The sequence below is a fragment of the Cellulomonas xiejunii genome, assembly GCF_024508315.1.
GTDB classification, from domain to species: domain Bacteria; phylum Actinomycetota; class Actinomycetes; order Actinomycetales; family Cellulomonadaceae; genus Cellulomonas; species Cellulomonas xiejunii.
This window is the reverse complement of the sequence record NZ_CP101987.1, coordinates 396273-506898: the sequence shown is the minus strand read 5'-3', so window position 1 is coordinate 506898 and position 110626 is coordinate 396273. Positions and strand designations below refer to the sequence as shown.

At 72.1% G+C, this 110626-nt stretch carries 121 protein-coding genes and 1 pseudogene (2 of these 122 only partly in view); 61 read left to right on the top strand and 61 right to left on the bottom strand.

Annotated elements, in window-relative coordinates:
• From NP048_RS02500 to NP048_RS02475, 6 genes are all read right to left on the bottom strand, one after another.
• Positions 1-1431, bottom strand: the 5' portion of a protein-coding gene (locus NP048_RS02500; RefSeq protein ID WP_227577922.1) for an FAD-binding protein. 204 nt of this gene lie to the left of the window's left edge; the window shows 1431 of its 1635 coding nt (coding positions 1-1431); its start codon is at positions 1429-1431; the stop codon falls past the left edge of the window.
• A 212-nt stretch (positions 1432-1643) separates the two neighbouring features.
• Positions 1644-2540, bottom strand: coding sequence for a sulfurtransferase (locus NP048_RS02495; protein ID WP_227577921.1), 897 nt, complete (start codon positions 2538-2540; stop codon positions 1644-1646).
• Positions 2541-2744: 204 nt separating this feature from the next.
• A complete protein-coding gene (locus NP048_RS02490; RefSeq protein ID WP_227577920.1) occupies positions 2745-3119 on the bottom strand; it encodes a type II toxin-antitoxin system death-on-curing family toxin in 375 nt (124 codons plus the stop codon).
• Complete coding sequence (locus tag NP048_RS02485; protein WP_256769419.1) at positions 3116-3376, bottom strand: ribbon-helix-helix domain-containing protein; 261 nt, start codon at positions 3374-3376, stop codon at positions 3116-3118. Before NP048_RS02485 ends, NP048_RS02490 begins: the two co-directional genes overlap by 4 nt.
• 127 nt (positions 3377-3503) lie before the next feature.
• Positions 3504-4358, bottom strand: coding sequence for an alpha/beta fold hydrolase (locus NP048_RS02480; RefSeq protein ID WP_227577918.1), 855 nt, complete (start codon positions 4356-4358; stop codon positions 3504-3506).
• Between the two features lie 173 nt (positions 4359-4531).
• Positions 4532-5038 carry a CGNR zinc finger domain-containing protein gene (locus NP048_RS02475; protein WP_227577917.1) on the bottom strand — a complete coding sequence of 169 codons (507 nt, stop codon included), beginning with the start codon at positions 5036-5038 and terminating at the stop codon, positions 4532-4534.
• Positions 5039-5139: 101 nt separating this feature from the next.
• Between NP048_RS02475 and NP048_RS02470 the strand changes: the two genes are divergently transcribed.
• Positions 5140-6003 (top strand): alpha/beta fold hydrolase, encoded by an 864-nt coding sequence (locus NP048_RS02470; RefSeq protein ID WP_227577916.1) that lies wholly within the window; start codon positions 5140-5142, stop codon positions 6001-6003.
• A gap of 129 nt (positions 6004-6132) precedes the next feature.
• Here NP048_RS02470 and nrdF read toward each other — a convergent pair whose 3' ends face one another.
• From nrdF to NP048_RS02440, 6 genes are all read right to left on the bottom strand, one after another.
• On the bottom strand, positions 6133-7113 hold the full coding sequence (gene nrdF, locus NP048_RS02465) for a class 1b ribonucleoside-diphosphate reductase subunit beta (protein WP_227578242.1): 981 nt from the start codon (positions 7111-7113) through the stop codon (positions 6133-6135).
• Between the two features lie 51 nt (positions 7114-7164).
• Positions 7165-9312: a class 1b ribonucleoside-diphosphate reductase subunit alpha gene (nrdE, locus tag NP048_RS02460; RefSeq protein WP_227577915.1), complete on the bottom strand. Its 2148-nt coding sequence runs from the start codon at positions 9310-9312 to the stop codon at positions 7165-7167.
• Entirely contained in the window at positions 9282-9698 is a 417-nt protein-coding gene (gene nrdI, locus NP048_RS02455; RefSeq protein WP_227577914.1) for a class Ib ribonucleoside-diphosphate reductase assembly flavoprotein NrdI, read from the bottom strand. Before nrdI ends, nrdE begins: the two co-directional genes overlap by 31 nt.
• Positions 9699-9897: 199 nt before the next feature.
• Positions 9898-10143, bottom strand: coding sequence for a glutaredoxin-like protein NrdH (gene nrdH, locus NP048_RS02450; protein WP_227577913.1), 246 nt, complete (start codon positions 10141-10143; stop codon positions 9898-9900).
• A gap of 626 nt (positions 10144-10769) precedes the next feature.
• Entirely contained in the window at positions 10770-10997 is a 228-nt protein-coding gene (locus NP048_RS02445) for a chemotaxis protein CheW (protein WP_227577912.1), read from the bottom strand.
• A gap of 141 nt (positions 10998-11138) precedes the next feature.
• Positions 11139-12992: an AAA family ATPase gene (locus tag NP048_RS02440; protein WP_227577911.1), complete on the bottom strand. Its 1854-nt coding sequence runs from the start codon at positions 12990-12992 to the stop codon at positions 11139-11141.
• 181 nt (positions 12993-13173) lie between these two features.
• On the opposite strand from NP048_RS02440, the gene NP048_RS02435 reads away from it, so the two are divergent.
• Positions 13174-13596 (top strand): hypothetical protein, encoded by a 423-nt coding sequence (locus NP048_RS02435; protein ID WP_227577910.1) that lies wholly within the window; start codon positions 13174-13176, stop codon positions 13594-13596.
• A gap of 30 nt (positions 13597-13626) precedes the next feature.
• Here NP048_RS02435 and NP048_RS02430 read toward each other — a convergent pair whose 3' ends face one another.
• The 4 genes from NP048_RS02430 to dnaK all read right to left on the bottom strand — a co-directional run bounded on the left by NP048_RS02430 (position 13627) and on the right by dnaK (position 17703).
• The gene (locus tag NP048_RS02430; protein WP_227577909.1) at positions 13627-14052 is read right to left on the bottom strand and encodes a heat shock protein transcriptional repressor HspR; all 426 of its coding nucleotides are present in this window, start codon (positions 14050-14052) and stop codon (positions 13627-13629) included.
• Positions 14053-14094: 42 nt separating this feature from the next.
• A complete protein-coding gene (locus tag NP048_RS02425) occupies positions 14095-15084 on the bottom strand; it encodes a DnaJ C-terminal domain-containing protein (protein WP_227577908.1) in 990 nt (329 codons plus the stop codon).
• Positions 15085-15214: 130 nt separating this feature from the next.
• Positions 15215-15790: a nucleotide exchange factor GrpE gene (gene grpE, locus NP048_RS02420; protein ID WP_227577907.1), complete on the bottom strand. Its 576-nt coding sequence runs from the start codon at positions 15788-15790 to the stop codon at positions 15215-15217.
• A 50-nt stretch (positions 15791-15840) separates the two neighbouring features.
• Positions 15841-17703, bottom strand: coding sequence for a molecular chaperone DnaK (dnaK, locus tag NP048_RS02415; protein WP_227577906.1), 1863 nt, complete (start codon positions 17701-17703; stop codon positions 15841-15843).
• Positions 17704-18171: 468 nt separating this feature from the next.
• Between dnaK and NP048_RS02410 the strand changes: the two genes are divergently transcribed.
• A complete protein-coding gene (locus NP048_RS02410) occupies positions 18172-19242 on the top strand; it encodes a DUF3644 domain-containing protein (RefSeq protein ID WP_227577905.1) in 1071 nt (356 codons plus the stop codon).
• Positions 19243-19495: 253 nt separating this feature from the next.
• Here NP048_RS02410 and NP048_RS02405 read toward each other — a convergent pair whose 3' ends face one another.
• Positions 19496-23242: an NACHT domain-containing protein gene (locus tag NP048_RS02405; RefSeq protein WP_227577904.1), complete on the bottom strand. Its 3747-nt coding sequence runs from the start codon at positions 23240-23242 to the stop codon at positions 19496-19498.
• Between the two features lie 103 nt (positions 23243-23345).
• Here NP048_RS02405 and NP048_RS02400 point away from each other — a divergent pair, with 103 nt between their 5' ends.
• Entirely contained in the window at positions 23346-23831 is a 486-nt protein-coding gene (locus NP048_RS02400) for a hypothetical protein (protein WP_227577903.1), read from the top strand.
• 804 nt (positions 23832-24635) lie between these two features.
• Here the strand turns inward: NP048_RS02400 and NP048_RS02395 are convergent.
• On the bottom strand, positions 24636-25169 hold the full coding sequence (locus tag NP048_RS02395) for a ribonuclease FAU-1 family protein (protein ID WP_227577902.1): 534 nt from the start codon (positions 25167-25169) through the stop codon (positions 24636-24638).
• 39 nt (positions 25170-25208) lie between these two features.
• Here NP048_RS02395 and NP048_RS02390 point away from each other — a divergent pair, with 39 nt between their 5' ends.
• Both NP048_RS02390 and NP048_RS02385 read left to right on the top strand, forming a co-directional pair.
• The gene (locus tag NP048_RS02390) at positions 25209-25556 is read left to right on the top strand and encodes a MazG nucleotide pyrophosphohydrolase domain-containing protein (protein ID WP_227577901.1); all 348 of its coding nucleotides are present in this window, start codon (positions 25209-25211) and stop codon (positions 25554-25556) included.
• A 268-nt stretch (positions 25557-25824) separates the two neighbouring features.
• A complete protein-coding gene (locus tag NP048_RS02385; RefSeq protein ID WP_227577900.1) occupies positions 25825-26529 on the top strand; it encodes a nucleotidyltransferase family protein in 705 nt (234 codons plus the stop codon).
• Positions 26530-26878: 349 nt separating this feature from the next.
• On the opposite strand, the gene NP048_RS19430 is transcribed toward NP048_RS02385, so the two are convergent.
• The gene (locus tag NP048_RS19430) at positions 26879-27172 is read right to left on the bottom strand and encodes a DUF4304 domain-containing protein (protein ID WP_489146102.1); all 294 of its coding nucleotides are present in this window, start codon (positions 27170-27172) and stop codon (positions 26879-26881) included.
• Positions 27173-27211: 39 nt separating this feature from the next.
• Positions 27212-27928, bottom strand: coding sequence for a class I SAM-dependent methyltransferase (locus tag NP048_RS02380; protein WP_227577898.1), 717 nt, complete (start codon positions 27926-27928; stop codon positions 27212-27214).
• A gap of 445 nt (positions 27929-28373) precedes the next feature.
• Between NP048_RS02380 and NP048_RS02375 the strand changes: the two genes are divergently transcribed.
• The 3 genes from NP048_RS02375 (at position 28374) to NP048_RS02365 (ending at position 31382) form a co-directional block, all read left to right on the top strand.
• Complete coding sequence (locus NP048_RS02375; RefSeq protein WP_227577897.1) at positions 28374-29357, top strand: hypothetical protein; 984 nt, start codon at positions 28374-28376, stop codon at positions 29355-29357.
• Between the two features lie 607 nt (positions 29358-29964).
• The gene (locus NP048_RS02370) at positions 29965-30486 is read left to right on the top strand and encodes a hypothetical protein (protein WP_227577896.1); all 522 of its coding nucleotides are present in this window, start codon (positions 29965-29967) and stop codon (positions 30484-30486) included.
• Between the two features lie 167 nt (positions 30487-30653).
• The gene (locus NP048_RS02365; protein ID WP_227577895.1) at positions 30654-31382 is read left to right on the top strand and encodes a hypothetical protein; all 729 of its coding nucleotides are present in this window, start codon (positions 30654-30656) and stop codon (positions 31380-31382) included.
• On the opposite strand, the gene NP048_RS02360 is transcribed toward NP048_RS02365, so the two are convergent.
• From NP048_RS02360 to NP048_RS02350, 3 genes are all read right to left on the bottom strand, one after another.
• On the bottom strand, positions 31328-32044 hold the full coding sequence (locus NP048_RS02360) for a DUF2625 family protein (protein ID WP_227577894.1): 717 nt from the start codon (positions 32042-32044) through the stop codon (positions 31328-31330). The genes NP048_RS02365 and NP048_RS02360 overlap by 55 nt on opposite strands.
• 106 nt (positions 32045-32150) lie before the next feature.
• Entirely contained in the window at positions 32151-32357 is a 207-nt protein-coding gene (locus NP048_RS02355; protein ID WP_227577893.1) for a hypothetical protein, read from the bottom strand.
• A gap of 162 nt (positions 32358-32519) precedes the next feature.
• On the bottom strand, positions 32520-32984 hold the full coding sequence (locus tag NP048_RS02350) for a hypothetical protein (protein WP_227577892.1): 465 nt from the start codon (positions 32982-32984) through the stop codon (positions 32520-32522).
• 136 nt (positions 32985-33120) lie between these two features.
• On the opposite strand from NP048_RS02350, the gene NP048_RS02345 reads away from it, so the two are divergent.
• Entirely contained in the window at positions 33121-33468 is a 348-nt protein-coding gene (locus NP048_RS02345) for a hypothetical protein (protein WP_227577891.1), read from the top strand.
• A gap of 103 nt (positions 33469-33571) precedes the next feature.
• Here the strand turns inward: NP048_RS02345 and NP048_RS02340 are convergent, their stop codons facing one another.
• Together NP048_RS02340 and NP048_RS02335 are read right to left on the bottom strand one after the other, a co-directional pair.
• Positions 33572-33919 (bottom strand): hypothetical protein, encoded by a 348-nt coding sequence (locus NP048_RS02340; protein WP_227577890.1) that lies wholly within the window; start codon positions 33917-33919, stop codon positions 33572-33574.
• Positions 33920-34288: 369 nt separating this feature from the next.
• Positions 34289-34684 (bottom strand): hypothetical protein, encoded by a 396-nt coding sequence (locus NP048_RS02335; RefSeq protein WP_227577889.1) that lies wholly within the window; start codon positions 34682-34684, stop codon positions 34289-34291.
• Positions 34685-35058: 374 nt separating this feature from the next.
• On the opposite strand from NP048_RS02335, the gene NP048_RS02330 reads away from it, so the two are divergent.
• From NP048_RS02330 to NP048_RS02300, 7 genes are all read left to right on the top strand, one after another.
• Positions 35059-35796 (top strand): GH25 family lysozyme, encoded by a 738-nt coding sequence (locus tag NP048_RS02330; protein ID WP_227577888.1) that lies wholly within the window; start codon positions 35059-35061, stop codon positions 35794-35796.
• A 188-nt stretch (positions 35797-35984) separates the two neighbouring features.
• Positions 35985-36431, top strand: a complete 447-nt coding sequence (locus NP048_RS02325) for a VOC family protein (protein WP_227577887.1) — start codon at positions 35985-35987, stop codon at positions 36429-36431.
• Positions 36432-36743: 312 nt separating this feature from the next.
• Positions 36744-37442, top strand: a complete 699-nt coding sequence (locus tag NP048_RS02320; protein ID WP_227577886.1) for an RCC1 domain-containing protein — start codon at positions 36744-36746, stop codon at positions 37440-37442.
• 567 nt (positions 37443-38009) lie between these two features.
• The gene (locus tag NP048_RS02315; RefSeq protein WP_227577885.1) at positions 38010-38318 is read left to right on the top strand and encodes a hypothetical protein; all 309 of its coding nucleotides are present in this window, start codon (positions 38010-38012) and stop codon (positions 38316-38318) included.
• Positions 38319-38651: 333 nt separating this feature from the next.
• Entirely contained in the window at positions 38652-39005 is a 354-nt protein-coding gene (locus NP048_RS02310; RefSeq protein ID WP_227577884.1) for an immunity protein Imm33 domain-containing protein, read from the top strand.
• Positions 39006-39013: 8 nt separating this feature from the next.
• Positions 39014-39148, top strand: coding sequence for a hypothetical protein (locus NP048_RS02305; protein WP_256769417.1), 135 nt, complete (start codon positions 39014-39016; stop codon positions 39146-39148).
• A complete protein-coding gene (locus NP048_RS02300; protein ID WP_256769415.1) occupies positions 39145-39621 on the top strand; it encodes a hypothetical protein in 477 nt (158 codons plus the stop codon). Before NP048_RS02305 ends, NP048_RS02300 begins: the two co-directional genes overlap by 4 nt.
• A 33-nt stretch (positions 39622-39654) precedes the next feature.
• On the opposite strand, the gene NP048_RS02295 is transcribed toward NP048_RS02300, so the two are convergent.
• From NP048_RS02295 to NP048_RS02275, 5 genes are all read right to left on the bottom strand, one after another.
• Positions 39655-39879, bottom strand: a complete 225-nt coding sequence (locus NP048_RS02295) for a hypothetical protein (RefSeq protein ID WP_227577882.1) — start codon at positions 39877-39879, stop codon at positions 39655-39657.
• Between the two features lie 582 nt (positions 39880-40461).
• A complete protein-coding gene (locus NP048_RS02290) occupies positions 40462-41025 on the bottom strand; it encodes a DUF7010 family protein (protein WP_227577881.1) in 564 nt (187 codons plus the stop codon).
• Between the two features lie 150 nt (positions 41026-41175).
• Positions 41176-42027, bottom strand: coding sequence for a DUF6999 family protein (locus NP048_RS02285; protein ID WP_227577880.1), 852 nt, complete (start codon positions 42025-42027; stop codon positions 41176-41178).
• A 1-nt stretch (position 42028) separates the two neighbouring features.
• The gene (locus tag NP048_RS02280) at positions 42029-42736 is read right to left on the bottom strand and encodes an iron-containing redox enzyme family protein (RefSeq protein ID WP_227577879.1); all 708 of its coding nucleotides are present in this window, start codon (positions 42734-42736) and stop codon (positions 42029-42031) included.
• Positions 42733-43875, bottom strand: a complete 1143-nt coding sequence (locus NP048_RS02275) for a 3-oxoacyl-[acyl-carrier-protein] synthase III C-terminal domain-containing protein (protein WP_227577878.1) — start codon at positions 43873-43875, stop codon at positions 42733-42735. Before NP048_RS02275 ends, NP048_RS02280 begins: the two co-directional genes overlap by 4 nt.
• 242 nt (positions 43876-44117) lie before the next feature.
• Here NP048_RS02275 and NP048_RS02270 point away from each other — a divergent pair, with 242 nt between their 5' ends.
• On the top strand, positions 44118-45341 hold the full coding sequence (locus NP048_RS02270) for an RICIN domain-containing protein (protein ID WP_227577877.1): 1224 nt from the start codon (positions 44118-44120) through the stop codon (positions 45339-45341).
• A 47-nt stretch (positions 45342-45388) separates the two neighbouring features.
• A complete protein-coding gene (locus NP048_RS02265; protein ID WP_227577876.1) occupies positions 45389-45901 on the top strand; it encodes a hypothetical protein in 513 nt (170 codons plus the stop codon).
• 90 nt (positions 45902-45991) lie between these two features.
• Here NP048_RS02265 and NP048_RS02260 read toward each other — a convergent pair whose 3' ends face one another.
• The 4 genes and pseudogenes from NP048_RS02260 to NP048_RS02245 form a co-directional block, all read right to left on the bottom strand.
• Positions 45992-46675: an HAD family hydrolase gene (locus NP048_RS02260; protein ID WP_227577875.1), complete on the bottom strand. Its 684-nt coding sequence runs from the start codon at positions 46673-46675 to the stop codon at positions 45992-45994.
• Positions 46676-46723: 48 nt separating this feature from the next.
• Positions 46724-47152, bottom strand: a complete 429-nt coding sequence (locus NP048_RS02255; protein ID WP_227577874.1) for a hypothetical protein — start codon at positions 47150-47152, stop codon at positions 46724-46726.
• A complete protein-coding gene (locus NP048_RS02250; RefSeq protein WP_227577873.1) occupies positions 47142-47333 on the bottom strand; it encodes a helix-turn-helix transcriptional regulator in 192 nt (63 codons plus the stop codon). Before NP048_RS02250 ends, NP048_RS02255 begins: the two co-directional genes overlap by 11 nt.
• 270 nt (positions 47334-47603) lie before the next feature.
• A pseudogene (locus NP048_RS02245) lies at positions 47604-47733 on the bottom strand (IS3 family transposase); the annotation flags it as partial.
• A gap of 307 nt (positions 47734-48040) precedes the next feature.
• Between NP048_RS02245 and NP048_RS02240 the strand changes: the two are divergent.
• Positions 48041-48787, top strand: a complete 747-nt coding sequence (locus NP048_RS02240) for a hypothetical protein (protein ID WP_227577872.1) — start codon at positions 48041-48043, stop codon at positions 48785-48787.
• Positions 48788-48846: 59 nt separating this feature from the next.
• On the opposite strand, the gene NP048_RS02235 is transcribed toward NP048_RS02240, so the two are convergent.
• The gene (locus NP048_RS02235; RefSeq protein WP_227577871.1) at positions 48847-49797 is read right to left on the bottom strand and encodes a GlxA family transcriptional regulator; all 951 of its coding nucleotides are present in this window, start codon (positions 49795-49797) and stop codon (positions 48847-48849) included.
• A gap of 72 nt (positions 49798-49869) precedes the next feature.
• Here NP048_RS02235 and NP048_RS02230 point away from each other — a divergent pair, with 72 nt between their 5' ends.
• The 8 genes from NP048_RS02230 to NP048_RS02195 all read left to right on the top strand — a co-directional run bounded on the left by NP048_RS02230 (position 49870) and on the right by NP048_RS02195 (position 59730).
• The gene (locus NP048_RS02230; RefSeq protein WP_227577870.1) at positions 49870-50922 is read left to right on the top strand and encodes a saccharopine dehydrogenase NADP-binding domain-containing protein; all 1053 of its coding nucleotides are present in this window, start codon (positions 49870-49872) and stop codon (positions 50920-50922) included.
• Between the two features lie 181 nt (positions 50923-51103).
• Entirely contained in the window at positions 51104-53692 is a 2589-nt protein-coding gene (locus NP048_RS02225; RefSeq protein WP_227577869.1) for a molybdopterin oxidoreductase family protein, read from the top strand.
• A gap of 1 nt (position 53693) precedes the next feature.
• A complete protein-coding gene (gene nirB / locus NP048_RS02220) occupies positions 53694-56198 on the top strand; it encodes a nitrite reductase large subunit NirB (RefSeq protein WP_227577868.1) in 2505 nt (834 codons plus the stop codon).
• Positions 56195-56608 carry a Rieske (2Fe-2S) protein gene (locus NP048_RS02215; RefSeq protein WP_308054108.1) on the top strand — a complete coding sequence of 138 codons (414 nt, stop codon included), beginning with the start codon at positions 56195-56197 and terminating at the stop codon, positions 56606-56608. Before nirB ends, NP048_RS02215 begins: the two co-directional genes overlap by 4 nt.
• A gap of 99 nt (positions 56609-56707) precedes the next feature.
• A complete protein-coding gene (locus NP048_RS02210) occupies positions 56708-57544 on the top strand; it encodes an alpha/beta fold hydrolase (RefSeq protein WP_227577867.1) in 837 nt (278 codons plus the stop codon).
• Positions 57545-57587: 43 nt separating this feature from the next.
• Positions 57588-58094: a hypothetical protein gene (locus NP048_RS02205; protein WP_227577866.1), complete on the top strand. Its 507-nt coding sequence runs from the start codon at positions 57588-57590 to the stop codon at positions 58092-58094.
• 65 nt (positions 58095-58159) lie between these two features.
• Positions 58160-59101 carry a prolyl aminopeptidase gene (gene pip, locus NP048_RS02200; protein WP_227577865.1) on the top strand — a complete coding sequence of 314 codons (942 nt, stop codon included), beginning with the start codon at positions 58160-58162 and terminating at the stop codon, positions 59099-59101.
• A gap of 56 nt (positions 59102-59157) precedes the next feature.
• Positions 59158-59730: a GNAT family N-acetyltransferase gene (locus NP048_RS02195; protein ID WP_227577864.1), complete on the top strand. Its 573-nt coding sequence runs from the start codon at positions 59158-59160 to the stop codon at positions 59728-59730.
• A 203-nt stretch (positions 59731-59933) separates the two neighbouring features.
• On the opposite strand, the gene NP048_RS02190 is transcribed toward NP048_RS02195, so the two are convergent.
• A complete protein-coding gene (locus NP048_RS02190; RefSeq protein WP_227577863.1) occupies positions 59934-60641 on the bottom strand; it encodes a DUF72 domain-containing protein in 708 nt (235 codons plus the stop codon).
• 195 nt (positions 60642-60836) lie between these two features.
• Here NP048_RS02190 and NP048_RS02185 point away from each other — a divergent pair, with 195 nt between their 5' ends.
• Both NP048_RS02185 and NP048_RS02180 read left to right on the top strand, forming a co-directional pair.
• Positions 60837-60971 carry a hypothetical protein gene (locus tag NP048_RS02185; RefSeq protein WP_255620236.1) on the top strand — a complete coding sequence of 45 codons (135 nt, stop codon included), beginning with the start codon at positions 60837-60839 and terminating at the stop codon, positions 60969-60971.
• Between the two features lie 361 nt (positions 60972-61332).
• Entirely contained in the window at positions 61333-62358 is a 1026-nt protein-coding gene (locus NP048_RS02180) for an ankyrin repeat domain-containing protein (protein ID WP_227577862.1), read from the top strand.
• Positions 62359-62716: 358 nt separating this feature from the next.
• On the opposite strand, the gene NP048_RS02175 is transcribed toward NP048_RS02180, so the two are convergent.
• From NP048_RS02175 to NP048_RS02155, 5 genes are all read right to left on the bottom strand, one after another.
• Positions 62717-63379 carry a histidine phosphatase family protein gene (locus tag NP048_RS02175; RefSeq protein ID WP_227577861.1) on the bottom strand — a complete coding sequence of 221 codons (663 nt, stop codon included), beginning with the start codon at positions 63377-63379 and terminating at the stop codon, positions 62717-62719.
• 193 nt (positions 63380-63572) lie between these two features.
• Positions 63573-63914 (bottom strand): YciI family protein, encoded by a 342-nt coding sequence (locus tag NP048_RS02170; protein ID WP_227577860.1) that lies wholly within the window; start codon positions 63912-63914, stop codon positions 63573-63575.
• 115 nt (positions 63915-64029) lie between these two features.
• A complete protein-coding gene (locus NP048_RS02165) occupies positions 64030-64659 on the bottom strand; it encodes a GNAT family N-acetyltransferase (protein ID WP_256769411.1) in 630 nt (209 codons plus the stop codon).
• Between the two features lie 76 nt (positions 64660-64735).
• Positions 64736-65467, bottom strand: coding sequence for a response regulator (locus NP048_RS02160; protein WP_227577858.1), 732 nt, complete (start codon positions 65465-65467; stop codon positions 64736-64738).
• Positions 65464-66630: a sensor histidine kinase gene (locus NP048_RS02155; RefSeq protein ID WP_227577857.1), complete on the bottom strand. Its 1167-nt coding sequence runs from the start codon at positions 66628-66630 to the stop codon at positions 65464-65466. The genes NP048_RS02160 and NP048_RS02155 overlap by 4 nt, the downstream gene beginning before the upstream one ends.
• Before the next feature lie 220 nt (positions 66631-66850).
• On the opposite strand from NP048_RS02155, the gene NP048_RS02150 reads away from it, so the two are divergent.
• Together NP048_RS02150 and NP048_RS02145 are read left to right on the top strand one after the other, a co-directional pair.
• Positions 66851-67552, top strand: coding sequence for an ABC transporter ATP-binding protein (locus NP048_RS02150; RefSeq protein WP_227577856.1), 702 nt, complete (start codon positions 66851-66853; stop codon positions 67550-67552).
• Positions 67549-69048, top strand: coding sequence for a hypothetical protein (locus tag NP048_RS02145; RefSeq protein ID WP_227577855.1), 1500 nt, complete (start codon positions 67549-67551; stop codon positions 69046-69048). Before NP048_RS02150 ends, NP048_RS02145 begins: the two co-directional genes overlap by 4 nt.
• A 105-nt stretch (positions 69049-69153) precedes the next feature.
• On the opposite strand, the gene NP048_RS02140 is transcribed toward NP048_RS02145, so the two are convergent.
• Positions 69154-70152 (bottom strand): NAD-dependent epimerase/dehydratase family protein, encoded by a 999-nt coding sequence (locus tag NP048_RS02140; protein ID WP_227577854.1) that lies wholly within the window; start codon positions 70150-70152, stop codon positions 69154-69156.
• A gap of 141 nt (positions 70153-70293) precedes the next feature.
• Here NP048_RS02140 and NP048_RS02135 point away from each other — a divergent pair, with 141 nt between their 5' ends.
• Together NP048_RS02135 and NP048_RS02130 are read left to right on the top strand one after the other, a co-directional pair.
• On the top strand, positions 70294-70665 hold the full coding sequence (locus NP048_RS02135) for a PH domain-containing protein (protein WP_227577853.1): 372 nt from the start codon (positions 70294-70296) through the stop codon (positions 70663-70665).
• Between the two features lie 133 nt (positions 70666-70798).
• Positions 70799-71434, top strand: a complete 636-nt coding sequence (locus tag NP048_RS02130) for a hypothetical protein (protein ID WP_227577852.1) — start codon at positions 70799-70801, stop codon at positions 71432-71434.
• Positions 71435-71449: 15 nt separating this feature from the next.
• Here the strand turns inward: NP048_RS02130 and NP048_RS02125 are convergent, their stop codons facing one another.
• A complete protein-coding gene (locus NP048_RS02125; protein WP_227577851.1) occupies positions 71450-72100 on the bottom strand; it encodes a dihydrofolate reductase family protein in 651 nt (216 codons plus the stop codon).
• 273 nt (positions 72101-72373) lie between these two features.
• Between NP048_RS02125 and NP048_RS02120 the strand changes: the two genes are divergently transcribed.
• Both NP048_RS02120 and NP048_RS02115 read left to right on the top strand, forming a co-directional pair.
• The gene (locus tag NP048_RS02120; protein WP_227577850.1) at positions 72374-72928 is read left to right on the top strand and encodes an RNA polymerase sigma factor; all 555 of its coding nucleotides are present in this window, start codon (positions 72374-72376) and stop codon (positions 72926-72928) included.
• Complete coding sequence (locus NP048_RS02115) at positions 72879-73148, top strand: hypothetical protein (RefSeq protein ID WP_227577849.1); 270 nt, start codon at positions 72879-72881, stop codon at positions 73146-73148. The genes NP048_RS02120 and NP048_RS02115 overlap by 50 nt, the downstream gene beginning before the upstream one ends.
• A 154-nt stretch (positions 73149-73302) precedes the next feature.
• On the opposite strand, the gene NP048_RS02110 is transcribed toward NP048_RS02115, so the two are convergent.
• Positions 73303-73611, bottom strand: coding sequence for a hypothetical protein (locus NP048_RS02110; protein ID WP_256769410.1), 309 nt, complete (start codon positions 73609-73611; stop codon positions 73303-73305).
• Between the two features lie 176 nt (positions 73612-73787).
• On the opposite strand from NP048_RS02110, the gene NP048_RS02105 reads away from it, so the two are divergent.
• Both NP048_RS02105 and NP048_RS02100 read left to right on the top strand, forming a co-directional pair.
• Positions 73788-74423, top strand: coding sequence for a fasciclin domain-containing protein (locus NP048_RS02105; protein ID WP_227577847.1), 636 nt, complete (start codon positions 73788-73790; stop codon positions 74421-74423).
• Between the two features lie 187 nt (positions 74424-74610).
• Positions 74611-75063, top strand: a complete 453-nt coding sequence (locus NP048_RS02100; RefSeq protein WP_227577846.1) for a hypothetical protein — start codon at positions 74611-74613, stop codon at positions 75061-75063.
• A 230-nt stretch (positions 75064-75293) separates the two neighbouring features.
• Here NP048_RS02100 and NP048_RS02095 read toward each other — a convergent pair whose 3' ends face one another.
• Positions 75294-75419: a ribbon-helix-helix domain-containing protein gene (locus NP048_RS02095; protein ID WP_227577845.1), complete on the bottom strand. Its 126-nt coding sequence runs from the start codon at positions 75417-75419 to the stop codon at positions 75294-75296.
• Between the two features lie 57 nt (positions 75420-75476).
• Complete coding sequence (locus NP048_RS02090; RefSeq protein ID WP_227577844.1) at positions 75477-75686, bottom strand: hypothetical protein; 210 nt, start codon at positions 75684-75686, stop codon at positions 75477-75479.
• 397 nt (positions 75687-76083) lie between these two features.
• On the opposite strand from NP048_RS02090, the gene NP048_RS02085 reads away from it, so the two are divergent.
• Positions 76084-76998, top strand: coding sequence for a lytic polysaccharide monooxygenase (locus tag NP048_RS02085; RefSeq protein WP_227577843.1), 915 nt, complete (start codon positions 76084-76086; stop codon positions 76996-76998).
• A 148-nt stretch (positions 76999-77146) separates the two neighbouring features.
• Here NP048_RS02085 and NP048_RS02080 read toward each other — a convergent pair whose 3' ends face one another.
• Both NP048_RS02080 and NP048_RS02075 read right to left on the bottom strand, forming a co-directional pair.
• Entirely contained in the window at positions 77147-77698 is a 552-nt protein-coding gene (locus NP048_RS02080) for a DUF6036 family nucleotidyltransferase (protein WP_227577842.1), read from the bottom strand.
• The gene (locus NP048_RS02075; RefSeq protein ID WP_227577841.1) at positions 77695-78192 is read right to left on the bottom strand and encodes a helix-turn-helix domain-containing protein; all 498 of its coding nucleotides are present in this window, start codon (positions 78190-78192) and stop codon (positions 77695-77697) included. Before NP048_RS02075 ends, NP048_RS02080 begins: the two co-directional genes overlap by 4 nt.
• Positions 78193-78392: 200 nt before the next feature.
• Here NP048_RS02075 and NP048_RS02070 point away from each other — a divergent pair, with 200 nt between their 5' ends.
• The 5 genes from NP048_RS02070 (at position 78393) to NP048_RS02050 (ending at position 82647) form a co-directional block, all read left to right on the top strand.
• Complete coding sequence (locus NP048_RS02070) at positions 78393-78959, top strand: dihydrofolate reductase family protein (RefSeq protein ID WP_227577840.1); 567 nt, start codon at positions 78393-78395, stop codon at positions 78957-78959.
• A 91-nt stretch (positions 78960-79050) separates the two neighbouring features.
• On the top strand, positions 79051-80319 hold the full coding sequence (locus NP048_RS02065; protein ID WP_227577839.1) for an FAD-dependent oxidoreductase: 1269 nt from the start codon (positions 79051-79053) through the stop codon (positions 80317-80319).
• 79 nt (positions 80320-80398) lie between these two features.
• The gene (locus tag NP048_RS02060; RefSeq protein ID WP_227577838.1) at positions 80399-81223 is read left to right on the top strand and encodes an SGNH/GDSL hydrolase family protein; all 825 of its coding nucleotides are present in this window, start codon (positions 80399-80401) and stop codon (positions 81221-81223) included.
• 73 nt (positions 81224-81296) lie between these two features.
• Positions 81297-82001: an HAD family hydrolase gene (locus NP048_RS02055; RefSeq protein ID WP_227577837.1), complete on the top strand. Its 705-nt coding sequence runs from the start codon at positions 81297-81299 to the stop codon at positions 81999-82001.
• A 49-nt stretch (positions 82002-82050) separates the two neighbouring features.
• On the top strand, positions 82051-82647 hold the full coding sequence (locus NP048_RS02050) for a histidine phosphatase family protein (RefSeq protein ID WP_227577836.1): 597 nt from the start codon (positions 82051-82053) through the stop codon (positions 82645-82647).
• Between the two features lie 58 nt (positions 82648-82705).
• Here NP048_RS02050 and NP048_RS02045 read toward each other — a convergent pair whose 3' ends face one another.
• On the bottom strand, positions 82706-83308 hold the full coding sequence (locus tag NP048_RS02045; protein WP_227577835.1) for a GNAT family N-acetyltransferase: 603 nt from the start codon (positions 83306-83308) through the stop codon (positions 82706-82708).
• A 68-nt stretch (positions 83309-83376) separates the two neighbouring features.
• Positions 83377-83529, bottom strand: coding sequence for a hypothetical protein (locus NP048_RS02040; RefSeq protein WP_227577834.1), 153 nt, complete (start codon positions 83527-83529; stop codon positions 83377-83379).
• 109 nt (positions 83530-83638) lie between these two features.
• Between NP048_RS02040 and NP048_RS02035 the strand changes: the two genes are divergently transcribed.
• Both NP048_RS02035 and NP048_RS02030 read left to right on the top strand, forming a co-directional pair.
• Positions 83639-84670 (top strand): nucleoside hydrolase, encoded by a 1032-nt coding sequence (locus NP048_RS02035; RefSeq protein WP_227577833.1) that lies wholly within the window; start codon positions 83639-83641, stop codon positions 84668-84670.
• 122 nt (positions 84671-84792) lie between these two features.
• The gene (locus tag NP048_RS02030; RefSeq protein ID WP_227577832.1) at positions 84793-86406 is read left to right on the top strand and encodes a cellulase family glycosylhydrolase; all 1614 of its coding nucleotides are present in this window, start codon (positions 84793-84795) and stop codon (positions 86404-86406) included.
• 62 nt (positions 86407-86468) lie between these two features.
• On the opposite strand, the gene NP048_RS02025 is transcribed toward NP048_RS02030, so the two are convergent.
• Together NP048_RS02025 and NP048_RS02020 are read right to left on the bottom strand one after the other, a co-directional pair.
• Positions 86469-87362: a hypothetical protein gene (locus NP048_RS02025; protein ID WP_227577831.1), complete on the bottom strand. Its 894-nt coding sequence runs from the start codon at positions 87360-87362 to the stop codon at positions 86469-86471.
• Between the two features lie 126 nt (positions 87363-87488).
• Positions 87489-88511, bottom strand: coding sequence for a zinc-dependent alcohol dehydrogenase family protein (locus NP048_RS02020; RefSeq protein WP_227577830.1), 1023 nt, complete (start codon positions 88509-88511; stop codon positions 87489-87491).
• A gap of 105 nt (positions 88512-88616) precedes the next feature.
• On the opposite strand from NP048_RS02020, the gene NP048_RS02015 reads away from it, so the two are divergent.
• Positions 88617-89561 carry an aldo/keto reductase gene (locus NP048_RS02015; RefSeq protein WP_227577829.1) on the top strand — a complete coding sequence of 315 codons (945 nt, stop codon included), beginning with the start codon at positions 88617-88619 and terminating at the stop codon, positions 89559-89561.
• A 23-nt stretch (positions 89562-89584) separates the two neighbouring features.
• A complete protein-coding gene (locus tag NP048_RS02010; protein ID WP_227577828.1) occupies positions 89585-89941 on the top strand; it encodes a MerR family transcriptional regulator in 357 nt (118 codons plus the stop codon).
• Positions 89942-90045: 104 nt separating this feature from the next.
• On the opposite strand, the gene NP048_RS02005 is transcribed toward NP048_RS02010, so the two are convergent.
• The gene (locus NP048_RS02005) at positions 90046-90858 is read right to left on the bottom strand and encodes a hypothetical protein (RefSeq protein ID WP_227577827.1); all 813 of its coding nucleotides are present in this window, start codon (positions 90856-90858) and stop codon (positions 90046-90048) included.
• Entirely contained in the window at positions 90855-94208 is a 3354-nt protein-coding gene (gene lysX / locus NP048_RS02000; protein ID WP_227577826.1) for a bifunctional lysylphosphatidylglycerol synthetase/lysine--tRNA ligase LysX, read from the bottom strand. The genes NP048_RS02005 and lysX overlap by 4 nt, the downstream gene beginning before the upstream one ends.
• Before the next feature lie 270 nt (positions 94209-94478).
• Here lysX and NP048_RS01995 point away from each other — a divergent pair, with 270 nt between their 5' ends.
• Genes NP048_RS01995 through NP048_RS01985 form a run of 3 tightly spaced genes read left to right on the top strand, consistent with a single transcriptional unit; the run spans position 94479 to position 97085 of the window.
• Complete coding sequence (locus NP048_RS01995) at positions 94479-94925, top strand: phage holin family protein (protein WP_227577825.1); 447 nt, start codon at positions 94479-94481, stop codon at positions 94923-94925.
• A 55-nt stretch (positions 94926-94980) separates the two neighbouring features.
• Positions 94981-95739 (top strand): YqjF family protein, encoded by a 759-nt coding sequence (locus NP048_RS01990; protein WP_227577824.1) that lies wholly within the window; start codon positions 94981-94983, stop codon positions 95737-95739.
• A 50-nt stretch (positions 95740-95789) separates the two neighbouring features.
• On the top strand, positions 95790-97085 hold the full coding sequence (locus tag NP048_RS01985) for an alpha/beta fold hydrolase (protein WP_227577823.1): 1296 nt from the start codon (positions 95790-95792) through the stop codon (positions 97083-97085).
• Here NP048_RS01985 and NP048_RS01980 read toward each other — a convergent pair.
• Complete coding sequence (locus tag NP048_RS01980) at positions 97030-97956, bottom strand: hypothetical protein (RefSeq protein ID WP_227577822.1); 927 nt, start codon at positions 97954-97956, stop codon at positions 97030-97032. The two genes, NP048_RS01985 and NP048_RS01980, sit on opposite strands and share 56 nt — an antisense overlap.
• Positions 97957-98113: 157 nt before the next feature.
• Here NP048_RS01980 and NP048_RS01975 point away from each other — a divergent pair, with 157 nt between their 5' ends.
• Positions 98114-98626, top strand: coding sequence for an AAA family ATPase (locus NP048_RS01975; RefSeq protein WP_227577821.1), 513 nt, complete (start codon positions 98114-98116; stop codon positions 98624-98626).
• Here the strand turns inward: NP048_RS01975 and NP048_RS01970 are convergent.
• On the bottom strand, positions 98623-99306 hold the full coding sequence (locus NP048_RS01970; protein ID WP_227577820.1) for a 4a-hydroxytetrahydrobiopterin dehydratase: 684 nt from the start codon (positions 99304-99306) through the stop codon (positions 98623-98625). The genes NP048_RS01975 and NP048_RS01970 overlap by 4 nt on opposite strands.
• A 104-nt stretch (positions 99307-99410) precedes the next feature.
• Between NP048_RS01970 and NP048_RS01965 the strand changes: the two genes are divergently transcribed.
• The 3 genes from NP048_RS01965 to NP048_RS01955 all read left to right on the top strand — a co-directional run bounded on the left by NP048_RS01965 (position 99411) and on the right by NP048_RS01955 (position 101329).
• A complete protein-coding gene (locus NP048_RS01965; protein WP_227577819.1) occupies positions 99411-100103 on the top strand; it encodes a histidine phosphatase family protein in 693 nt (230 codons plus the stop codon).
• 109 nt (positions 100104-100212) lie between these two features.
• Positions 100213-100563 carry a hypothetical protein gene (locus NP048_RS01960; RefSeq protein ID WP_227577818.1) on the top strand — a complete coding sequence of 117 codons (351 nt, stop codon included), beginning with the start codon at positions 100213-100215 and terminating at the stop codon, positions 100561-100563.
• A 199-nt stretch (positions 100564-100762) separates the two neighbouring features.
• On the top strand, positions 100763-101329 hold the full coding sequence (locus NP048_RS01955) for a GNAT family N-acetyltransferase (RefSeq protein WP_227577817.1): 567 nt from the start codon (positions 100763-100765) through the stop codon (positions 101327-101329).
• A 36-nt stretch (positions 101330-101365) separates the two neighbouring features.
• Here NP048_RS01955 and NP048_RS01950 read toward each other — a convergent pair whose 3' ends face one another.
• A complete protein-coding gene (locus tag NP048_RS01950; protein WP_227577816.1) occupies positions 101366-101719 on the bottom strand; it encodes a DoxX family protein in 354 nt (117 codons plus the stop codon).
• Between the two features lie 120 nt (positions 101720-101839).
• On the opposite strand from NP048_RS01950, the gene NP048_RS01945 reads away from it, so the two are divergent.
• Positions 101840-102448 (top strand): TetR/AcrR family transcriptional regulator, encoded by a 609-nt coding sequence (locus tag NP048_RS01945; protein WP_227577815.1) that lies wholly within the window; start codon positions 101840-101842, stop codon positions 102446-102448.
• 157 nt (positions 102449-102605) lie between these two features.
• On the opposite strand, the gene NP048_RS01940 is transcribed toward NP048_RS01945, so the two are convergent.
• Positions 102606-103151, bottom strand: a complete 546-nt coding sequence (locus tag NP048_RS01940) for a hypothetical protein (RefSeq protein ID WP_227577814.1) — start codon at positions 103149-103151, stop codon at positions 102606-102608.
• A gap of 249 nt (positions 103152-103400) precedes the next feature.
• Here NP048_RS01940 and NP048_RS01935 point away from each other — a divergent pair, with 249 nt between their 5' ends.
• A complete protein-coding gene (locus NP048_RS01935) occupies positions 103401-104621 on the top strand; it encodes an MFS transporter (protein ID WP_227577813.1) in 1221 nt (406 codons plus the stop codon).
• A 33-nt stretch (positions 104622-104654) separates the two neighbouring features.
• Positions 104655-105638: a DNA polymerase III subunit beta family protein gene (locus NP048_RS01930; RefSeq protein WP_227577812.1), complete on the top strand. Its 984-nt coding sequence runs from the start codon at positions 104655-104657 to the stop codon at positions 105636-105638.
• A 12-nt stretch (positions 105639-105650) separates the two neighbouring features.
• Here NP048_RS01930 and NP048_RS01925 read toward each other — a convergent pair whose 3' ends face one another.
• Positions 105651-106205, bottom strand: a complete 555-nt coding sequence (locus NP048_RS01925) for an Lrp/AsnC family transcriptional regulator (RefSeq protein WP_256769407.1) — start codon at positions 106203-106205, stop codon at positions 105651-105653.
• On the opposite strand from NP048_RS01925, the gene NP048_RS01920 reads away from it, so the two are divergent.
• On the top strand, positions 106195-106623 hold the full coding sequence (locus NP048_RS01920) for a rhodanese-like domain-containing protein (RefSeq protein WP_227577810.1): 429 nt from the start codon (positions 106195-106197) through the stop codon (positions 106621-106623). The genes NP048_RS01925 and NP048_RS01920 overlap by 11 nt on opposite strands.
• Before the next feature lie 85 nt (positions 106624-106708).
• Here NP048_RS01920 and NP048_RS19295 read toward each other — a convergent pair whose 3' ends face one another.
• Both NP048_RS19295 and NP048_RS01900 read right to left on the bottom strand, forming a co-directional pair.
• Positions 106709-107674, bottom strand: a complete 966-nt coding sequence (locus NP048_RS19295) for a cold-shock protein (protein ID WP_284439719.1) — start codon at positions 107672-107674, stop codon at positions 106709-106711.
• A gap of 157 nt (positions 107675-107831) precedes the next feature.
• Complete coding sequence (locus tag NP048_RS01900) at positions 107832-108923, bottom strand: lytic polysaccharide monooxygenase auxiliary activity family 9 protein (RefSeq protein WP_227577809.1); 1092 nt, start codon at positions 108921-108923, stop codon at positions 107832-107834.
• A gap of 105 nt (positions 108924-109028) precedes the next feature.
• Between NP048_RS01900 and NP048_RS01895 the strand changes: the two genes are divergently transcribed.
• Complete coding sequence (locus NP048_RS01895; protein WP_227577808.1) at positions 109029-109835, top strand: Nif3-like dinuclear metal center hexameric protein; 807 nt, start codon at positions 109029-109031, stop codon at positions 109833-109835.
• 12 nt (positions 109836-109847) lie between these two features.
• A protein-coding gene (locus tag NP048_RS01890; RefSeq protein ID WP_227577807.1) for a phosphotransferase enzyme family protein crosses the window boundary here: on the top strand, positions 109848-110626 show its 5' portion. Its footprint extends 70 nt past the window's final position; 779 of the gene's 849 nt are visible here — the first part of the coding sequence; the start codon lies at positions 109848-109850; its stop codon lies beyond the right edge, outside the window.

The following is a 110626-nucleotide window of genomic DNA, read 5'->3' as shown; positions in this document are numbered from 1 at the left end:
TCCCAGGACCACCCGGAACGCCGTGAACGGACCCTTCTCGAGGGGGGCCAGGTTCGGGTTCGGGTGGACCGTCGGGTCACCGTAGTAGCGGTCGTACGCGGAGTTCCCGCGGCCGAAGTCGCCGTCGATGCCGGCCCGAGCGAACCCGTTGAACCGGGTGACGGTGGCACGCAGCGTCTCGGGGTCCATGCCGGTGGCGTCGGCGAGCTCGGCGAGCGTCCGCGCCTTCACCATGATTCCCTGCTCCGTCATCGCCCGGTTCGCGCGCGGGTCCAGCGTGAACGTCCGCAGGTAGCGCCGCGCGTGACGCACGTCCGCGACGAGCCAGTACGGACCGACGCCCTTGTCGTGCTCGAGCATGTGGTGCCCGAGGTCGACGTAGGACTCCGACTCGTTGGCGAACCGCGCCCCGTCCTTGTCCACCATGATCGAGTACGGCATCGACCGCTCCCCCACGATGAACGACGGGGCGCCGCCCTCGACGGGCGCGATCGACGCACCCCACCACGCGTCGTCCATGAGCTCCAGGTCGGCGCCGTTGCGCTGCGCGATCGCGATCGCCGTGCCCACGTTCCCCGGGTTGCCGGAGGTCGCGTGCTCGATGCCGTGGTGCTCACGGCGCCACTCCGCGTTCGCGTCGAACCCGCCCGCCGCGATCATGACGCCGCGGCGCGCACCCACCGTGACCTCCTTGCCGTCGCGGGACACCCGGACACCGGCGACGCGGCCGTCCACGATCACCAGGTCCTCGAGGGGGCTCTCGAGCCACAGCGGCACCTTGTGCTTCACCAGGACCGCCTGGCCGAACCCGGTCGCGAAGGCGTTGCCGATGCCCACGAGCCGCTTGCCGGTGACCACACCACCGAGGATCCGGAACACGACCTGCGCACCCCGGACCATCCCGCTCGGGGTCGACCAGGCGCGGCCGAGCAGCCACACGTCGTCCGTCTTGGCCGGCAGCGGGATGGCCCCGCGCAGCGACTTCCACCAGGACCCCAGCACCTTGGAGTCCAGCGGCTTCACCTCGATCGCGCGCCCGATCCGTCCGCCCGGCAGCTCCGGGTAGTAGTCGGGGTAGTCCGCGGCGCGCGCGAACACCACCCCGTTCTTCTCCGCGGTCGTCACCAGGTCCTCGACCCCGTCGACGAACGCCTCCTTGCGGGCGCGGGACGTCGCGCGGCCCTCGTCGCCGACCGTCGCCTCGAGGTACGCGAGCGCGTCCTCGCGGGTGTCGGCCACCCCCGCACGGGCCATGAGCGGGTTGTTCGGCAACCACATGCCACCGCCGGACATCGCTGTCGAGCCACCCCACTTGTCGGTGCTCTCCAGCAGCAGCACCGACAGTCCCTCGTCGACGGCGCCCATCGCCGTCGCGAGCCCTGCCCCTCCCGTGCCGACGACGACGACGTCGTACGTGTGGTCGAACTCCACGTCACACCTCCTGAGCGCGACCGGGCGGCGTTGCCCGGCCTGTGCGCGGCCGACGCCGTCGGCAGGTGGTCGACGAACGCCCCGGCAGGAAGGTCCGGGCGGGCCGCGCACCATGAGCATCGGCAGCGCACCACGCGGATCCGCAGGACGAAAGGCCTGCCTTCATGCCCGCGACCTGCGACGCGGCGGCTACGGGAGCGGGCCGGGCGCGCTCACCCGATGTCGACCGGTCGCCGCTCGTCGGCGGTCCACTCGGACAGCGAGCCGTCGTAGACGGCGACCTCGGTGCCGTCGACGACGAACGCCGCGAACGCCGGCAGGGTCGCGGCGATCCCGCCGCCGCAGTACGTGACGGCCCGCTCAGCCCCGAGCACACCGCCGTCCTGCAGCCGCTCACGCAGGCCGGCGACGGGCAGGAGCCGGCCGGTCGACAGGTCCAGGAGCTCGAACAGCGGCACGCTCACGCTGCCCGGGATGCGGCCGCGGCGCGGGTACGGGCACACGGCCTGCTCGCCGCGGAACGTCTCGGGGTCGAGCGCGTTGACGAGCACCCCCGGCGCATCGCCCGCCGACAGCCTCTCGACGTCCGGCAACGTCGCCAGCAGCTCCGGGCGCACGCGTGGCGTCAGCGTGCGCAGCGTCGCGCGCACTGCCGCGTCGTCCTCACCGCCCGACGCGACCGGCAGCCCCGCCGCCTGCCACGCACCGAGCCCGCCGTCGAACACCGACACCGCGTCGTGGCCGAGCCAGCGCAGCAGCCACCACACGCGCGTCGCCCACGCGTTGCCGACGTTGTCGTAGACGACGACGTGCGTGTCGTCCCCGACGCCCACGTCCCCGAACGCGGCGGCCAGCGCCTCCGACGACGGCAACGTGAACAGCTCGTCGGCCGCGGTGTCCGACAGCTCGTGCGTGACGTCGACGAACGCCGCCCCCGGCACGTGCGCCTCGAGGTACGCGTCGCGCAGCGGAGCAGCCGTGTACGGCTCCAGGTCGCCGTGCGTGGCCAGCGCGGTGGTCGCGTCGAGCACGACGACGGGGAGGACGGACGCCTCGAGCGTGGTGTGCAACAGCTCAGGGGTGACGAGCGCGGGCAGTGCGGGTGACATGGGAATCCCCTCGAACACGGACGACTCGGACGGACGTCGTGCGACGATACGCCCGACCCGGAACGTGGCGACAGACCGGACACCGGGCTGCCCGGGACGACCGGACGGGCGGCACGATGGTGGATCCGCTGGTCCGCCGCGGCTCCGAGCCGCCGTCGTGGAAGACGGCCAGGGCGATCCGGCTGCGGCGACGACTCGCCGACGTCAGTGCGCGACGGCGTGGTCCGACAACCAGCCGGCGATGGCGTCGAGCGTCAGGTGGTCGTCGCCCCCGGCCGCTCGGATGAACGCGTCACCGTCGTGCGGGCCGACGACGAGCGAGTACCCGTTGACCTCGTAGAACGACGCGACGAGGAGCCACGAGAGGCGCTTGTTGCCGTCGTGGAGCGGGTGCGAACGGTTGATCGCGTCGAGGAGGGCTGCCGCCTTGGCGTGGATCCCGACGTAGGCCTCAGCACCCCAGACGACCTGCGAGGGACGCGCGAGAGCCGAGGCGAGCGAGCCGGCGTCACGGATGTGGAGTCCGAACCGGTCGCAGATCAGCTTGGCCGTGCCGAGGGTCGGATACCAGACGCTCACCGGGACAACAGGTCGAGCAGGGTGGCGTCGCGCTCGGCGACCTTCGAGACCGCGTCGGCGAAGGCGTCCTCGACGACGGTCTGCTCGGCGAGCCGGCGGATCGCGAGGATCGCCGTGTCGTTCATCGACCGGTTCTCGCGCTCCGCGAGACGACGCAAGAGGGCGCTGTCCTCGTCGCTCATGCGCAACGACATCGTCGACATCCCGACCTCCTCGGTATCACTGTGCCACCAGCGTACGCCGACATCGTCGAACACCCGACGACGCCCCCGCGAGCGCGATCCGGCCAGGTTCGCGTCGTGGCTCGACTCCCACGTGCCGCGATGGCGCGACTCGCCCGGGTGACGCACCGGGTGGGACGAGCGGGATCAGGAGGCCTCGTCGTTAGCGAGGGCGGAAACCGCTCACCGCCGACACGAACCGCTCAGGGTCGTCGAGCCACGGGTAGTGGCCCGCCCCGGGCTGCACCGCGAGGGTCGCGTCCGGGAACAGGGCGGCGTAGTCGGCGGCACGGGCGGGAGGGAGGGCCACGTCGAGCTCACCCGCCACGAGCAGCACGGGGGCGCGCAATGCGCCGAGCGCGGCACGGGTGCCGTCGACGTCGAGATCGAGGTCGTAGTAGGCGGCCGCCGCCTCGTCGTTGCGGCCGGCGTCGAGCGCCGGGAGGAGGTCGCGACGCTCCTCGTCCCAGCGGCCGTGCAGGAACGGTGTGATCGCGTCGACGTCCGCGACCGTCGCGTCCCCCGACCAGATGCGCTCGAACGCGGCCCACGCCGTGGGGAACCAGGGCTCGTCGCGGCGCTGCTCGGCCACAGCACGGCGGTCCGCGTCCGTGACCTCGACCCCCACCACCCGCGGGCTCGGTGCGACGAGGACCAGCGAGCCCACCCGCTCCGGGTACCGCGCCGCGTACAGCACCGCGATCGCGGCACCGGCCGAGTGCGCGAGCAGGTCGAGCCGGTCGGCGCCGCGGTGCCGACGCAACGCCTCGAGGTCGTCGACCTGACGGTCGCAGCGGTAGGTGGCGACGTCCGCCGGGACGCCGGACCCGCCCGTCCCTCGCGGGTCGAGCAGCAGCAGGGAACGGTGCGCCGCCAGGCCGCCGAGGTCACCCAGGTAGGACGACGCCTGCATCGGACCACCGGGCAGGCAGACGAGCGGCTCCCCCGCACCGGTGATGTGCGCGACGAGCGCCGTGCCGTCAGCTCCCTCGAAGCCGACCTCGGTCGGCCCGCTCACACGGGCCGCCCGGAGACGGGCGTCGACGTCGGGCCGGCCTGCGACGGAGCGGGGATGACGCGCACAGGTCGAGTATGGCGAGGCGGCAACCGGCGGGCGAGGGCGGTTCCTGCTCGAGGTCTCGCGTCCCGACGGTGCCATGTGGCCACCGTCAGGCGAGGTGTGGACGCCCGTCACACGCGACCGCTGAGCCGCTCGCGCTGCGCGTGCGCGCGGGCCTTCATGCGGTTCCCGCACGTCGCCATCGAGCACCACTTCGCAGTGCCGGGACGGCTGTGGTCGACGAGGAAGAGGTTGCACTCGTCGTTGGCGCAGGGACGCAAACGGCCCGGGAGCTCCTGCTGGACCCGCGCCCACGCGAGGACGGTGCGTGCCGCGAGCCGCTCGTCGGCCGGGGCACGCAGGTCCCAGTCGATCCCCGTGGCGGTCACCTGCGGCACGATGACGGCGACGCCGATGGCGGCGGACAGCTGCTGCGGCGCGTCGCCCTGCCCGCGGACGGCCGCGTGCACCGCCGCACGGGCGCGCCGCAGCGCACGGAGCTCGACGTCCGAGCCCGTGCCCCCGAACCGGGTGGCGAGCTGTTGCCCCTGCGCCCCGTCGAGCTGCTCGGTGACGGCGCCGTCGACCACCGGGCTGCTGTTGAGCACGTCCAGGAGCAGGTCCTCGTCCTCGAGCATCCTCCGCCACCTTCCTGAGCCGCCGGCCGGTCGGCCATTGCCGAGCGTACGACCCCATGCTACGGTCCGCTAACCATTAAATCCACTGTTAGGGGTTAGTCATGAGCGCCGGAACGCACCACCGGACCGTCACCGTCAACGGGCTCGACGTCTTCTACCGCGAGGCCGGGCCGCAGGACGCCCCGGTGATCCTGCTCCTGCACGGGTACCCGACGAGCTCGCACATGTTCCGCCACCTCATCCCGGCGCTGTCGGACACGTACCGCGTCATCGCCCCGGACCACATCGGGTTCGGCCGCTCGTCGGCACCGTCCACCGACGAGTTCGACTACACGTTCGACGCCCTCGCCGACGTGACCGCCACGTTCGTCAAGGCACTCGGGCTCACCCGGTACACCGTCTACGTCCAGGACTACGGCGCGCCGATCGCGTGGCGTCTCGCGCTGGCCGACCCCACCGCGGTCGAGGGCGTCATCTCGCAGAACGGCAACGCCTACGAGGACGGCTTCGTCCCGGACTTCTGGGAGCCGATCTGGGCGGACGCGGCCCACCGCACGGCAACGACACGGGACGCGCTGCGTCCGGCCCTGGGCCGGGCCGCCGTCGAGTGGCAGTACACGCACGGCGTGCCGGACCCCTCCCTCGTCGACCCCGACGCCTGGGAGCACGACATCACGCTGCTGCAGCGGCCCGGCCAGGACGCCGTGCAGCTCGACCTCTTCCGCGACTACGCGAGCAACCGCGACCTCTACCCCGAGCTGCACGACTGGCTCCGCACGTCCGGGGTCCCGGTGCTCGCCATCTGGGGACGCAACGACGAGATCTTCGCGGCGGCCGGCGCCGAGGCCTTCCGCCGCGACGTACCGGGCGCGCGCGTCGAGCTCCTCGACGGGGGCCACTTCCTCCTCGAGACACACCTCGACGAGGTGGCCGCGTCGATCCGGGACTGGCGCAGCACCTTCTAGCGCCGGCAGAAGGCCGTCACCGCCCGCACGAACCGGCCGGGTCGCGATCGAGCCCGCCTCCCGCAGGCACCACAGCACCGCGGCCCCCGTGACCGAGCAGGTCACGGGGGCCGCAGCATCACGCGGGGATCAGAAGTCCCAGTCGTCGTCCTCGGTGTTGACGGCCTTGCCGATGACGTACGAGGAGCCCGACCCGGAGAAGAAGTCGTGGTTCTCGTCCGCGTTGGGGCTCAGCGCGGACAGGATCGCCGGGTTGACGTCCGTCTCGTCGCGCGGGAACAGCGCCTCGTAGCCGAGGTTCATCAGCGCCTTGTTGGCGTTGTAGCGCAGGAACTTCTTGACGTCCTCGGTCAGCCCGAGGTCGTCGTAGAGGTCCTGCGTGTACTCCACCTCGTTGTCGTACAGCTCGAAGAGCAGGTTGAACGTGTACTCCTTGAGCTCGGCGCGCTCGGCCGGGGACACCAGCTCCAGGCCCTTCTGGTACTTGTAGCCGATGTAGTACCCGTGCACGGCCTCGTCGCGGATGATCAGGCGGATCAGGTCGGCCGTGTTCGTCAGCTTGGCGCGCGACGCCCAGTACATGGGCGCGTAGAAGCCCGAGTAGAACAGGAACGACTCGAGCATCGTCGAGGCGACCTTGCGCTTGAGCGGGTCGTCGCCGCGGTAGTAGTCGAGGACGATCTCGGCCTTGCGCTGCAGGTTCGGGTTCTCCTCCGACCAGCGGAACGCCTCGTCGATCTCCTTGGTGGAGATCAGCGTGGAGAAGATCGAGGAGTACGACTTGGCGTGCACCGACTCCATGAACGCGATGTTCGTGTAGACGGCCTCCTCGTGCGGGGTCAGCGCGTCGGGGATGAGGCTGACCGCTCCGACCGTGCCCTGGATGGTGTCCAGCAGCGTCAGGCCCGTGAAGACGCGGGTCGTCATCGTCTTCTCGGCCTCGGTGAGGGTCGCCCAGGACTGGATGTCGTTGGAGACCGGCACCTTCTCCGGCAGCCAGAAGTTGCCGACGAGGCGGTCCCAGACCTCGGCGTCCTTCTCGTCCTGCAGCCGGTTCCAGTTGATCGCCGATACCCGGTCGACCAGCTTGATCTTGCCAGTGGGGCTCATCATGTCGTTCGTTCCTCAGTCTCGTCGAAGGCGTCGTGGCAGGTCAGGGCGTCACAGCATGCAGCTGACGCAGCCCTCCACCTCGGTGCCCTCGAGTGCCATCTGCCGCAGGCGGATGTAGTAGATGGTCTTGATGCCCTTCTTCCACGCGTAGATCTGCGCCTTGTTCAGGTCGCGCGTGGTGGCGGTGTCCTTGAAGAAGAGCGTGAGCGACAGGCCCTGGTCGACGTGCTGCGTCGCCTCGGCGTACGTGTCGATGACCTTCTCGAAGCCGATCTCGTACGCGTCCTGGTAGTACTCCAGGTTGTCGTTCGTCATGAAGGGCGCCGGGTAGTAGACGCGCCCGATCTTGCCCTCCTTGCGGATCTCGATCTTCGACGCGATCGGGTGGATCGAGCTCGTCGAGTGGTTGATGTAGGAGATCGAGCCCGTCGGCGGGACGGCCTGCAGGTTCTGGTTGTACAGGCCGTGCTCGGCGACCAGGGCCGCCAGCAGACGCCAGTCGTCCTGCGTGGGGATGCGCACGCCGGCCTCGTCGAACAGGGCCTGGACGCGCGCGGTGCGCGGCTTCCACTCCTTCTCGACGTACTTGGTGAAGTACTCGCCGGTCGCGTACGTCGACTTCTCGAACCCGTAGAACGCCGAGCCACGCTCCTGCGCGAGCAGGTTCGACGCACGGATCGCGTGGTACGCGACCGTGTAGAAGTACATGTTCGTGAAGTCCAGGCCCTCGTCGGACCCGTAGAAGATCCGCTCGCGCGCCAGGTACCCGTGCAGGTTCATCTGCCCCAGGCCGATGGCGTGCCCGCCGGCGTTGGCCTTCTTGATCGACGGCACCGACTCGATGCTCGTCTGGTCGGACACGGCCGTCAGTGCGCGGATCGCGGTCTCGACGGTCTTGCCCAGGTCCGGGGAGTCCATCGACAGGGCGATGTTCATCGAGCCCAGGTTGCAGGAGATGTCGCGGCCGACCTCGGCGTAGGACAGGTCCTCGTTGTACGTCGACGGCGTCGAGACCTGCAGGATCTCCGAGCACAGGTTCGAGTGCGTGATCTTGCCCTCGATGGGGTTGGCCCGGTTCACCGTGTCCTCGAACATGACGTACGGGTACCCGGACTCGAACTGGATCTCCGCGAGCGTCTGGAAGAACTCGCGCGCGTTGATCTTGGTCTTGCGGATGCGCCCGTCGTCGACCATCTCGTAGTACTTCTCCGAGACGTTCACGTCGGCGAACGGCACGCCGTAGACGCGCTCGACGTCGTACGGCGAGAAGAGGTACATCGGCTCGTTCTTCTTCGCCAGGTCGAACGTGATGTCCGGGATGACGACGCCCAGCGACAGCGTCTTGATGCGGATCTTCTCGTCCGCGTTCTCGCGCTTGGTGTCGAGGAAGCGGTAGATGTCCGGGTGGTGCGCGTGCAGGTACACCGCGCCGGCGCCCTGACGCGCACCGAGCTGGTTGGCGTAGCTGAACGAGTCCTCGAGCAGCTTCATCACGGGGATGACACCGGAGGACTGGTTCTCGATGTGCTTGATGGGCGCACCGTGCTCGCGGATGTTCGACAGCAGCAGCGCCACGCCGCCACCGCGCTTGGAGAGCTGCAGCGCGGAGTTGATGCCGCGCGCGATGGACTCCATGTTGTCCTCGATGCGCAGCAGGAAGCAGGAGACGGGCTCGCCGCGCTGCGCCTTGCCGAGGTTGAGGAACGTGGGCGTCGCGGGCTGGAAGCGGCCGGAGACGATCTCGTCGACGAGGCTGGTCGCGAAGGCCTCGTCGCCCTCGGCCAGGGACAGCGCCACCATGCACACGCGGTCCTCGAAGCGCTCCAGGTACCGCTTGCCGTCGAACGTCTTGAGCGTGTACGACGTGTAGTACTTGAACGCGCCGAGGAACGTCTGGAAGCGGAACTTCTTCGAGTACGCGTGCTGGAAGAGCGACTTGATGAACGCACGGTCGTACTGCGCGAGCACCGCGGGGTCGTAGTACCGGTTCTCGACGAGGTAGTCGAGCTTCTCGTCCAGGTCGTGGAAGAAGACCGTGTTCTGGTTGACGTGCTGCAGGAAGAACTCCCGCGCAGCCTGCCGGTCGGCGTCGAACTGGATCTTCCCGTCCGCGTCGTACAGGTTGAGCATCGCGTTGAGGGCGTGGTAGTCCAGCCCCGTCTGCTCTACGCGGGTATCTGTGACTGTCGCTGCCAAAATCTTCCCAATCCCTCGCGGACGCGGTTGACGTCCTCAGTTGTTCCCATGAGCTCGAAGGCGTACAGGTAGGGCACGTGGCACTTGCGGGCCACGATGTCGCCCGCGATGCAGTACGCCTCTCCGAAGTTCGTGTTGCCGGCCGCGATGACGCCGCGGATCAGCGCACGGTTGTCCTCGTCGTTGAGGAACTTGACGACCTGACGCGGTACGGCGCCCCCTTCGTTGCCCCCGCCGTACGTGGGGACGACGAGCACGTACGGCTCACTGACGCGCAGGAAGCCGTCCGCCGGTCGCAGCGGGATGCGCTGCGCCGACAGTCCGAGCTTCTCGACGAAGCGGTGCGTGTTGTCGGACGCGGAGGAGAAGTAGACGAGCTGTGCCACCGTCTGACTCCTTCCCCGCGAGCTGCGGTGATCGCCCGGACCTCGGACACGCCGAGACCTCGATCGCTACCGGGTGCAGGTCGACCGGCGCCGTTCGGCGCCGGCCGACCTGTTCTCGAATGCCCGCCGGGCCGACGCGGCGTGAGCCATGCGTCGGCCCGGGGCGTGCGGGGCGGCGGACCCGTGCGGCCCGCCGACGTCAGGCGACCTGCGTCGCCAGCTTCTCCGCGAGTGCCTTGATGCGGTCGGGGCGGTAGCCCGACCAGTTCTCCCCGCCGACGACGACGACCGGCGCCTGGAGGTGCCCGAGCGACATGACGTAGTCACGTGCGTCGGCGTCCTCCGAGATGTCGACGACCGTGTAGTCGTGGCCGAGCTTGTCGAGGGCGCGGTACGTCGCCGTGCACTGAACGCAGGCCGGCTTGCTGTACACCGTGATGGTCATGTCTGCTCCCCCGAGCTCGTGGTCTGTGTGTGATCGCCTCTGGCGGCCGCGTCACCCGGGGGCGGGTGCCCGCGTCGCCCTCGTCGGCCCGTCGCGAGGCCCCCGGGAGGTGCCGTCCGACCTGCTGACGAGGCTCGCGTGACATCCCTGTACTTCGGGGCGAGCCGTCTGTGTAGACACTACACCTGGGGTCTGACAGCGCAAGTCACTACTAAGTGTTGTGTTACACCCGTGTCGTTCTTCACCCTGTGGGCTTGGTCGCACACTACCTGTGGACACCGACAAGGCCGCCTGACGTGCGGGGACGCCGGGCCGCCACACGACACGCCGCGGCCGCCCACATCGGCATGCACAGGGCAGGGCGTGTCGTCCCCATGCCCGTCCACAGGCGATTCGGGCGTCCTGTCTGCTATGTCGCGACGAGCGCTCCGGCGCGTCGCGCGGCGACACCCCGAAGGAGTGCGCGGATCACACCGAGCGGAGGGGAAGGAGACGCGCTCGGCGGTCCCGACAGCCGGCGGCGGCCCGCCGGTCGGGTCCTTCCACGGGTGCACGCTCGGCCCACGGCGTGCGACCGGAGCCCTGCCGGGTGCGCGTCGTTGCGCGCCCGGCACGGCTCCCTGGGTTCAGAACGAGGTGAGCGCGCGGCCGAGGGCCGCGACGACGACCAGTCCGCCGACCGTCCAGGCGAGCATCGAGCCCAGGACGTAGCCGACGTAACGCAGACGCTGGCGGGCGGTGCCCTCGAAGTACGGGGCGGGGGCCCAGCGGATGGTCTCGTTGAGGTGGCGCAGACGGGTGCGCAGGGGCAGGGCAACGGTCGTCGGACGACGATGCCAGGTGACGGCGGACACGGCGGTAACGCTCCTTGTGAGTGCGATGAGTACGGAGTGCCGGGGTCACCGGCACTCCGTATCGTCTCACGATCTGGACCCAGTCCTAGGACCTAGTCCCCCTTGCGGACCACGCCGTACGCCCTGACGGGCGACCGCTGGTCAGGCGATTCGCAGGTGCTCACCCGGCGACGCCGGCCGGACCCCGTCGGGCCGCGCGGTGACCGCCTTCTCGAGCACCCCCGTGATCTCCTCGCCCACCAGCTCGTGCCGCTCCAGGAGCGCGTCCCGCAGGGCCTCGACGAGGTCCCGGTTGCTCGCGAGCAACCGCCGCACGGTGGCCCGCGCGCTGTCCAGGACCTCCTCCAGCTGCGCCCTCGCCGCGTGGTCCCCGATGACCGCCGAGACCAGGTCGCGGTCGGTCGCCGCGAACGACACCAGCGACCCCGTCATACCCGCCGCACCGACCATCTGCGCCGCCGTGCGGGTGGCCGCCGCGAGGTCGGAGGCCGGCCCGGTGGTGGTCTGACCGAAGAACAGCTCCTCCGCGACCCACCCGCCCATCGCGATCTGCACGAGCGCCCGCAGGTCGTACTGCGTGTGGGTGTAGACCTCCTCGCAGTCACCGTGCGCGAGCAGGCCCAGCGCCGAGCCGCGCTTGACGATCGTCAGGACCTCGAGGTTCCGGTTGGGCGCCACGAGCCACGCGGTGACGGCGTGCCCGGCCTCGTGCGTGGCGATGAGATCGCGCTCGCCCTTCGTGTACGTCACGGGGTGGCCCAGGCCGACGAGCTCGGTGATGCGCGCCTGCTCCACGTCGACGAACGACATCGCGTCGTCGCCGCGGCGCAGCGCGTTGACCAGCGCCTCGTCCAGCAGGTGCTCGACCATCACGGGCGTCCAGCCGCTGGTGGCGGCTGCGACCCGGTCGCGCACGACGGGCTCGTCGAGCTCGGGGTGGTGTGAGCGCCGGGCGAGGAAGTGGTCGACGAGCGCCCGCCGCCCGTGCGCGTCCGGCGGGTTGAACGTGAGCCGCCGGTCGAAGCGGCCCGGGCGCAGGAGCGCCGGGTCGAGGTGGTCGGCGCGGTTGGTCGCGGCGATGAGCAGGATCGGGGCGCGCGTGGGGCGGCGCTGCATGATCTGGCGGTGCGGCGGCAGCAGCAGGTTCACGGCCGCGACGAGGCGGTTGTAGAGCTTGTCGGCGCCCACGGGCTCGTCGAACGACTGCATCTGCACCAGCAGCTCGTTGACCACGCCACCCGTGCCCTCGGAGATCATCGCGTTGCGCACGACCCCGGTGCCCTGGCCCGTCAGCATCGCCGCCGGCGACGGCAGCGCCACGAACGCGGCGGTCGGGTCCGAGCCCAGCAGTCCGCCGCGACGCAGCGCGATCGCGTCGATCTCCTCGATGAACCCGATCGCGCCGCCCTCCTTGCGGGCCGCGGTGCGCAGCGCCTTGAAGTAGGTGCGGATCTTGCGGGCCGTCGCGCCGTAGTACATCGACTGGAAGCTCGTCGCGGAGACGAACAGGAACGGCACGCCGGCCTCGGCGGCCATCGCCTTGGCCGTCAGCGTCTTGCCGGTCCCCGGGGGGCCCTCGAAGAGGATTCCGCGCCGCGGAGTGCCGCCCATCTGGTCGGCGAACCGGCGGTGCGTCTGGAAGAGGTCGATGGAGCGCCGCACGTCGTCGACGATCGGGTCGATGCCGACCACGTCGTCCAGCGTGACGTCGACCTGCTCCGGCCGGTACGTGACGTGCGGCGAGCGCCCGGCACCCACCTGGGTCCCCACGAGCAGCGCGATCAGCGCGACGAAGAACAGGACGGGCGCGAGGATCATCGGGTCGACGTCCGGCAGCACGACCAGCGGGCGCCCGGTCAGCGCCGACCACACCACGTACGCCTCAAGGGCGAGCACGACGAGGCACAGCCGGATCACGCGCCGACGGCGCACCCGCTCACGGTCGACGGCGATGTCGTGCGCGCCGAGCTGGGGGCGTGCGGGGGCGTCGGTCACGGGCAGACCCCTTCGTCAGGCGACGACCGCGCGGGGGCCCGGCCGCCGCATCCGCGGTGGTTCGGCCATCGTGGTCCGGATTGTCCGAATCGGACAACAGCACGGGCCGACTGTCACCCGTCCGGCCCATGACCCGGCGCCGAGCCGGTAGGTTGCGCGCGACGTGACGAGCGGAGGGTGCGTGGACGTGGAGACAGAGGTGACCGGAGTGGTCGACGCGCCGGCCGGGACCGCCGAGATCGAGGTGCGGCTGCTGCCCTGGCGTCCTCGCCGACGCGTCGTGGACCACGGCATCGACCTGGCCTCGCTCAGCAGCGCGGCCGACGACCTGATCGGCGGCGTCGTCGCCCTGGTCGTCGCGGTCCTCGCGGCACTGCTCGCGCTCGTGGTGGTCGCCGGGGTCGTCGTCGTGCTGCTCGAGCTGTGGATCGTCGGTGCGATCGCGCTGCTCCTGCTCGTCGCACGCTTCGCCGGGCTCCTGCCCTGGGCCGTGCACACCGGCCGCGGGACGTACGAGCGCTACCGCTGGCTGCCGAACGCGGCCGCGCGCGTGCGCGAGCTCAACGGCACACGCCACGCCCGGTTCCGCTGGTACTGGGCCTGACCATCCCGACCACCCCGAGCGGGCGGCGGCTCAGCTGCGGCGGGTCGGGCCGGACGTGAGCTCACGCGGCACCCAGCGGGGTCGACGCGGCGGGTCGGCCTCCGCCAGCGGGTGCAGCCGGTCCGCGACGACGTTGCCCGTCGGGTCGGCGCGGAACACCCGGCGACGCGGGTCGACGAGCGTGCGCAGGAACTCGACCTGCCGGCGCATCACCCGGACCTCCTCCTCCAGCTCGAGGACCCGCTTGATGCCGGCCAGGTTCACGCCCTCCTCGTGGGAGAGGCGCTGCACCTCGCGCAGCAGCTGGATGTCGTGCATGGAGTACCGGCGGCCACGCCCGCGCGTGCGGGCGGGGCGGACCAGACCGAGGCGGTCGTACTGGCGGAGCGTCTGCGGGTGCATGCCCGCGAGCTCCGCGGCGTCCGAGATCGCGTAGACCTTCGCGTCCTCGTCCATCACACCTCCCGCCCTTCTCGCTCCTGCGGTCCGGTCACGGCGTCAGCGCCGCGCCTGCGCCATGAGGTCGGCGCGCACGTCCTGGCCGGACGTCGCGATGCCGAACGCCTGCACGGCCTCCTTGGCTGCCGCCGACAGCTTCTGCGGGACGACCACCTGCACGTTGACGAGCAGGTCACCCGTGCCCTTCGACGTCACGACACCCTTGCCCTTGACGCGCAGCGTCCGGCCGGACGGCGTGCCCGCGGGCACCTTGACCCGCACCGTCGAGCCGTCGAGCGCCGGCACCTCGATCGTCGCGCCGAGGGCAGCCTCGTCGAACGCGATCGGGACCGTCAGGCGCAGGTTGATGCCGTCGAGCGTGAACACGGGGTGCGGCTCGACGTGCACGGTGATGACGAGGTCGCCGGCAGGCGCACCGGGGTCGCCGGGGCGGCCCTTGCCGCGCAGCCGGATCTTCTGCCCGTCGCGCACGCCCGCGGGGATGCGGGCGTTGACGGTGCGGCCCTCGACGGACAGCGAGATCGTCGAGCCCTCGACAGCCGTACGGAACGGCAGGGTCGTCGACGCCGTGAGGTCCGCGCCCGGCTGCGGGCCGCGCGCGGCACCGAACCCGGGACCGCCGCCGCCGAAGAGCCCGCCGAGGATGTCCTCGAAGCCGGCACCGCCGGCGCCACCCGTCGAGTAGCGCACGCGCCCGCCGGGCCCGTTGGCGCCGCCGCCGAACATGCCGCCGAAGACGTCCTCGAAGCCGGCCGTGCCGCCGCCCCGGCCACCCGCGGTGAAGCGGGCACCACCGGTCATGGCGCGCAGCTGGTCGTACTGCTGGCGCTGCTCGGGGTCCGACAGGACCGCGTACGCCTCGCCGATGTCCTTGAACCGCGCCTCGGCAGCCGCGTCACCCGGGTTCTGGTCGGGGTGCAGCTGGCGAGCGAGCTTGCGGTACGCCTTCTTGATCGCCGTCGCGTCGGCGTCCTTGGTGACGCCGAGCACGGCGTAGAAGTCCTTCTCGATCCAGTCCTGTCCGGTCACGGCGCCTCCCTCCGGTTCGTCGTGCTGTGCGTGTCCGTGGTCGTGCTCCCAACGATCCAGGTGCCGCAGGGGCGGCGGCCGGTGCTCGGCCGCCGCCCGTCTGCGTGCGTGGTGCTGATGATGCTGGTAATCAGGCCTCCGGGTCCACGACCGCGACGCGCGCGGCCCGCAGGATCCGGCCCGGCGTGCGGTAGCCGGGCTGCAGCACCTGCTGCACCGTGGGCTCGGTGACGTCCGCCGAGTGCCCGTGCATGAGCGCCTCGTGGACGGCCGGGTCGAACGCCTCACCGACCTCGCCGTACCGCTCGATCCCGAGGCGCTGGAGCGTGGACTCCAGCTTCTCGGCGATCGACGCGAACGGTCCGGTGAGGTCGCCGTGCTGCCGGCTCAGCTCGATGTCGTCGAGCACCGGGATCAGCGCCTCGCCGACCGTGGCGACCCCGCGGTCGTGGGCGGCCAGGGCCTCGGCCTTGGACCGCTTCACGTACGCGTTGTACTGCTGCTCGAGGTTGTAGTGCGCCGCCTGGGCGCGCTGCAGGTCCTCGAGCCGCTCGGCCGCGAGCTTCTCCGCCGCGACGAGGCCCTCCAGGACGACCGACTCCTCGGCCTCGGAGGTGACCTGCTCGGCCTCGGCCAGCACGGCCTCCTCGGGCGTCGGTTCGCGCAGCTCACCCGTCTCCGGGTCGACGCGACGCTTGTCGGTCACGCGGGGGTTCTCCTCGGGTTCGGGTGTCCCTGCCTGGGGTCGATCCTCGGTCACTTCTTGTCGTCCTCGTCGTCCACGATCTCGGCGTCGACGACGTCCTCGTCGGAGGTCGTCGAGCCCGCGTCGGCCGCGGGGGCGCCGTCACCGGCCGGGTTGGCGGCCTGGTTGGCGTACAGCGCCTCGCCGATCTTCTGGCTCGCCGTGAGCAGGGCCGCGTGCTTGGCCTTGATGGCCTCGACGTCCGTGCCCTCGAGCGCGGCCTTCAGCTCCGTGACGGCGCCGCCGACCTCGCCCTTCACGTCGTCCGTGAGCTTGTCGCCGTTGTCGGCCAGCAGCTTCTCCGTCTGGTAGACGAGCTGCTCCGCGGTGTTGCGGGTCTCGGCCTCCTCGCGGCGCTTCTTGTCCTCGGCGGCGTGCTCCTCGGCGTCCTTGACCATGCGGTCGATGTCCTCCTTGGGGAGGGCAGACCCGCCGGTGATCGTCATCGACTGCTCCTTGCCCGTGCCGCGGTCCTTGGCGGACACGTGCACGATGCCGTTCGCGTCGATGTCGAACGTGACCTCGATCTGCGGCATGCCGCGCGGCGCCGGCGCGATGCCGGTCAGCTCGAACGTGCCGAGCGGCTTGTTGTCGCGGGCGAACTCGCGCTCACCCTGGAACACCTGGATGAGGACGGACGGCTGGTTGTCCTCGGCCGTGGAGAAGATCTCCGAGCGCTTGGTCGGGATGGCCGTGTTGCGCTCGATGAGCTTGGTCATCACCCCGCCCTTGGTCTCGATGCCCAGGGACAGCGGGGTCACGTCGATGAGCAGGACGTCCTTGCGGTCGCCCTTCATGACGCCGGCCTGCAGCGCGGCACCGACGGCCACGACCTCGTCCGGGTTGACGCCCTTGTTGGGCTCCTTGCCGCCCGTGAGCTGCGTGACGACCTCGGAGACGGCCGGCATACGGGTCGAGCCGCCGACGAGGACGACGTGGTCGATGTCGTTCACGGAGATGCCCGCGTCGCGGATGACCTGCTGGAACGGCGCCTTCACGCGGTCGAGCAGCGACTGCGTCATCTGCTGGAACTGCGCGCGCGTCAGCTTGGTGTCCAGGTGGATGGGGCCGTTCTCGCTCATCGAGAGGTACTGCAGCGAGATGTTGGTGCTCGTCGCGGACGACAGCTCCTTCTTGGCCTGCTCCGCCGCCTCACGCAGACGCTGCAGGGCGATCTTGTCCTTCGACAGGTCGACGCCCGTGGTGTTCTTCACCTCGGTGACCAGGTGCGCCACGATCGCGGCGTCCCAGTCGTCCCCGCCGAGGCGGTTGTCACCGGCGGTCGCGCGGACCTCGATCGTCGAGAAGCCGTCGTCGTCCTTGCCGACCTCCAGCAGGGACACGTCGAACGTGCCACCACCCAGGTCGAAGACGAGGATGTTCTCGTCCTCCTTGCCGCGCTCGAGCCCGTAGGCGAGCGCCGCGGCGGTCGGCTCGTTGATGATGCGCAGGACGTTGAGGCCCGCGATGGTGCCCGCGTCCTTCGTCGCCTGACGCTCGGCGTCGTTGAAGTACGCCGGGACCGTGATGACGGCGTCCGTGACGGGCTCGCCCAGGTACGCCTCGGCGTCACGCTTGAGCTTGCCGAGGATGCGGGCGCTGATCTCCTGCGCCGTGTACTTCTTGTCGTCGATGGTGACCGACCAGTCCGTGCCCATGTGGCGCTTGACGGACGAGATGGTGCGGTCGACGTTGGTGACCGCCTGACGCTTGGCGACCTCACCGACGAGCACCTCGCCGGTCTTGGAGAACGCGACCACGGACGGAGTCGTGCGCGACCCCTCCGCGTTCGCGATGACCGTGGGCTCGCCGCCCTCGAGGGTGGCGACCACGGAGTTGGTGGTGCCGAGGTCGATGCCGACTGCTCGTGCCATGGGTGTGCCTTCTTCCTGGAGCCGGGTGGGGCTCCGACGTGCTGTGGTCTGAGAGACGTCTTGAGTCCGCCAGACTCAAGTCTGCGATGCGCCGGGGGCGCGGGGCAACTGGAGGCGGCGGAAGTTGAGTCTGATGGGCTCAACTCTGGAAGGGTGGAGTTTGTTCCCGGGTGCGTCTCGCTCCGCGTCTCACTGCCGAGAGTGGAGCCAGCCTTGCTCTTGGCCGCCTTGCTCGTCGTGTCGGACGCGAGAGTGCTGCCCGCCTTCGACAGTGCTGCCTTCGAGGGCTTGCCCATGGTGATCACCTCCTGCCGTGGGCGTCGCTCACAGAGTGACACCCGGGTCCGACAGACACACCCACCAAGGGCAACCCGCCGTGCAACAGACCCAGCACCGACGCCGCGAGTCGTTCGCTCAGGCGTGGTCGTAGTCGCGTGCCACCGCCACCGCTGCCGCTAGGTTCGACACATGGCTCCTCGGCCGCGGTGGTGGCACATCCTCCAGACCTCGAAGAATGAGGTCCGGCTGGCTGTTGACATCTACAACCGCTCGGGCAACGAGCGACAGCTCGAAGCGTTCATCGTGCACATGACACTCGGCTGGCTAAAGCTGCTCCAGGCCCGCGTAGACGAGCAGGGCGGCGACCTCATCCAGCGCGACGCCCGGAACTGGCGGCGGAAGCATCCCGAGGGCGGCTGGCTCTACAAGCCGCTGCGTACCCTGCTGCGCGACGTGCTGGACGAGACCGATCCCCGAGTCGCCAACATCAACTTCTTCGTCGGCCTGAGGAACCAGATCGAGCACCGGCACGAGGCGAAGATCGCGTCAGTCGTCGCCGGCCGGACACAGGCGCTCCTTCTGAACTACGAGACGACGCTCGTCGAGTTCTTCGGCACTGACGAGGCTCTAGGCACCGAACTGCGCTTCCCGCTGTTCGTCTCCTCGATCACGCAGGATGCGACAGCGGCACTTAGGACCCTGCGAGCTCAGGTCCCCCGCGGGGTGCTGGACTGGATCCAGGACTTCGACGCCGCTCTTGAGCCCGGGATCACGGCGGAGCAGAAGTTCGACTTCCGGATCTATCTCATCCCCCACACTGGGCCCAAGACCGACGCAGACGCGGCGATGACATTCGTTCACGCCGACCAGCTGACCCCCGAGCAGAACGCAGTCGTTGAGCAAGTGCAGACGATCATCCGTGAGAAGAAGGTGCCGGTAGAGGACCTCAACGGCCTCCTGCCGAAGGCGGTCGTGGATGCGGTCGACACCGCGATCGAACGCCCTTTCACTCTCCACATGCACACGCAGGCATGGCGGTACTTCCAGGTGCGTCCGGCGGCGGACGCGCCCAATGCGGCCGCGACAAAATCCGACTTCTGCCGGTACAATCCGGCCTTCAGGCAGTACGTATACACACCGCAGTGGGTCACCTACCTGATCCGACACTTGTCCGATCCCACCACTTACGACGCGATCATGGCCCATCAGGTCGTCGGCATGCGCGAAGGTCGAGACGACCCGGATCTGTCGATCCGTTAGCCACGTCAGGTCAGAGGGCACTACGCGACCGTGACTGCGGCTCCGGCCGAAGGTCTCCGCGGTGCCGCCCGGCGAGGCGAGGATTCGGACAAATTGGTGAGACGGCGAGCGTCTCACTAATTCGTCCCGCTTCAGGTCAGGGCGTCGGGCGCCGGACAACTTCGATGAGCTCCTACACCTCTTCGCATTCTTGACCTCGCCCCGACCAGGAGCGGGGGCGTAGACGGACATCGCCCGACGCGGCTCTGTGCTTCTAGCCTTCCCTCATCCAGTTCAGCCAGTCGTCGGTGGAACACGTACGGCGCAAGGAGGCGACCATCACGCGAAGAACGGCCGGCGAGCATGACGGCCGCTCGCGCACGAGCGCGGCGAGGCTGATCTGGACGGCCTGTCGTGATTCAGGTGTGTCGACGACGCCGATGAGCGCGTCGGCAAGGGCTTCCGCTTCCCGTGGGTTGCTCGTGTTGCGCAGCTCCCGGACGAGAGCTGCGGTCGCCACCGTGAGAGCTGCCGCCGAAGCGTCGAGCCGCACCAGGGTTGTCGCGACCTGGGCAGCATCACGAGGGTCGCACTCGTCCAAGGCGTCGCTCAAGGTGGCCGAGGCAAGCATGGACGACGCGGGCGATTCGTCCAACTCTGTCAGGAGGCTCGCCAGGCCCGGGAGGGATGAGATCTCGAGCCGGTAAGACGGGTCCATCGCAGAGCTGACTCCCGCCCGAGCGACGCTGCGCGCTTCTGCTGATGCGTCGATCTCCACCAGGGTCCGCGCCCACCTGATGACGAGCGACCGCTGCCGGGGGCGTGCACGGCGAAGAGCCGTGACTGCGAGGGACCTGCCCTCCGGCGTGGGGTCGAGTGCAACCAACGCCTCGGCCAGGGGCACTGTCAGATCGGCGTCGTGAGGATCGTCCAATGCCTGTGCGATCGTCTCGCAGACATGCATCCGCGCCTCAGGTGTCGACGCGAGCTCCAGGAGAGCGCGGACGATCTCGCTCGTCACTCGTGGGTAGGCCGTTCTGGCGAGAAGGCCTATCGCGGCCACCGCTGCGCGCCGTGTCTCCGGCGATGTAGCGACCTCGATGAGAACAGCTCGTCGTTCACGGTCGAGGCCAGAGTCCTGGACAGCGCGGAGCACTGCCGCGACCGCTCTGCTGCGGGCGGTCGCCGAATCGTCCAGGCGCACCAGCGTCCTGGCGAGACGGCCGACCTCGAACGGTGCGGCCGTGTCCATGGCCTTCATCACGGAGGCCGCCGCCAACGCACGTGCAGAGGGTGCTCCGTCGAGCATGACGAGAGCTCTCGCAAGTTCACTGACACACCGCGGGTCGTGCGCATGCACCGCCTGCACGATGGCCGCTCGTGCTGCGCCACGAGATTCCGGGGTGGACGCCAGTGCCAGCAACGCCTCGGTCAGGGGGACGACATCGACGGGGTCGGCCGTGCCGAGTACGCGCATGATGGACGTCGCCGCCGCCTCTCGTGAGCCGGAGGTCGTCGCCAGCTCGACTAGAACACGAGGCTGTCGCTGCATCGCCCACGGGTGTGGTCGACAGATCGCCGTCGTCAAGGCAGCTGTGGCGGCGAGCCGGGTCGACGGTGTGTCCTCCAGCTCCACCAGCAGCAGGGCGAGGTCATCGACGATCTCTGGGTGGGCCACCATCCCCTGCAGCAGCGCTGATCGGGTGGCGGCGCGCGACTCCGGCGTCGTGGCCAGCTGCACGAGCGTCCACTCCATACCCAGGGTGCTCACCCCTCCGATGTCCCAGGCGTCGAGGAGCGCGGTCGTCGCACGGTTGCGAGCCTCTGGCGTCGTGGCCGTCGCTATCAGCGCTCGGGCCAGCTCGATCAAGGCTTGCCGGTCCTGCTTCAACGTGGCGAGAGCCGCGACGATCCGGACACAGACCTCGTCGTTGGATCCAGTCCAATGACGCGTCCGCGCCATCGCGCGAGGGGCCACGACGGCGTGTCTAATCCGACAGTCGTTCAGCAGCGCTTGGTGCTCCGGCACCCAGTCGCCTGGGTCGGACTCGGCGGCAATGGCGAGCAGCTGATGCTCGAACACGTCGTAGGCGGCCCGGTGCGCAGGCGTGCTCCGTGGCGGACCGACGCGGTCGAGGATGCGATCGAGCAGCTCGCCGCGCGACCTTGCGTTGTGAGCGGCGACAGCGGCTGGCAAGGACACGGACCACTCAGGGTCGAACCAGAGGTGGGGGACGAGATTCTGGGCCGCTTCTGCACCGGGGAGCGAGGCGATGTGCTCCGCGACGAAGTGCTCGAGAAGCGTTCGGTGGCGAAACTGTCGGGTGACCCTGCCCTCGCGGTCGTCGCTTTGTCGCGGCGTGACGTTGTCCATGGCGCGTGCAAGCTGTGGAGGTGGCCGGAAGGGCTCCACGAAGGCGTCCTTCCACGTGCCCAGACCGCTGGGCATGCCGGCGACGGCGGTCCCCGCCCAGGTCGCGAGCAGCTGAACGCAGGCGTGCACGTCAGACTCCGTCTGCCCCGACCAGTCCCCCCGGAGGAGGCGTCGCGCCACTCGGTCATACAGCGCCCTACGCCGCTCCGGCAGCTCGCCGGCTTCACTCTCGGCGATGAGGCAATAGAAGGTCGTGACGAGCGGGACGACCGATGCTCTCTGGAGCTCTGGGCTGGCGCGAATCCCTCGGACGAGTCCCTCAGCACGCTGACGGTCGCTGCTGAACCACGCCTCGATGAAGGGTTCGACGTCATCGGGGTACCTGATGTCCCGGAGTTCGACGACGCGAGGCCGGACGAGACCGGGCGAGGTTCCCCGGAACGTGGCGTCCCACGCACCGTGCCTGCTGGTGACCACTGCTCGCCACGACCGGAGGCCGAGGAGGCCGTCCAGGCGCGCCCGCTGCCCTGCTACGTGCGGCGCCTCGTCCAGCGAGTCGACGATGACAAGGACGCGCTGAGCACGTGCGTAGGTTCGTTCCATACGGGCAACCGACCCGTCGCCCCCGAACGACCTATAGCCATGGGACGCGGAGAACGCGGCCGAGATGAGTGACGAGGCGGGGTCCCCCTCGGCTTCCTGCCACACGGCCCACGAGGTGACGAGAGGCAGTTCGATCTCGGCGAGCGACTTGCCGGCGCGGATTCCGTCCAGCGCTCGGGTCGCGGCTTGGCGTGCGTAGCGATGCGCTAGCCACGTCTTTCCCGAGCCGGGGCCTCCGAGGACGACGACCGTCTGATGGCCGTCCAGAGCGTCCGCGTCGCTCATCACGACGTCACCCCCTTGCTCGACTCCGCGAAGCGACTGCTCGAGGCGGGACGGGGGGAGACCGTCCGCACGCCATGTCGAGCGATCCCAGTCCGCTCTGCGCGACTCGAGGTAGTCGATCACCTCGTCGACCGGCGCCACGTCGTCGAGCCGCTCCACGGCGCTTCGGAGCACCCCGAGCTCCGCGTGAGCCTGCCTGGAGCGCTCCTCGATCTCGACGATGACCTGTGTTCGCCGCAGCAGCTCGATCATGGCTGCCCGAGAGAATCCCGGCAGTCTCGGAGCCGCGCTCGTCAGGTAGGCGCACGCCGCTCCGATGCACGCATCGACGAGCGGCCGCGCCGCCATCGACGAGTAGAACCGGACCTGACCTCCGCCCCGCCTGTCGACGAATCGCTCGAACTCGCCCGGCGCACCCAGGGTCACGGCAGCGACGAGTGCGGCGTCGTCGTCTGCCAACGTGACGAAGAGTGCGCCGACGTCGCGGGCAGCACTTTCGAGGTCCGCTCGTCGGGTGACGTCCGCGACCCCCGCAAGGCGCCGGTCAAGCTCTGTCGCGATCCGCGTCGCCACGGGATCCGGTGCTGAACCCCGAGGGCGCTGTCCCACGAGACCGGTTGCATCACCCACGGCGTCGGCGCCGCTGCTGAGGACGTCGGTGGCTCCCGAGAGTGGGTCGACCGCAGCTCGAGCTATCGCAGCCACGCGGATGCCGAACTTCGCCACCCCAGCGGCGAGGAGCAGCACAGTCGGATCCACGGCTCGAACCTAGCCGAGAGGAACTGGCGCTGGACATCCGTTACCCGCAGCCCAGTCTCTGGCGCGACGGCACCGATCTCCTCGCCCCGCTAGCCTCCTGGCTGTGGCAGTCACTCCGGAAATCCAGGTCGCACTCGTCGGTCTCGGTGGCGCGGCTGTCGGTGGTCTACTGACCGTGTCGTGGCAGGCGATCTCGACGTCTATGGCGAATCGCAAGGAGGCGAAGGCTGCCCGCCGTGCCGAGCGCAAGGACCTTTACGTCGAAGCGCTCTGGGGGCTGCGTGCGATCCGACGCGAGATGCGCGAGACGTACCTCGCCGAGCGGGCCGCGAACGAGCGAGGCGAGGCGTTCACGCCGGGGGACCCTGTCGAGTGGTGGAAGCTCGAACGACTCGTATTCGAGGTCGGGGTTCTCGGCAACAAAGAGGTGTTTGACGCGCTGACCGCCGCCGCTGAGACCTACCGGGAGTGGGTCATGAGCCTGGACGCCGAGAGCGGCCTGATCACCTTCTCCGTGATCGAGCCGAAGATGGCTGCGCTGGAGCCCTCGCTGCGTGCCGCGATCCGCAGGGACCTCGACGTCGGCTGAGCAGCCCGGGCCCAGCCCGGTGCAGTCGCCGTCTGGCAGGCCCCCGCCGGTCTGCTACTCCCCCGGCAACCCGGAGCTCCGCAACGACCCCCGGCTGAGGAACAGGCCCAGGTGAGACGGGTCATCTCACCCACTCGTCCGGAGGTTGGCCACGGACCCAGGCAGCGGACGGGCTCGGTGGGTCCCTACACGCTCCCCTGCGGAGCGGCGACCAGGCAGCGGCCAGAGAGCAGTCGGCGCCCGCCCCGGACCCAGCGGCACTGAGTATTCGGACAACTAGGTGAGACGCGCGCCCTCTGACCCAGTTGTCCCACCGCAGGTCAGGGCGTCGGGCTCGGGACAACTTCGATGAGTTCCTACAATCGCTCAGGCGCCCGTGCTGCTCGAAGCGGCTACCGGGCGTGACAGCGTCCGCACGAAGTCGTCGCGAGAAGGCGTTCGATGCTCAGCGCTCGGTCGATAGGCAAGAGCTGACTCTGGAGCGTCGGGCAGACGGTCCAGCTCGGTGGCGAGCACTCGTGCGTACCGGGCTCGCTCGTCGGTGGCGACCCATCTGGCCTCGCGGTCGCGCTCATACAGACGGTCGCCGTCGTGTCGAGGGAAGGTCGTAGAGGTTCTCGCGATGCTCCCGAGGAGCCACCAGCGCTGCCCCAGGGTTGGCGGGCCACCACTTGGGAGAGATGAGGGCGAGTGCGAGGTCGGTCGTCGCGACGACGTCGCTCTGGCAGTTGTGCTCGCTGACGACGCCACGCTGGAACAGGCAGAAGGGACAGCCGTAGTCGACCGGTTCGTGGCTCGGCATGGTCACGGTGTCCAGCCGTCCCACGCACTCCACCAGTGGTTGTTCGAGTCGAGTTGGGCTACGACATCGGCTGCGGCCGCCAGCACGAGGCCGACGGTGCCCTCATCGATGCGTCCGGTGACTCGCTGCCAGTGCAGGTCGGCCACGTCTTTCCACTCGCGTCGGCCGTCCGGGAAGACGATCAGGTCCAGGCCGTGATCGTCGGTCTCGAACCCGTTCCGTCGGCGCACGATGGGCGCTTCGAAGTTGATGTACCAGTTCTGGAAGGCCCCCGCGGCATCGAAGAACTTCCAGACCCCGTAGTGATCGCCGCTCCGGTGGAGCTGGAGCACCACGGTGGACGCCCAGGCCGAGTGCGAGCTCCATGGGTGGGGACCGAACGGATGCGGAGGAAAGTTGAAGCGTGAACCGGGATCCAGACGGACGGCCAAGGTCGCACCGTCGTCGGACACGACCGTCACCGGATGCTGCATCCACACGCGGTCGTGCAGGACCTCGAACCGCTGGATCGAAGTGCCTGGCTCATAGATCGACACGATCGATGACCCTATCGGCGGGTCCGGCTACGGTCCGGTATGGACTTCCTCGTGCTCTCCGCCCGCGCGGCGCAGATCCGCCTTCGGTACGCGCGGTGGGAGCAGGAGCGTTACGGACGCAGCTGGACAGAGGAAGAGATCGCCCTCGGTCTCGTTGGGGACGTGGGCGACCTGATGAAGCTGGTTCAGGGCAAGGCCGGCGTCCGGCCACACCCCGACCTGGACGAGGCCCTCGCGCACGAGCTGGCCGACTGCCTGTGGGCGGTGATGACCCTGGCGAGCACCTACGAGGTCGACCTCGAGGCAGCCTTCCTCCGCACGATGGATCAGCTTGAACAGTCAATCGCGGACCCGACGGACACGGTTGCGGCTGAGGAATCACAGTGAGCGTCGGTCCGCTCAGCTGAGGATTCGGACAGCTTGGTGAGACGCCCGGGTTCTCGCGTAGTTGTCCAGGCGCAGTTCACAGGCTCGCGTGTCGGACAGGTCCGATGAGTTCCTACATCGCTGTGGGATCTCATCTGAGTTGTCCCCATCTCATGAAGCTGCCCACGGCCTGACCCAATCTCACCTAGTCGTCCCAGCCCGAGGGCCAACGGTGGGGAGATGGGCATGGCTCGGGACGGGGTCCGTGACCGCCTCTAGGCTCGTGCGCGTGCCGACCCTCGACGCCGAGTCAGCGATCGCCGAACAGTTCATCGCCAGCCTGTTTCCCGCGGCCTGCGGTGCTGTGCTCGCCGGAAGCAGCGCGAGTGGCACCAGCACGCCGACCAGCGATCTCGACCTCGTCCTGATCTGCCCGACGGGCGCCCTGGACGGCGGGCGGTCGAGTCTGGCAGCGACATATGAGCACAGCGGGCGCGTCGTAGAGGTGTTCGCGTACTCGCCCGAGGCGTACCGCACCTGGGCCGGCCGCGAGGTCGACGCACACCGCCCGGTCATCCTCACGATGCTCAGCGAGGGCGTAGTCCTGCGCTCCGGGCCTGCACTCCACGATCTGCAGACGTGGGCACGAGACGTGCTGTCGGCTGGCCCGCGGATCGAGCAGCACGCACTCGACGTTCGCCGTTACGCCGTCAGCGCTCTGCTCGACGATCTGGCGGACGCCGACGACCCCGGCGAGCGTGCACTGCTCTTGGCCGATGCCTTCACCGCGCTGTCCGAGCTGCTTCTCCTGACGCAGCGGCAGTGGCTCGGGTCAGGGAAGTGGCTCTTGCGCAGGCTCCGCACCGGGGCCCCCGCCGTTGCCGACCGGTTGATCGGTGCGTTCGCATCAGGCGAGCGCTCCCTCTTCCTCCAGGTGGCCGACGATCTGCTCGCACCGCTTGGCGGTCGACTCCAGGCCGGCATCGTCCGCTGACCAGACGCGCACCTCCCGGTCGTTGAGGATGTGGACAAGTGCGTGAGATGGCAGGTGTCTCAACTACTTGTCCCACCGCAGGTCAGAGCCTCGGGCCGGACAAGTTCGATGAGTTCCTACACCGGGTTCGCATCTTGTCCGCTTCGCGTCAGCGCGTCCGGCGCGCGACCGTGCGCTGCTGATGGCCGCGCGACACCCTCGCGAACCGCTTACTTCGGGTCGGCCGCTGCGGCCTGCTCGCGGATCCAGACCTCGTCGCGCCGTGCCCCCTCGCGATCACTCGGCAGCCAGTTCGCGGTGGCGAAGTCAAGGAGCTCATCCAGGGCCACGCTGGGGCCCTGGTCCATCATCATGATGGCTTCGGCTCGTGCGAGAAGCGCTGAGAAGCTCGATCGCCGCATAGCCTGAGCCACGGCTCGGGTGCGACGGCGATGTTGATGATGCACCGCACTCGATCAGCCGTGTTCCACGGCGACGACTGGACGGTCACCACCGCCCAGTCCCCAGGGCAGACCCGGCCGTCCCATGAAGATGTCAGTACCCAGGTCAGAGCGCTGGGCACCGGACAAGTCGCGCGAGTTCCTGCACCTCCCCCCTCCCGCTGCTCAAGCAGCTGGAAACACGCGGTGGATCTTCGGTGCATGGGTGCCGGCCCGCTCCCCTCGCCTACCGCTCAGCGGCCTCAGGGTCGCTCGGCACGCACCAGCAGCAGAGCAGGCCGGTCGCGGTGTACCTGCAGATCAACACGCTCCTTTACCGCCGCCGGAGTTGGCGCCGGCTCATCGAGGGCAGTCAGCACCAGCCCGGCCTGCAGGAGCGCGCCAACCACGGTGCCCGTCGTGCGGTGGAACTTGATCACGTCGTCGGTGTACCAGCGGGTGTGCCGTACGCCCTCCTCCGCGTAGTCGGCCACCACCCATCCGTCCTCACTGCTACGCCCGGGGGCGGCGGTGACGACCGGATGCTCCATCGATGCCACCAGGCTGCCGCCGGGGCGCAACCACGACGCTATGCGCACCAGCAGCCCTGCGAGATCCTGGATGTAGTGGAGCGCGAGGCTGCTGACGACCAGGTCCACGGAGGCATCGGGCAGGCGCAGGTCCTCGGCGAACAATTGCTCGTAGCGAACCCGGGGATCTTCGGTGCGCGCCCGCGCCAGCGCGAGCATCCGCGCGGAGGGATCGACCCCTAGCACGCTGGCGGCGCCAGCCTCGGTCAGAGCGCGGGCCAATGAGCCGTCACCACAGCCCAGGTCAACGACACGCGCGCCTACGACGTCAGGCAGCAGCGCACGAAGCGCCGGCTGCTCCAAGGCCTCGTTCAAGCCCGAGCGCGTGGCCCGCAGCTGCTGGTAGCCGGTGAAGAAGCCCTCGTCGTCGTAGACGTTCTGTCTGACCATGCCAAGACCGTAGGCGGCGTCGCGGATCCGCACACCCTTACGTCTTCGGATCTCTCGACACTGCCAGGCGCTGACAGCAACGGATCCGGACATCCCCCCGATCGGGCAGATCGGGCGACCCCGTCCAGGTGGCGTGCGGATCGCAGCGCAGCCCATGCAGCTGCTGGGGCGCGACGGAGACCGCCCGCGTCGCAGGCTGCCGGGTTCGACGACGCCCGCCCCGGACCGGGTGAGCGGGCCCGACGCCAGCACGCCGCTCACCGGCCACGCTCTGCGCCGAGGCCCTCGCTGCGGGCCCACCGCACCAGCGCGACGATCCCGGTGACGAGCAGCAGGGCAGCGCTGACCCACACGGCAAGGCTGCCGTTGAGTGGCAGCTGGTCAAGGTGGGCTGAGCCGGCGCGTCACCGAGTCACCGGCGCGGCCGCTGCTAGGTTGCCCGGTCATGCAGCACGTCGACTGGTCGGTCCTGGAGCACTCGCACGGTCCGGCGACCGACACCCCGGGCCACCTCCACGCCCTCGAGCACAGTCCCAGCGAGACAGCCCGCGAGGCGGCCGTGCGGCACCTCTGGGACTCGATCCTCCACCAGGGGGCGGTGCTCAGCGCCGGCCCGCCGGCCATCCGGGTGGTGACGACGCTGCTGGCGGAGGGACGGGCGCACCCCGACACCGTCGAGGAGATCGTGGGGTTCCTCGAGAAGACCGCCTGGTGCATGGACGACTGGATCCAGTGGGGCTCCCAGGCGTGGATGCTCCCGCTGGTGGTCGACGCCCTCGCGGAGGGGTACCCGGCGGTCAGGACGCTGGTGGAGAGGTCCTCACCCGACGACGCTTACCTGTACGCGAGGCTGCTCGGGGCGATCGCCCTCCTGCCGCCCCTCGCGGACCGGCGCGAGGAGGCCGCCGCCCTCGTCCGCACGGCGATGGACCGCAGCACCGAGCCCCGGCAGGAGTTTGTCGACATCCTCGCGGATCTCGGTGCGGACGTGCGTGACCTCCTCGACGACCCGGACCCCGTCGCCCGGGCTCTGGCCGCGCTCGTCCACCAGGACGACCCGCAAGCCCGGCAGGTGATCCTCGACCTGCTGGGCGGCCCACCGGTCGAGCGCCTCCCCACCGCCCGGCTCGTGCTCGCGGCGCTCCGGTTCCGCCCGAGCTTCGAGGAGATCGCCCCGGCGGCGTGCGACTTCGTCAGGAACAACTCCTACGTCGTGGTGGACGGCTGGGGCGCCGTGACCCGCTTCGCCTTCCCCGAGCCGTACTTCCCGGACCGCCCCCTGAGCGACTCCCAGCGGGCCCTGCTCGAGGCCCTCGTCGAGACCGACCGTGTCTGGTCGTCCGGGGACGACGAGGCCCGCCGGGTTCTTGAGGACTGCGGTCTCCCCCAGGACCGGGAGGCGTGCCGTGCGCTCGCGACATGGGGCTGAGCCCTTGCCGGTTGCCCGTCGGGCGCCGCTCGAGCGGCGGATCCGGTGGGTCGTCGGGGCGACGATCGCCTACGACGTGATCGGGGCCATCGTCGCGACCGGCGCAAACGCGTCCCGATCGGCTGGCTCGACCTCCGTCGGTGCGTGTGGTCCGTAGAACAGCAGAACCCGGACCTCGGCGAACCCAACAAGCGCCTCACGCGCTTGTCCGCGCACAGACCGCCACGGCGCCGCCATCGCGTCCCAGCGGCATCGAGCCACTCCCCGTCACGAATCGGCGACGGCCACTCACCGCCGTCTCCGGCAGGACTCGGCTCCGGGCGGTCGCTCTGCCCCGCCCGTCGCTCTCGCCGTTCCGGTCCCCTGATCACCCGCCATCGTGCCTACCCACGACCGACGTTCACCAGCGGGCCACCTGACCCGGGGAACGGGCCACTCGCGGGGCAGGTTCAGAGGATTCGGACAGGAAGCTGAGACGTCCGTCGTCTCACCCACCTGTCCACCCGCAGGTCATGGCCGCGCCACCCGGACAACTCCGCTGAGTTCCTACGGGTGCGACCGGGACGCATGCGGGCCCCTTGTTGCGACTCGGGTCTAGGCTCCGGGCGTGACCGAGAACGGTGTGGTGACGGCCTCCACCGATGCTGGGATGCTCGCGCTCTGGTGCGCCTCCACGTTCGACCGCATCACCGACTACGACACCTGGGAGTCGGAGCTCTACGACCGTCTCGACGCCGCGATCTCCGGCGGGGAACTGGTCCCGATCAACATCGGCTCCGACGGCGCCTACGGCGTCCGGATTGCCGTCGCACCCGACGTGCTCTCCGAGCGCGAGTCTCGTCACGCCTGGCTGACCAGCGACCCGTACCTGCTGGTCGTGACCGGCGAAGAGGCCGCCCTCAGCGGTATCGAGCACGTAGGTGACCCGGAGGCCGCCACTGCGCGCGTTCCTCTCGCGGCTGGCAGATACCAGGTGCGCGTGACAGTTGTCGACTGGGACCAGGATCCGGAGTCCGTCGGTTCCGACGGCCGACCCACCGCGAACGCCCTGCCTGACTTCGTTGTCCAGGTGGTGCCGGAGAGCGGCCGGCAGAGTTATCGCGCTTCCAGAAGACGTTCGACCCGGTGAGCTAGGACCGCGCAGTCGCCGTCAGGGGAGCAGTTGGCTGGAAGACGAGCCGCCTGCGCCGTACCGGTTCGGGCGAGGCCGATGCGTCTACGCGGCTGAGCGTCTCCGTCCAGCCGGTGTGACTGAGCACCCTCGTCCGGCAACCAGCCCTCGATAGGGTGACGGCCGTGCCCAGCCTGGAAGAGCTCCGCGAGCGCCTGGTCGGACGGTTCCAGCAGGTGTGCCACCGCACGGGCATGTACGTGCCCGACGCCCGCGCGGCCGAGGTCTCCTGCCGCGAGCTCCTCGAGGTGCTCGCGTACGTCGACGACTGCGAGCAGGCGTACGCGCGGGAGATGAGCCGCCGCCGCCGCGACGACTTCGGGTCGACCGGCGCCGAGTCGATGCTGTGGTGGTTCGCGAGCGGAGACGTGCAGGTCGAGGGGCACGACCTCACCGTGAGGTCGACGGGCAACGCGGAGGTGGCGGCCTGGTACGCCGAGCTCGCCGCCCTGTTCGGCTGGCTCGACGTGCCCCGTCTGTCCGCGCACGACCTCGCGAGCGTCGTCACGGCGCTCTGCGACCCGGACCGGATCGATGCCTGGACGCGCGGCCGCCTCGTCGCCGAGCTGCCCGCCGCGTCGATCGTCGTCGGCAAGACCGTCTACTGCTACGCGCCACCCGAGCCCGACGCCCGCTGGGTGTTCGTCGACGTGCTCAGCGAGTGGGGCCCGCCGTGGGACCGACCGGAGGCGCCGGTCCGGTCGTACCGGACCGCGGGGCCACGCGGGGCGAGGAGTGCGATGGTCGTGAGCACCCTCGGCCGGCAGACCCTCACCCCGCGGGCGGCACTCCCAGCCGGTCACTCCCGCGTCGTGATGTTGAAGCGCGCGCCTTCCGGCACGGACTCGAGCTGACGAGCCAGGTCGTCGTAGTAGGCGACGAGCTCCGCGTGAGAGGCCGGGCACCGGCTGACCGTTTCGGCGGCACGTCCCTCCGCACTGAACGGTGGCGGCCAGAGGTGCATCCCCTCGTCCAGCTGCAGGGCGGTCACGTCCTCGCGCCACGACGACCATCGCAGCCCGTCGTAGAAGTCGTCGCCGAGCGCGCCGTCCAGTGCCGACAGGACGAACGCGCCATGGCCCGCGCCCAGCCCGACCCATCTCAGCGTGTCCGGGCCGCGGTAGCAGACCTCGCCCGGGCCGATGCCGAGTGCGCCGCCGTCGACGGCGAAGACGCCCCCGAGCACGTCGAACGCCACCACGAGGCGCCCTGGAGCGGCAGCCTCGTGCTCGCCGTCGCCCAGCCCATTGGCGTCCGCGAGCGAGGGCAGGTGCTCCGCACCCGCGCCGAGGATGCGCACCCATCCCCCGTCGAGGACCAAGCCGCCGCAGTTGAGGGCCAGTGCTCCCAGGACGGACGCCGCCGAGACCTGGAGGCGGCGCAGCTCGCGCAGACCGCGATCACGCGAGACCCGGATGACGCGCACCGGCACCACGGCTGTATCGACCGCGTCTGCGATCAGGGGCCACGCCGGCTCGGCGACGTCGGCCAGCTCCGCACCGCTGCGTAAGGTCACAGGGGGACTCTGCCGCCCTGGCGGCGCCGCGACAAGGGCGCAGCGGGAACCGGCGGTCGCATCGTTTCTGACGGTCGCCCGGCCGGTTTCGGCGCGCTGCCGACGCTCAGGCGTCGTGCAGCGCCGCAATCAGGTCGGCCAGGGCTGGGAGCGCGGGCTCGTCACCGCTCTGCACGAGCAGCTCCAGCGTGGGGCGCACCGAGTCGATCGCTTCGAGCGTGTCGTCGCCGAGGTGGTGCGTGGTGCCGTCGTCGGTGACGAACTCGCCCTGACCGCGGGTCCAGAGCAGACAGTCGGTGAGCACCTCGACCACGGTCGCCAGCTGCCAACCCTGGACGAGCGGCACCAGCGCCGCCAGCAAGGACGACCTGCGCTGTCGTCACCCGCGGAGGGTAGCGTCCGGCAGCCGACAGGACTGTGGTTCACGTGGCCAAGAGCGGGGACAGCGGCATGACCGGGTGGTCGTGCGACTGCTCTACGGGCTACGCAGGAGGGCCCTCGCGTTCTTGTGCACGAACTGGCGGAGGCGCCCAGCGGCGAACATCTCCTTCAGGTCCTGGAGAGTCGTGACCTGAGTGCTCAACTCAGCGACGGCGTCGACGATCGCCAGCAGCTCGCCACGGCGGATCTCGTCCGACAGGCTGCTGCCAGCGTCCAGCGCCTGCCAGGCGTCCCAGCGATCGAGGCCGAACGGTGCACCGCCGCTCTCGGGGTACAGGACGATCGGGCAGTTGTTGGCACACGTTGGCCAACCGCCCGGCGCCAGCTCCACTGGGCAGATTCCGACGTAGACCTCCGCCCGATCGGTCCGTGGCACCCGTCCGAGGTCGACCATCCAGGCCATGTGCGGTGAGACGAGACGCAGCCGGCCGCCGGGCCCCGTGAAGCCACGCTCACGCAGCCCACCCCGCAGCACCGACAGGATCTCGTCGCGCTCCATCAACCCCACCCCCGCGGACAAGTCCGATGAGTTCTTGCACCTGGATCTCAAGTTCGCTGTCGTCGTCTCAAACTGGTGTCGCCGACGTCGACGATCATCACGCTGCGATGATGCGCCTTGAGGCTACGGTCACGTCATGGAGCCGGAGGAACTCAGACCCAGACTCTTGAAGGGCTGGCGCATCGTCGAAGCGGGTCGACGACAGGCGTGGCCGTTCGTCGGTCTGGCTGATCCTCAGTCGGGACGCGAGGTGCGGCTGTACATCGACTCGACATTCTCCGTCCTGCCCGGTTGGCCGGAGCTCCGACAGCATGACGACGCGGTGATGCCGGCTCTCGATGAACTCAACGGCCTGACCGTCACGGGTGTCCGCCGAGCTCCTGACGACTTCCTCGCGTTCGAGCTCGAGGGCTTCGTCCTCACAGTCTCAGAGATCCCGAACGCGCTGACCTCTGGCTCACCGTGGTCGATCGGCCACGCGTAGGCGCCACAGAGGTTTCGCCCGTGGCGCCGCGTGGATCGGCGCCGCCGGGTTCGACGACGCCTGCCCCCGGACCGGGTGAGCGGGCTTGAGGCCTGCACGCCGCTCACCGGCCACGCTCTGCGCCGAGGCCCTCGCTGCGGGCCCACCGCACCAGCGCGACGATCCCGGTGATGAGCAGCAGGGCCGCGCTGATCCACACGGCAAGGAGGCCGTTGAGGAACAGCACGGCACTCGCGGTCGACACCGACGACAAGCCACCGCCCTCGTCGTCGTCCGGCCACAGCCCGGCCGCGACGATGGCCAGCACACCTGCAGCCAGCCCTACCGCCGCGACGACTCCCGGCCGGAGCCGCGGACGCCACCACGACGCCACCCAGGTCAGGACGATCACCGACGACAACGGCCCGACGAGCAGGAAGCCGCTGATGGCCTCGCTCGCGCCGGTGCTCACGGGTGCCCTGCGCGTCGCGTCGAGGCCCGCGGACGGGCGCCCGCAGACCCGGCCCGCGCTGCCGCCGCACTCACTCCGTGGCGTCCGCGCCGGCGGACCAGACCGCGTCGCGCCGCGTCACGCTCGTCGACGGGGACAGTCGCTGTCGGCCTCGGCCGCGGGCGGAGCGTTCGGCGTGGACTGCTGCCCACAAGCCCTCCGGGGCGGGGGTGTTCACGGGCACGCAGAGCCTCCGGTCGCAGTGACGGCTTGCTGAATCTACCGAGCAGGCTGCGCGGAAACTCGTGGTCGCGCTGAAGACGTGATGACGCCGTCTTGTCGCGGGGGGCAGGCCGCGCCGCGATCCCGCCTGGCTACGAACGTGATCGATCAGCAGGACTCCTCGATGACCAGCAGCGTGCGGCGCTGGTCGTCCCGGAACTCCCCAGCATCGAAGTCGGTGCAGTCGCCGGGATCGCGAACCGCCGGCTCCTTGAGGTAGCGGCACATCCGCTGCCACAACGCGTCCCGATCGGCTGGCTCGACCTCCGTCGGTCCGTGTGGTCCGTAGAACAGCAGAACCCGGACTTCGGGAGAACCCAGCAGGCGCCTCACGCGCTTGTCGGTGCACAGACCGCCACGACGCCGCCATCGCGCCCCATAGGCGTCGAGCCACTCCCCGTCACGAATCGGCGACGACCACTGACCACCATCGCCGGCAGGACTCGGATCCAGGCGGTCGTTCAGCCCAGCCCGCCGCCGCCGTCGTTCCGGTCCCCTGCTCACCCTGCCATCGTGCCTATCCACGACCGACGTCCGCCAGCGCACCACCTGGGATCGGGAACCAGGCCACTAGGGGCAGGTTCTGAGGATTCGGACAGGAAGATGAGACGTCCGTCGTCTCACGCGCCTGTCCACCCGCAGGTCATGGCCACGCCACGTGGACAGATCCGCTGAGTTCCTACAGCGCCCGAAGTGGGTCACCAGATGGACGAGCCCGCGGTGAAGGGCGGTCTGCCGCGCGCGAACCTACGGTCCCGACGAGCCGCGATGACCGGGCGCGTTGCGCGCCTCGGCGACCAGATCGTGGCACGCAGCGTCCGCGGCCGGTCAGGTGGACGTTGCGCGCGCAGGACGCGCGACGACGCCAGACTGGCGCGGTGCCGAGCCGCCGTCGCGTCCGTGTCCTGCTGATCGTCCTGACGGGGACGATCGTCGTCGTCGCGCTCGGGGCGGCGCTCGTCGAACGCGGCCTGGTGTGGCCGAACCGTCTGTTCGCGGCGCGCTACGACGTGCGGGGGGTCGACGTCTCGGCGTGGCAGGGAACCGTCGACTGGCCGACGATCGCCCGGCAGGACGTCGACTTCGCGTACGTGAAGGCCACCGAGGGCTCGTCGTTCGTCGACCGGGAGTTCGAGGCGAACCTGCGCGGGGCGCGTGAGGCCGGGCTGATGGTCGGTGCGTACCACTTCTTCAGCTTCGAGAGCAGCGGCAGGGCGCAGGCGGAGCACGTGCTCGCGACGGTGCCGGACGACGAGGACCTGCTGCCCCTCGCGATCGACGTCGAGTACTACGCGACGTTCCACGCCGACCCCCCGGACGCGTCGCAGGTCCGCCCGGAGCTGACCGCGCTCATCGAGACCCTGCGTGACCACGGCATCGAGCCGGTCGTCTACGCGACCCGCAGCGCGTACGACAGGTACGTCGCCGGCCACTTCCCGGGCACGCCGATCTGGATCCGGTCGGTGATGGTGCCGCCCACCATGTCGGACGACCGGGCGTGGACCTTCTGGCAGTACTCGAACCGGGACCGCCTCGACGGGTACGACGGCGAGGAGTCGTTCATCGACATGAACGTCTTCGACGGCGACCTCGACGACCTGCGCGCCCTGCGGTAGGCCTGGCGAAGGCAGGTCACGAAGCAGGCCGGAGCTGTCGTTGTCGTCGATCTGTCATCGCGATGTCGCGTCGTCACCGACGTGTCACCTGCCACGCTGACCGCATGGACGAGCCTGGCGGCGAGTGGCACAGGACGGCGCTCGTCCCGCGAGCGGCAGAACGGACACCGTCGGCCTACGTTGGCTGGGTGCTGACCAACCGCTCCGCACCACACGCCCGGGTCACGCCCGTACTGATCGTCGCAGACGTCCGCGCCGCGGTCGCCTGGTACACCGAGGTGCTCGGCTTCGTCGAGCACGTCCGCATCGGCGAGGGACACCGCGCCCAGCTCGGGCTCCCGGACGGCCCTGCCGCCGAGCTCGTCGTCGCCGAGGAGCGCCCCGGACGCCGCGTCCCGGATCCCGACGGCCGTTCCCACCAGGTCATGCTCAAGGTCGCCGACGCGGACGCCGTCGTCACGGTGGCGCTCGCTCGCGGAGCCGTCCTGGTCGAGCCGTCGCACGACTGGGAGTACGGCGAGCGGCAGGCCACGCTGAACGACCCGTTCGGCCACCAGTGGGTGCTCAACCAGACGCTCGCGGACGTCGCGCCCGAGGAGTGGGGCGGACAGTCCGTGACCCCGCGCTCGCCGTGAGGTCCGGTCGGTGCAGGCGCCGCCCGCCGTCGGGAGCCCTTGCCCGTTCCAGGCCGGAGAGGCTGACGCGATGGCCGACACGACGCCGGACCCGCTGAACCGCCCGATCGTCGGGCACTCCAGCGCCCCTCCCCACCCCGACGCCGGCACGGGTGCTCCGTGACGGACGCGCGACGCCCCGTGATCGCCGCTGGGCGACGGCACTCCGTGGGCGTGCGCTCGGACGGATCTGTCGTTGCCGCAGGCGCCCCCGGATCGCCGGAGTGCTCCGTCGGTGCGTGGTCCGACATCGTGTCGGTCGCGGTCGGCAACGTGCACACGGCACCGAACACGGGCCGCTCGCACACCGTGGGCCTGCGTACCGACGGGACGGTTGTCGCGGTCGGTTGGGACAAGGACGGCCAGTGTGCCGTCGCTGGCTGGGCGGACGTGGTGTTCGTCGCCGCCGGCTGGCGGCGCACGCTGGGTGTCCGTGCGAGTGGCACCGTGCTCGCCGCGGGTCGCGCGCGTGAAGGCGCGTGCCAGGTCGATGAGTGGGAGGAGATCGTCGCCGCCGCGGCGGGAGACTGGCATTCCGTGGGCCTGCGGGCAGATGGCACGGTCGCTGCCGTGGGGAACAACCGCAGGGGGCAGTGCGAGGTCAGCGGATGGCGCGGCATCACCTCGGTCTCGGCCGGCTACCTGCACACCGTCGCCGTCACCGGGACGGGCCGGGTGCTCGCCGCCGGCGACCGCAGCGCCGGTGCCGCGGAGGTGCTGGACTGGCGCGACGTCGTCGCGGTGTCGGCGGGCAGCCACCACACCGCAGGGGTCGATACCAGAGGGCGGGTCCTGGCCGCCGGCGACAACAGCCGCGGGCAGTGCGACACCGCCTCATGGCGAGACGTGGTGGCCGTCGCCGCCGGGTCGACGCACACCCTCGGCCTACGAGCGGATGGGACTGTCCTCGCCGCCGGCAACAACGATGGCGGCCGGTGCGATGTCGCGGGCTGGCACGTCCGAGCTCGGTGAGCACGCCGGAGCCCTGGCGTGCGATCGCAAGGATCCGGGCACGGAGGTGAGACGCCAGGCCGGTCCCCGCTGCTGTCAGCACACAGGTCACTGCAGCTAGCAGCGGACGGACCGCGTAAGGTCCTGCAGTTCTGTGGGATCTCGTCCGAGTTGGCCAAGTCTCACGGAGTTCCACGGACCGCCGGTGGGCGACGTCGGTCTTGCGTTGGCGCAGGTCAGCGGATCGCAGATCGTTTTCGTCGAGGCGGTGGGCCGAAGATTCGGACAGCTGCGTGAGACGAGAGGTGTCTCACGCAGATGTCCCGCCGCAGTTCAGGGCCTCGGGCGCTGGCCAGGTTCGACGAGTCCCTACAGATCCCGCTGGCATCACGCAGCCAGTTGCTGCTCGTTCTGGGCCGAACACCCTCGTGCGACCGGTGCCACCTGCCGCGGGAAGACGCTCGATGAGCGATGCTGCCTGACGCCTTGAGCAGAGGTTCGGCAACGTTCCAGGTGCCAGGCTCGGGAGGGACACCGAACGAGTGGAAGGAGTTCCTTCACCACCCTGGACCTTGCGATCATCGTTCGATGAGCTCGTCGCAGGCTGCCGTCCCGGTCGACACGGAACTGAGCGACGCGATCGTCGCGTATGTAGGAATGATCCATGATCGACCCGAGGTTCTCGCCGCCCACGCCGTTCGTCGATCACCTCAGGAACTGCGTGCAGCGATCCACTCCCTGCGCTCCGAACTGTGGAGTGTCCCGGTCGAGGCACGGGGCATCACTGTCTGGGAGGAGTGCCGACTCGTGCACGACGTGTTCGCACCGCAGCACCCTGAGCTTTCAAAGGAGGCACTGAACGCACTGATGATGAGTTACGCGTGGGCGAACCGCTGACGTATGGCCTGTACGCCCGGTACCGGGCAGCCAGGGCACTCGCGGCGACAGGCGACGACCGAGTCGAGCCGGTTCCGACCGGGCTCGCCGCCGACGACCACGCAGAACGGCGCACGGCCGACGTTCACCAGCGGGTCACCTGGATCGGGAACGGGCCACTCGCCGGGCTGGTTCTGAGGATTCGGACAGGACGATGAGACGTCCGTCGTCTCACTCGCCTGTCCACCCGCAGGTCAGGGCCGCGCCATGCGGACAGTTCCGCTGAGCTCCTCCTACAGGAGCGGCGTCCGCCGCCGTTGCTTGCAGGACATCGCCCTCGTAACCTCCGTGCGCATGGCGGAGACAGCGCTTGGTCGGGGCGGCGACGTGGCCGGGCGGTTCGGTGCTGACCGGTCGCCGGTCCTCCCGGGGGAGATCGTCGGCGTCGCGCAGGCAGTCGGAACTGGCCTTCTGCCCATCAACGGCTTACGGCACCCTCCCGCCGGGCGCGCGTGCGGCTGGTACATCTGGGCGGGCGAGGAGCTCTCTTCGGCGGCCGACTTCTTCGAGCCGCGCCATGTCGAGCACCTTGGCCCACTGAGCCAGTGGGTCCGCCCCTACCTCGAGCTCGCACCCGGCTGGCGCTTCCTCATCGCCCCGGGCTACGAGGACGTCTGGTTCGACGCAGGCCTCCTGCAGGGTTCCTAGGCTGGACGATGACGAGTCCTGCCTACGACTCAGCACCGGGTGGTTCCATGAGCTTCCTCGACCAGGTCGTCCTGACGGGTGATCCCGTCGTGTCGACGACACTGGCGCCGTGGACGGTACAGACGACGACAGGCACGGCGTGAGGCACCGCGACCCCGGGCTGACGGCCTACGAGCTCACCGCCGAGGACGTGCTCGTGACCTGTCCTTCCTGCCAGGCCTGCGCCAGGGTCGTCGTGACGACACGGACCGACGAGTGGCTCGGGTCGTGGCCCCGCCGCCTCGTGTGCCCGCACTGTTCTCTGGTGCAGGAACGTCCACCGAGGTCGGGGAGCGCGTGGGGTGGAGCGACCGACCCCTACTTCGGCGCGCCGCTGTGGCTGCAGAGTCCGTGCTGCGGCGGGCGGGTGCTGTGGGCCTACAACGAACGCCATCTCGGCGTGCTCCGCGCCCACGTCGCCGCGAAGCTGCGCGAGAGGCCGGACGACCTCGGCCCCACCAGCATGCTCGAGCGCCTGCCGTCGTGGATCACCTCGGCACAGCACCGCGACGAGGTGGTGCGGACGATCGACCGTCTGCAGCGGCGCGTACCGCCGGGGGCTCGGACAGGTATCTGAGACGGGGCCGTGCCCCGCGACGAACCTGCTCGATCAGGACGACTCCTCGATGACCAGCAGCGTGCGGCGCTGGTCGTCCCGGAACTCCCCGGTATCGAAGTCGGTGTGGTCGCCGGGATCACGAACCGCAGGCTCCTTGAGGTAGCGGCGCATCCGCTGCCACAACGCGTCCCGTTCGGCCGGCTCGACCTCCGCCGGTGCGTGTGCTCCGTAGAACAGCAGAACCCGGACCTCGGGCGAACCCAACAAGCGCCTCACGCGCTTGTCCGTGCACAGACCGCCACGGCGCCGCCATCGCGTCCCAGAGGCATCGAGCCACCCCCGTCACGAATCGGCGACGGCCACTCATCGCCGTCTCCGGCCGGACTCGCCTCCGAGCGGTCGTTCTGCCCCGCCCGTTGCTCTCGCCGTTCCGGTCCCCTGCTCACCCCGCCATCGTGCCTACCCACGACCGACGTTCACCAGCGGGCCACCTGGATCGGGGACCGGGCCACTCGCGGGGCAGGTTCTGAGGATTCGGACAGGAAGATGGGACGCCGTCGTCTCCGCAGGTCATGGCCGCGCCATGCGGACAGCTCCGCTGAGTTCCTACAACCGATGCGGGTTCGCGTCCGACCTCTGTCGCTGTCGCGTCGAGTCGTCACTTTCGTGTCGCCGTTCGCGCGTAGTTTGTCGCGGGCGCATCCCCGGCTGCCATCTGGGTCGGCACTGGAGGGGACGTTCGTCGACCGTCTGGCGCTCGTGGGTGACGAAGGCAGCGATTCGGGCCCCGGGGGCCGTGGACCGCAGGGCCCCGCAGGGCCCCGCTGACGACACCGAGCGAGGGTCCGCACGAGGTCGCTAGAACGGCGCTACGACGGCAACGCATCCTGCCGCCACGAGGGCCGCACCCGTCAGCGCACACACCCTCCCCGCTCCGGACGCGCTCATCAGTTCGCCCTCCCCGACGACACGATCCGTCCCGTAGGTGATCGCGAGCCCGACCGCGATGACGATCGGCATCAGGATGTACAGCCCGCTCTGGTAGAGCCATGCGTAGGGGAGGAAGTGGATCGCCCCGGCCACGGAGAAGACAAGCGGGACGACGGTGTAGCGGCCGCGTGCGAACAGCACGATCAGGAGGGGCAGGACGAGCAGCTGGGACATCGAGATCAGGATTCCGAGCTGGGTGATCGCCTCCCCACCGGGTCGTTCGTCGAACATCCCCAAGCCGGCGGAGACGACCAGCGCGACGGGCAGTGCGACCATCCCCTGGAACAGCGTCGCCATTGCCGCACGGTCCGACCTGAGCGTGCGCCACAGCACCGCGCACACCAGCCAGGTCGTCCCGTAGGCGAGCAGGAACACCGCACCCCGGTGGTTGACCTCGGCGAGCTCGACCAGGAGTTCCTCGACATCGGACATGCCCGAGGGTAGGCAGGACCCAACCAACGCCGAGCACCGACACGGCGCCTGCAGCGACCGCGTGCATTTTCGCGCGCGCGGGCATCGAGTACACGGTGTGGTCCGGGTGCCGGAGCCGCGGCTTCGGAACGTGCGCCCCGTCCCGCTGGATCAGTCGAACTCCACCGACGTGTCCCGCGGGTACTCGCCGCCGGCGAGCTTCACCAGCTGCGCGTGCGCGTACTCGCAGACGAGCGCATGGCGGTACACCATGCGCGGCACGTCGACGTTCGAGTCCATCCACAGGCTCATGCCGGCGAGCTTCCAGTGCCGGAAGGTGTCGTCGCCGGTGACGACGGCGAGGATCTCGAGGAACGAGTCGTCGAACCGCATCGAGTGCACCGCACGGCGGTACTCGTCCGAGCTGAGCGCCACCGCGAACGGGATGTTCATGAAGCACAGCGCCGTCTGGATGTCGAGGCGGACCAGTCGCCGGCGATGCCGCTCGGCGTCGAGCGGCGGGATGTCCAGCTGACGGAAGTCGAGCGGGTCCCGGGCGACGAGAGGCACGACGTCCAGCGCGATGAGCACGTCGTACACGTTGACGTCGTGCTCGACGACGGCCTGGTCGCCCAGCTCGGACAACGACTCGGGACGCAGCGTGACGGGCTCGATGCCCACCGGGGTGTTGCGGATGATGAAGTTCACCAGGTTCGTCTCGATGACGAAGTGGCGCAGCAGCAGGTCCACGGCGTCGGGTGACACGCACCGCCGCAGGAACCAGACGCAGAGGAAGTCCATCGTCCCCAGCGGCATCCACCGGAAGGGCAGGACGCGCTTCAGCACGCGGATGATCGTGACGAGCACCCGCGAGAGCACCATCGCCAGCGGGTACAGCCAGCGTCGGGACGGACGTCGCTGGTCGTCGATGATCTGCCGGACCACCGCCCGGTCGAGCGGAACCGAGGGGTCGGCGAAGATCGCCTCCCACATGCTCGGGTCGGAGCGGACGAACTCTGCCACGTCAGCGGTCCAGCTCTTCGAGCTGCAGCGCGTAGAGCCGGGCGACGACCTGCGCGCACCGCACGATCTCGTCGGCGGTCGCGTCGTCGATCAGGCCGGACGTCAGGATCGCCTCCATGTCACCGGTGTGCGCGCCGTCCGCCTCCTGGTGGTACGTCATGAAGTGGACCTGGTTGTCGGCGAGGCCGAGCACCTCCTGGAACCGGGCCGCCCACTGCGCCGCGCGGCGGGCGCCCAGACCCTCGATGATGAACATCGCGCCGAGCAGACCCGCGGGGTTCGGCTTGCTCGCGTAGGTGAAGAGGTAGCCCGAGAGGGCCTCCGAGCCGACGTTCTTGCGACCGGCACGCAGCTCCTCCCGCGAACCGCCGAGCGCGACATAGTCGGCCTCCAGCAGGAAGTGGTCCCGGTGCTCCTCCTCGGCGTGCTTGATCGCCGCCGCGCGCAGCTCGAAGTGGTCGATGTCGAAGTTGGACGCCGCACGCGCGATCCACAGCGAGCCGTCGATGACCTGCTGGCGCAGGTTGAACAGCAGGCGCATGTAGTCCTCGAGCGTGACGGTGCCGTCGTCGAGGCGCTGCAGCACGGGCACCCTGGCCAGGTGGTCCTCGAGCTCGAGCCAGACCTCGCCGAGTCGCTCGAGGAGCGAGGCGCCCGCGGGGTCCGTCCCGTCGGCCGTCGACGGGACGGTCGAGGTGGCACTGGTCATGACGATGCTCCTTGCGGGCGGGTCGGGGCGACGACGGTGAGCTGGGCGAAGGCGAACGAGAAACGGCCGGACTCCGGCACGGCGAGCAGGATGGTCTCCCCGGGCTCGAAGCGGCCCGTGCGCCACGCCTCCTCGAGGGCGATGAAGATGCTGGCCGACCCGGTGTTGCCGCGGGTCTCGAGGTTGGAGAACCACCGGTCGGTGTCGAGGGAGGGGACGCGACGACGCAGCGCGTCGAACGCGACATCCCGGAAGACGTTGGTGCTGTAGTGGCAGATGACGTGGTCGAGGTGGCGGACGTCGACCAGCCCGATGTCCACGAGCTCCTCGAACTGCGCGATCCCGGCCTCGGCGAGGTCGTCGAGCATGCCGACGTCCTGCCGCAGGACGAACATGCCCGCGGCCTGCGCGTCCGCGAGGGCGACGTCCTGCCAGGTGCCGCCGACGTGGGTCTCGTCACCGCTCATGCCGGCGCGCATGCACACGGCGTGGTCGTGAGCGAGCGACACCTGCCGGATCCAGTCGACCCGCAACGAGAGCCTCGTGGGGTGCGGCTGGAACTCGACGACCACGGCCCCCGCCCCGTCGGAGAGCATCCACCGCAGGAAGTGCGCGTCCATGCCGGCGCGGAACCCCTCGTACCGACGCTGCCGCAGGCTGCGGCTCGGCAGCTCGGAGGCCACGACCGCCCCGCGCGGGTGATCACCGAGCCGGACCTTGCTGACCACGGCATCCAGCGCTGCCATGCTCGAGGCACAGACTCCCGACGCGGACAGCAGCTGCATCGGTCCGCCACCGAGGCGACCGTGCACCATGTTGGCGAAGCCGGGCACGAGCACGTCGCCCATGGTCGTCGCGGTCGCCAGCATCCTCAGGTCTGATGGTTGGATGCCGCGATCATCGAGCGCCGCGTTGAGCGCCTTGACCGCGAGCTCCTCGTTGAGCTCGGTGGGTTCGCCCTGCTCATCGAGCGCGTAGTGCCGCTGCCTGATGCCGTTGGACGCCAGGATGCTGCCTCGGATGCGTGCGGTGACGGCGTCGTCACCGCCGAGCCGCGCTGCCATGCCGTCGTTGTCCACCGGGGGGCCGGGAAGGTAGCGACCGAAGCCCGTGAGGTACGCGCGCGCGGTCGTCGTCATGGCGGGAGCCTAGGTCCGACGCACCACTCCGGGAGCCCGCTGCCCGGGTGACGAGTCAGGGCGTCAGGACGTCGGTGGCGCGCCGCGCGTCCGCGACCGACCTCCGGTGTCTGGCACCCCACCTAATCGTTTGCGCTCGTCGCAGTTGCTCGGCCCTCGTGCCAGGCTGGCCCCGACCTCGCCGCGTGAACGTTCACAACGACGTGGAACACGCCGCGCTCTATCCCCAGGAGGCAGACGACATGCTCCGGACCGCCCGACGGCTGATGCTCGCCGTCACCCTCAGCGTCGCACTGGCCGGAGGGGTCGTGACCCAGTCCGCGCCTGCCTCCGCCGAGAGCAACGGGGGCACCCGCGTGATGCCCCTGGGCGACTCGATCACGGAGGGCATCGGCATGTCCGGAGGCGGCGGCTACCGCGTCGGCCTCTGGCAGCGCCTCGCCCAGGGCGGCTACACCACGGACTTCGTGGGATCGGGCTTCAACGGGCCGTCGAGCCTGTGGGACCACGACCACGAGGGGCACTCCGGCTGGAGGATCGACCAGATCGACGCCAACATCGTCAACTGGGTGCGGACCTACCAGCCGCGCACCGTGCTGCTGCACATCGGCACCAACGACATCAGCCAGAACCGCGACCTGGCGAACGCGCCGAACCGGCTCGCGGGGGTCATCGACAAGATCACCAGCACGTCCCCGCAGACCGACGTCTTCGTCGCGACCCTCATCCCGGTCTCGTACGCGGACTCGCAGGTGCGGGCCTACAACTCCGCCATCCCCGGCATCGTGTCGAGCAGGGCCAACGCCGGCAAGCGCGTGCACCTCGTCGACATGTACCCGGCGGTCAGCCTCTCCGACCTCCCCGACGGCGTGCACCCCAACGCGAACGGCTACGACAAGATGGCGGCCACCTGGTACAACGCGCTGCGTGCCGTGCCGGGGAGCATCGGCAACCCGTCGGGGGGCACGACCCCCACTCCCACGCCGACCCCGACCCCCACGCCCAGCCCGACCTCCAATCCCGGCACCGGCCCGGTGGACACCTCGGCCTGGTACACGCTCGTCAACCGCAACAGCGGCAAGGCCATCGACGTGTACAACCTGTCCACCGCGGACGGCGCCCGCATCACCCAGTGGTCCCGCAACAACGGCAACCAGCAGCAGTGGCAGTTCGTCAGCACCGGCAACGGCTACTACAAGCTGAAGTCGCGGCTGTCGGGCAAGGTCCTCGACGTGGCCGCGAGGTCGACCGCCGACGGTGCGGCGATCCAGCAGTGGAGCGACAACAGCGGCACCAACCAGCAGTTCAGCATCCAGACGATCGACGGCTACGTCGAGCTGATCAGCCGCAACAGCGGCAAGGCGGTCGAGGTGCAGGGCGCCTCCACCAGCGACGGCGGGAACATCGTCCAGTACTCCGACTGGAACGGGACCAACCAGCAGTGGCAGCTGGTCAAGACGGGCTGAGCCAAGCACGTCACCGAGATCGACCCAGCAGCACTGGCCTGTCCGGTGTGATCCACTTCAGCGTGGACACGTCCGGCGCACCCCAGCAGGGCGACCACGGTCTGTGGACCGCCGGGGCGTGGCCCGCGCACCTGTCGGACATCGTGAGGGCGACCGACCCCGGCTTGGAGTTCGTCGTCGTGGAGGACCACTGCGCTGCGGACTGGCGGTGGACACCGCTCGCGGTGCCGCTGAGTGAGCACTCGGACGCGCCCGCGAGTCGGTGGACCGTCCGCCGCATGTCGTTCGACCTGCTGCTCACACCGGTTCAGCTGCGCGACGCAGCTCCGGAGCTGCAGACCGCGACGGACGGCGGCGCACTCATCTGGCAGTCCTCGCGGCGTCCGCCCGACACGTTCGCCCTCCGCGACAAGCACGGCAGCGCCCGGGCAGCGGCGATGCGCGGGCTCGACATCCGCCTCGTCATCGACGTCCCGCACGACGGGGAGGTGGCGGTGCTCACCGCACCGACGGAAGCGCTCCTGGTGCGGGCGCTCGAGCGCCTCGGCACCCCCGGCTGAGACTCACCTCCACCGAGACCCCTGTGGCGCCGTCCCTGGTGGGTGATACGGACCGACTCTCGCGCACGGCCGCTGCCCTCCTCGTGGCGATCAGACGCCCTGCCCACCCAGGCTCAGCTGCACCACCAGGGCGTGGAAGGAGCCCGCCGTGAAGGTGGGTTCGCAGCCCGGTGGGGCCTGGCGTCCCTTGCGGTTGAGCCATGCCGTGTCCATCCCGAGCGCACCGGCGCCGCCGACGTCGGCAGACGGCGAGTCCCCCACGTGCAGGACCTCGTCGGGCCGCAGCCCCAGAGCGTCCAGAGCGAGCTCGAAGGGCTCCGGGCGAGGCTTGTAGGCGCGGGCGTCCTCGCTCGTGACGACGGCGTCCACGGGCAGGTGGTGCAGGTCCAGCGCCGCCAGCACGTCGGCCCGGTCGATGTTGGAGACCACGCACACAGGCACCCCGAGCTGCTGCAGGAACGGCAGGCTGTCGGCGAAGAGCGCAGGACGACGCCAGAAGTCGAACTGAGGGCGACAGAGCGCCTCCGCGTCGCCCCGCACGTCGAAGTGCTGCATGGTCTCCGCGAGCGTCTCGTGGTTGAGGTCGCCCTGCAGACGGAACGCGTCGCCGTGGGCCGCGCGGCAGGCCTCGTGGAACCGACGCCCCCACTCCTTCGCCACGACGCGGGGCTCGACACCGGCGAGCTGCGCGACGTGGGCGCAGATGGGCCCGAGGATCTCGTCGTCCTCGTGCACGAGGGTGCCGTACACGTCGAGGAGGAGTCCGCGGTACACGGGCTGCACGATAGCGAGCCCGGGCTCGACGGGTATCGCGCGCCGCACTCAGCTCCGACGGTTGATGACGGCGAACGCCACGGCCCCGACGGCGAACTGCGTCATCAGCAGGAGCGCGAGCACCATCTCGACCGGCGACCCGAGAGCGACGGCGATCGTGGCGGCCGCGGTGACCGGGAACGTGACCAGGCCGAGCACGGCCAGCGCCCTGGTGAGCACGGCGTCGTCGCGCTCGTCGCCCGTCTGGGTCCAGGACCGCTCGAAGGTCGTGGCGCTCGCGGGCCGGCGCGTCACGCGCCAGAGCACGAAGAGCCCGCCGACCAGCCCCACCCCGGCGCCCTGGACCATCCCCCGTCCCATGTTCCCGGGCCCGTGCTCCTGGACCAGCAGGCCCACGACGACGATCAGGGCGACCGCCGCCAGGTAGATGACGGTGGCCGCGACACGGTGGGCGCCCAGGGGACGGTCAGTCGACATGGAAGATCTCCTCTACGGAACGCTGGAAGCGGCGGGCGATGGCGATGGCGAGCGGAAGTGAGGGGTCGTAACGACCCGTCTCGATCGAGTTGACGGTCTGGCGCGAGACCGCGAGCGCCTCGGCCAGCTCACGCTGCGAGAGGCCCGCAGCAAGCCGCAGCTCTCGGACGTCGTTCTTCATGGCGGCAACCTCACGTGTCAAGCACCCTTGTCATGACAAGGGTGCTTGACACGTCCGGGGATGTCAAGCGACCTTGACGGCTGCATCGCGCCCACGCCGCCCGCGCCGTCAACCTGCCGGGCCGGAGCCCCAGGGCCGGCCACGCGGGGCGCGACCGAGGGGCCCTGCCGGCGGCAACGCTCTGCTCGGGCCGAGACGCCTATGGCTACCGTCACCTGCAGTACCTCGACGCGCACCTACCCGTCGCAGCAGTGACAGCCGGTTGGGAGGTTCCCGATGCGTGACGGGCGCCGCGCGCCAGCGGTAGTAGGGCTGTCTGGCGAGCTGGAGGACCCGGCACGTCACCGCGACGGGCACCGGCGTCGGCGGCGAGCTCGTTCACGAGCGGGTAGAGCCTCTTCCCGGCAGGGCAGCGTGAGCAGGCGTCCAGGACGCCACTGCAGGACGGTGTGCCGAGACCGGACGGCCTCGTCGTGCCACAGACCGAAGTGCCCGCCGTCGGTCATCGCTCTGACGTCGACGCGCCCCAACCAGCTGGTCGTGCGCCCACCGTCTGTCAGCGCGTGCCACGCATGCTCGGCAGACGTCGGCAGCGTGAGCTGCATCCGCACCTCTCGCTGAGCCGGGTCTGCGTGGCAGACGACGAGGGCTGACTGCATGGCGTCGATCGTGCCGACGGATCCGACGCACGCGCTAGGTTGCCTGCCATGGTCGACCTCCGGCGCACGCACGCGGTCCGCGCGGGCGCCACCTTGGGCAGCGCACTCGAGGCCCTCGGCGCGGCGGGCGGTGACGTCCCGAGCGGGACCCGCCTGACCCTGGCGTGGTCCGCCGACGGCGTCGAGCTGTCCCGGCACGGCGTCGTGCTGCTGACGCTCGGTTGGGCCGACGTCACACGCGTGGACACGGGGACCGCCGAGGCCGGCCCGTACCGCGGCAGGGTGCTCCGGCTGTCCGCGCGCCAGGGCGGCCACCTCGACCTGCTCCCGTCCTACCGGTTGCGCGGCAGGCTCCCTGCGACGTCCGGGCGCGTCGAGGACCTCGCCGCGGAGCTCCGCGACGTCCGCAAGGCGGCGGTTCCCCCGCCACCGCCCCGGCCCTTGCCGTGCGCGCACCGAGCCCGGGTGATCGTGCCGTCCGACGACGACGACGACCGACGGCCGGTGGACGTCGAGCTCAGCACCGCCCTCCTGCTGGCGAGCAGGTGGGGGCGGGACCTGCGGCTGCAGCCGGACGAGCGGCCCGGCGCGGTGGACGTGCCCTGGACGCGTGAGGAGCTCGGCGCGGCGGTGTCCCACATACTCGGCGAGGCCGGCAGGGTTTCCCTGCGGCCTGGGGCGGGCGTCGTGGAGGACGCCTCGCGCATGTGCAGCCACCTGGCTGACCTCTACCCCGCGCTCGCGACCGATGCTCTTGACGCCTTCCGGCACCAGTACTGCTTCGAGAACCGCTGAGCCGAACGGGCGTGCCGATCCCCGGTCGGGACGTCGCGCCCGCCCCGAGGTGTCCGACGTCAACCTTGCGCGAGCCGGAACGACGCCCGGTAGCTGGTGGGGGTAACGCCCACCGCCCGGCGGAAGTGCCGGCGCAGCGTGGTTGCGGTTCCCATGCCGCAGCTCGCGGCAATCTGCTCGACCGAGGCGTCGGTGCGCTCGAGCATCTCCTGCGCGCGGATGATGCGCTGGCGGTGGAGCCACTCGAGCGGCCCGACCTGGAGCTCCGCGAGCATGCGACGGGCGAGCTGGCGGGTGCTGAGGTTCGCGTGGCCGGCAAGGTCCTGCACGCTGAGCGGCTGATCGAGCCGGGTTCGCGCCCACTCGAGCGTGGGAGCCAGCCCGCCGGAGCTGCGCGGCTGCGGGGGCGGGGCGATGAACTGGGCCTGGCCACCGGTGCGGTGCGCGGGCACGACGAGCCGTCGTGCGACCCCGGTGGCCGCGGCGGCGCCGAGGTCACGGTGCACGAGGTGGAGGCACAGGTCGAGCGCCGCGGTCTTGCCCGCCGAGGTGAGCACGTCACCGTCGTCGACGTAGAGCACGTCGGCGCGGACGTCGACCTGGGGGTAGCGGCGCGCCAGGTCCTCGGCGTGCATCCAGTGCGTCGTCGCCGTGCGGCCGTCGAGCAACCCCGCCGCGGCGAGCAGGTAGGCACCGGTACACAGCGAGGCGATCCGCGTACCGCGCTCGTGCGCCTCACGCAGCGCCGAGATCAGGCCGGGGTCGGGGTTCTCGTCGGGGTCGTCGCAAGACGGCACGACGACGGAGTCGACCCGGGCGATCTCCGCGTACGAGGCCGTCGGCAGGTGTGCCAGCCACGGGTGCGGTTGCCCGTCGGCGGTGCAGACCACCAGGTCGTACCACTGGCCGCCGGGAGCGAGGTCGGAACGGTCGACGCCGAAGACCTCCGCGGCGATGGCGGCCTCGTAGAGCATCGCGGAGGGATGCATGACAAGCGCGAGCCGGGGCATGTCCGAAAGCGTACGGAGGACGTCGTTCGCGACACTCGCCCCACGGGCGTGGCGGCGCCCAGGATCGTGGGCATGACGACTTCCGATCGCGTACTCGTCTACGGCGCTGCAGGTCACACCGGTCGTTTCGTCGTCGACGAGCTCGTGCGCCGCGGACTGGCCCCCGTGCTCGCCGGACGCAGCGCCGACCGCCTCGACGCGATGCCGCCGCGGCACTCCGGGTTCGACCGTCGGGTGGTCCACCTCGACGATGCCGCGCAGCTGCTCTGCGCGGTCTCCGGCTCCGGTGTCGTGATCAACTGCGCCGGGCCGTTCCTGGACACGGCGCTGCCGCTCGCTGGCGCTGCGGTCGAGGCGGGCGCCCACTACCTCGACGTGACTGCCGAGCAACCGGCGGTGCAGGCGCTCTACCGCGAGCTCGACGCCGCGGCGCGCGCGGCGGGTGTCGCCGCCGTGCCGGCGATGGCGTTCTTCGGCGGCCTGGCCGACCTCCTGCTCACCGCCGCCCTGCAGGGCGAGTCGTCCGCGGACGAGGTCGAGGTGGCGGTCGGCCTGGACCGCTGGTGGCCGACCGCGGGAACCAGGATCACCGGCGACCGCAACACCGCGACCCGTCTGGTCATCCGCGACGGGGTGCTGACCCCGGTGGCGGCCCGTGCACCGACACGCCCCTGGCCCTACCCGGCACCCCTCGGCACGCAGTCCGTGGTCGAGCTGCCGTTCTCCGAGGTGATCACGATCCACCAGCACCTGCAGGTCGGCGACCTGCGCTCGTACCTGAACACCGCGCCGCTCGACGACCTGCACGACGGCACGACTCCCCCACCGCCCGCGACGGACGAGCGCGGCCGCTCCGCGCAGCGGTTCGTCGTCGACGTCGTGGTCCGCCGCGGCTCGGACACCCGCAGCACCACGGCCGTCGGCCGCGACATCTACGCCATCACCGCCCCGATCGTCGTCGAGGGCGCGGTCCGCCTCCTCGACGGACGCCACCACGGCGCGGGCGCAAGAGCACCGGGTGCGGCGTTCGACGCCCCCGACGTGCTCGACGCGCTGGAGGCAGGCGCGAACGGCTTCGAGGTGCGTCGGGACCGGCACCTCACGGGCTCACCCCTGCGAGCGTGATCGGCGACGCCGTGCCTGCGGTCCGCGAGGCGGTCGAGACATCACTGGCTGCGTGCGGTGCGCACGGCCCCCTGCCCTCGATCCCGCGTCACGCCCGTGTCGTCGGGCCTGTGCGTTCGCCGAAACGACGCAGTTACCCGGCGGCAGGCCGTGCGTAACCGGAGCATCACACCATCGAGCGATGGGGCCAGAGCTCGCGTCGCCGACGGCCGTGCCGGGCTCCGACACGGCCCGGACCGTCACGACGCACTGCCCCTACTGCGCACTGCAGTGCGGCATGCAGCTGCACGTCACGCACCGCTCCGGGCACGAACGGCCCGACGTGCGGCTCACGCCGTCGGACTTCCCGACGAACCGGGGCGGCCTGTGCGCCAAAGGCTGGTCGGCGGCCGACCTGCTCGCGCATCCCGAGCGGCTCACGACCCCGCTGGTACGCACGCGCGCCGGCGACCGCTCCTCGGCGCTGCGGCCGGCGACGTGGGACGAGGCGCTCGACGCCGTGGCCGCGGCCGTCCGAGCGACGCAGCGACGGTACGGCCGGGACGCGGTCGGATGCTTCGGCGGGGGCGGTCTGACCAACGAGAAGGCCTACCTGCTGGGCAAGTTCGCCCGGACGGTGCTGCGGACGCGCTCGATCGACTACAACGGCCGCTGGTGCATGTCGTCGGCCGCGGCTGCCGCCACCCGCACGTTCGGGATCGACCGCGGGCTGCCGTTCCCCGTCGCGGACCTGGCCCTGGCCGACGTGCTGCTCCTCGTGGGGGCCAACCCGGCGGAGACCATGCCGCCGCTCATGCAGCACCTCGAGGCAGGCCGCGAGCGCGGTGCCCGGCACGTGGTCGTCGACCCGCGCACCACGGCGACCGCGCGCACGGCGCACCTGCACCTGCAGCCGCGCCCGGGGACGGACGCCGCCCTGGCCAACGGTCTGCTGCACGTGGTGGCGCGCAGGGGCTGGGTGGACGAGGAGTACGTCGCGACGCGGACGACGGGGTTCGAGACGGTCCGTGAGGCGGTGGCCGGTTACTGGCCGGACCGCGTCGAGCGGATCACCGGCGTGCCCGCCCGTGACCTGGAGACCGTCGGGGAGATGCTGGGGACGGCGGCGACGGCGATGGTGCTCACGGCACGCGGCGCCGAGCAGCACGCGTCGGGAACGGCTACCGCGCAGGCGTTCATCAACCTCGCCCTCGCGCTCGGGCTGCCCGGCCGGCCGGGTTCGGGTTACGGGACCCTCACGGGTCAGGGCAACGGGCAGGGCGGACGCGAGCACGGGCAGAAGGCGGACCAGCTGCCCGGGTACCGCAGGATCACCGACCTCGCCGACCGCGCCCACGTCGCGAGCGTGTGGGGCGTCGACCCGACGCGTCTGCCGGGTCCGGGGGTGTCCGCCACGGAGATGCTGCGTGCCCTCGGCACCCCCGGCGGGGTGCGGACGCTGCTGCTGCTCGCGTCGAACGTCAGCGTCTCGGCGCCCGACGCGGGCCGGGTCACCGACCGGCTCGACGCCCTCGACTTCCTGGTCGTCGCGGACCTGTTCCTCTCCGAGTCGGCGGCCCGGGCGGACGTCGTGCTGCCCGTCGCGATGTGGGCCGAGGAGGACGGCACCGTGACCAACCTGGAGGGACGGGTGCTGCGGCGTCGCCGCGCGGTCGATCACCCGCCCGGCGTGCGGACCGACCTGGACGTCCTCCTGGGCGTCGCCGAGCGGCTCGGGCACGGGGACCTCATGACGACCGATGCGGCGGCCGCCTTCGACGAGCTGGGCCGCGCCAGCTCCGGTGGCGTAGCGGACTACGGCGGCATCACCTACGACCGCATCGAGGACGAGCAGGGCGTGTTCTGGCCGTGCCCCGATGCCGAGCACCCGGGCACACCCCGGCTGTTCGGGACGCGGTTCGCACATCCCGACGGGCTGGCCCGGTTCTACCGCGGCGAGTACCGCGACACGGCCGAGCGCACCGACGCCGAGTTCCCCTACGTGCTGACCACCGGGCGGCTGATGCGGCAGTACCAGAGCGGCACGCAGACCCGCCGGGTCGCGGCGCTCGCCGGTGACGAGGTGGGCCCCGACGGGTCCGTGGTCCCGCACGCCGAGCTGCACCCCGACCTGGCGCGCCGCTGCGGCGTCGTCGACGGCGAAGCGGTCCAGCTGCGGACCCGCCGGGGCACCGCGGTGTTCCGGGTGCGGCTCACCACGGGCATCCGTACCGACACGGTGTTCGTGCCCTTCCACTGGGGCGGCGCGTCCCGCGCCAACACGCTGACCGATGACGCGCTCGACCCGACCTCCCGCATGCCGGCGTTCAAGGCGTGCGCCGTGGCCGTCACCCCCCTCGCCGTACCCGCCACACCACCGACCGGTTCGCCAGCGGAGCACGTCCGTGCGCCGTGGCCGCCGGCCCGACCGAAGGGGCTCGCCTTGGACAGTCACCCGACCTTCCTGCAGGGCGTCTACGCGCTGACCGGGAAAGGACTCGCTGCACCGACCTTGATCGACCCGAGCCTGTCGTACACCGTGCCGGACGGCGCGGTCGCTCAGACGGTGTACTTCCGGGGCGGCAACAGCACGGACGAGCTCGTCGTCGTCGTGCTGGTCCGCGACGGGGAGCCGATGCGGTACTTCCCCATCGGCGCCAAGGGGGACGTGCACGTGCCGCTGCGCGTGGTGGAGGACCTCGAGCCCGGCACCACCCTCGAGGTGCACGCCGCCGGCGCGGCGGGGGTCTCCGGCGTCGTCGTCATCGACCTCGGCCTCGTGGAGGTGTGAGGTGGCCCGGCGCCGACGCGGGGACGACGGTCGGCGCGACCTCGTCGTCGTGGGCAACGGCATGGCGGGTGCGCGCACCGTGGAGGAGGTCCTCGAGCGCGGCGGCTCCGCGCAGTTCCGGATCACGATGTTCGGCGAGGAGCCGTACGGCAACTACAACCGCATCATGCTCTCGAACGTCCTGGCCGGACTCGAGAGCGAGGAGGCGATCTTCCTCAACTCGATGGCCTGGTACGACGAGAACGAGATCACGCTGCACGCCGGCGTGCGGGTGGCGCGCATCGACCGGCACGCCCGCACCGTCCGCGCCGACGACGGCAGCCGCACGCCGTACGACGCGCTCGTCATGGCGACCGGCAGCAGCGCGTTCGTCCCCGACATCCCTGGCATGCGCACGGCCGGGCGCGGCTTCCACCAGGGCGTGTTCCGGTTCCGCACGCTGGACGACACCCGCGCGATGATCCGGTACGCGCGCACCCACAAGCAGGCGGTCGTCATCGGCGGCGGCCTGCTCGGTCTCGAGGCGGCACGCGGGTTGCAGACCCACGGTGTCGACGTCACGGTCGTGCACGGTCCCGGTCACCTGATGAACCAGCAGCTCGACGCCGCAGGCGGGTACGTCCTGCGGCGCGGCATCGAGGCTCTCGGGATCTCGGTGCTGACGTCGGCCCGGACGGTCAGGGTGCTCGGGGACACGGAGATCACCGGTGTGCAGCTGGGTGACGGGCGCGTCCTGCCGTGCGACATCGTCGTGGTGGCAGCCGGGATCCGGGCCAACTCGTCGATCGCGGCCGCCAGCGGGTTCCTGGTGGAGCGTGGCATCGTCGTCGACGACCAGATGCACGCGCTCGACGACCAGGGCACGCCCGACCCGACCGTGTTCGCCGTCGGGGAGTGCGTGCAGCACCGGGACCAGGTCTACGGGCTCGTCGCGCCGCTGTGGGAGCAGGCGCGGGTTCTCGCGGACGTGCTCACGGGCACCGACCCGTCGGCGCAGTACCACGGCTCCCGCACCGCCACGAAGCTCAAGGTCGCGGGCATCGACGTCGCGTCGATGGGCACCACGGCGCCCGAGCGTCCCGACGACGACCACATCGTCATCTCCGAGCCGCGACGCGGGCTGTACAAGAGCGTGGTGGTCCGCGACGACCGGCTCGTCGGTGCGACGCTCGTCGGTGACCTCGAGAAGGTCGCTCCCCTCATCCAGGCGTTCGACCGCGGTTCGCCGTTGCCCGAGGACCGGATCGCGCTGCTGTTCGACCTGGGCACGGCGCCCGCCGCGGTGGGCGTGGCCGAGCTTCCCGACGAGACCACCGTGTGCAACTGCAACGGCGTGAGCAAGGGGACGATCGGGAGTTGCGTCCGCGGCGGCGTCGCCTCCCTCACGGGCGTCATGGACGCGACCCGTGCGGGCAAGGGCTGCGGGTCGTGCAAGACGCTCGTCGGGCAGGTCGTGGAGTGGGCGGCCGGCGGCACGCTCGAGGTCGACGAGTCCGCCTCCTGGTACGTACCCGGCATCCCCTACGCCAAGGCCGAGCTGGTGGCGCTCATCCGCGAGCAGGAGCTGCGCTCGGTGTCGGCCGTGTTCGCGGCGCTCGCGCCCGGCGGCGTCGAGGACGCGAAGTCGAAGATGGGACTGAACTCGTTGCTGCGCACCCTGTGGGGCGCGGCGGTCGTCGACGAGCGCGACGGGCGCTTCATCAACGACCGGGTGCACGCCAACATCCAGCGTGACGGCACGTTCTCGGTGGTCCCGCAGATGAAGGGCGGGGTCACGTCGGCCGACCAGCTGCGCCGCATCGCCGACGTCGCGGACAAGCACAGGATCCCGCTGATCAAGCTCACCGGTGGTCAGCGGATCGACCTGCTCGGCGTGCCCAAGGAGAACCTGCCGACGGTGTGGGCGGACCTCGACATGCCGTCCGGGTACGCGTACGGGAAGTCGTTCCGGACGGTCAAGACGTGCGTCGGCAGCGACTTCTGCCGGTTCGGGCTCGGCGACTCGACCGCGCTCGGCATCGCGATCGAGACCCGGTACCAGGGCTTGGAGAGCCCGGCCAAGCTCAAGCTCGCCGTGTCGGGCTGTCCGCGCAACTGCGCGGAGTCCTACGTCAAGGACCTCGGTGTCGTGGCCGTCGACGGTGGGCGCTGGGAGATCTGGGTGGGCGGCGCCGCCGGTGCGCACATCCGCAAGGGGGACCTGCTCACGACGGTCGACACCCCGCAGGAGGTCATGACGCTCACCGGCCGCTTCATCCAGTACTACCGCGAGACGGCGAACTGGCTCGAGCGGACCTACGCGTGGGTGCCCCGGCTCGGGATCGAGCACGTCCGTGCCGTCGTGGTGGACGACAGCGAGGGGATCGCAGCGGAGCTCGACGCCGCCGTGCAGGCCTCCGTGGACGCCTACCGCGATCCGTGGCAGGAGCGCGACGACCCCGCCGAACCCGGCCAGTTCCGCACCGCGCTGCCGCTGACCGTCCTGCCGCAGGTGCCGGGCCGATGAGTGCCGGGACGGACGCACGAGCCGTCGGCGGCGAGCCGGGTGCGGGTCCGCTCGACACCGTGAGCGGACCACCCGCCCCGCGCGTCACGACCGCGGGAGGCGGCGGGCCGCACGTGGTGGGACCGCTGTGCGAGATCCCGCTCGGTGAGGGACGCGCCTACGCGGTCGGCGACCGGCAGGTGGCGGTCTTCCGGCTGCGCAGCGGGGCCCTGCGCGCGCTCGACGCGGTGTGCCCGCACCGGGGAGGTCCGCTGGCCGACGGGCAGATCGACGCCGACGTCGTCGTCTGCCCGCTGCATGCGCACGTGTTCGACCTGGGCAGCGGTGCGTGCCGCACCGGGCAGGACGACGTGACGTCCTACGCGGTCCACCTCGAGGACGACCAGGTGGTCGTGGTGCTGCCCGTCTAGAGGACGGCACCGCGCTACCGGCGGCCGAGCCTGAACGCGCCCGGTCGCTCGGGTCGTCGCAACGGTCGACGTTCTGCGCCGGGCGTGACAGCGTGAACCATGCGCGATCACATCGAGCTGAGCGCGGGCCGCATCGACTACGTGGACACGGGCGGCGACGGACCCGTGCTCGTCTTCGCGCACGGCGTGCCCATGAACGAGACGCAGTGGCGCAAGGTCGTGCCACTGCTCACCGGGTACCGGTGCATCCTGCCGACCCTCCCCCTCGGCGGGCACCGGCAGCCGATGCGCCCGGGTGCGGACCTGACCCACCGCGGCGTGGCGCGGCTGCTCGGCGAGCTCCTCGAGCGGCTGGACCTCACGGACGTGACGCTCGTACTCAACGACTGGGGCGGTGGCCAGTTCCTGGTCTCCGAGGGCCGCGCGCAACGCGTCGGGCGGATGGTGCTGGTGGCGTGCGAGGCCTTCGACAACTTCCCGCCCGCACCGGCCAAGCCCCTGGCGGTAGCCGCCCGGGTACCCGGCGGGATCTGGCTGGTCGTGCAGCTGATGCGGTCCCGGCGGTTCCGGCACAGCCCACGCGGCTACGGCGCCATGAGCCTGCGCGGCATCCCGGACGAGGTGTTCGACGACTGGATCGCACCGGCGAGGAGGTCCCGGGCGATCCGACGCGACTTCGCGGCGTTCGCGGCCTCGGCGCCGGATCGCGCGACGCTCCTGGCCTGGTCCGAGCGGCTCGCCGACTTCACGGGCCCCGTGCTCGTGGTGTGGGCGCAGGACGACCCGCTGATGCCTCGCGCGCACGGCCCCCGGCTCGCGGCCCTCTACCCCGCCGGACGCCTCGTCGAGATCGCCGACTCCTCGACCCTCGTCCCCGAGGACCAGCCCGAGCGGCTCGCCGAGGCGATCCTCGAGTTCCTCGCCGAGACCGGCTGATTCCCGGGTCACGGGACGGCGCCGACTGGCACGATGTGCGCCCATGAGCCACGCGAACTCGGCCGACGGCCCCCTCGCACCCTTCGAAGCGGTATGGGCCCAGGTGTTGACGCTCTCGCCCGCAGCGCGCGCGATGTTCGCACTGGCGTGTGCCGAGCGCCTCGTCCGCGCGGCCGGCAGAGCTGACGAGCTGCGGGCGACTCTCGAGGCGGGCTGGGCGGTCGCGGGTGGTGGGTCCGCGGACCTCGCACCACTGCGGTCGGAGCTCGACGTCCGGGAGGACCTCGACGACGACGACCTCGCCGCCACGTACTACGCGCTCGGCGCGGCGACCGGCTCCGCCGAGGACTGTCGAGCAGCCGCATCTCGCGCGATGGACGCGGCGTTCGAGCTCGTCCCCTACGGCCCCGACGAGACGACGTTCCACCCGCTGGCCGACGACGCCGCCAGCCCGCCGGTCCAGGCGGAGCTCGCGTGGCAGCAGGCGGCCGCAGCCAAGCTCGTCGCGGACGGGCCGACGGACGCTGTCGCGGTCTGGCTCCGCCAGTAGCCCGAGCGTGCCGTCGTGGGACGAGGACCAGAACGAGAGCCTGTCCGTCCCCTTACCGTGGGCGGGTGCATCCTCCCCTCGCGCCGTTCGACTCCGGGTTGATCCGACGGCCCGGGGGTGCCCGCCTGTACTGGGAGGCGTCGGGAGATGCCCGGGGTCGCCCGGCCCTGTACCTGCACGGCGGCCCGGGCAGCGGCCTCGGCAGCGGTGGCTACCGGCGTCGGTTCGACCCCGAGCGCTACCTCGTCGTGGGGCTCGACCAGCGCGGCTGCGGGCGCAGCACCCCGTGGGCGATCGACGACCTCGACCGCCTCGACGACAACACCACCCCCACCCTCGTCGCCGACATCGAGGCACTGCGCACGCACCTGGGCATCGACCGCTGGCTCGTCCACGGGGTGTCGTGGGGGTCGACGCTCGCGCTGGCCTACGCGCTGGCGCATCCGGACCGCGTCACCGCGCTCGTGCTCACTGCGGTGACGACCGGGAGCCGCGAGGAGATCGACTGGATCACGCAGGGCGTGGGCAGGGTCTTCCCCGAGGCGTGGGAGCGGTTCGCGACGACGACGCCGGCGGGTGAGCGCGTCGTCGAGCACTACGCGCGACGGCTGCGTGATGCGGACCCCGCCGTGCGGTCCACGGCCGCGGACGCGTGGGACGCGTGGGAGTCGACCCACATCTCGCTCGACCCGAGCTGGGCACCCGGGCCCCTGCACGACGACCCCCGCGAGCGGGAGAACTTCGCCACCCTCGTCACGCACTACTGGGCTCACGACTGCTTCCTCCCTGGGAACGCGAGCGTCCTCGCACGTGCTCACGAGCTCGAGGGGATCCCGGGCGTGCTCGTCCACGGGCGTCGCGACATCAGCGGTCCGGCTGTCACACCGTGGGCGCTGCACAAGGCGTGGCCGGGCAGCGAGCTGCACGTCGTCGAGTCGGAAGGCCACGGGGGCGACGTGGAGATGGAGCTCACCTGTCGGGCGATCGACGCGTTCGCGGAGCGGTGAGCTCAGCCGGGAACAGCGGCGCTCTCACCCGGCTCGGCCGTGGCAGGATCACGGCGGTGCGTGTCGAACTGAGACCCTGGTCGCTCGCAGACGGCCCTTCGTTGCAGTCCGCGGTGGCGGCAAGCCCGGATCTGGTCACGCAGCTGGGCGGGGCCGATCTCCGCGATCTGGAGGACTGCACCCGGTTCATCGAGGCTCATCTGCAGGCCCTCGGCCCCGTCCGGTACGACGTCGCGATCACCGTTGACGGCTCCGCGGTGGGCAACGTGGGGTTGAGCAGTATCGACAGGGCGCATCAGACGGCGTGGACCTACTACTGGGTCGCTGCCACCCATCGGGCGCAAGGGCTCGGCTCGCATGCTCTGGCGACCGTCTCCAGGTGGGCCCTCGAGGAGCTCGGCGTCTTCCGGCTGGAGCTGGGGCACCGTGTCAACAACCCTGCCTCGTGCCGGGTGGCGACTCGTGCAGGGTTCATCGCCGAAGGTCTCGAGCGGTCCAAGCTGCGCTACGGGGACGAGCGGTTCGACGTGGAGACCCACGCGCGACTGGCGACGGACCCGGTTCCACCGTTGGCACTTCTGCCGATGAGGGGACTGCCGTCGGTCGAGCTGCGTGAGACCACGCCATGACGCCGTCGACCGCGCGGTGGAGCTGAGCCGGATCGACCACCTTCTCGAGCCGTGGGGAACACGGGCGGGCGCCGTCGCTGCGCGGGCTCGGGGGACGGCATCGGCCCCGGCCGCGCGGGACCGGGGGTGAACCGGTGGACGACCCCCCTGCCGGCTTCGCCAGCCGGGACGAGTGGCGCGATGCCCTCACGCACCTCGCATGATCAGAGCAGGGCGAGGAACCGCTCCGCATCACCGACGCGGGGGAGGTTGTTGAACATGACGTAGGGCGACGGGCGGCCGTCGACCATGTCCCGGAGCCGGCGCAGCTCGTCGTCGGAGTGGACGTGCCGCGAGCCGGACGTGCCGTGCAGGCGGTAGTAGGTCTGCTCGGGCGTCACGGTCTCGGTCTGCATCGGGTCGACGACGTGCGCGAGATCCAGCTCGGCGCAAAGCTCGGTGAGCAGCTGCGTGGGCCACTCACCGCGGGGTTCCCACAGCAGCCGCGCCGCCGGCCGCTCGACCTGCGTCATGAAGCTGCGAAGCCGTCCGGCGTTGTCGGCCGTCGGGCGAAAGCTCTTCGGACACTGCAGCAGGACGGCGGTGGCCTGCAGGATCCGGGCGCACTCGAGGGTCCGCTGCCACCCCGCGAGGACCGCAGGCGTGGTCCGGAACGCTCCCACCTGGCCACGTGCGCTGTCCGGCAAGGGCTGCTTCATCCGCCGGTAGGTGGGGCTGTTGGACTCGTGGGTGACGATCTGCCACGCCTTGATCGTGAACTCGAAACCGGCCGGCACCTGGGCTCGCCAGCGCATCAGCACGGCGTCGGACGGCGGTTCGTAGAACGTGTGCTGCACCTCGACGACGGGGAAGCGACGCACGTACGACGCCTGGGAGACGGTCCAACCGCACAGGCCTACGCGAACGCCCACCTTGCCTATCCGTCCCAGGTGTCGCGCGCTCGAACCGACGCCGTGCGCAACATCATCCAGTCGGCCATGCAGCCGATCCTCCCAGGAAGAACACCTGCGAAGCGGTTCCGTAAGAACCGTGGTCGCGCCGCGACGTCGGCGACCTCCCTCTGGACCGTGTGCCCAGGCGTGCGTGACCATCGAGTGGAGGTGCTCATGGCCACCCTGGGCCACGGCAAGATCTGCCACGTCGAGCTGCCAGCGGACGACCCGCAGGAGGCCGACTCCGCCTCTTCGTTCGCGTACGCGAGCACCTCGAGGATGAAGTGGCGTCGACCACCCGACCCGTAGAGCGTCGGGCGCGATCGGATCTCGGCAAGGTGCGCGAGGTCGAGATCGCTCGACCACGCGTGTGTGGTCGTCACCCATGACGCTCTGTCGCTCACCCATCTGAAGCTATCGAGGCCGACGCGCTCCTGGCGCTCGCTTCCTGGTCCTAGATCGTCCTGCCCGCCGGTGTCGTGCTCGGGCCGGCGGAACTACCCGTGCTGGTCTTCTGTCGGATGCACGTGCGGGCTAGAGTCGGGGTGGCGCGGAGGGCGCCGCCGGGCCCGCGGGCAGGACTGAGTCCACCTCCACAGCGCGACAAGCCACCCCGGTCGACGATCTCCTCTTGTCTGGCAGTGCGGGCCGCCGGCTCCAAGGAGACGTCATGCCTCTTCTCCCTGCGCACGCCGACCTCGCGCAGCTCCGGCTCCAGGCCAAGGACCTCCTGCGGGCGGCCAGACGCGGTGAAGCGTCCGCCCTGGCCCGAGTGCATGCTGTCTCGGCCGCGCTCAGCCTGAGCTCCGCACAGCTGGCACTGGCCCGTGAGCACAGGTTCGCGAGCTGGGCCCAGCTGAAGCTCGAGGTCGAGCGACGAGCGATCCTGGACAGCGCCGACGCGACTCGGCTCGCCGACCTGCTCGCCGCCCACCCGGAGCTCGCGGTGCAACGGATGACTGGCTGGCGTGACCACCCGCACGGAGCGAGCCCCCTTGCCTACGTGGCGATGATGCGCTTCGACACCTCCCGGAACGTCTGGCGTGCAGTGCCTGGGACAGGTGCGCTTGCCCGCGCCCTGGTCGACGCCGGTGCACCGGTGGAAGGCGACCCCCTCGACGCGGAGACGCCTCTGATGACCGCGGCCAGCTACGGCGACGCAGAGGTGGCCCGTGTCCTCATCGAAGCCGGCGCAGACCTGGACGCCACCGCGTTGCCCACGGCCGGTGGAGTCCCGGTGGGCACCGCCCTTCGACATGCTGTCGTCTTCGGCATGACGGACGTCGTCAACCTCCTCGCCGCCGCCGGCGCGAGCGACCTGGTGCACGCCGCGGCCGCTGGCGACCTCAGCGGCATGCTGACGCCTGAGACCTCCGAAGAGGACCGGGTCGCGGCGCTGCGGAGCGCCGCTGCACACGGCCGGCTGGACGTGATCGACCAGCTGATAGCGGCATCCACACCCGTCGACGGCATCGACCGTGACGGATCCACAGCCCTGCACGCGGCGGCCTTCTGGGGGCGAGCTGACAGCGTCGAGCGCCTGCTCGTCCACGGTGCTGACCCCGCACGCCGTGACACACGGTTTGGCAGCACTCCGCTCGGCTGGTGCCAGCACCAGAGCGAGCAAGTCGGCTCCGGGCGCGGGCACGACGAGGTGAAAGAGGTCCTTCGCCCGATCACTCCGAGCGCGTCCTGAAGGGAGCGGCACGCCCGCCGCGGCCTCAGCACACCGCCGCCGCGAGCGTCGGAGCGCAGGACCGTGCTGCCCGCGCCGTCCACGGTGTCGGACGTGACGCGGACCCTACGGGTGGTCCACCGCTCGTCGAGCCTGATCTCTACTCGACGGCGTACGCCCTCCCGCCTTCGACGGCGGACGTGTGGCCGCGCAGCCGGCCTGGACCGAGGTAGGCCACCTCGAACCAACGCCGTGCGCAACATCATCCAGCTGGCCATGCAGCCGTTCCTCCCAGGAGTGCACCTCCCCGGGCCCAGGGGGAGCTTAGCCACCCAGTGGGCGACAGCGAGCAGCGGCCGGCAGGCAACGGCGTGCGCCGTCACGCGTCGAGCGGCTCGCCGGTCGGATCCTCGCCCGCGTCGTCGCGCAGCGTCGGGCCGCCCAGAGGGTCGGTCGACCACGCGACGAGCCGCCATCCGCTGGCCGGGTCGCCGTCGATCTCGATCGCACCGGTGTTGGCCAGCGGCCTCTGCTCGACGTCGTCGACGTCGAGACCCGCGACGCGGGCGGCCGCCCAGCAGCGGATGGCCGCTCCGTGCGAGACCACGACCACCGTGCTCCCGCCTGCGGAGACGACCTGCGCGACGGCGTCGTCGAACCGCGCCAGGAAGGTCGCGCCATCGGGCCCGCCCGGCATGCGCCGGTGCGTGTCGCCGCGTGCCCAGGCGAACACCGTCGAGAGGTAGGCCTGGTGCGCCTCGTGGCCGCTGGACATCTCCAGGTCACCGGCGTCCACCTCCCGCAGCCCGTCGTAGGTCGTCGGCGCGAGGTTCAGCCGGTCCGCGAGCGGAGCCGCGGTGAGCGCCGTGCGCACCAGGGTCGAGACCGCGATCGCGTCGATCCGGCGGCCCTCCAGCGCCGCCGGCACCGCCGCGGCCTGACGCTCGCCCAGCGCGGTGAGCCGCGCGCCCGGGACGCCGGTGTCGACGAGTCCTCGCACGTTCGACGGGGTCTGGCCGTGCCGCAGCAGCAAGAGACGCATGCGGCATTGTCACCGCCGGGCCGTCGGGTCTCGACCGCGGTTGCCCGCCGCACAGCGCGTCGTCGGACGGCCTGTCACCCCTGTCCCCACAGGTCAAGACGCAGACGCCTCCCCCGCGAGCCCGGCCGGGCAAGGATCCGGGCACCCGGGCACCCGGGCACGCGGGCAGACCGGCGCCCGGAGCGTCGCGGACCTACCGGATGACGCGGACCTCCTGGGGCCAGCCGCACCCCTCGGCGACCCGGCCCGCCCACATCTTGGCCGTCTCCAGGTCGGGCACGTCGATGATCGTGATCCCGCCCAGCTGCTCGACCGTCTCGGTGTAGGGGCCGTCGGTGATCGACAGGGTCCCGCTCGTCGCGTCGGCACTGAACGCGTCGGCGAGGTCCTCGTCGAGCCCGCCGGCGAACACGAGGACCCCGGCCGCCTCCATGTCACGGACGACCGCCGTGCTGGGCTCCACGCGGGACCGGAACCACTCGGCCGGGTGGTCCCCCACCCACTGCTGGTGGAAGTAGATCGCGTACTGCGTCATGACGCTCCTCCTGCGTGGTCGCCCCGTGTGACCCGACACCACTGTGACGGGCGAGGTCCGCCGGTTTCGACAGGAAGGTCGGGCCGGGTGCGCGACGGTCCCAGGGCGGTGGCCGTCAGGCGTCGGTGCGGAGACGAGCGTGCAGGTGCATGTCGTGGTGGCCGTCGGCGTGCAGCCCGTAACCGCGCAGGACGCCCTCGGCGCGGCAGCCGAGCAGCTCCGCGACGCGGCACGACGCAGGGTTGCGGGTGGAGTGCTCGACCTCGACGCGGTGCAGCCCGAGGTCCTCGAACGCCCAGCGCATCACCTCCGTGGCCGCACGGAGAGCGACGCGGCGTCGACGAGCCTCCGGGACGACCCAGTAGGCCAGCGCGGCGTAGCCCTCGAACAGGTTCAGGTCATTCAGAGCGGCGCGACCCACCACACGACCGGAGCCGCCCTCCGACGGGCTGCCCTCCCGCGCGGGTTCATCGACGCGAACTACCGGCATCACGACCGCCCACTCGGCGGCGGTGCCTTCGCGCCACGCGGCGTTCTTGCCGTCGATCCACGCTCGGGCCTCGTCCTCGTCGGTCATCGTGCGCGCGTGCCACCGGCGGATCGCGTCGTCGTCGTAGGCGGCGCGAACGGCGGCTGCGTCCTCCCGACGCCACGGGCGAAGGACGAGTCCGTCAGCGGCCAGGGTGGGTTGGCCGAACTCGTCCCACCGGCTCATGGGAACAACCGGGTCGGCAGTCAGAGGCACGGCAGGAGCCTGCCAGGGGATGCGGGTGGTGGCGAGGGGCAGGCAGGTCCCTCGCCGCGGTCAGCGTTGTGCGCAGTCACGCCGGCGGCTCCGTCGCCACCCCGGACCGGTGCGCCAGGACGGCGAGCGCGATCCGGTCGCGGCACTGGAGCTTGCCGAGGAGGCTGCTCACGTGCGTCTTCACGGTCGTCTCCGCGACGTACAGGCGGCGGGAGATCTCCTGGTTGGTGAGACCGGCGCCCACGAGGGCCAGCACCTCGCGCTCGCGAGGGGTCGTCGTGGACAGGGCCCGCGCGATGAGCGTCCGGGGCGCAGCCTCCCGTGGATCCGTCGGCGCCGTGGTCGCGGTGGCGGTCGCCGCACGCTCCTCGGTGCGCAATGCCGCCGCGACAACGTGGGACGTCGCCTCCGGCGCCAGGACCGTCTGACCCGCGTGGACGCGGCGGATACCGTCGAGGAACTCGCCCGTGCCGGCGTCCTTGAGCAGGAAGCCCGCGGCGCCGGCTCGGAGCGCCGCCATCACGTAGTCGTCCCGGTCGAAGGTCGTGAGGACGAGCACCGCGGGAGGATCCGGCAGCGCACGGACGCGGCGGGTCGCCTCGACACCGTCGAGCACCGGCATCTTGATGTCCATGAGGACCACGTCGACCGTGCAGCTCCGGCACAGCTCGACGGCCGCGGCGCCGTCGAGCGCGGTCCCGACGACGACCATGTCCGACGCCGTCCCGACGAGCACCGAGAACGCCGACACGAGCAGGCGCTGGTCGTCGACCACCGCCACCCGGATGGGTTCCCGCCGCCGGGTCATGCGACCGGGAGCCTGACGTCCAGGACGAAGCGGTCGCCGTCGTGAACGGCCCGGACCTCGCCGCCGTGCGCCCGTGCCCGTTCCCGCAGCCCGACGAGGCCCACCCCTGCGCCGCGGTCGGCCTGCGAGCCGGTCGTGTTCGACATGGTCATCCTGATCCCCTCGACGTCCCGCGACAGCGCCACCGACGCCGCCCCACCGGGCCGCCCGTGACGCAGCATGTTGGTCAGCCCTTCCTGCAGGCAGCGTGCCAGGGTCAGCGCGAGCGCGGGCGACAGCTCGTCGTCCCACTGCTGGAGCGTCGCGCGGTCCGGGAGGTGGGCCGTCACCACCAGCCCTGCGGCCCGCGCGGTGCGCACGATGTCGTCGAGAGCGACCAGACGGACCGGCAGCGTGTCGACGGCGTCGCGCAGGGCCCCGACGAGCAACCGCACGTCCCGCAGGGAGGCCTTGGCGATGTCACGGATCGACTCCAGGGCCGCCGCCTGCTCGCCCGGCCCCGGGCGGCGCGCGAGCTCGGCGTTGGCCTGGGCGTGGATGACCGTGAGGCTGTGCCCGAGGACGTCGTGCAGCTCCGCGCTCAGACGGTTGCGCTCCTGCGCGCGGGCCAGGGCGACGTTCGCGGCGACCTCCCGCCGGCGGGCGGCCGCGTCCTGCCGCCGCCGCCACGCCCAGAGCCACACGGCAACGAGGAGGGCCACGTGCGCCGTGTACGTCCACAGGGGAGCTTCGGACACCTGGACCACGGGACTGACGGCGCTGCCCACGACCCCGACGGCGAGCGCGACGGCGCCGACGGCGCCGGACCGGGCGCCGCGGGTGACGGAGATCAGCACGAGCGGGGTGGCGAGGAGCAGGACGGACGTGCTCAGCACCCGGTCGGCGAGCGCCTGGTTCATCGCGAGCGCGGCGAGCAGGCCGGTGGTCACGACGCCGACCGCGACGGGGCGCGCGTTCCGGAGCAGCAGGCAGCCGCTCAGCCCGGTGGACGCCGCCGCCAGCACGACGTCGTGGACGTCTCCGCCGGCAGTGAGCGCGACCCACCACTCGAGCGCGGACACGGCCAGCCCGGCCAGCGCGAGGAACAGGTCGAGACGGGTCGTGCGACCCAGGACGAAGCGTCGGCGCGGCGCGGGCCGAGCGCGACCGTCGTCGGGAGCCACGGGCGACATCGTACGGAGCGCGTGGGGCCCCGGGACCGGTTCGACGACCCGAGGAGACGCGGGTTCGTGACTGTCACGCCAGGTGGACGATCTGTCACCACCGACGCCGCGACTCCTCCTCCTGCAGGAGGAGGCCGGGGCGCCATGTCCCGCGCCGCGGCGCGCAAGATCGTCGGCGTGCAGGAGGTGGCGCCCCTGGTCCACGTCGCACCATCGGCGCATGGTGATCGAGATGCTCCAGGTGGGGCGCCGGTTCGGGCGCCGTCAGGTCCTGCAGGGGGTCGACCTCACGGCACGCGAGGGCGCCGTGACAGGACTGCTCGGACCCAACGGCGCGGGGAAGTCGACGACGCTGAGGGTCCTGCTCGGGCTGCTGCGCCCCCACGGGGGCCAGGTACGCCTGTTCGGGGAGCCCTGGCGGCGGGAGCACCTGGCCCGCGTCGGCGCGTCGGTCGACGGTCCCAGCTTCTACGGGCACCTCACCGGCCGTCAGAACGTCGCGCTGCATGCGCGGCTCGTCGGGGTCGGGGCGGCCGCGGTCGGTGAGGCACTGGAGACCGTCGGCCTGGGCGCCGCAGCGGACCAGCGTGCCAGCGGGTACTCGACGGGCATGCGCAGCAGGCTCGCCCTGGCGATCGCACTACTGGGCGACCCGGATCTCGTCGTCCTGGACGAGCCGCAGAACGGCCTGGACCCGTCGGGTGTGCGCGAGGTGCGGGAGCTGGTGCGGCGCCTCGCCCGCGACGGGCGCACCGTCCTCTTCTCGTCGCACCTGCTGTCCGAGGTCGCCGCCGTCGCCGACGACGTGACGTGCCTCGCCGCGGGTCGGACGGTGTTCGCCGGGCCGCTCAGCGCGCTGGCGCCGGACGGCGACCTGGAGTCCGCGTACTTCCAGGTCACCGCGGGAAGGGCGGCGCGGTGACGGCCGTCGAGCCTCTGCGTCACGGTCGGCCGCGACCGGCGTCGGTGCCGCTGCGGCGGGTGCTGTACTCCGACGTGCGGGTCTGGGCCAGGTCACCGCTCCTGCTCGCACCGTTCGCCGCCGGCGCGGTCGCCGTCCTCACGACCGTGCTCCTGCTGTCGACCGGTGCACCGACCTGGGGTCGGTTCCTCGCGCACCTCAACATGTGGGTCGTGGTCGTCGGACCGGGTTTCCTGGCTGTCGTCGCCGGCCAGGTCGCGACACGGGAGGCCGCCGACGGGCGGGCCGTCGCGACCCGCGCCATCCACCCGGGGACCCGAACCGTCGCAGGCTCCGTCCTCCTGCTCGCCGTGGGCGCCGCGATGCACCTCGCACAGACGCTCGTCACGTTCGTGGGCTACGCAGTGTTCGGGGCGGGGCACGACGTCTCCCTCGGCCGCGCGCTCGTCGACGCCGTCGCCGTCGCTGCCGCGCTCACCGCCGGCGGAGCGCTCAGCGCCGTCCTGCTGCGGATCGCCGGGGAGAAGGCGGGCATGGCCGGCTGCCTGGTCACCGGCCTCGTGCTCGTCCTGACGGGCTTGCTGTGGGCGGAGCACCCGTCGTGGTGGGCGGTGCCGTCCACGTGGCACCTGCGCGCCGTCCTCCCCCTCATCGGCACGCGCGCCAACGGCGTCGCACTCGAGGGGGCCACGCTTCCGGGCGCGACCGGCGCGGTCGTCGCGTCCGTGGTCGCTGCCGTGCTGGTGTGCACCGTGCGTGCGGTCCTGGCCCGCACCCCACGGAGGGCTGATCGCGGACCGCGGGCCGCGGCGGTGACGGAGCGGGCGCACCGCCCGGCGACCCTCTCCGCGCGCCCGGGTCCGACGGTCGCGGTCGCGGTCCTGCGACGTTCCGGCGTCGTGTCGCTCGCGGTGGGAGCCGTCGCCCTGGTCGCGTTCCTGTGCCGGTACCGCGAGCCGGGCGAGGTCGCCCTCGTCGCCGCGCTGCTGCTCCTGCCCCTCGGCTGCGGTCTGCTCCCCGTGGTCGTCGTGGGGCGGTGGCGATCCGGGATGCGCGCGGTGGCCGTCCGTGCCGTGAGCCCGGCCGTGCTCGCGTCACACGTGCTCGCCGCGCTCGTCGCGATCGTCGTCACGGTGGTCCTGGCGGTGACCGCGGTGCTGCTGGGCGACGGTCTCGCGCCGGCCGACGCGCTGACGCTCCTGCCGGTCTGGATCGCCGTGGGGACGATGCTGACGATGCTGAGCGCCGTGCTCGTCGCCACGAGCGGCGCGCTGGCGTCGCTCCTCGTCACGGTCGCGGGAACGACCGCAGGTCTCCTCGTCGGCGGCAACGAGCCCTTCCGCGACGCCTTCGGCGTGCTGGTGCCGTGGGCCTGGCCGGCCGCGCTCGCCGACGCCCAGATGCGGGTGACCCTCCCGGCATCCGTCGTGCTCACCGTGATCCTCGGCGCGGTCGCCGTGCGGCTCCTCGCCACCCGCACGTCCCGCATGGGGTGAGGGGACCCGTCCGCCGCGACGGATCTCAGGGATCGTCCCGCAGCCGGGCACGTGGTGCGGGGGACGGCGCGGCACCTGCACCGGCCCGTACACCCGCGCGAGCCCTCACAGCGGCCGGGGTCGGTACGCCTCCAGCAGCCGCTCGGTGAGGGCCTCGAACTGCGGGTCGACCACCCGGCGGGCGGGGTCCGCGTCGTGCCACGCGACGATCTCGCGGGCGCCCTGCGTGAACGGGATGCGGGGCGAGAACTGCGGGACCAGCCGCCGGATCTTCGTGTTGTCGAAGATCATCGTGTGCGCCTTGTCGCCGAGGATCCCGGCGCCCAGCTCGGGGTCGGCGGCGGCGATCGCGTCGGACGCGACGTGCACCAGCCGCGGCTCGTCGACACCGGCCGCGGCGGCCATCGCGAGGAAGATCTGGTCCCACGACGGGGCCTCGTCGCCGGTGATGTGGAACGCCTCGCCGATCGCCTCCTCGCGCCCCAGCAGCCCGACCAGCCCGACCGCGACGTCCGCGCTGTGCGTGATCGTCCACCGCGAGGTCCCGTCCCCGGGCACGACGACCTCCAGGCCGCGGCGCATCCGGTCGACGACCGTCCAGCCGCCGTCCATCGGCACGAGCGTGGCGTCGTAGGTGTGCGACGGGCGCACGATCGTCATCGGCAGGCCGGTGTCGCGGTACGCGCGGACCAGGAGGTCCTCGCACGCGATCTTGTTGCGGGAGTACTCCCAGAACGGGTTGCGCAGCGGCGTCGACTCGACGACCGGCAGGTGCGTGGGCGGCGTCTGGTACGCCGACGCGGAGCTGATGAACACGTACTGCCCGGTGCGGCCGGTGAACAGGTCGAGGTCGGTCTGGACGTGCTCGGGGGTGAACGCCGTGAACTCCACGACGGCGTCGAACTCGAGGTCGCCCAGCGCAGCGCGGACGGACTCCGGATCGCGGACGTCGGCGTGCAGGACGCGGGCGCCGTCCGGCACCGGGCGCGTCGAGGAGCGCCCCCGGTTGAGCAGGGTGACGTCGACACCCTCCGCGACCGCCCGCCGGGCCGCCTCCGTGCTGATGATGCCGGTCCCACCGATGAACAGAGTGCGCAGTGCCATGCCTCGCAGGATACGCAGCAGCTTTCACCGCTCGGCGGGGTGGAGAGGCGGCCCGGGCGCTCGGATCCCGCTTCCGTCTGACACCACACCGGGCATGAGTGCGACACCATGGCACCCCCACCTACCCCGAGGAGCCCTGACGTGGAACCGACCACCGTCGCCGCATGGACGTTGCTGCAGGAGATCCCGATCCCGCCGGACGTCACCGACCTGCTCATCGAGGGTGAGCAGGCGGTCGCAGCGTTCAAGACCTTCCGCGACAGCGCGGTCTTCACGACGCGGCGCCTGATCGTCCGCGACGCGCAGGGCATGACCGGCAAGAAGGTCGAGATCTACTCCCTGCCGTACAGCTCGATCAACATGTGGTCGTCCGAGAACGCGGGCCGCCTGTTCGACGTGAACGCCGAGCTCGAGCTGTGGACCCGTGCCGGCCACATCAAGGTCAAGCTCGGGAAGGAGGTCGACATCCGGCGGCTCGACAAGCTCATCGCCTGGGCCGTGCTCCAGGGCTGAACGTCGACCGGCCGCGCCGCGCACCCGCACTCGGCGCGCTCGGGGTGTCGACTCGAGGTCGCCCAGCGCGACGGGGCCGGGCGGGCCGTGAGATCCCGGCGTGTCGGCCGCTCCCGCCCGTAGGTTGGCGCCCATGCCGAAACTCAACGTCCAGCGGTGCGCTGCGACCGTCGTCGTGTCCGCCGTCCTGGCCTCGGGTGCGCTCACGGCGTGCTCGGGCTCGACCGCCGGGTCGACCGCCTCGCAGGTCGGACCGGAGACGCAGAGCCCGACCGCCGACGCGCCCGCCTCACCGGGCCCGACGGTGACCGCCGGCGAGCCCGTGGCGCCGGGTCAGGAGTTGCCGGCCGGCGTCACGGCATTCACGCTCGCCGACGGCTCCAGCGTCGCGGTCGTCCAGGACCAGCCCTTGCCCGAGGCCGTGGTCGCGCAGCTCGTCGCCGACGCCAATACCGCGAGCGCGGCTGCGGTGGCGAATCCGAAGCGGGTGCTGGGCTACATCGCGTCACAGGAGAACGCCGACGCGCTCAAGGCAGCGGCAGCGGCAGCGACGGGCAAGAGCATCGTGGTCCTCTTCCCCATCTTCGCCACGATGCCGGGCGAGCCCGAGGGCACGCCGGCGCGCGTCGTCTGGGCCACGACGATGACGGGCTCCACGAGCTACCCGGCCGCCGGCACCACCGAGGCGGAAGGTCGCACGGCAGCCGAGGCGTTGGTCGCCGCGCAGGCGGACCCGGCGCGGTGGGCGATCCTCACGCTCTCCGCCTGACCGTCGAGGTCGCCGCTACCGACGATCGAAGGCCAGGTGGACGACGCCGGAAGGCGACGGCGTCGCCTCGATGCTGAAGCGCTCGTCGAGGCCCTCCAGCCCGTCCCAGAGGCGCTCCCCCCTGCCCAGCAGGATCGGCACGACGACGAGGTGCATCCGGTCGATCAGGTCCGCCTGGAGGAACTGGCGGACCGTGCTGACGCCGCCACCGATCCGCACGTCGAGGCCGCCGGCCAGGTCGCGGGCGAGTGCGAGCGCGGAGACGGGGTCGGCGTCGACGAAGTGGAACGTGGTCCCACCCTCCATCTCGAGCGTCGGGCGCGGATGGTGCGTCAGCACGACGACCGGGGTGTGGAAGACCGGGTCGGGGCCCCACCAGCCCGTCCACTCCTCGTCGAGCCACGGACCGCGCTGCGGACCGAACTTGTTGCGGCCCATGATCTCCGCGCCGATCCCCGTCGCCCACGAGCCGGCGAACGCCTCGTCGACTCCGTAGGACCCGTCCGTCTGGCCGTGCAGGCCCATCGCCTGGAACGTGGGCGTCTCGAAGGCCCACTCCATCAGCCGCGAGCCCGCGTGCCCGAAGGGCGTCTCGAGCGCCTGGCCCTCCCCCGTGCCGAAGCCGTCGAGCGAGACCGAGAAGTTGTGCACGCGGACGAGGGACATGTCAGCTCCTGACGTGGTGGCGACCGTCACCGCCCGCATCGACGAGGGCGTTTTCTGACGGTATCGGATACCGGTGCGGAGGGTCTCGGCGACTGCGCCGGCCACCGATGCCGACGGCCGCACGCAGCGGTGGCGTCCAAGGAGGCGGCCGCCCGTCGCGTCCTTGTCCCGAGAACACACCCGGAACGGGTTGCAGCGGCGCCGACGCGCGCGCCTTCGGACCGACCACCGAGGGGGCCGTCACGCTGTCCGCCTCGAACGCATAGGCAGGGCATGGAGACGACTGAGCCGACCGACGACGAGCTGCTCGCCCGGTCGGTGCTGAGACCGCAGGTCCTCGGCGCGTTGTACGAGCGTCACGCGCCCGCAGTGTTCCGCTTCCTCGCGCGGCGAGTGGGCGCGGCTGCTGCGGAGGAGCTCGTCGGGGACGTGTTCGTCGCCGCGCTGGAGTCACGGGTGCGGTACCGGCCCCACCAGAGCGGCTCGGCGCTGCCCTGGCTGTACGGGATCGGCGCCAACGTGGCCCGCGCCCACCTGCGCCGCCACCGTCCCGACGTGACGGTCGACGCCAACGTGGGCGTCGACTGGACGGCCGTCGACGACCGGCTCGACGCGCAGGCAGCGCGCGACCAGCTGCGCCACGCTCTGGCGACCCTGACCCCACCAGAGCGCGAGACGTTCCTGCTGGTCGCGTGGGAGGGCCTGACACCCACCGAAGCTGCGCGAGAGCCCTGCGTCGCCGGCGCTGCGGCGGGCCCTGTGGCAGGTGGCGGCGAGCATGCCGGACGTCGAGCTGCTCGGCCCCATGACGGACTCCGTGGGCCGTGAGGGCGTCGCCGTCGAGCGCGACGAGCGCGACCAGGGCTGGTTCAGGGTCGTCTACATCCTCGACCCCACCGACGGAGCCCTGCTCGAGAGCCGCAGCATCGACGACGACGGCATCGTCACGTTCCGGTCGACGGAGCTGACCCGGCAACCCAACGCGACCGCGCCGACCCCGCAGCCTCCCCTGTGCGGGCCGGGGTCGGAGCCGGAGCGGTCCTGCTGACCGCGAGCTCGGCCACCGGGACCTTCTGGCCCTTGCGCACGCGGGTCCGGGCGCGGCGACGCAGGTCACCCGGGCGATGTCAACGATTCGCCCCCACGCACCACCGACGCCCAGGTGAAGACTCGGCGCGGTCCGTCGTCGTCGAGAGGTGTCCTCATGTCCACGCAGGTGAAGGCCCGTTCGTGGGGCAGCGCGCCCGCCCTGCTGCTGGCGGGCGCCGCGCCAGGACCCCGTCGGTGAACTCGCTCGAGCCGTTGTCCTCACCACAGAACCGGCACGGGGACAGGCCCATGAAGCCGCGCAGGTAGGTGCCGGAGCTGAAGTACGTGCTCACCGCGTCGCGGTCGTCCTCGTGCCAGGCCTCGTCGACCATGTCGTGCGGGTCCGGGTACTCGGGATGCCGGTCGTTCCGCCAGTAGCCGATCAGTCGCAGGGGCACGGTCCCATCGCGCTCGATCGGCATGCCCGCAGCATCGGACTCCGCTGACGAGATACGTGCCGCGGCACGTCGTCGGCGAGATCGCAGGACCTCAGGTGCATCCAAGGACGCTCCTGGCGAGGAAGTAGGGGCAGGGCGTCGACGACGAGGCCCTGCGGTGCGCGTCGCGTGCCGCCCGACCTCCCGCAAGGAGTCGTTCCATGAGGATCCGTCGTCTCGCAGCATCCCTGGCCGTCACCGCCCTCGCCGGCGGCGCGGCCGTCGGGCTCGCACCCGCCGCGTCCGCCGCCGGCACCACCAGCCTCGCCTCGGTGCTCGCCGCCGACGGCACGGGGTTCGACCGCAACTGGTACGACTACGACATCGTCGACAACGCCGTGACCGCCGTGCTCACCGCCAAGCCCGGCAGCCCGGTCGCCGTGCTCGCGGACGGCAACGTCCCGCTCACCGCGTTCCTGCCGAACGACCGGGCGTTCCAGGTGCTCGCGTACGACCTGACGCACCGCTGGTACGGCTCGGAGGAGAAGGTGTTCGGGGCCCTCGCGCAGGCGGTGGGCATCGACGCGATCGAGCAGGTGCTGCTCTACCACGTCGTCCCCGGCGCCACGATCGACTCCGCCACCGCACTGGCGTCCGACGGGGCGGCGCTGACCACCGCCCAGGGCGGCACCTTCACGGTCGACGTCCTGTCGAAGCGGATCCCGCTCGTCGTGCTGCGCGACGCCGACCGCAACGACGTGAACCCGCTGCTGGTGCGCAGCCAGCTCGACATCAACGTCGGCAACGCGCAGATCGCGCACGGCATCTCGTTCGTGCTGCGTCCGCTCGACCTGTGACGCCCCGGCGCCCGCCCGGCCCCGACCGGGCGGGCGCCGTCGCTGCGCGGGCTCGGGGCACGGCGTCAGGTCTGACCCTCGGCAGCGCGTCGCTCATCCCGTGGCGATGGCAGCCGAGCACTTGTTGCCTGCGGCTCGCGCGCTACGACGCTGACCTGGCGCCGCTGGCAGGCATAGCCTGCCCGGCGTGGGCATCCGGGTGTCGGAGGAGAACCGATCAGTCTGTCGTCGCTGCCGCGGCGAGGTGGTCGCCAACGCGGAGTCGTTCGACGTGTTCGAGCAGATGCACTACACCTGCTTCCACTACGAGTTCGAGCACGCCGGTGACCCCGATATCGAGTGCACAGCCGGCGGCTGTCCGGCGGCGGGCATCTCTGTCGCGTCCCTGCACGGGCGGATCGGGGACATCGAGATGGCGTCCGCCGGCAACACGATCGTCCCCGCGATCCTCACTCTGAGGCGCCTTCACTTCGACGTCACGCAGGACGCGGATCGCTGGGTGGCCCGGCTCGGTCGAGCTCGTTTCGTGGCGGACGACCCGGTCACCCTGCTCGGGCTCATCAAGCTGGCCGAGAATCGGACGCCCTGGCGCGCGACCGACAGCGAGATCGACGACGTGCTGGCGGAGTTCGACCTCTAGCACTGCGCACGCTGCCGGACCGGCCCTGAGCGCTGGTACGTCGCCGAGCTCGTGGACGAGCACCTCGTGGAGATCGTCGACGACGATCCCACCGTGCCGGCCAGCCCGGTCCGGTCCGGTCCGAGGAGCAGAACGGCCTCTGGGACATGCCCGTCGCGCGCGTCGCCGGGGCTCCTCGCGAGAGGGGTCAGGACAGCAGGGAGGAGTGCTTGCGTGCTGACGGGTGGAAGTCACGCAACGTGCGCCCAGGCGCGCACTGCGGCCCGGATTGCCTCGGTCCGGTTGGGCAAGCCCTCAGCCTCGGCGCGCCGCGTCAACGCCGCGAGCGCGGGGCCGTCGAGCCGGACGGTGACCACGCCCGCGCGGTATCGCAACCAGCGTTCCCGTCAGCGGCGCGAGGGCCTCCGCACCCGTCAGCGCTCGCGGGTCCGCCACGCGATCATGCGGTCCGCGACGCCGACCCAGTCGATCGGGCCCCCTCGTTCCTCGGCGTCTTCGACGCACTCGGCGAGATGCTGGAAGAGAGCCTCGGCCGTGACCGCCTGCCACCGGCCGGGGTGGTCGTGGGCGTCGTCGCGGAGGTCCCAGAAGCTGTCGGCAAGCCTGCGCTCGACACTCGTCACCACCTGAAGGTAGGCGTCGCGTGAGCTCTACGCCCCCCCTTGCGTCATCGAAGTCACGCCGAGGTGGGGTCTCTTCCGATCGGCGCGGCACGACATGGACGTGAGGGTCAGGAACATCCCGGGTGTGCTGATCCACGGGCATCACACATCAGCGGTCCGGTCATCACGCCGTGGAGGCTGCACCAGGCGTGGCCGGGCAGCGAGCCGCACGTCGTCGAGTCGGAGGGGCACGGCGGCGACGTCGAGATGGAGCTCACCTCCCGGGCCATCGACGCGTTCGCGGGTCGGTGAGCACCTGCCGGTGAAACGGTTCTTGCCCTGTCTGCCCGGGTCGTACAGACGTACGGTCGAACGCGCCCATCCATATCCGACCTACACCCGGTCGAGGTGACCCAGCATGAGATCCACCGCTCTCCCCGATGCCCGACGACCCGCCCCCGCGCGGCTGCTCCTGTCCGTCCTGGCAGTGATCGCACTGGCCTTCGCGATGTTCAGCCTCGCCCCCGCGCCGACCGCGCAGGCGCACGGCTGGATCTCCGACCCGCCCAGCCGGCAGGACCTCTGCTACACCGGCGCCGTGAAGGACTGCGGCCCCGTCCAGTACGAGCCGTGGAGCGTCGAGGCCAAGAAGGGCTCGATGCTCTGTTCCGGCGGCGGCCGCTTCACCGAGCTCGACAACGAGTCCCGTGCCTGGCCGCGCCAGAACCTCACCACCAACGAGACGTTCACCTGGGACATCGTCGCGAACCACTCCACGTCGACGTGGGAGTACTTCGTGGACGGGCGCCTGCACACCACGATCAACGACAACGGGGCGATGCCGCCCAAGCGGTTCACCCACACCATCAACAACCTGCCCGAGGGCAACCACAAGATCTTCGTCCGGTGGAACATCGCCGACACGGTGAACGCCTTCTACCAGTGCATCGACGCGTACATCACGCCTGGCGGGAATCCGGCACCGGAGCCCCCGCCGGTCACGACCACGCCGGCACCGCCGCCGGTCACGACGACCCCGGCACCGCAGCCGGGCAACAGCTCCTGCACCGCGACCGTGCGTGCCGCCAACTCCTGGGGCAGCGGCTTCCAGGGTGAGGTGACCGTGAAGGCGGGCAGCGCCGCGATCACCAGCTGGAAGGTCACCGTGAGCGGCGCGACTATCACACAGGCGTGGAGCTCCACGCTCAGCGGTAGCGACACCCTCGCGAACGCGGAGTGGAACGGCAGGCTCGGAGCCGGTGCCTCGACGACCGCGGGCTTCATCGCCAGCGGCAGCGGCAGCAACCTGAGCGCTACCTGCACCGCGAGCTGACCGGTACCAACAGCGCTGCAACGGCCGGCCGGGGCGAGGACGCCCCGGCCGGCCGTGCGTCCGAACGGATGGACGCCGGCTCGCTCCGGCTGAGCCCAACGGTCGCCACGGAGAGGGAGTGTTCTGTTCCCCGGCAGGCAGGATGTCCTCAGCGCGTCACGCGTTCAGCCATCCCCTGCACCCACGACGCGATCCGGCGGGCGTGCGGCTGCGGGACGTCGGTGGCAGCCAGTCGCTCCAGGAGCAGCGGCGGGTTGAGCAGACCGGCCTCGGTCATGGCGTGCACGAACTCCTGGTCCTTCTCGCGGTACGCGACGAGCTTGGAGATCGCGAGGTCGTGCGGGTCCAGGCACAACGCCCGGGCGGGTTCCGAGGACCGGGACTCCCACCGCACGATCCGGTTCTGCCACCCCTCGAGCAGGACGATCAGACCGTCGATCTCGACGCCTTGGCCGTAGTAGCCGTACATCTGGTGGAAGCCGGAGTCCTCGCCGATGGCCCCGTCGACGGCCAGGGCCTTCTCTGCGGAGCCGTCGCCGAGGAACGCGACGTCGGCCTCGATGGACCCGACAGCCTCGTCAGGCAGGTCGTCCTCGTCGAACGACCCGAGGATCGACTGCGACCCGACGATGACGATGTCGGTGGTGTCCGTGATGCGTGAGGCTGCACGGAGGATGTGAGCGAGCTCGACCCGCTTCACCGTGTCGCCGCCAGGGCTGCACGACGCTCGTCGTCGGTCAGGACACCGGCGAACGGGGAGTTCTGCCGCAGCTCACGCGAGCGCTGGGACGGTGATGTCAGGACGATCAACAGCTCGTCGAGCGGGCCGTCGAGCAGCTCCTGCCACTGCGCCAACCACTGCGCGGGGCGCCCACGCGTGTGCCGCGCACGCATGCGCTCGAGGTTCTGGCGTGCGACGTCGACGAGCGCAGGGTCCTGGACGAGCTTGCCGGCGATCGCGTACGCCAGGTGGAGGGAGCGTCGCTGGTCCGCGGACAGTCGCTGGGTGGAGTACCGCACGCGATCCACGTCGGACAGGCGGACACGACGGTGCGTGCCGGTCGTCTCGTAGGGAAGGTCTCCGCGCTTCGTCAGGTTCACGACGTGCTGGCGAGACGTGCCGAGCACGCGGGCGGCCTCACCGGTGGTGAGGAGCTGGTCGGTCGTCCCCGACGGCATCGAGACGCTGCGCACGGGTCAACAGTAGACGGGTAACCGCCAAAGACACAACGCTTGTGCACCACCATTGCGTCTCTAGCGGTAGGCGAGCCGTCGCGCGCGGTCCTCCTGAGGCAGCCGATCGCGCGCGGAGCACACAGGCCCGCTCGCGCCTCCATCTCTTGCCCGCGCCTCCCCGCCGCTGACAACCTGAGGTCCCGTCACCGGAGGCATCCATGGGGAAGCTCATCTACGCAGCCAACACCTCGCTCGACGGCTACCTGGAGGACGAGAGCGGCGCGTTCGACTGGTCGGTCCCCGACGAGGCCGTGCACGCGTTCTGGAACGAGCACGAGCGCGGCATCGGCACGTCGCTCTACGGGCGGCGCATGTACGAGACGATGCGCGTCTGGGAGGACGACGACTGGCTGACGGACCAGCCGGCGGTCGTCCGCGAGTACGCAGGGATCTGGCGCGACGCCGACAAGGTCGTCTACTCCACGACGCTCGACGCGGTCTCGACGGCGCGCACCCGGATCGAGCGGCAGTTCGACCCCGAGGCGGTGCGACGCCTCAAGGAGGAGTCCGTCACGGATCTGAGCGTGGGCGGCGCGAGCCTCGGTGCGGAGGCGTTCCGGCACGGGCTGGTCGACGAGTGCGTGCTGCTGCTGTGCCCGGTCACCGTGGGCGGCGGCAAGCCGGCGCTGCCGCGGGGTGTGCGACTCGACCTGGAGCTGCTGGCCACCCGGCGGTTCGCCAACGGCGTCGTCCACGTGCGCCACGCGGTGCGGCGCGCCACCTGACACCGGCGCCGGGCGACGGCGTCACGGCCGGAAGAACCTGGACACACGACGCAGATCGGGCAGGATGTCCCCCGAGGACAGGGGGTCCGCGATGACGACGAACGGCACCACGCAGGATCGGACGACGTGCGCGGTCGTCGGCGGCGGGCCTGCCGGGCTCGTCCTCGGCCTGCTGCTGGCGCGCGCCGGCGTCGACGTCACGGTCCTGGAGAAGCACGCCGACTTCCTGCGGGACTTCCGCGGCGACACCGTGCACCCGTCGACGCTGCAGGCGCTCGACGACCTCGGGCTCATCGACCGCTTCCTCGCGCTGCCGCACTCGCGCGTCGAGGCCATCAGGCTGCCCGACCCGTCGGGTGGCGCACCTGTACCCGTCGTCGACTTCACACGCCTGCGCGTGCCGTACCCGTACATCGCGATGGCGCCGCAGTGGGACCTGCTCGACCTGATCGCCGACGCTGCCGACGCGGAGCCGGGATTCACGCTGCTGCGCGAGCACGAGGTGACCGACGTCGTGCGCACCGGCGACCGCGTGACGGGCGTCCGTTACCGGACGCCACACGGCGAGGGAACCCTGCGGGCCGACCTCGTCGTGGCGTGCGACGGTCGCTGGTCGGTCGTCCGACGCGCCGTCGGGCTCCCCTCCCGGCGCTTCCCCGTCCCGTTCGACGTCTGGTGGTTCAAGGTCCCGACGAGCCGACCCGTCGGCGGTGCGCTCGTACCGCGCATCACTGCGGGGCGCGGGCTCGTGACGATCCCCCGTGAGGGGTACCTGCAGATGGCCTACCTCGGCCCCAAGGGCACCGACGCGGCGCTGCGGGCGCGCGGCATCGAGGCGTTCCGGGCGGAGGTGGCCGAGCTGGTCCCCGAGGTCGCCGACGACGTCCACCGCCTCACCTCGATGGACGACGTCAAGCACCTCGACGTGCGGCTCGAGCGGTTGCGGCGCTGGTCCGCGCCCGGCGTGCTGTGCCTCGGCGACGCCGCGCACGCGATGTCCCCCATCGGAGGCATCGGGGTCAACCTCGCGGTGCAGGACGCGATCGCTGCCGCCCGCGTCCTGGCGTCCCCGCTGCGGTCCGGTGCGTTCCGCGACGCGTTCCCCGCGCACGTCGTCGCGCGCGTGCAGGCGCGTCGCCGCCTGCCCACCGCGGTCCTGCAGGGGGTGCAGCGCGTCATGCACGCGCGGGCGATCGGACCGGCGATCGCCGGGTCGCAGGCCGCGGCGCCCGACCGCGGCCCCCGGCTCTTCCAGCGGGTGCCCGCGCTCAGCGCGCTCACGGCCCGCCTCCTTGGCATCGGCCCACGGCCCGAGCGGGTGCCGGTGTGGGGACGACGCCCACCGACCTCGACGCCCTGAGGAAGAGGGGTCGCCAGACCTCTCGCGGCGCGAACGCGTTCACTCGGCAGGCCCCGGGTGACGCGGTTACCGTGCAGAGATGAAGCGCTCGTTGCGGACGGCGCGGTCCGCCGTCGTGGCCCTCGTCGCCGCGCTCGCGATCGTCGTCCCCGGCGCCGGTGCGGCCTCCGCCCACGGCTCCCGGGTCGTGTACGACGCGCTCGGCGACTCGTACGCCTCCGGGTACGGCGTCCCGCCCTACGCCGACTGCGGTCGCTCGCAGAGCGCCTACGCCGTGCAGCTCGACGGGCGCAAGCGCGTGCGGCTGGACGACTTCGTCGCCTGCGCGGGCGCCACCACGACCTCGCTGGTCAGCGGGGGTCAGCTCGCCGCGCTGGATGCCGACACGGACCTGGTGACGTTGACGATCGGCGGCAACGACGTCGGCTGGTCGACTGCGGTCACCGCGTGCCTCGGCGGCACGGACGCCCAGTGCACAGGCGCGGTCGCCGCCGTCGACGCCCGGATCACGGGCCAGCTGCCGTCCCTGCTCGACACGGTGTACGCCCAGGTGGCCGCAGCCGCCCCGCACGCCCGCGTCGTGGTGACGGGCTACCCGCGCTTGTTCTCCACCGAGCACGGCCCCTACCTCGCCGCCACGCCGCAGGAGCTCGGCAGCCTCAACGCCGCTGCCGACACCCTCGACACGGTGATCGCTGCCGCGGCCACCCGCGCCGGCTTCCGGTTCGTCGACGTGCGTCAACGCTTCGAGGGCCACGGGGCGAACTCCCCGGACCCGTGGATCCTGGGGCCGACGGACCCCGGCGCGTTCCACCCGACGATCGAGGGCTACCAGGCCTACACGGCCGCCGTCACCTCCGCACTGAAGCCCGGCAAGCCGGGGTGCGGCCGGCACCACCGCTGAGGCGACGCCTCTCCGTCAGCGGGACCGCGCCATCGCGGAGAGGGACGTACCGCCCACCGCTTACGCTGGCGAGGTGACCGGCCCGACGCATCCCCGGTTCCGCGCGGTGCTCCTCGACTGGCGCGGCACGCTCGTCGTCGCGCCGACGTTCCCGTGGCTCGCGACGACCGCCCTGACCCACCTGGGCCGCGACGCGTCCCCGGACGCGGTCGAGCACGTGCTCCGGCGCCTGCGCTCGGCGGACTCCTCGCGTGCCGACTCCTCGCAGGTCGACACCGACGCGGCCCAGCACCGGGCCGCGCACCTGGCGTGGTTCGCGGCGGCGGGTGTCGACGACGAGCTCGCGGAGGCCCTGTACGCGGCCGAGTCCGACGCGAGCCTCAACCCCTTCGCCGCCGACGTCGGCGACCTGCTGCGGGCCCTGGCGGCGGCGGGCGTGCGGGTGGGCGTCGTCAGCGACATCCACGTCGACCTGCGCCCCGTGTTCGCGGCGCGGCCCGTGGGCGACGGCCGCACGTGGGCCGACCTGGTCGACGTGTGGGCCCTGTCGTACGAGCTCGGGGTCGCCAAGCCCGACCCGGCGATCTTCCGGTATGCGCTCGAGAGCCTGCGTCTGGACCCGCACGAGGTGCTCATGGTGGGCGACCGCGGCCCGTGGGACGGCGCCGCCGCGGAGCTGGGGATCACCACGCTGCTGCTGCCGCCGCTGGTCCACCCCGGGCAGGCGCGGCTTCACCGGGTGCTCGACCTGGTCCTGCCCGACCGGCCGCGCGACTGAACGTCGGGCGTCACCGCACGCGTCCGCCGCGCTGGCATGCTCCCGGGGCATGCGCTCCTCCCTGCAGACCGTGTACCTGGCCCGGCACGGGCAGACGGAGGGGAACGTGCAGGGCCGCTGGCAGGGGCAGCTCGACTCGCCGCTGACCGCGCTGGGCCGCGCGCAGGCGCGGACGGTGGCCGAGCTCGTCGCCGAGGAGCCCGTGGACGCCGTCTTCTGCAGCCCGCAGGGCCGGGCGGCGGCCACCGCGCAGGTGTGCGGCGAGCGCCTGGGCCTGCCCGTCGTCGCGCTGGACGAGCTCGCGGAGCTGCACCACGGCGCGATGGCCGGCATGTCCCCCGACGAGATGGAGCAGGCGTTCCCCGGTGAGCTCGCGCGGCGCCGCCAGGACAAGTACCGGTGGCGGTTCCCCGGCGGGGAGAGCTACGAGGACGCCGTCCCGCGTGCCGCGCGGGCGCTGGCACGCGTCGAGGCGTCCGGCGCACGGCATCCCCTGCTGGTGTCGCACGAGATGATCGGCCGGCTGCTGCAGCACCACCTGCGACGCGTCGACGTCGCGACCGCGCTGGCCGGCGGCCACCCGCAGGGCGTCGTGTACCGGGTGGACGTCGGCACCGGGGAGATGACGACGCTCCGCGAGGCCTGACGGCGCACGTCCGTCAGGCGGGCACGCCCTGCTCGTGCGCACCCGCCATGCGCTGGGGTCACACCTCCGCGGCGGGCACCGTTAGCGTCATCACGCAGTTCCCCTTGCCCTTCGGCCGCTGGTAGACGAACCCCAGCTGCTCGTACATCGTCCGCGTCGCGTTGTAGAGGAACGACGAGGACGTCCGCCTGCCCGGCGGGAGGTCGTGCGGGTACGCCTCGACGAGCCCGCCGCCGGCCGCCGCGATCAGCCCCAGCGCGCCGCGCACCGCCACGGACGCCATGCCGTGGCGCCGGTGGTCGCGGTCGACGAACAGGCACGTGATCCGGAAGTCGGGGCGCTGCTGCAGCCCTCGCTCCCACTCCTTGCGGTGGTGGATGTTCGGGACCTCGTCGACCGTGCCGTACTGCGCCCACGCCAGCGCCCGGTCACCGTCCATGACGAGCGCCGCGTGCGTCCGCCCGGCGAGGACGAGCTGCCGCTTGAACTCACGGTGCCCCAGCGCCCGCCGTTCCTCCACCGGGTCGGGGTACAGGTGGAAGTACGTGCACCAGCACCCGCCCCAGACACCGTTGTGGCGCTCCGCCAGGGCGGCGAACACGTCCCAGCTGTCCGCGTCGAGCGGTGCGATCCGGTAGCCGTCGACGGCCACGTCCCCCATCCGGCGAACGTACGCGCGTGACCCTGCTGCGACAACCCTCCGAGACGCGCTCGGCGCCCGGGGCGGGGTCACCACCAGGAGTTGCCCTGCGGCCGGTACGGGTCCTCGATGATCTCGGCCTCCTCGGGGCTGAGGTGGTTGCCGAGGGCAGCGACGGCGGCGTAGAGGCGCTGGGCCCCGTCGGAGCGCTGCAGGCGGGAGTCGTCCGCGTGCAGCAGCACGACGGGCCGGGTGGTGACCCGCCGGGCCAGCGCCCGGGCGAACGAGAGGCGCGACGGTCCGACCCGGTGGGCCCACCTGCCGCCGCGTCGCGGCTCCTAGGCTCCCCACATGGCGACCGTCCCACCCGTCCCCGCTCTCCCTGCCGGCCCGCTGTGGCGCCTGGGTGAGCACCCGTGGCTCGCGGACGCCCCGCCCGCGCCCGCCTCCGCGCGGCTGATCCTCGACAACGACTTCGCCGGTGACCCGGACGACCTGTTCCAGCTGGTCCACCACCTGCTGTCGCCGTCGGTGGAGATCCCGCTGATCGTGTCGTCGCGTCTGCGTCACGACCACGGCGGCCGGTCGGAGACCAGCGCGGCCGACGGCGTCCGGGTGGTCGAGGACATGTTCGCGCGCATGGGCCTGACGTCGACCGACGTCCTGGTCACCGGCTCGGAGGAGACCCTGACGGACCTGCGCACGCCGCAGCCGTCGGCTGCCACGGAGCGGATCGTCGCCGAGGCGATGCGCGACGACCCGCGCCCGCTGTTCTACGTCGCGGGCGGCGGGCTGACCGACCTGGCGTCGGCGTACCTGGCGCACCCCGAGATCGCGGGCCGGTTCGTGGTCGTGTGGATCGGCGGGTTCGAGCACGAGCCCGTGCCGTGGCTCGAAGCGCCGCGGTCGGTCGACGAGGAGTACAACCTGTCGATCGACGTGCGCGCCGCGCAGGTGGTGTTCGACGCGCCCGGGCTGGACCTCTGGCAGATCCCCCGCAGCACGTACGGGACGTGCGTGCTGTCGGACGCGGAGTCGCGCACGCGCGTTCGGGCGGCCGGTCCGCTGGGCCGCCACCTCGACGAGGAGCTCCGCGCGGAGATGCGGCGGCACGCGCACCCGTCGCGCCCGCCCAGCGAGGCGTACGTGCTGGGCGACTCCTGCCTGGTGGCGCTCACCGCGCTGCGGACCTACTGGACTCAGGACGCGTCGTCGTGCCGGTTCGTCACGCGCCCCAAGCCGGGGCTGACGGACGACGGCGGGTACGTCGAGCGTCCCGGCCCCCCGGAGATGCGGGTGTGGACCCATGTCGACGTGCGGCTCGTCCTCGAGGACCTGTTCGCGAAGCTGCGTCTGTTCGAGGCCTGGCGCGCAGGCGCGTAGCCGGTCGGCAGGGCAGGCGCAGGATGGGCACCGCGTTCGGTGAAACGCTTCGACGACTGCACGAGGGCGCCCGCCCTGGTGGGCTGGTCACGCTCGCCCGCACCCGTCGAGAGGGACCACCCGTGCACCCACTTCGCAAGGCGCTGACCGCAACCGCGGCGGCACTCGTCGCCGTCGTCGGCTCGGTCGCGGCCACCGCCCCGGCGAGCGCCGCCGCCGGCTGCCGCGTCGACTACACCGTGGCCAGCCAGTGGCCGGGCGGCTTCAACGCCGCCGTGCAGGTGACCAACCTGGGCGACCCGCTCACCTCGTGGGACCTGCGCTTCTCGTTCGGCGCGGGGCAGACCGTCAACCAGCTGTGGAACGGCACCGTCACCCAGACCGGGGCCGCCGTGTCCGTGCGCAACGCCGCGTACAACGGCACCGTGCCGACCGACGGCACCGCGTCGTTCGGCTTCAACGGCACGTTCACCGGCAGCAACCCCGCGCCGACGGCGTTCACGCTCAACGGCGTCGCGTGCACCGGCGCGCCGGTGGTGCCGACGAGCACCCCGTCGACGTCGCCGACCGTCACGCCGACCCAGTCGCCCCGACCGACGACGACCCCGACGGCCACCCCCACACCCGCCCCGTCCACCGGCACGGTCACCGCCGACCCCGCGCGCCTCGTCGCCGAGATGGGCCAGGGCTGGAACCTCGGCAACCAGCTCGAGGCCAGCATCGACGGGGTGCCCAGCGAGACCGCGTGGGGCAACCCGGTCATCACCGGCGCCCTGCTCGACCGCGTCAAGGCCTCCGGCTTCGACACGGTCCGGATCCCCGTCTCCTACCTCGGCAAGATCGGCGCGGCCCCGGACTACACCGTCGACAGCGCCTGGCTCACCCGGATCCAGCAGGTCGTCGACCTCGCGTACGACCGCGGGCTGTACGTGGTGATCAACATGCACGGTGACGGCTACAAGAGCGTCAGCGGTGCGTGGCTGATCTGCGACGCGTCGGGCCAGGAGGAGATCCGCGCCAAGTACCAGAAGGTCTGGCAGCAGGTCGCGACGACGTTCAAGGACTACGGCGGCCGGCTGGTCCTGGAGTCGATGAACGAGAACTTCGACGGGCAGTACGGCACCCCGACGGAGCCCTGCTACTCGAACATCAACGCGTACAACCAGGTCTTCGTCGACACGGTGCGCCGCACCGGCGGCACCAACGCCTCGCGGTGGCTGCTCGTCCCGGGCTGGAACACGAACATCGACTACACGACCGGCGGCTACGGCTTCACGATCCCGACCGACCAGTACCGGTCGTCGGCGATCCCCAGCGCCGACAAGCGGATCATGATCTCCGTCCACTACTACGACCCGTGGGACTTCACCGGCACGGAGAGCGGGGCGACCACCCAGTGGGGCCCGGCCGTGACCGACCCGTCGCGGAGCGCGACGTGGGGCGACCACGTCCACATGGAGAACCAGCTGAAGAAGGTGTACGACGCGTTCGTGACCAAGGGCTACCCGGTGTTCATCGGTGAGTACGGGGCGATCGACAAGACGTCCGCCGACCCGACCAACAACCGGTACCGCGCCGACTACGCCCGCACCATGGTGACCCTCGCCAAGAAGTACGGCGCCGCCACCGCCTACTGGGACAACGGCTACAACGGCGTCTACGGGTTCGGGCTGTTCGACCGGCAGTCCGCGACGGTGACGCAGCAGGGCATCATCACCGCGATCACGGGGTCCTGACCGCGACATCGCACACGCACGCAGGCGCGCCCGCCGTGCGGCGGGCGCGCCTGCGGTGGGCGTCAGCGCCGCAGCAGCCGCACCTCGGCGTCCACGACGTCCGACACGACGGCGCCCGTGACGTCGTCGACCGCCTGCGCCGTCGCGTCGACCTGCGCCAGACCGCGGCCGAACGGGACCTGCCCGGCCGGGACGACGGTCGCCGTCCAGGTCGTGGCGGTCGGCCCGCACGCGACGTCCTCGAGCGACCACGAGCCGGTGGCCAGCTTGCTGCGCGAGATGCGCTGCGCGACCGTGCCCGTGAGGTCGACCACGGTCTCGCGGTTGCACGTGACGGTCCCGGTCAGACGGGCGCGGCCGGACACGGCCGAGAACGTGCCCGAGGTGACCTCGGCGTCCACCGTCAGGTCCTCCACCGCCGGCCCGTCGCCGATGAGCACGCGGCCGGTGACGAGGGAGCCGTTGCTCGGCTCGCACGTCTGCTCGAACGTCGCCTCGAACCGCTCGACCGAGCCGTCCGCGCGGAAGTCGGCGGCGAGCACGGTGAACGACCCGCTGAGACGGTTGCAGCCGCGGCCGTCGCCGGACAGGCTCAGGCCGGGCTCGTCGGCCTCGTTGAACGGGTACCGGGTCGCCCCGTCGTAGGTGACCCCGGCGGTGAGGACCTCACCCGTCGGCGCCGCGAAGTCGACGTCCCACCAGGTGTCCCCGGAGACCCCGACGGTCACCCGGTTGCCCTCGGCGTAGACCGTGGCCGTGATCACGGCGTCGGACGTGTCGTAGGACCACTCGCGGTCCTGGGAGATGTACTCGTTCCCGGTCCCCGAGAAGGTGATCGTGCTGCCCGGGCCCGCCGGGGCGGCGGAGGCCGGGGCGGCGCCGGCGACCCCGGCGACGAGGACGGCGGCGAGCAGGAACGGCAGACGCCGCGACGTGGCGCGCGTGGAAGATCGCATGGAGTTGTGCCCCCTGGCTACGTGGCGCACCCCGGGTGGGCGGCCGACGCGGAACGCTAACCGAGAGCCGGGGCGAACCGCAGCGTTTTGGGCATATCGGCCACGGCGGCGTCGCGGCAGCGGCCCTCAGGGGGTCAGGAGCACCTTGGTGGCGCGCCGCTCGTCCATGGCCCGGTACCCCTCGGCGGCCTGCTCGAGCGGCAGCGTGAGGTCGAAGACCCGGCCCGGGTCGATCTTGCGGTCCCAGATGAGCTGGATGAGGTCGGGCAGGAAGCGGCGCACGGGCGCCGGGCCGCCGAGGACCTGCACCTGGGAGAAGAACAGCAGCTGGCCGGGCAGCTGGACGTCGTGGCTGACGCCGACGAACCCGACGTTGCCGCCGGGCCGGGCCGCACCGATGGCCTGCGTCATCGACTCCTGGCTGCCGACGGCCTCGATGACCGAGTGGGCGCCGAGCCCGTTGGTCATCTCCTTGATGCGCGCGACGCCCGCGTCACCACGCTCCTCGACGACGTCGGTGGCGCCGAAGTGACGGGCGAGCTCCTGGCGGTCGGCATGCCGTGACATGGCGATGACCCGCTCGGCGCCGAGCTGCTTGGCGGCGAGCACGCCCATGAGCCCGACCGCGCCGTCACCGACGACCGCGACCGTCCTGCCGGGGCCGGCCTGCGCGGCGACGGCGGCGAACCAGCCGGTGCCCAGGACGTCGGAGGCCGCGAGCAGGTGCGGCACGAGGTCGGGGTCGGGCTGTCCCGGTGTCGCGACGAGCGTGCCGTCCGCGAACGGGATGCGCGCCCTCTGCGCCTGGGTGCCGATGGCGCCGTCGACGAAGACGCGGTTCACGCAGCTCGACGGGAAACCGGCGCGGCAGATCTCGCACGTGCCGTCGGAGATGACGAACGACCCGACGACGAAGTCGCCGGGCTTCACGGTCCTGACCGCGGAGCCGACCTCCTCGACGACGCCGACGTACTCGTGCCCCATCTTCGCGCGCTCGACCCGGTCCGCCCCGCGGTACGGCCACAGGTCGGACCCGCAGATGCACGTCGCGGTGATCCGGATGACGGCGTCGGTCGCCTCGACGATCGTGGGGTCCTCGCGGTCCTCGACGCGGACGTCACCGGGGCCGTACATGATCACGCCGCGCATGGGTTCTCCCTCTCGGTACGGACCTCCACTGTGCGCCCGGCGCCGCTTCCCGGAAAGCCGGGCGCTCTTGACCTCGAGCGCGCTCCAGGTTGCACGCTCGTCGTCATGGACATCACGCAGCGGGCGCCCTCGCCCGTCCTCGGGACCATGTACTTCGGCACCCGCGCCGACGAGGCGCTCTCGACCGACCTCCTCGACGCGTTCGTCGACCTCGGCGGCCGGTGGATCGACACGGCCAACTGCTACTCGTTCTGGGAGGACCCCTCGGGTGTCGGCGGGCAGAGCGAGAGCCTGCTCGGCCGGTGGTTCGCGGCGCGCCCGGGAGTCCGCGAGCGAGTGCGGCTCGCGACGAAGGTCCGCCACCAGCCGCTCGTCCCGCACGAGTGGCCCTCGTCCTCCGAGGGCCTGTCCGCCGACGCGATCGCCCGCGGGTTCGCGGCGTCCCTCGACCGGCTGGGCCTGGACGCGGTGGACCTGCTGTGGGCGCACGCGGAGGACCGCGATGTCCCTCTCGCCGAGACGGTCGAGGCGTTCGGCGCGCTCGTCACCGCGGGGCAGGTCGGCCGGCTGGGCGCGTCGAACCACGCGGCGTGGCGCGTCGAGCAGGCCCGTGCGATCGCCCGCGAGCGCGGCGCCGAGCCGTGGTCGGCGGTGCAGCTGCGCTACTCGTACGTCCGGCCGCGGCCGGGTGTGACCCTCCCGGAGGGCGGGCACGTGCACGCCGAGCGCGACCAGCTCGACCACGCACGCACGGAAGGGCTCGACGTGTGGGCCTACTCGCCGCTGCTCACGGGGGCGTACGTGCGCGACGACCGCCCGCTGTCGGAGGGCTACGACCACCCCGGGACGCACCGGCGGCTCGCGGTCCTCGCCGAGGTCGCCGACGGGCTCGGCGCGACGCGCAACCAGGTGGTGCTCGCCTGGCTGCTGGCGCAGGGGATCAGCCCGATCCTGGGCGTGAGCTCGCTCGACCAGCTGACCGAGGCCATGGCGGCGCGCGACCTCGCCCTGCCCGACGAGGTCCGGGCGTGCCTGGACGCCGCGGTCTGACGGGCGCTGCCACGATGGCTCCCATGACGGGGTACGCACCGGGTGAGGTCGCGCAGCGCACGGGCCTGTCCGTCGACACGCTGCGGTACTACGAGCGCGAGGGCCTGGTCGGCCCGATCGCCCGGTCGGCCGGCGGGCAGCGCCGGTACGACGACGACGACGTCGCGTGGATCGGCCTCGTCACCTGCCTGCGCGACGCGGGGCTGGGGATCGCGGAGCTGCGCCGGTTCACCGAGCTGCTGCGCACCGAGGCCGGCGCGGCGGACCGCGTCGCGTTCCTGCGGGCGCGCCGCGCGGAGCTCCAGGAGCAGGCGCAGCGGATCCTCGCCGCCGTTGCCGTGCTCGACGGCAAGATCGCGCACTACGCGCAGGAGTCGTAGCGCGCCTCCCGGCGCGACCACCAGGTCCCCGGGCCGGAGTCCCGCGTCCGACCCCCGAGACGGCTGTGGACGGGGGACTGCCTGACATCCGTGACAGGCCAGCGTCATGGACCTGCCGCGGCCTCCGCCGCGACGCCGGCAGGGCTCCGGGCGAGCACCACGCACCCGGCCACCGCCGCGACGACCGCGAGCGCGACCGGGACGGCCCACCCCGCACGGACGGTGTCACCGAGGACGGCGACGCCCACCACGCCGGGCACCAGCACCTCCACGACCGACGACAGGGCGGCCACGCCGCCCGCCGACCCCCGCTCGAGTGCTCGCAGGTACGCCAGCACGCCCACGCCCCCGCCCACCACGATCACGACCGTCAGCGGCTGCGCCACGGTGGCGAGCAGGTCGCCGGAGGCGTGCGCGCCGCGGGCCGCGACCGCCGCCCCGGAGTAGCCGAGCCCGGCCAGCAGCGCGAGCAGCAGCGCGCCGCCCCGCGCGTACACGACCACGAGCGCAGCGACCAGCACCCCCGAGGCGACGAGCATCCCCGCGGTGAACCCGGGCGGCGGCGTCACGGCCGGCTGCTCCCCGGACCCCAGCGCGACGACGACGAGCGCGGCGACCACCACGGCGACGGCCACGACGTCCCGCCGCCGCGTCGACGCACCGAGGACGAACCGCGCGAGGACCACCACCACGACCACCGACGACGCCTGGATCGCCTGCACCGCGAACAGCGGCAACCGGTCGAGCGCGACCAGGGACGCCAGCCACGCGACGCCGTCCAGGACCAGCGCGCCGAGCACCAGCGGCTGCCGCAGCGCCCCCGCCCCCGGGGACCGCCGCGCACCGACCGCCTCCAGCACGGTGCTCACGCCGTACCCGACGGCCGCAGCGACGGCCGCGACCAGCGCGAGCGTCACGCGCGCCCCTGCGGCCGCAGGAACGGGAACGCGAGCGTGTCCCGGATGGTGCCGCCCACGAGCGTCATGACGACGCGGTCGACCCCGATGCCCACTCCCCCCGTGGGCGGCATGCCGAACTCCAGCGCGTCGAGGAAGTCCTCGTCGACCTCCATGGCCTCGGGGTCGCCGGCCGCGGCGAGGACCGACTGCTCGGTGAGCCGCCGGCGCTGCTCGACCGGGTCGACCAGCTCGGAGTACGCCGTGCCGAGCTCGGCGCCGAAGGCCACGAGGTCCCAGCGCTCGGCGAGGCGCGGGTCGGCGCGGTGCGCGCGCGTGAGCGGCGAGGTCTCCACGGGGAAGTCGGTGTAGAAGGTCGGCGCGACGGTCTGCCCCTCGACGAGCCGGTCGTACAGCTCGGACACCAGCGCGCCGTGCGCCTCCGTCGGCTCCCACGCCACACCGAGGCTCCCGCACAGCGCCTGCAGCTCGCCCAGCGGCAGGTCCGGGGTGACCTCCCGGCCGACGGCCCGCGACACGGCCTCGTGCACGGTGACGACGGGCCACGGCCCGTCGAGCCGCACGACCTCACCGCCCGGCCGGTGCGCCACCGGCTCGCCGTGCACCGCGACGGCCGCCGCGACGATCAGCTCCCGCGTGAGCTCGCGCATCGTCGTGTAGTCGCCGTACGCCTCGTACGCCTCCATCGACGTGAACTCGGGGTTGTGCGTCGCGTCGACGCCCTCGTTGCGGAAGTTGCGGCCGAGCTCGAAGACCTTGCCCACGCCACCGACCATGAGGCGCTTGAGGAACAGCTCGGGCGCGATCCGCAGGTACAGGTCCAGGTCGTACGCGTTGATGTGGGTGGTGAACGGACGCGCGTTGGCGCCGCCGTGGACGCGCTGCAGGATCGGCGTCTCGACCTCGAGGAAGCCGCGGGCGACCAGCGAGCTGCGGATCGACCACACCGCGGTCGACCGGGCGCGTAACGCGGCCGCCGCGGCGTCGTGCAGCGCGAGGTCCATGTGCCGCAGCCGCACGCGGGCCTCCGCGTCGGCCAGGCCGCGCCGCTTGTCCGGCGGCGGCGTGAGCGCCTTGGCCGCCATGCGCCACGAGGACACGGCGACGCTGAGCTCACCGCTGCGGCTGCGCGTGAGGTGGCCGGTCACGCCGACGTGGTCCCCCAGGTCGACCGTGCGGCGCCACAGGTCGAGCCCGGCCGTGTCGGACGCCGTGAGCAGGGCCTGCACCTCGTCGGTCCCCTCCCGGAGCACCGCGAACACGACCCCGCCGAGGTCGCGCAGCCGCACGACGCGTCCGACGACCGACACCTCGGGACCGTCGAGCGGGACGCCGCGTGCCGCGCCGACCGTGTGCGTGCGCGGCACCGCGACGGGGTACGGGTCCATCCCTGCCGCGCGCAGGACGTCGAGCTTGGCATGGCGGACGCGCTGCTGCTGGGTCAACCGGCGCGGGGCGACCTTGACCGCGAGCAGCTCCTGCTCCTGCGCGACGGCGGCGGCGACGAACGCGGGGTCGTCGGCCTGGTGCACCGGCTCGCGCTCGGCACCGCTGAGCCGACGCAGCGGGGGCACGAAGCCCTCCGCCTGCCCGAGCGCGAGCACCACGCGCGTGAGGTGCCCCGCGCTCTCGTAGCAGAGCACCCGCGGCTGCCACTCCGGCAGGTACTTCTCGTTGGAGCGGTACAGCTGCTCGAGCTGCCAGAAGCGCGACGCGAGCAGCAGCACGCGCCGGTTGAGGCGCTGCACCGGGGTGGCACCGACGCGCTCGCCGAGCTGGAACGTCTCGCGGAACATCGCGAAGTTCATGGAGATCCGATCGACCCCGATGTCCCGCGACGCGTCGACCAGCCCGCTGACCATGAGCTCGGTGACGCCCGTGACCGCGTCAGGCGAGCGCCGCATGACGTCCAGCGACAGGCCGCGGCGCCCCCACGGGACGAAGGACAGCACCCCGCGCAGCCGGCCGTCCGCGTCGTGCGCGGTGACGACGACCTCGCGGGGGTCCACCGGTGAGCCGAACCGGTCGAGCGCCATCGAGTACCCGCGCTCCTCGCCGCGCCGCCAGCGGTCCGCCTCCGCGACGACCGCCGCCAGCTCGTCGGGCGGCACCTCCGCCTGCCGCCGGACCCGGACCTCGTACCCGGCGTGACGCCCCCGCTCGACCGCACGGCGCACGCCGCGCATGGCGGGCCGCATCAGGTCGAACGAGCGGGTGACGATCACGGCCTCGTCGCCCATCACGATCGGGTGCAGCCCGACCGCCCGGTAGACCCGCGCACCGACCTCGGTCGTCGACGTCACGGCGGGCACCCAGCCGTAGCGGCGCGCCGTCGCCAGCCACCGGGCGACGGCGTCCGGCCACGCGTCGGGGTCGCCGAGCGGGTCCCCGGCGGCGAGGCAGACGCTCGACACGACGCGGAACGACACGGCGGCCCGCCGGTCGGCCGAGAAGATGGTCGACCGGTCGTCCCGGGTCGCGAAGTACCCCAGGGAGTCGTCGGACGGGTGCTCCAGCAGCAGCCGCCGGACCTGCAGCCGGTCGTCGGCGGCGTCGGTCCCCACCGGCTGCCGCGAGCGCCCGAACAGCGCGAGCGCCAGCACCAGGCCGACCGCGGCGACGAACCCGCCGACGACGCCGACCCATGCGGGCACGCGCCCCACCGTGCCGGGGTTCAGCACCGAGCCGTACGCGCCGAACGCCTGCGCGAGCGCCCAGCGCAGCTGGTCCCCCACCGGCGGCAGCCCGCGACCGACCAGCCGCAGCAGCACGAACGACAGCAGCGCGCCGGCGGCGAGGAACCCCGCGACGACCAGGAGGGACCGCCACCAGGCGCCCGGCCGCACCCGCGCCGGGAACGCGGCCCGTGCGCTGACGAGGACGGGGACGGCGACCAGCGCCACCGCCCACGCGACGACGTCGCCCGCCGTCACCCCGAGGTCGGCGCGCCCCGCGGGGTCGACCACCCAGGCGAGCGCCGTCACCACTCCCACGACGGCCACGGGCGCCTGCCACACGAGCACGAGGAACCACAGCGCCACCCGCTGGTGCCGCACGAGGCCCGACGCGATCGTCGCGAGCAGCACCAGCGAGAAGAAACCGGGGTGGGAAGGCAGGTTGAGCACGGACAGCACGTCCCCGACCGTGCGCACCACGCCGGGCGCGAACGGCAGGAGGAGCAGGGCCACGACCTGCCAGGCGGTGAACGCCTGCACGACCCGGGCGGCGACCTTGGCGACCGTGTCGGCCCAGGGCCCCGCGACCACGGTGCCCGCAGGCGCACCGCGACGGCGGGCACCGACGTTGCCCGCCGGCGCGTCGGGCCTGGTCGGCACCGTGCGACTGCTCACGACGTGCTCCGTCCTGGGCGCGTCTGCCCCTGAGCGTCCCCCACCGACGCGGGCCCGCGATGCGCGACCGTCGTCCCCCTTCGCAGCGTAGGGACGGTGCTCGCCGCGCGCGCCCTGACAGCCCGTCGCCGAGGTCTCCCGGGCGGCTCACCCCCTCAGGGTGAGGACGTGGCGCGCACGCCGGGCCATCGTGACGTCAGTGGTACCACCGGTGCACCGCACGTCGACGAGGGGGCAGGCCGTGGACACGTCCGGGGACGGGGAGCGGGGATGACCGACCTGCTGCTGCGCGCTCTCGTCTTCCTCGCTGCCGCCGCCCTGGGCCTGCTGGCGGCGGCCGGCCTGGTCGACGGGGTCGAGGTCTCGACGTCGGGGTTCGTCGTGACCGTGGTCGTCTTCGCCCTCGCGCAGTCGGTGCTGTCCCCCGTCGTCATGAAGATGACCGATCGGTACGCGAAGGCGTTCCTCGGCGGCGTCGGGCTGCTCTCGACGTTCGTCGCCCTCGTCGTCGCGACCCTCGTCACCGACGGCCTGCGGATCCGGGGGGTCACGGCGTGGGTCCTCGCGACCCTCGTCGTGTGGCTCGTGACCGCGCTGGGCACGTTCCTCCTGCCCTTCGTCCTCCTGCGCGCCCGCCGCGACGACGAGCCCCCGACCGGCCGCCGTGGCGAGCGGGCACGCGGCGGGCGCCCGGGACGGCGGCCACGGGACGGGTAGGCGCGCCCCTCCTTGCGGGTGCCGTGCCGGTCGCGGACCGGTGCATAGTGTCGCCATGCCGCGCGAGCCCCAGCCCGTGACAACGACCGCCCCCGACCTGACGGGTCGCGCGATCACGCGGCAGTCGTGGCGGGACCTCACCTTCGTGCACTGGCGGGTCGCGCCCGACGTCGTCGCGCCCCTCCTGCCGGCCGGCACGCGACCGGACGTCCACGACGGGTCGAGCTGGGTCGGGCTCGTGCCGTTCCGCATGGTCGGCGTGGGCGCCGGGTTCGGGCCCGGCGTCCCGTGGCTCGGCACGTTCCCCGAGACGAACGTCCGGCTCTACTCGGTCGATGAGCAGGGACGCCGCGGCGTCGTCTTCCTGACGCTCGAGGCGTCCCGGTTGGCGTTCGTCCTCGGCACGCGGGCCGTGTTCGCACTGCCCTACACGTGGGCGCGGATGCGGGTGAGCGAGGCCGACGGCGTCCTGACGTACACGTCGCGACGCCGCTGGCCCGGGCCGCGGGACGCGACGACGCACGTCGCGGTGCGGCCGGGGGCGGCGCTCGCGCCCGGTGACGCCGTCGCCGAGTTCCTCACCGCGCGCTGGGGGCTGCACACGCGCGCGTTCGGCCGCACGCTGTACGTGCCCAACCGCCATGCGACGTGGCCGCTGCAGACCGCCGAGCTGCTGACCGTCGACGACCGCCTCGTCGCCGCCTGCGGGCTCCCGGGGACGGCGCTCCGACCACCGGCCTCGGTCCTGTTCTCGCGCGGGGTCCGCACGGACTTCGGCCCGCCCGTGGACGTCCGCACGCCGTTGCCCGGCTGACCGCGGAGGCCCCGAGCCGCGCCGTCGGCCCGCCGTGGGAGCATCGGGCCGTGCGTGTGACCGTGGTGCCGTACGACGACGATTGGCCGGCTGCCTTCCGACGCGTCGAGGCCGAGCTCGACGCGGCCCTCGCGTCCGTCGACGTGCGGTCGATCGAGCACGTCGGCAGCACCGCCGTCCCGGGCCTGCCGGCGAAGCCCGTCATCGACGTCGACGTGGTGGTCGACGCGGCGCAGCTGGCACCGGCGATCGCCGCCCTGGGCGCAGCGGGTTACACGTACACGGGTGAGCAGGGCATCCCCGGCCGGCACGCCGTCACGGCACCGGCGGGCGGCACCCCACGCCACGTGTACGTCTGCGTCGACGGCTGCCTGGCGCTCCGCAACCACCTGGCCGTGCGCCACGTGCTGCGCGCGGACCCGGCCCTGCGGGCGCAGTACGCCGCTGTGAAGCGTGCGCTGGCCGGGCGTGAGCTGACGTCGATGGACGAGTACGTCGCGGGCAAGACGGCCGTCCTGCGCACGGTGCTGAGCGCGGCGGGCATGACGACCGACGACCTGGACGCGGTCGCCGCGGTGAACTCGACGTCCGGTGCCGGTGTCGGATCGCTCGCCGGGCCGGTGCCCGTGGAGACCTCCGTGAACCTGCAGGTCCTGGGCCGGTCCCTCGCCGCCGTACGGCACGAGGCGGGCGGCGACGCCGTCGTGCTGTTCTGCCACGGGTTCCGTGGCGAGAAGTCGGGACCGAACCGGACCTTCGTGCGCGCCGCGCGCCGCCTCGCGCAGCGCGGCATCTCCTCGATCCGCTTCGACCAGTACGGGTCGGGCGACTCCGCAGGAGACTTCCTCGAGTCCCGCTTCACCGTCTGGGTGGACACGATCGCCGCGCTCGCACGGGAGCAGCGCGACCTGGGCCGTCGGGTGGCGCTGTTCGGTCAGAGCATGGGCGGCTCGGCCGTCCTCTGCGCCGCGGCACAGGTCCCCGTGGACGCGGTGGTCGCGTGGGTGCCGGACGCGAGCGTCGACGAGTTCTCCCCCGGGCCGCAGGGATTCGTCGAGGAGGGCGGCCAGCGGGTCGGCAACGCGTTCTGGCAGGAGGCGCACGACGCGGGTGTCCCCGACCGGTTCCGGACCGTGACGGCCCCGTGCCACCTCGTCTTCGGCACCGCCGACGCGTACGTCTCGACCCAGAACCGCGAGGCGCTGCTGGCGGAGGTGGGGCCCGACGACCGCGTCGACGTCTTCGACGGGTACCCGCACAGCGCGTGGACCTACGACCAGGCCGAGGACGTCATCGCCCGCAGCGTCGCGTTCCTCGTGGAGCACCTGGCGACCCCGGCACCCTGATCGACCCCGCCATGGTGGTCGCCCGGGCCGGACGTCGATCAGCAGGCGGCTGCGAACCGGGGTCGTACGCGCGCGGAGCGAGCCGGACGGCCGCACGCGGCCCGGCCGTGAGACCGACGTCCAGCGCCGCCAGCGCCCGCGCGACCTCCTCGGCGGCCAGCGACCCGTGCCGCTCGAGCCGCAGGTGGACGCGGCCGTGGGCCCGCTCCGCCCGGTGGAAGGCCAGGATCGTCGTCGAGACGGTCGTGTGACGCGGGAACCGGGCACGGGCCACCGCCTCGTCCCGGTGCTCCAGCAGCACGAGCACGCCACCGGCGAGCTCGGCCCGCAGGGCGTCGGCGCGCCAGTGCACCGGTGCGTCGCCCTCGCCCGTCACGTGCCGGGAGCGGTTCGCCGACGAGATGGCGAGCAGACCGGCGGTGTCCGACGCCGCCGCGAGGAACCGCTGCGACGGGCACGCGTCGCCCGGGACGATCACCTGGGCGGTCGTCACCGAGCCGTCCAGCGCGGTCAGGCCCGACGGCACGTGCGCGGCCGCGGGTCCACGGAACCCGAACGGGCCGAGGGCGCAGAAGACGTCGACGACGTCGGCCAGCAGACTCGGTGACACGCAGGCCGGCAGCGCCGACAGGTCGAACGCGCCCAGCACCTGCCCCGATGGTGCCGTCAGGCTGCCCGTCTGGTCGCGGGGCCGCCCCTTGAGCGCGTTGACCCGCTCGACCGCGTCGGCGCGGGCCGTCAGCGCGTAGATGTTCCCGAACCCGTGCGCGACGGGGACGCCGTCGGCGAGGAGCCTCGCCGCGTGGGCGACGTCGTCGGGGCGGTCGAGGACGAGACGGTCGTCGGCGGGCGTGCGGGCCTCCCGGGGCATGCTGGGAAGGACCGCGCAGGCACCTGCTGGATACCGATCGGCCTCGACGCCAGCCGGATCACCCGCCGGCCGCACCGCCTGGAGGCGCGCGATGATGCGAGGACACCTCACGCCCCGGTCCCGGTGACGCCCGGGCGTCAGGGCTACCGTCGGTCGCGTGGGCAGGGCCAACCATCTCGTCGAGGGCCTCTCCGGCACCGGGAAGTCATCCGTGTGCCGTGAGCTGACGCGACGCGGCTTCCAGGCGGTCGACGGCGACCGGGAGCTGGCCTACCCCGGCGACCCGGAGACCGGCGCGCCGCTGGCGGTCAGCGGCCGGGACGACCATGTCTGGGACGTCGCGAAGGTCCGCGCCCTCGTGGCCGACCAGCGCGAGGAGGTGACCTTCTTCTGCGGCGGCTCGCGGAACTTCCCCGCGTTCGTCGACGCCTTCGACACGGTGCTCGTCCTCGAGGTCGACCTCGCCACCCTGCACCGGCGCCTCGACGCGCGGCCGGACGAGCACTGGCGTGACGGGAGGCCGACCGACCGTGCCCTCGTCACGCGGTGGCACCGCACGAAGGAGACCGTCCCGGCCGGGGTCGCGATCGACGCCACGGCACCGCTCGACCAGGTCGTCGACGAGGTCCTCCGCCGGTGCGGCGTCGTCCCGCGGTCGGACGCGTCCTAGGCGACGCAGACCACGCCCGTGTTGCCGTCCTGGTCGGCGATCACGGTGAGCCCCGGCGCGCCGCTGTCGTCCACGACGGTCCCACCGGCGGCCACGGCGGCGGCGATCCGCTGCTCGGCGGCCTCCGGCGCCACGTACACCTCGACGTGGAACCGCTGACGCGGGCCGTCCTGCTCGTCCGCGTCCCCGAACCACAGGTTCGGCACCCGGCCGGTCGCGTCCCGGATCTCGTCGCTGGGCGACCCGCGGCCCTGGGAGTCGGGGTCCCCCATCAGCAGGGCGGCCCACACCGGGGCGATGGTCGCGGAGCGGGCCGTGTCGAGGCCGAGCTCGACGACGCTGACCGAGGCCGGGTCGGCGGTGAGCCCGTGCTCGGCAGCGATCTGCGTGATCCGCCGCGCGAGGTCGACGTCCTTCTGCGTCACCCACTCCACGACGTGCTCGGTGGCCCCGTCCCGGTAGACCGCGTCGGGGCTGACCAGCTTGAGGTCCACGTACCCCTTGCCGATCGAGACGCTCGGGTGGTGCCCGAGCGCGTCGCCCGGCTCGCCGAGCGCGGCGACGAACCGTGCGGCGGTGCCGAAGTCGTCGACGAGGTAGCGGGCGTGCAGGCCCTGGGCCAGCTTGCGCCAGTCGGTCAGCCCGGCCTGCGTGATCTCGTCGTCCGCCAGCATGTCCATGGTCGTGGCCCCCTGTGGTCCCGCTGCGGCGCTCGTGGTCGCCCGCCTGACGCTACGACCGCACGCCGCACCGGTCCAGGGCCGCCGTGGGGCAGATTGTCCCCATGGCCACCAGCCCTCCGCAGACCCTCCCGCCACCACCCGTCCCCGGCCGGGTGCCGGCTCGTGAACGCACCGTCCACGTCGTGACGCACCCCGAGGCGACCCACCACGTCGACGGGCTGGTCGGCGGGCAGTTCGACTCGGAGCTCACCCCGCGCGGGGAGGAGCACGCGGCGGCCGTCGCCCGGGCGCTGCGTGCCCGCATCGCCGCGTCGTCGTCGGCCGCCGTCGTGACGTCGGACCTGCGACGCGCGCACCGGACGGCCACCGTCGTCGGCGACGCGCTGGGCCTCCGCGCGGTCCCCGACGCGCGGTTGCGTGAGAAGTCGTACGGCGAGGCCGGCGGCCGACCGCAGTCCTGGCTCGACGCCCGCTTCGTGCCGCCGCCCGCGGTCGGCGACCGGCTGCGCCACCACGACGGCCTGCCGGCGACGGAGACCCGCCTCGACGTCGCCGTCCGCGCCTACGCGGCGATGACGGACGCGCTGACGCTCGACGTCGACGAGCTCGTCGTCGTGACCCACGGGTTCACCGCGTCCCTCGTCGTCGCGGCCTGGATCGGCATGCCCATCGAGTCCGCGGGCCACGTCGCGTTCCCCGTGCCGTCGGGGAGCATCACCACGCTGCGGGAGGACGGTTTCTTCCACAACCGAGCGGTCGTGACCGTCGGCGACGTCGCCCACCTGCAGGGGTGACGGCTCCGCACGTCTCGCGGCGTAGGTCCACCGGCCCGATGCACCCCGCGGCACGGACGCAGGGAATCCCGTGGCCGGCGCTGGTCCGCGAGGGGCATGCTCCTGCGCCATGACGCACACGGACACGACCACGCTGTGGCGCCCCACGGGGCCGCAGGAGCTCGCCCTGGTCGAGGCCGCCGGGTGGCGTGCGTGGCCGCCGCGTCTGCCGGACCAGTCGATCTTCTACCCGGTGCTCAACGAGGACTACGCCACCCGCATCGCCCGGGACTGGAACGTGAGGGCCAGCGGCGTCGGGTACGTGACGCGGTTCGAGGTGCGGACGTCGTTCCTCGACCGGTACGACGTCCAGCAGGCCGGCGGGCAGACGATCCTGGAGTACTGGATCCCCGCGGAGGACCTCGACGAGCTCAACCGGCACATCGTCGGGCGCATCGAGGTCGTCGCGGAGTACCGCTGACTCGCGCCGCGCCGACCCGAAGCGCATCGCGGTGCCCGTCCACCTCATGGGACGGCCCTCCCGCGAGACCGGGCCTGGCTCCTTCATCGATCGGGATGAGCGAGCCAGGGCCGGTCTCGCGACGCTCGCGCAGCGCGGGCGCCGCAGCCCACCCGGCATACCGGACGACAGCCGGTCCCGTCCGTGGGAGCGTGCGCGGATGACACGGCCCCGCGCCACGCTGCAGCTGCGCGCACTCACGCTCCAGGACGAGGGCGCCGCCCGGGCCGCGCACGACGAGCTGGCACGTGACGGGTGCGACTTCCTGCTCGGGGTGCGCCCCGGCGAGGGCTGGGACGCCTACCTGCGGCGCCTGGATGAGGTGCGCGTGGGCGTCGGCCTGCCGGACGGCTGGGTCCCGGCGACGTTCCTCGTCGGGGACGTCGACGGGGTGCTCGTCGGGCGGGTCTCGGTGCGGCACGCGCTGACCGAGGCGCTGACCGTCGTCGGCGGCCACATCGGCTACGCGGTGCTGCCTGCGCACCGTCGGCGCGGGTACGCCACCGCGATGCTGCGCGGGGCGCTGGCGGTCGCCCGCTCCGTGGGCGTCCGCGAGGCGCTGGTGACCTGCGACGACGGGAACACCGGGTCGGCGCGGACGATCGAGCGCTGCGGCGGCGTGCTGCAGGACGTGGCGCACGTCCCGGGCGACGACGTGGCCACGCGCCGCTACCGGGTGCCGACGACGTTCGAGGGGGAGGCGGCGCGCGCCACCTCCCCCTCGTGACGTGCGTCGGACGCACGTCGTCGCCCCCCGCCGGGGTCAGGCGGTGACGACGCGCAGCACGAGGACCGCGATGGACAGGACGAGCGGCACGAGCGGGGACGTGACGCCCTTGGTGTCGCGGACCCGCAGGTGGCCGATGACTGCGCCGACGAAGTAGAGGGTGAGGCCCACCGCGGCGGCGATGCCCAGGGGCGCGACCCACAGGCCGACGACGATGCCGACCGCGCCGGCGATCTCGAGGCCGGCGAGGACCGGGAGGCGACGCTCGGGGAAGCCGACCGTGCCGACGATGGACGAGACGACCTGCTCGTTCCTGCGCAGCTTCATCACCGCCGAGCTGGTGGCGACGAGGGCGAGCAGGACGGTGAGGACGACGAGCGCGATGAACATGGGGTTCCTTCGGTGAGGCTCTGTGCGGCGCGAGGGCAGCGGCAGCTGAGCGGAACGATCGCTCCGCGTCCCGTCAACCACACAAGTGGAGTGTTCATTCCACATAGGTAGACTGACGTGATGGCGATCCCCGCCCGCCCCCTGCGCGCCGACGCGGAACGCAACCGCCAGGCGATCATCTGCGCCGCCGGCTCGGTCCTCGCCGAGAAGGGGTGCGAGACGACCCTGGAGCAGATCGCCGAGGCGGCCGGCGTCGGGGTCGGCACCGTCTACCGGCGGTTCGCGTCGCTCGAGGCCCTCATGGCCGTGGTCCTCGAGGAGAAGATGCGCCGCTACGCCGAGCGCACCGAGCAGGCCGCCGAGCAGGCGCTCACCGCGCCCGGCGAGGCGTTCGACGACTACGTCATGTTCATGCTCGAGCAGCAGGCCACCGACGCCGCGTTCAGCGACGTCCTGCTCTCGCCCGGGGAGGGGACCGAGCTGTTCGTCGCCGAGAAGACCCGTGCCTTCCGCGCCTCTCTCGTGCTCGTCGCGCGCGCCAAGGACGCCGGTGCCGTCCGCGCCGACTTCGACTGCACCGACCTGCACCTGCTCCAGCACGCCGCACGCGGCCTGCTGCGCGGCACCCAGCGGTCGGCGCCCCTGGCCTGGAAGCGGTTCGGTGAGTACATGCTGCAGGCCTTCCGGCACGCCGGTGACGCACCGCTGACACCGCCGTCGCGGATCTGAACCAGGGTGGCGGCAGCGGGCGGGCGTGCTGGGGAGCGGTAGAGCTGCCGCGCCAACCCCTCGCAGGACGTCGCGGTGCTGGAGAAGCGGTGCTGGAGAAGCGGTGCTGGAGAAGCTGTTCCTGTCGCTCGCGTGAGCAGCGGGCCCGGGCGACGGGTCAGCGGCGGGCCACCCGTGCGCCCGCGGCCCAGCCGGGCGCCCGGTACCCGCGCGGCGGCTCGACGCCCCGCACCCCGGCCCGCTCCAGGAGCCACGACACCACCGAGTTCGACGTCCACATCTCCCCTACCGCAGCCTCGTCGCGACCCCAGGTGTACGCCGGGACGTCGGCGAGAAGGGCGAGCACGTCGGCCGGGAGCCGGAGCTCGTCGCCGACCTCCAAGACCCCCGGCGGCCGGCGGCCGGCGTCGACGACGCGCAGCTCGTAGCGGAACAGCGCGCACCACCCGAGCCACCGCGACCCCACCGGACCGCTCAGCACGACGCGTCGCGTCCCCCGCGTCCTGCCCCACGTGGGGCCCATGTCGACGTCCATCGCGACACCGTCGACCACCACCTCGAGCACCGCGTGGACGAGCGGCTGCGGCGCCCGCCCCTCCCGAGCGGCAACGAGGCGCTCCCACCAGGCGCTCGTGCGGCGCGCGACGTGACCGCCCGCACCGACGGTCGCCCACCTGACCCACGCCACGGCGTCCACGTCCACGTCCCCATCCCACCGCACCGGCGCCTCGACGGGCGCGACCACCGCCTCCGACCGTCAGCAGCACCTTGATCGCGCGTCGCTCGTCCATCGGCTCCCGACAGCATGTCCATGCTCGTCGAATCCGGACCCGCTCGACGCGTCTCGCGCGGGTTGCGCCCACCTCACGCGGGCGACGCGAGGGCGTCCCTGCGGTCGGGCGAGCCGCGCACCGGTTGACCCTCGACCGGGTGGAGGCCGCAGCGTGCGGCCGTGACCGTCGTCGAGGAACCCGCACCGGCCCTCCCGGTCAGCTACCTCTCGTGGCTGTCCGGCTTCACCGTCGGACGCCTCGGCGACGCCACCCTGGGCTTCGCGCTCGGCTGGGTCGCGGCCGGCATCGGCGGGACGACCGCGGCCCTCGTACTGACGCTCGGCGGCCTGCCCCGGCTGGTCCTGCTGCTGGTGGGCGGCGCGGTGGCCGACCGGGTCGGCGCACGACACCTGCTGATCGCCGGGGAGGCGGCGCTGCTCACCCTGACCTGCGGGCTGGCGGCGGCGCTCACGCGTTTCGGCAGCCCGGTCTGGCTGCTCATGGGCGCGGCGCTGACGCTCGGCACGGTCACCGCGTTCTGCCTGCCGGCGGCCGGGTCGATGCCGCGTCGCCTGGTCCCCGACGACCAGCTCCCCCGCGCGCTCGCCCTGCGCCAGGGCGTGAGCCAGATCGTGCTGCTGGCGTCCGCACCGCTGGGCGGACTCCTGGTCGGCAGCGTCGGTCTGGCCGTGGTCGCGTGCCTCGCGGCCGGGGCGTCGGGCGTCGCGCTGTCCGTCCTGGTCGCCCTCCGGGACCCGACCCGGCCGGTGCGCGCCGCCGGGACACCCGCGCCGCGCCTGGACCTGCTCGACGGCTTCCGGGTCGTCGCACGTGCTCCCGGTCTGCGGGCGGCGCTGCTGCTCACCGGCGCGGGCGCCGCGCTGCTGCTGCCGGTGCCGTCGCTCCTCGTGCCGCTGCTGGGCCGGGCGTCCGGCTGGGGTCCGGGGCAGACGGGCGCGGTCGCCGGCGCCGTGGGCGTCGGGGCGGTGAGCGCGGCGCTGCTCGCGACGCGACGCCGGGGGCCCACGTCCCGGGTCGGGACCGTCTCCGCCGCGGGCGGGCTCGCGCTCAGCGCGGCGGGGGTGCCGGTGCTCGCGGGCGGCGCGACCCTCGACGGCCCCGTCGCCATGGTCGTGACGGTGGTCGGTGGCACGGTCGCGGGGTTCGGGAGCGGTGCGTTCGCCGCACGGCTCGCGCCGATGGTCCTGGGCAGCGCACCCCGGACGCACCTCGCGCGGGTGCAGGCGCTCGTGGGTCTCGCCCAGCTGCTGCCCGTGCTGGCGACGACCACGGCCCTCGGTGCGCTGGCCGAGGTGACGTCACCGTCCTGGGCCCTCGGCGTCACGGCCGTCGGCCTCGCGGGGTGCGCGGCGTGGGCCCGCGTCCGCGTCGCCTCTTGACCCTCACGTCGGTCGAGGCCTCACAGTGGTCCCGTGCCCGACGACCTGCTCAGCATCGGCGCCCTCGCGCGGGCCAGCGGCCTGGCCGTCAGCGCCCTGCGGTACTACGACGCCGCCGGTGTGCTGCGGCCCGCCCACGTCGACCCCGCGACGGGGTACCGCTGGTACGGCTCCGCGCAGGTCCACGGCGCCAGGCTGGTCGCGAGCCTGCGCCAGGCGGGCCTCCCGGTGGCCGACCTGGTGGCCGTCCTCGCGGCGCCCGACCAGGCGGACGCCGTCCTCGCGCGCCACCGCCGCCGGCTGGAGGAGGACCTGGAGGTGGCGACCGCGCACCTCGACGCGGCCCAGGCGCTCCTGCGGCAGCCCGGCCGCTGCACGGTCGTCACCCGGGACCTCGTCACGGCGATCGCGGCCGTGCGCCACGCCGTCGGCCGCGACCCGCGGTGGCCAGGACTTGCAGGCGTCCTCCTGCACCTCGACGGGGCGACCCTGCGTCTCGTCGCGTGCGACCGCTTCCGCATCGCGGTCGCGACGGTGCCCGTGCGGCAGCCGTCGGGCGCACAGGCCCGCGTGGTCGCGCCGCTCGCCCTCCTCGAGGAGGTCGCGTCCGCGCGCCTGCCCGACGTCGGGTCGGTCACCCTGGCCCCGCGCCGGCTCGACGTCCTGGGGCACGTCGGCGAGCCGCTGCCCGCCGCGTACCCGGACTACGAGGCGCTGCTGCCCCCGGGCAGCTCGCAGCCCGCGACGACCGTCGCGTGGGACGAGCTCGCCGAGACGGTCGCGCGGGCGGACGACGTGGTCGTCGTGCGGCTCGACGGCCACACGGCGGAGTTCGCTGCGCCACGTCCGACGGACACGCTCGGCTACTCCCGGTCGTTCCTGCTCGACGCCGTCCGTGCCGCCCGGTCCGAGCACGTCGCCCTGGCGCGCGACCACGCGCGGTCCGCGCTGAGCGTCTCCCCCGCCGACCGCCCGCACGACGTCGGCCTCGTCATGCCCGTCCTGCTGCACCGCTGACGCGGTCCGGCGTCAGGCGGGCCGGAGGTTCCTGCGCGGCACGGTGGTCGAGTAGACGACGCTGGTGGTGATGCCGCCGAGCGTCGCGAGCTTGCCCGTGATGCGCTCGAGGTCGCTCATCGACCGGGCGATCACCTTGATGACGAAGCAGTCGTTGCCGGTCACGTGGTGGGCCTCGACGATCTCCGGAGTGGTGTCGACCAGGTCGTGGAACGGCCGGTAGTTGCCCGACGGGTAGGCCAGTCGCACGAAGGCCGCGATCGGGTAGCCGAGCGCCTCGGGGTCGACCGTCGCGGAGTACCCGGTGATGACGCCGGCGTCGGTGAGGCGGCGGACCCGGTCGGCCGTCGCGCTGGGCGACAGGTTGACCGCCCGGGCGAGGTCGGCGACGCTCATCCGGCCGTCGCGCTGCAGGTGCTCGATGACGCGGTGGTCGGTCGCGTCGAAGTCGAGGCGTGGGATCGACGGCACGAGCGGGAAACTACCAGCGGATCCCCGGTCGCGTCCCAGTTTCGCCGGGCATCGCCCCTGGTCGCGGCATGCTGCGCCGCGTTCGATGGAGGCCATGCAGACCTCCCTCACGGCCCGCGACTTCTTCGCCGCCAAGCTGACCTACGAGACCGACCCCGCGGACCTCGCCGCCGACCGTGCCGCCGGACGCAGCCCGGTGGTCGTGGACGTCCGGTCGGAGGCGGGGTGGCGGCAGGGCCGGATCCCCGGCGCCGTGCACGTCCCCGGCGCGGAGCTCTCCGACCGCGCCCACGAGGTCCTGCCGGACCGCGACGCCGACGTCGTCGTGTACTGCTGGGGCCCCGGGTGCAACGGCAGCACCTGGGGCGCGCTCGCGCTGGCCGAGCTCGGCTACACCCGCGTGCGCGAGCTCATCGGCGGGTACGAGTACTGGGTGCGCGAGGGCTTCGCGACCGTCTCCGACGACGGCCGCTCGCGCCGCGCACCGGACCCCCTCACGGCACCGTCCCGATGAGTGTGAAGCGTTGTTGCCGGATTCCGGCAACAACGCTTCACACTCTGATCGCTACGGCGGTCGGGGACGTCAGGCGACCGCGTGCTCAGAGCAGCTCGACGCGGTCGGCCTGCGGTCCGCGGTCGCTCTGCCGCACCTCGAAGCGGACGCGGTCACCCTCGTACAGCGCCTCGCCGCCCCGCACGACCGACACGTGCACGAACAGGTCGTCGCCGCCCGCGTCGGGGGTGATGAAGCCGAAGCCCCGGTCGGCGTCGTACCGCGCGACCACGCCCTGCCCGCCGCGCGCGGGGGCGCCCGACGACCGCGGGCCGGCGGACGACCGCGGCCGCTCCGTGCGGCCACGGCCCGGTGCCGCCGACGGGCCGCGTCGTGCCGCACCGCCGACGAGCCGCACGCCGCGCGCCTGCGGGCCGCGGTCGCTCTCGGCGACGCTGAACGTGATGCGGTCCCCCTCGGCGAGCGCGGTGGCCCCGACCAGCTCCTTGGCGTGGACGAAGACGTCCTCGCCACCGGTGTCGCGCGTGGCGAAGCCGAATCCCTTGTCCGCGTCGTAGAAGGTGATGGTGCCGTCCGCGCCGTCGGCCACCGCGGCCGCCGCACCGGCCGGAGCGGTCTGCGCCCCGAGCGGCAGCAGGTGCTCGGCCTGCGGACCCTTCTCGCCGGGGACGACCATGAACGCGACGCGCTGACCCTCGCGGACCACACCCCCGCCGACGATGGCCGAGCTGTGCACGAAGATCTCGCCGTCGCCGCTGTCGGGGGTGATGAAGCCGTAGCCCTTGCCCGGCTCGTACCAGGACACGGTGCCGAGCACGCCCAGGGGCGTGTCCGCGGCGTACTCGCCCGTGATCCGCACGCGGCGGGCCTGCGGGCCGCGGTCACCCTCGCCGAGCTCGTACTCGACCTCCTGGCCCTCGCGGAGCACCTTGCGGTTGTCGTCGCCGACGATCTCGGACGCGTGGACGAACAGGTCGTCGGCGTCGTCCCCGAGGTTGAGGAAGCCGAACCCACGCTCGGCGTCGAACCAACGGACAGTGGCCTGGGGCACGGTGAACTCCTCGTCGAAGCAGTGGTGTTGCGGCGTCCATTGTCCCCCCGACGCGACGTGGTTCGCGGTGCCCCGGGGGAGGACGGACCGGCATGCACGAGGGGGTCGCACGTCCGGACGGACGTGCGACCCCCGTGGGTGCGGCGACGGGGCTACGTCAGGCCGCGCTGCAGGTCGCGCTGAGGTTGCTCGAGCTGCCGCTGCCGAGGAACCCGGCGGTGGCGGTCGCTCCGGGTGCGAGCGAGCCGTTCCACGCGGCCGCGGTGATGGTGCTGCCCGAGGCCGTGCCGTTCCACGCCTGCGTGATGGTCGCGCCGGCGACCGTCACCTTCCAGCCGGTGATCGCGGCGGAGCCCGCCTTCACCGTCACGCTGGCCTGGTAGCCGCCCTGCCAGGAGCTCTGCACCGACACCGTCGCGGTGCAGGCACCGGTGCCCGGGTCCGGGACGGGGGTCGTCGGGGCGGGGGTCGTGGGGGCGGGGGTGGTCGGCGCGGGCGTCGTCGGCGCAGGCGTCGTCGGGGCAGGCGTCGTCGGGGCGGGCGTGGTCGGTGCGGGCGTCGTCGGGTTCGGGCCGGGGTCGCCACCGCCACCGAACTGGACGTCGCTGCACTGGTAGTAGGGCTGGTCGAGGTGGCTCGCCTGCCAGATGGTGAAGACCACGTGGTGGCCGGTGCGGTCGCGCGGGACGCTCACGTCGGTGACGTACGGGCTCGACGGGGAGTAGCGGCCCGTCGTCTTGATCAGCTCGAGGTCGGACCACGCCAGCGCCTTGGTCCGCGCGTCGTACCCCTGCTTGGTGACGTAGATCTTCAGGTAGTCCGCGCCGTGGTTCGACGGGTCGTGGACGGTGAGCCGGAAGTCGTACGGCTTGGCGGTCGTGCGCCAGGCGCCGGGCTTGTTGGCCGCCTCGTAGATCGGGTTGTCCGCGGAGCAGAGCTTGCCGTCCGGGATCGCCTGCTCGTGCCGCCCGCCGACGTTCTCCTTGAACATGCCGTTCCAGTTCCACATGGCGTTCGGGTTGGCGCGCCACGCGTCCCAGCACATCGGGTCCTGGGTCGCCATGGCCGGGTCGGTGTGGTTGCCCGACCAGCGGTCGTAGCACCCGTAGATGCGCGAGGGCGGGTCGGAGACGGCGCCGTGGGCCGATGCCGGCGCGGCGAGCAGGACGGAGCCCGCCAGCAGCGCGGCGCCGAGCGCGAGGGCACCGGCCGCCGCGACAGCACGGCGGACGGGTGAGAAGGGTGACATGGCGACCTCCGGGACGAAGTGCAGAGCCGTACGAGCACGATCGGCGGGGTGACGCGACCCGGCAACCGACGAAACGCTTGGGAGGTAGTCGTTAGGGTGGCGGCCGTGACGACGACGGCGCGGCAGGTGGCGGAACGGATCGACGCGCACGTGGGGGTGGCGCCGCGCACGACGACCGTCGACGGCTTCCTCGCCGGCGACCCGGACACCGTCGTCCAGGGCGTCGCGGTGACGATCATGGCGACGTTCGACGTGCTGCAGCGCGCCGCGGCGCAGGGCCTGAACCTCGTCATCACGCACGAGCCGCTGTACTTCGACCACCACGGCAAGTCCGACGCGGTCCTCGCCGCGGAGGGTGACCCGGTGTACGCGGCGAAGGCCGCGTTCGTCGCCGAGCACGGGCTCGTCGTCCTGCACCAGCACGACGCCTGGCACGACCGCGAGCCGGACGGCATCCTGACCGGCATCGCGCGGGCCCTCGGCTGGCTCGACGCGGAGCGGGCGGGCGACCCCGGCGTCTACGACCTGCCCGCCACGACCCTCGGCGAGCTGGCCGCCCACGTGGCGCGCTCCCTCGACGCCCGCGCGCTGCGCTACGTCGGCGACCCCGCCGCGCCCGTCTCGACCGTCGGCATGCAGCCGGGGTTCCAGGGCTTCGAGTACAACCGCCACCTGCTCGCCCGGCCGGACGTCGACGTCATCATCATCGGCGAGGGCCACGAGTGGGAGACGGGCGAGTACGCGGCCGACGCGGTCACGGCAGGCGTCTGCGCGGGCGTCGTCGTCGTCGGGCACACGCCGTCCGAGCAGGAGGGCATGGCCGAGTACGCCCGCTGGCTGACGGACCTCGTGCCCGAGGTCCCGGTCGAGCTCGTCGTCGCGGACGACCACTACCGGACCGTTACGCCCTAGCAGGGACCGCTCATGACGACGTTCCCCGGCGTGCGGCCCGAGCAGCAGGCGGCGGTCGAGCGGTGGTTCCCCGGCGCCACCCTCGTCGCCGACCACAGCTGGGACGTGCCCGGACGGTCCGTGCTCCGGCTGCGCCACGAGGGACGCGACGTCGTCGTGAAGGCGGGGCGGCCGGACGACCACCACATGGCCCGTGAGACGTGGGCGCACCGCGAGGTCGTCGCGCCGCTGGCGGAGCAGGGGCTGGCACCTCGGCTGCTGCACGCCGACCCCGGGCTCCAGCTGCTCGCGACGGCCTTCCTGCCCGGCGTGCTCGTCGAGGGGACGCCTGCCGAGCACGAGCCGGACGTCTACCGGCAGGCAGGCCGCATCCTGGCCCTGCTGCACGCGGTGGGCACCCAGGAGCCCGGCGACCACGAGCAGCGCACGGACGCACGGACGCTGGCATGGCTGGACGGCGAGCACCGCATCGCCCCCGAGGTGGCCGAGCGCGTGCGAGCCGAGCTCGCGCACCCCGTGCCCCCGCGTCCGCTCGTCCCGACGCACGGCGACTGGCAGCCCCGCAACTGGCTCGTCGACGAGCACGGGCGGGTGTCCGTCATCGACTTCGGCCGGGCGGCCTGGCGGCCGGCCGCGACCGACCTCGGACGGCTGCACGCCCAGCAGTTCCGAGGCCGCCCCGACCTCGAGGCGGCCTTCCTCGACGGGTACGGCACGGACCCGCGCGAGCCGCGGTCGTGGCAGCGGGACCTGCTGCGCGAGGCCGTCGGGACGGCGGCGTGGGCGTACCT

What these genes read in the sequence shown, in the direction of transcription:
- NP048_RS02125 (WP_227577851.1), bottom strand. Translation starts at nt 72,100, where the DNA reads ATGTCCCTCGTCCGCGTGCACAACTTCTCGGTCTCGCTCGACGGCTTC.
- NP048_RS02025 (WP_227577831.1), bottom strand. Translation starts at nt 87,362, where the DNA reads ATGCGATCTTCCACGCGCGCCACGTCGCGGCGTCTGCCGTTCCTGCTC.
- NP048_RS02230 (WP_227577870.1), top strand. Translation starts at nt 49,870, where the DNA reads ATGACGACTTCCGATCGCGTACTCGTCTACGGCGCTGCAGGTCACACC.
- NP048_RS02470 (WP_227577916.1), top strand. Translation starts at nt 5,140, where the DNA reads ATGAGCGCCGGAACGCACCACCGGACCGTCACCGTCAACGGGCTCGAC.
- NP048_RS02270 (WP_227577877.1), top strand. Translation starts at nt 44,118, where the DNA reads ATGCTCCGGACCGCCCGACGGCTGATGCTCGCCGTCACCCTCAGCGTC.
- NP048_RS01965 (WP_227577819.1), top strand. Translation starts at nt 99,411, where the DNA reads ATGGCCACCAGCCCTCCGCAGACCCTCCCGCCACCACCCGTCCCCGGC.
- NP048_RS02160 (WP_227577858.1), bottom strand. Translation starts at nt 65,467, where the DNA reads ATGACCCGGCGGCGGGAACCCATCCGGGTGGCGGTGGTCGACGACCAG.
- NP048_RS02070 (WP_227577840.1), top strand. Translation starts at nt 78,393, where the DNA reads ATGGGGAAGCTCATCTACGCAGCCAACACCTCGCTCGACGGCTACCTG.
- NP048_RS02015 (WP_227577829.1), top strand. Translation starts at nt 88,617, where the DNA reads ATGGACATCACGCAGCGGGCGCCCTCGCCCGTCCTCGGGACCATGTAC.
- NP048_RS02035 (WP_227577833.1), top strand. Translation starts at nt 83,639, where the DNA reads ATGGCGACCGTCCCACCCGTCCCCGCTCTCCCTGCCGGCCCGCTGTGG.
- NP048_RS01925 (WP_256769407.1), bottom strand. Translation starts at nt 106,205, where the DNA reads ATGGCCTCCATCGAACGCGGCGCAGCATGCCGCGACCAGGGGCGATGC.
- NP048_RS02120 (WP_227577850.1), top strand. Translation starts at nt 72,374, where the DNA reads ATGGAGACGACTGAGCCGACCGACGACGAGCTGCTCGCCCGGTCGGTG.
- NP048_RS02275 (WP_227577878.1), bottom strand. Translation starts at nt 43,875, where the DNA reads ATGACGACGACCGCGCGCGCGTACCTCACGGGCTTCGGTCGCTACCTT.
- NP048_RS02280 (WP_227577879.1), bottom strand. Translation starts at nt 42,736, where the DNA reads ATGACCAGTGCCACCTCGACCGTCCCGTCGACGGCCGACGGGACGGAC.
- NP048_RS01920 (WP_227577810.1), top strand. Translation starts at nt 106,195, where the DNA reads ATGGAGGCCATGCAGACCTCCCTCACGGCCCGCGACTTCTTCGCCGCC.
- NP048_RS02350 (WP_227577892.1), bottom strand. Translation starts at nt 32,984, where the DNA reads ATGGAGCGCGACGAGATCCTGTCGGTGCTGCGGGGTGGGCTGCGTGAG.
- NP048_RS02085 (WP_227577843.1), top strand. Translation starts at nt 76,084, where the DNA reads ATGAGATCCACCGCTCTCCCCGATGCCCGACGACCCGCCCCCGCGCGG.
- NP048_RS02250 (WP_227577873.1), bottom strand. Translation starts at nt 47,333, where the DNA reads ATGAAGAACGACGTCCGAGAGCTGCGGCTTGCTGCGGGCCTCTCGCAG.
- NP048_RS02170 (WP_227577860.1), bottom strand. Translation starts at nt 63,914, where the DNA reads ATGACGCAGTACGCGATCTACTTCCACCAGCAGTGGGTGGGGGACCAC.
- NP048_RS01900 (WP_227577809.1), bottom strand. Translation starts at nt 108,923, where the DNA reads ATGTCACCCTTCTCACCCGTCCGCCGTGCTGTCGCGGCGGCCGGTGCC.
- NP048_RS01955 (WP_227577817.1), top strand. Translation starts at nt 100,763, where the DNA reads ATGACACGGCCCCGCGCCACGCTGCAGCTGCGCGCACTCACGCTCCAG.
- NP048_RS02375 (WP_227577897.1), top strand. Translation starts at nt 28,374, where the DNA reads ATGCAGCACGTCGACTGGTCGGTCCTGGAGCACTCGCACGGTCCGGCG.
- NP048_RS01945 (WP_227577815.1), top strand. Translation starts at nt 101,840, where the DNA reads ATGGCGATCCCCGCCCGCCCCCTGCGCGCCGACGCGGAACGCAACCGC.
- NP048_RS02225 (WP_227577869.1), top strand. Translation starts at nt 51,104, where the DNA reads ATGGGGCCAGAGCTCGCGTCGCCGACGGCCGTGCCGGGCTCCGACACG.
- NP048_RS02410 (WP_227577905.1), top strand. Translation starts at nt 18,172, where the DNA reads ATGGCTCCTCGGCCGCGGTGGTGGCACATCCTCCAGACCTCGAAGAAT.
- NP048_RS19430 (WP_489146102.1), bottom strand. Translation starts at nt 27,172, where the DNA reads ATGCACCGAAGATCCACCGCGTGTTTCCAGCTGCTTGAGCAGCGGGAG.
- nrdF (WP_227578242.1), bottom strand. Translation starts at nt 7,113, where the DNA reads ATGAGCCCCACTGGCAAGATCAAGCTGGTCGACCGGGTATCGGCGATC.
- NP048_RS02255 (WP_227577874.1), bottom strand. Translation starts at nt 47,152, where the DNA reads ATGTCGACTGACCGTCCCCTGGGCGCCCACCGTGTCGCGGCCACCGTC.
- NP048_RS02050 (WP_227577836.1), top strand. Translation starts at nt 82,051, where the DNA reads ATGCGCTCCTCCCTGCAGACCGTGTACCTGGCCCGGCACGGGCAGACG.
- NP048_RS02290 (WP_227577881.1), bottom strand. Translation starts at nt 41,025, where the DNA reads ATGTCCGATGTCGAGGAACTCCTGGTCGAGCTCGCCGAGGTCAACCAC.
- NP048_RS02180 (WP_227577862.1), top strand. Translation starts at nt 61,333, where the DNA reads ATGCCTCTTCTCCCTGCGCACGCCGACCTCGCGCAGCTCCGGCTCCAG.
- NP048_RS02205 (WP_227577866.1), top strand. Translation starts at nt 57,588, where the DNA reads ATGAGCCACGCGAACTCGGCCGACGGCCCCCTCGCACCCTTCGAAGCG.
- NP048_RS02105 (WP_227577847.1), top strand. Translation starts at nt 73,788, where the DNA reads ATGAGGATCCGTCGTCTCGCAGCATCCCTGGCCGTCACCGCCCTCGCC.
- NP048_RS02140 (WP_227577854.1), bottom strand. Translation starts at nt 70,152, where the DNA reads ATGGCACTGCGCACTCTGTTCATCGGTGGGACCGGCATCATCAGCACG.
- NP048_RS02065 (WP_227577839.1), top strand. Translation starts at nt 79,051, where the DNA reads ATGACGACGAACGGCACCACGCAGGATCGGACGACGTGCGCGGTCGTC.
- NP048_RS02305 (WP_256769417.1), top strand. Translation starts at nt 39,014, where the DNA reads ATGACGAGTCCTGCCTACGACTCAGCACCGGGTGGTTCCATGAGCTTC.
- NP048_RS02185 (WP_255620236.1), top strand. Translation starts at nt 60,837, where the DNA reads ATGGCCACCCTGGGCCACGGCAAGATCTGCCACGTCGAGCTGCCAGCG.
- NP048_RS02475 (WP_227577917.1), bottom strand. Translation starts at nt 5,038, where the DNA reads ATGCTCGAGGACGAGGACCTGCTCCTGGACGTGCTCAACAGCAGCCCG.
- NP048_RS02045 (WP_227577835.1), bottom strand. Translation starts at nt 83,308, where the DNA reads ATGGGGGACGTGGCCGTCGACGGCTACCGGATCGCACCGCTCGACGCG.
- dnaK (WP_227577906.1), bottom strand. Translation starts at nt 17,703, where the DNA reads ATGGCACGAGCAGTCGGCATCGACCTCGGCACCACCAACTCCGTGGTC.
- NP048_RS02495 (WP_227577921.1), bottom strand. Translation starts at nt 2,540, where the DNA reads ATGTCACCCGCACTGCCCGCGCTCGTCACCCCTGAGCTGTTGCACACC.
- NP048_RS02345 (WP_227577891.1), top strand. Translation starts at nt 33,121, where the DNA reads ATGGAGCCGGAGGAACTCAGACCCAGACTCTTGAAGGGCTGGCGCATC.
- NP048_RS02240 (WP_227577872.1), top strand. Translation starts at nt 48,041, where the DNA reads ATGGTCGACCTCCGGCGCACGCACGCGGTCCGCGCGGGCGCCACCTTG.
- NP048_RS02130 (WP_227577852.1), top strand. Translation starts at nt 70,799, where the DNA reads ATGCCGAAACTCAACGTCCAGCGGTGCGCTGCGACCGTCGTCGTGTCC.
- NP048_RS01995 (WP_227577825.1), top strand. Translation starts at nt 94,479, where the DNA reads ATGACCGACCTGCTGCTGCGCGCTCTCGTCTTCCTCGCTGCCGCCGCC.
- NP048_RS02110 (WP_256769410.1), bottom strand. Translation starts at nt 73,611, where the DNA reads ATGCCGATCGAGCGCGATGGGACCGTGCCCCTGCGACTGATCGGCTAC.
- NP048_RS01970 (WP_227577820.1), bottom strand. Translation starts at nt 99,306, where the DNA reads ATGGACATGCTGGCGGACGACGAGATCACGCAGGCCGGGCTGACCGAC.
- NP048_RS01980 (WP_227577822.1), bottom strand. Translation starts at nt 97,956, where the DNA reads ATGCCCCGGGAGGCCCGCACGCCCGCCGACGACCGTCTCGTCCTCGAC.
- NP048_RS02215 (WP_308054108.1), top strand. Translation starts at nt 56,195, where the DNA reads ATGAGTGCCGGGACGGACGCACGAGCCGTCGGCGGCGAGCCGGGTGCG.
- NP048_RS02235 (WP_227577871.1), bottom strand. Translation starts at nt 49,797, where the DNA reads ATGCCCCGGCTCGCGCTTGTCATGCATCCCTCCGCGATGCTCTACGAG.
- NP048_RS02380 (WP_227577898.1), bottom strand. Translation starts at nt 27,928, where the DNA reads ATGGTCAGACAGAACGTCTACGACGACGAGGGCTTCTTCACCGGCTAC.
- NP048_RS02175 (WP_227577861.1), bottom strand. Translation starts at nt 63,379, where the DNA reads ATGCGTCTCTTGCTGCTGCGGCACGGCCAGACCCCGTCGAACGTGCGA.
- NP048_RS02310 (WP_227577884.1), top strand. Translation starts at nt 38,652, where the DNA reads ATGGCGGAGACAGCGCTTGGTCGGGGCGGCGACGTGGCCGGGCGGTTC.
- NP048_RS02210 (WP_227577867.1), top strand. Translation starts at nt 56,708, where the DNA reads ATGCGCGATCACATCGAGCTGAGCGCGGGCCGCATCGACTACGTGGAC.
- NP048_RS01950 (WP_227577816.1), bottom strand. Translation starts at nt 101,719, where the DNA reads ATGTTCATCGCGCTCGTCGTCCTCACCGTCCTGCTCGCCCTCGTCGCC.
- NP048_RS02115 (WP_227577849.1), top strand. Translation starts at nt 72,879, where the DNA reads ATGCCGGACGTCGAGCTGCTCGGCCCCATGACGGACTCCGTGGGCCGT.
- NP048_RS02010 (WP_227577828.1), top strand. Translation starts at nt 89,585, where the DNA reads ATGACGGGGTACGCACCGGGTGAGGTCGCGCAGCGCACGGGCCTGTCC.
- NP048_RS02390 (WP_227577901.1), top strand. Translation starts at nt 25,209, where the DNA reads ATGGACTTCCTCGTGCTCTCCGCCCGCGCGGCGCAGATCCGCCTTCGG.
- NP048_RS02430 (WP_227577909.1), bottom strand. Translation starts at nt 14,052, where the DNA reads ATGGACGAGGACGCGAAGGTCTACGCGATCTCGGACGCCGCGGAGCTC.
- NP048_RS01960 (WP_227577818.1), top strand. Translation starts at nt 100,213, where the DNA reads ATGACGCACACGGACACGACCACGCTGTGGCGCCCCACGGGGCCGCAG.
- nrdH (WP_227577913.1), bottom strand. Translation starts at nt 10,143, where the DNA reads ATGACCATCACGGTGTACAGCAAGCCGGCCTGCGTTCAGTGCACGGCG.
- NP048_RS02060 (WP_227577838.1), top strand. Translation starts at nt 80,399, where the DNA reads ATGAAGCGCTCGTTGCGGACGGCGCGGTCCGCCGTCGTGGCCCTCGTC.
- NP048_RS02020 (WP_227577830.1), bottom strand. Translation starts at nt 88,511, where the DNA reads ATGCGCGGCGTGATCATGTACGGCCCCGGTGACGTCCGCGTCGAGGAC.
- NP048_RS02315 (WP_227577885.1), top strand. Translation starts at nt 38,010, where the DNA reads ATGAGCTCGTCGCAGGCTGCCGTCCCGGTCGACACGGAACTGAGCGAC.
- NP048_RS02150 (WP_227577856.1), top strand. Translation starts at nt 66,851, where the DNA reads ATGGTGATCGAGATGCTCCAGGTGGGGCGCCGGTTCGGGCGCCGTCAG.
- NP048_RS01990 (WP_227577824.1), top strand. Translation starts at nt 94,981, where the DNA reads ATGCCGCGCGAGCCCCAGCCCGTGACAACGACCGCCCCCGACCTGACG.